Source organism: Bradyrhizobium sp. 191, assembly GCF_023100985.1.
Taxonomy (GTDB): domain Bacteria; phylum Pseudomonadota; class Alphaproteobacteria; order Rhizobiales; family Xanthobacteraceae; genus Bradyrhizobium; species Bradyrhizobium diversitatis.
Genome location: NZ_CP064692.1, coordinates 2,331,266 through 2,442,767, shown reverse-complemented (window position 1 = coordinate 2,442,767; position 111,502 = coordinate 2,331,266). Strand labels below are relative to the sequence as shown.

Below are 111,502 nucleotides of genomic sequence, written 5' to 3'. Positions count from 1 at the left end.
GTCGGCGCGCTCTCGAAGGCCGCCGCGCGGATCGGTGACGTCGTCGAACTGATCAGCACGATCGCCGGCCAGACCAACCTGCTGGCGCTGAACGCCACCATCGAGGCGGCGCGCGCGGGCGACGCCGGCCGCGGCTTTGCGGTGGTCGCCTCCGAGGTCAAGGCGCTCGCCGAGCAGACGTCGAAGGCCACCGGCGAGATCGCCCAGCAGATCTCCGGCATCCAGGCAGCGACGGAGGAGTCGGTCGGCTCGATCAGGGAGATCAGCGGCACCATCGAGCGCCTGTCGGAGATTTCGTCGACGGTGGCCGCCGCCGTGGAGCAGCAGGGCGCGGCGACGCAGGAGATCTCCCGCAACGTCCAGCAGGCGGCCCAGGGCACCCAGCTGGTGTCGTCCAACATCGGCGACGTGCAGCGCGGTGCCTCCGAGACCGGATCGGCGTCCTCGCAGGTGCTTTCGGCGGCGCGCTCGCTCTCGGCCGACAGCAACCGGCTGAAGCAGGAGGTGGCGAAGTTCCTGGGCTCGGTCCACGCAGCCTGACTGAAAGCGGACGTATCCTGCTGCATCGTCATTCCGGGGCGATGCGAAGCATCGACCCCGGAATCTCGAGATTCTAAGGTGCGCAACTGCGCACCACAGTTCGCCGCCCTGCGGCGCCCCGGAATGACTGCTACAGCGATCAGGCCACCTTGGTCGCCATGTGCTTGAACATGTTGCTGCGCGCCTCGTCGTCCATCTCGGCCTTGAAGGTGAACTTGTCCTTCAGGGCGATGGCGCGCGCCGCCGCGGGCCGCGCCGAGATCTCGTCGACGAGCCGCTTCACGTTCGGGTATCGCGCAAAGGCGTCGTCGCCGAGCTTGAACGGCACCATCCGCGCCCAGCCCCACAGTGCCATGTCGACGATCGAATAGCTGTCGCCGACCATGTAGCGGCGGCCTTGGAGGTGACCGTCGAGAATCCTGTAGTGGCGATCGGTCTCGTACTGGTAGCGATTATGGGCGTAGTCGTGGTTCTGGTCCTTCGGCGCGAAATGCTTGAAGTGGACGGCCTGACCCGAATACGGCCCGACGCCCGACGCCACGAACATCAGCCAGGACAGCAATTCGGCGCGGTTCGAGGGCAGGAATTTGCCGGTCTTCTCGGCGAGATAGAGCAGGATGGCGTTCGAGTCGAACACGATGGTGCCGTTGTCGTCGATGGCCGGCACCTTGCCGTTCGGATTGATCTTCAGAAATTCGGGCGCGAACTGCTCGCCCTTGCGGGTGTCGATCTTGACCGGCTCGAAGGCCAGTCCGGACTCCTCCAGAAACAGCGCAACCTTGGTCGGGTTCGGCGATCCGTTGAAATAGAATTTGAGCATCGAGCATCTCCTCGGTGTCTGTTGCGCGCGCGGACGCGGCGTGGTTAGGCGGACCTTGTCTTGCCTGAATCCGTTGCGGGAGAGCAACCGCCGAGTTTGCCGGGCGGTGTCTGCGCGGTGCGCAGGTCAAGCGGCGTAACAAAGGCCGATTGTCGCCGTAATGACCATGGCCGCGCCCACGGCCTCCAGCCGCAGCCCGAGCCGCGCGGCCAGATGCATGTCGGAAGCCCGCGCCGCGCGCTCCGGCCCGCGTGCGTAGCCGTGGACGATGACGTCGTGGTTGAAATTGTCGTGCGCCTCGTTGGAGCTGGCGAGCCCGACGCAAATCACGAGCATGCCGAACAGCGCGAGCCCGAAAAATCCCAACAGCGCGATCAGGAACATCGGAAACATGCCGGCCAGGAAGATCGGCAGCAGCGGCACCAGCAGCAATGTCTCGGAGTGTCGTCGCATGGAGCCCAACCGGTCAGGACGGGGCTGATTGGGCAAATGTAGTCCCGGCTGACGCGGCTTTCAATTCACGCCCCTGTCATTCCGGGGCGCGCCTCTTGGCGCGAGCCCGGAATCCATTGGGCGGCATGGGACGTGGCTCGATGGATTCCGGGTTCTCGCGGAGCCTGTCATCGGGCCGCGCTGCGCGCGGACCCGGTGGCGAGCCCCGGAATGACGGAGGAGGAGGCCTACTCAGCCGCCATGCCGGCGCGGATCTCGGCGCGCAGCTCGTCGATCAGCTTGAGACCCTTCTTGGTCTCGACGTGCCAGAAGGTCCAGCCGTTGCAGGCCTGCGCGCCTTGCGCCACGGCGCCGATGCGGTGGATCGAGCCGACCTTATCGCCCAGCATGATGGCGCCATCGGCACGGACCAGCGCGCCCAGCTTCTTCTTGGCGTCGAACAGTTTCGTGCCGGGCATGATCATGCCGCGCTCGATCAGTTCGGCGAACGCCACCCGCGGCGCTTCGCGCGCGGTCATGAACGGGGCGAGGCTCTCCTCCGGCAGCGGCTCGACCGCGGCAATGCGCGCCTCGGCCGCCCTGGCGTAGGTCTTGTCGCGCTCGAAGCCGATATAGGAACGGCCGAGGCGCTTGGCGACCGCACCCGTGGTGCCGGTGCCGTTGAAGGGATCGATCACGAGATCGCCGGGCTTGGATGACGACAGCAGCACGCGCGCGAGCAGGCCCTCCGGCTTCTGCGTCGGATGGACCTTCTTGCCGTCGGTGCCCTTGAGGCGCTCCTCGCCGGTGCAGAGCGGGATCAGCCAGTCGGAGCGTGCCTGCACGTCCTCGTTGGCGGCCTTCAGCGCCTCGTAGTTGAACGTGTAGCCCTTGGCTTTTTCGTCACGCGCGGCCCAGATCATCGTTTCGTGCGCGTTGGTGAAGCGGCGGCCGCGGAAATTCGGCATCGGATTGGTCTTGCGCCAGACGATGTCGTTCAGGAGCCAGAAGCCGAGGTCCTGCATGATCGCGCCGACGCGGAAGATGTTGTGATAGGAGCCGATCACCCAGATCGTCGCCGATGGCTTCATCGCGCGGCGGGCGGCAAGCAGCCAGGCGCGGGTGAAATCGTCATAGGCGGAGAACGAATCGAACTTGTCCCAGTCGTCGTTGACGGCATCGACATGGGATTCGTCGGGGCGCTTGAGATCGCCCTTGAGCTGGAGATTGTAGGGCGGGTCGGCGAACACCAGGTCGACCGAACCAGCCTGAAGCTTCGACATCTCGGCGACGCAATCGCCGAGAATGATGCGATGCGAAGGAGACTCGAAATTTGTGCGGGGCGCCCTTGCAGACGCCCCGCGACGCGACTCTACCATGACTCAAGAACTCTGACTCAGGCGACGCTGTCGGCGACGCGGGACCAAACAACCGACTGGCCGTTACATTGAAGGGGCAAAGTAAAAAACGACTTAACCCGCCGCTTTCGCGAGCAGCCCTCGCCTTGCCGGTTGTGCGAACGTTGTTGTGCGCATTCGCCGTGTTTTGCAGTGTATTTCGCGTTTGCTCGGCTCGCTGCAGCAATCATGGCCGCAAGAAGGCCTCAAATTTCTCTCGGAAAAAATTGCTCGACCCTCGGAAAAAATTGCTGGCATCGCCATGCTGTCGCACTAGGCAATTTTTGCCGGCCACGATATTGATAAACGCAACGGAAATTTTACCTGTGTGGCGCGTTGAGCTTCTCGCCTAGTTGTGCGCCGTCGAAACTGAATCAGGGACCCCCGAGGGAAAGCCGCCATGCGCTACGATGACTTCCGCCGCAGCGACGACATCGAGGATCGTCGCGACGAAGGTGGTGGCTTTGGCGGCGGCGGAGGAGGCGGGTTCGGCCTGCCGATCGGCGGCGGCGGGCTCGGCATCGGTACCATCATTATCCTCGGCCTGGTCGGCTACGCCTTTGGCATCGATCCACGCATCCTGATCGGCGGCGCCGAGATTCTGACCGGCGGCGGCCATGCGCCGACCTACCAGACCGATCGCCAGGCGTCCTCGGGCAAGCGCGGCGCGCCGACCGACGAGATGGGCAGCATGATCTCCGGCATCCTCGGCGAGATCGATGATCGCTGGAGCGAGATCTTCCAGGCCAGCGGCCAGTCCTACACCGGTCCGAAGATCGTGCTGTTCCGCAACGCCACCAACGGCGGCCGCTGCGGCATGGCGCAGTCGGCGATGGGGCCGTTCTATTGTCCGCCCGACCGGACCATCTTCCTCGACACCGCCTTCTTCCGCGAAGTCGAGACACGCTTTCGCGGCTGCTCCGGCAAGTCGGCGTGCAATTTCACGACGGCCTACATCATCGCGCATGAAGCCGGCCATCACATCCAGAACCTGCTCGGCATCATTCCGCGCGTGACGCGGCTGCAGCAGCAGGTCGGCTCGAAGGCCGAGGCGAATGCGCTCCAGGTGAAGGTGGAATTGCAGGCCGACTGCCTGTCCGGCGTCTGGGTCAACCGCGAGGCGAAGAAGCGTCCGAACTTCCTGGAGCCCGGCGACATCGAGGCTGCGCTGACCACGGCGAGCGCGATCGGCGACGATACGCTGCAGCGCCAGTCGACCGGCCGCGTCGTGCCTGACTCCTTCACCCACGGCTCGGCGGCGCAACGCAAGCAATGGTTCATGACCGGCTACCAGCAGGGCACGGTCCAGGCCTGCAACACGTTCGGCGCGGGAGCGTTGTAGCCTTTCGCTCCGGGACGTGCGTAACGTGAACTATGATGCGCAAAGCGCGTCCAGGAATCCGGGAGTAGTGGCGTCATCCTGAGGTGTGCGCCCTTGCGCGCCTCGAAGGATGGCGGAGCCCCTGGCCCATCCTTCGAGGCTCGCCCCGCGGTGCGCTTGCACCGCAGAGCGAGCACCTCAGGATGACGGCGATAGCTGGGAAGCAGGAGTGAAGTCGTGGCCCCGATTGACGAAGCAAAGCCGTTCATCCCGCTCAACATCGCGGTGCTCACCGTGTCCGACACGCGCGCGCTTGCGGACGACAAGTCCGGCCAGACCCTGGTCGATCGTCTCACCTCTGCGGGTCATCATCTCGCCGCGCGCGAGATCGTCACCGACGATGTCGAGGCGATCCGCGCCGTGATCCGCCGCTGGATTGCAGATGGCGGCGTCGACGTCGTCATCACCACCGGCGGCACCGGCTTTACCGGACGCGACGTCACGCCGGAGGCGATCGAGCCGCTGTTCGAGAAGCGCATGGACGGTTTCTCGATCGCGTTCCACATGCTGAGCCATGCCAAGATCGGCGCATCGACCATCCAGAGCCGCGCCACCGCGGGCGTTGCGGGTGCGACCTACATCTTCTGTCTTCCTGGCTCGCCGGGGGCCTGCCGCGATGGCTGGGACGGCATCCTCGCAGCCCAGCTCGACTACCGCACGCGCCCCTGCAATTTCGTCGAGATCATGCCACGGCTGGACGAGCACCTGCGCCGGCCGAAGGCGCAAGGCGCGACGGTGTAGGCGCGTTGTTGCGGATGATGTCTAGCTGATCGAGGCTCGCACTTCTTCGCACGCACTTCCTCCCTTCTCCCCTGTGGGAGAAGGTGGCGCGAAGCGCCGGATGAGGGGTGCTATCCACATGCACTGACGCTCGCGGAGGCATACCCCTCACCCAAGCGAATCTGTGTCAGCCAGCGGAGACGCCCTCTCCCACAAGGGGAGAGGGCACATCAATGCGCATCTCGCCACGATGCGCATTTCGCCGGCAGCAAGCTCATAGATCCCGTTCCCAGGTCTCCCCAACAAGATCCTGCCCGAAGCTGCGATGCGGCTCGGTGGCGACGAGCCTGAAACCCGCACTTTGATAGATGCCGCGCGCGGCCACCAGGATGCTCTGCGTCCACAGCGTCATCTTGCTGTAGCCGCGCTCGCGTGCGCCCTGGATGCACTGCTCGACCAGCGCGCGGCCGACACCGAGGCCCCGTGCCTTCTTCTCCACCTGCAACAGGCGGAGTTTTGCGATCTCGTCCGTGGCCTTGACCAGGAACACCGAGCCGACCGGCTCGCCGCCGACCTCTGCGATCCAGCAGTGCTCGCGCGCGGCGTCGTAGTTCCTGATGAACTGCGCGCAGATCTCGGCGACCAGCGCCTCGTAGCTGATGTCCCAATCGTAGTCCGCGGCATAGGCGGCAGCCTGCCGGGAGACGACCCAGCCCATGTCGCCGACGCGATGGCTGCGCAGCATGACAGCCGCGGGCTGGGTTCGGCGTTGCTCCAGCACGGCCTCGATGGTTGCCATCGCCTGTGTCAGCCGCGATGCATCGCTGGCCGAAAGTCGGGCCAGCATTGCGGCAACCTCGTTTTGCGAGCTCAGGTTCAGCTTGGCGAAAGCCTGGCGGCCTTTGGCGGTGAGGCTGAGCTGGTATTGCCTGCGATCTGCGGGCAGGGGCCTTCGCGTGATCAACCCCTTTTCGTCGAAGCTCTGGATGATGCGGCTGAGATAGCCGGGGTCGAGACCAAGCTCGTTTCCGATCTCCTTCGCCGCCAGCTCGTCGCGATGCGCGAGTTCATACAGCACACGGGCCTCGCTGAGCGAAAACGGGCTCTTGCCAAGGTGCTGGTCGAGTACGCCAAGCCTGCGGGTATAGAAGCGGTTGAAGGCGCGGACTGCTGCGATCTGGTCGTCGGCGACGCATTCGGCAGCTGGGCTTGATGGCGATAATTGGGACGGCATGGGATCACCTCGATATTTGCCATTGTCAATCGATTATTTGACGTTGGCAAGTATCTCAGCCGACCATGACGATCCGGCTGCGCAGCATGGTCCGGGACGACCGGCCGAGCCGCCGGAGCAGCCGCGCCTCGGAATGGCGGGCCTGGGGCGGGTAGCCGCCGATCCGGTCGTAATGATCACGCGCGATCAACAGGCCCTGATCGCCGAGCGGACCGCCGAGCTTGCGCGCCACGGTCCAGACGATGTCGCGGAAGGTGGTATCGGCGTAAGGCGAACGTGCATAGCGGAACACGGCCGCACGATCCCGGCCGCTACTGGCGACCGCCTGGATGAACTGGGTGGTTTCCTCGATCCAGCCGGTTTCCAGCACGGCGCCCGCGGGCAGGAACATCAGCCAGGGCGATCGGGCCTGGAGCGCGCCGGCGGCGAGCGCGGCGCCTTGCGAGTGTCCCTCGAACGTGATGAAGCGGCAGCCTGCGACGTCGGCAACGCGCTCGATGACGCCATTGCGCGTGCGGTCGACCAGAAGGACCTCCCGGATGACGCCCGCGGCGGCGCCGGGGACCAGCGCGGCCAGAGTTGCGACCGCCGTCTGCTCGACACCTTCGGTCGGAATGATGACGCTCAGCATGATTGAGGCTTCAGTGTCTGCACTTCGGGAGAAGCGTAGTTTTATATGATGTTGTCATAAACCCGTAGCGTTGCCGAGTGCAACTTTCCGGCGGCGCTTCGGCATGCGATGGTAAACCGCAGCCAGTCGTCGCAACCAAAAGTGTCACGTGCGGGCTGGAAATATTGCCGAATGTTTCGGCACAAGCTCATCCCGGCCGTATTAACTCGAAGCTTCTTGGACATTTCGCTGCGCACGGGCAGTCGGTCCCTCTCAGACGAGGATGCAGCTTGCAACATAGGTCAACGAAGATGTGTGATCTTGGTCCCGGGAGAGGCCTCACATGAGCGCCGATCAACTCGCCGTCGGCGCGGCGCCAGCGTCGCCGAAGCAGGGGACTGCGCCGACCTTGCGGATCCGGGCGCTGATGCTGGGCGACCGCATCAATGCGTCAGGGCTGGAGATCGGAACCCTGGTGTCCTCGACGCCGGCCGCCTTCCGCGTCCATGCCGGCCTTGCCGTGATCTTTCGCTACGGCGTCGTCGTGCTGATCGGGCTGCTTCCGTCCGAGGAGAAGGTCCTCATCGACAACCTGAAGTCGCGTGTGACCGGAGAGCTCAGCCCGTACGAGGAGGAGATCGCGCAGGCGCAGCTCTGCCACGACGAGGCTGCCGAGGCGATCCAGCCGGGCGGGCCGATCTGCCTTGCCAAATTCTCCGACGACCGGCTGTTGCTGGTTGCCGATGCGCTCGCCAAGAGCACGTCGCTGGCGCGCGACGAGCGGCGCGTCGCCGCGGTCTTCGACGTGATCGAGCCGTTTGCACGCGAGCTCGCCGAACACGGCCGCACGCCGCAACGGCGCAAGGGCATCCTGCAATTGATCGGCAATGCGCTGCTGGTGCAGCAGCGCGTCGCCGGCCGCGTCGCCATCGCCGAGAAGCCCGACGTGCTCTGGGAGAAGCCCGAGCTCGATCGTCTCTATTCGCGCCTGGAGGACGAGTACGAGCTGAAGGAGCGCCTCGACACGCTCGAGCGCAAGCTTGCCGCGGTGTCGGAGACCGCCAACGCGCTCACCGACATCATCGACACCCAGCGCTCGCTCCGCCTCGAGATCGCCGTCGTGGTGCTGATCCTGATCGAGGTCGCAATGGGGACTTTTCAGCTCCTGACCGGCCGCGGTCACTAAAGCATGATCTGGAAAAGTGCGAAGCGATTTTCCGGAAAACCTAAAGCGCGACGGCGATTCATCCGAATCTCATCGCGCTTCAAGGCGCGGCGGCGCGCCGACCATGTTGACCGGATTGCGCCTGCCACGTGGCGATCTCGGCAAGCTCGGCTTCGGGCCGTGTCCGGATCGTCTCGCAGCGTCCGAGATAGAGCTCTCCGGCATCGCCCTCGATCGTCATCCACTCGCCTTCGGCAAAGCTGACTTGGCCGAGCTGAGCCCGCTTCGCGACGGGATCGATCTTCAGTTCGCGGCAGCCGACCACGCAGGGCTTACCCATTTGCCGCGCCACCAGGGCCGCATGCGAGGTGCGCGCGCCGACCGACGTGACGATGCCGGCGGCAAGCGCGAAGCCTGCGACGTCGGCGGTGCTGGTATCGGGACGCAGCAGGATGACCGGCTCGCCCGCCGCCGAGAGGCGCTGGGCGCTTTCGGACGAGAATGCCGCCCGTCCGATCCCGATGCCGCCGGAGGCGCCGATGCCGGTCACAGCTGGCCTGCCCGGAGCAACCAATCTGGTTTCGGTGAGCGAGGCGAGGTCGATCTCCGCAATCCGTTCCAAGGCCTCGTCCTGCGAGATCAGGCCGTCATGCACGAGATCGATCGCAATCCTGGCGGCGGCCCGCGGCGTGCGCTTGGCGGTGCGGGTCTGGAGGATCCAGAGCCTGCCGTTCTCGACCGTGAACTCGACGTCCTGGACGTCGGCGAATGCGTGCTCGAGTCGCCTCAGGATATCGCCGAGTTCCGATTCGAGTTTCGGCAGCTCGCGGCCGATCGCCTCGGCCGTGTCAGGTGTGCGTCTTCCGGAAACCACGTCCTCACCCTGCGCATCGAGGACGAGGTCGATCATCGGACGACGCGCGCCCGTGGACGGATCGCGCGAGAATGCCACGCCCGCGCCGGAGGCAAGACCGCCATTGCCGAACACCATCGCCTGCACGGTCACGGCCGTACCCTCGAGCGCTTCGAGGTGCTGGAGGCTTCGATAGGTCAGCGCTCGCTCGCTCATCCAGGAGCGATAGACCGCCTGGGCCGCCGCCTCCAGCTGCGCGAAGGCGCCTCCAGCGGGGCATCGGCGCGATCCTCGACCAGCGCCTGCTCGCGGCTGGCGAGCCGCTCGAGCGCTTCGCTGTCGAGCTCACGGTCGCTGCCGGCGTCTTCGGCTGCGACGAGTTCCGAGATGCAGGCGGCAAAGGCGGCCGGGTCGAGCTCGAGCACGGTCTCGCCAAAGCTCTCCAGGAAACGGCGGCGGCAATCCCAGGCGAGCCGAGGCCGGCCGGTCGCACGGATCAGGCCGTGCACGGCATCGACCGTGCAGCCGACGTTGAGAACAGTGTCGAGCATGCCCGGCATCGATCGCGCCGCCCCCGAGCGCACCGACACCAGGAGCGGCTGCCGGCGGTCCCCGAAGCGCTTTCCGGTGGCGCCCTCCAGGAACGAGATTCCCTCCTTCAAGCCATCGCGCAGGTATCGCGTGGCCTGCGCTTGGCCGGCAATGATGTCGGCGCAGAGCTTGACCGGGAGCACGAACGCAGGCGGCACCGGCAGGCCCAGCGCCGCCATGCGGGCGAGATTGGCGGCCTTGGCGCCGATCTCTTCGGCGGGCCGCAATTCGGCGGCGTCAGCGCCGATACGGACGATATGCATGGTGGCTTCCTCAAGCTGCGAGATCGATCATGATGTGACGGCGGAGCAGGTGGCCGAACGCGGCGAAGCGGTCGGTGGCACGCTCGACGGCGCGGGCGAGCTCGATCACCGACAGCGAGGTCGCGACGTCGAAGCCGCCGCGGAAGACCAGTGCAGTGATCGCGCGTTCGCGGCGGTCGGCGGCGTGCTCGGCGTCGATCAGGCGGGTCACGGCGGAGAGCGCGTCCTCGGAATCGGCGCGCCGTCCCTCCGGGACGTCGATCGCAGCCGCGACGCCGCTCGCGGCCACTTCGGTTGCGGTCTCTGCCACCGTGCAAAGCTCGACCAGCGATGCCAGCAGGGATGGATCGGTCCTTTCCGGCATCAGCGCCGCGATGAATGCGGCCTGCTCCAGTTCGTCGACGGCTTCCTCGGCGCGATCGATCAATTGTCCGATCAGCGGGCGGGCATTGAGGCGGTCGACCTCGTTGCGGCTCTCGATCGCGATTCTGTCGGCCTTCTGCTCGATCGCGCCGCAGCGTTGCGTCAACAGCTTGCCGTCGACGGGCTGGTTCGCGCGGAGCGCGGCAATATGGCGCGAGATCGCCGCGACGAGATCGTGGGCGAGACCGATCTGACGCAGCACGGCTGCCAGCAGAGTCCCATCGACGCGATCGAGGTGCCGCATCAGGTCGGCCTCGATCTGGTCGCGCACCGTCCTGACCGAGCGGCCCGCAAGCAGTGCCTCGGTGGAGGCGCGCAGAGATGCCTTCAGAAAATCGATTGCAGCGTTGCGGCCGAGCGCCTGGTCGAGCCGCTCGCCGAAGCCGATCCGTGTGGGGGCCGCGTTCCGGACAGCCGAGCCCAGCAGATCGTTGCCGCCGAGCTCGAGGAAGCCGCGATGGCCGATCCGCTGACGCGCAGCCCATTCGAGGATGCGTGCCGCGTCATCCTTGGCGACCCAGGTCCTGAGCAGCTTGCGCGCCTTGTTCCAGTCGATCAGGAAAACCAGTGCGGCACCGAGCGCGGCGAGGAATTCGTTGCGATCGGCGGCGTGGTCGGCCTGGTGCTGCCCGGTGACGAGATAGAATGAATTGTCTTCGCCGAGGCCGGCCGCGGTGTGACGATCAAGGCCGCTCCAAGTTACCTCGAACGCGTCGAACAGCGAGATGAAGAACTTCGCCCGCGCCAGATGCACGTCGGTGTAGGTGATGGTGACCGCGTTCTTCTTCACCGCGATCACGACGACATGGGCGTCCGTGGTGCCGATGTCGTTCTGGATCAGCAGCCGGCCGCCGGCGCGCGTAGCCATGGTGTCGAGGCCTGGATGGTTGAACTTGAGACCCCGCGTCGCGTTCAGGCCCTTCATGAAGGCGGCGACGGCCGGCCGGTCCTCGCTGTGCAGGCCGAAGACATGGGCGCCGTCGAGCGCTTCTTCCGAGCAGTTCGCCGCAAGCCTGTTGAGCTGCTTGTGCAGGTCCATGACGAGGCGATGCAGGCTGTCGCTGCCTGCGTCAGCCACGCCGGTCAGGCGCGAGATGCGGGACATCTCGATCTCGCCGGTGGTGTCGAGCAGGCCGGCTGTGCGGCTCGCCTCGAGCCGCGCCTGCGCCCTTTCGCCTTCGCTCACCGCGCCGGCGCCGACGGCGCGGATCATGGTCGCTGCATCGTCCGCAATCTCCTGCATCAGCTCCGCAAGATCGGGGGCCGCGAGCCGGCCCTGTCCGATCAGACGGGCGCCGCCGATCAGCGCCGCGATCGCCGCGGGGGCGATGCCTGCAGTCTGACTTTCGACGGCGAGGCCATGCGCGGGCCGGTCAGGCTCCGGCGCATGCTGGGCCGCCGCCTGCAATGCGCTCATCCGCACCTTGATGCGGTCGTTGGCGGCGAGCCCTTCCGCCACCAGCGCGGGCAGCAGGATGCTGCCTTGTCCGAGCTCTTCGATGATGTGGGTCTTCATGATCTGTCCGCAACCAGGATTGATGCGCTCTCTTTGCCGCGAAACCGCGGCGGCAGCATTGCGGCAGATCATTCATAAAATTGTCACGTGACGTGGCGTCCACGGATCAAAGCCGCGCAATGGCGCGCGATCGTCATCTCTTCATCGGTCGGGATGACGAAGACATCGACGGTGCCGTCGGGGCCGTTGATGCGCCCGCGCGCCGCGTCGTTGCTGGCGGCATCGATGCGTACGCCCATCCAGGCGAGCCGCTCGCCGATCGCGGCGCGGATCTCCTTGGCGTGCTCGCCGATGCCGCCGGTGAAGACCAGGCAGTCCAGGCCGCCGAGCGTGGTCGCCATCATTGCGACAGCCTGCGCCGCACGGAAGCTGAAGAGATCAACCGCCTCTCGCGCCGCAACCTCGCCGCTCGCCAGCAGCGTGCGCATGTCCGCGGAGGTGCCGGAGACGCCGAAGAGGCCGGACTCGTGATAGAGCAGGTGCTGGACCTCGTCGACCGACATGTTCTCGTGCTGCTGCAGATAGAGCAGCACGCCGGGATCGATCGTGCCGCAGCGCGTGCCCATCACGAGGCCGTCGAGCGGCGTCAGCCCCATCGTGGTGTCGATGCTGCAGCCATCGCGCAATGCGCAGAGGCTGGCGCCGTTGCCGAGATGCGCGATGACGGTCCGTCTGGTCGCGAGCTCCGGCGCGATCTCGGCCAGGCGTCCCGCGACATATTCGAAAGACAGGCCATGAAAGCCGTAGCGCCGGACGCCACGCGCCTCGAATCGCCTGGGAATGGCGAAGCGGCTCGCAGGCGGCATGAGGCCGTGGTGGAAGGCGGTGTCGAAGCACGCGATCTGCGCCAGCCCGGGCCGGATCGCCGCGAACGTGCGAACCGGCGCAAGGCAGCGCGGCTGGTGCAACGGCGCCAATGGCGTCAATGCCTCCAGCTTCGCGGTGATGTCGTCCGACAGCACGACCGGGCCGGAATAATCCGGCCCGCCGTGAACGATGCGGTGACCGACGGCGCGCAGGCTGCGTTCGCCGAACCGGTCCTCGATGAAGCCGAGCACGTCGGCGAACAGATGGCCGCCGGCGGCATCCGGCGCGTCCCTCCGCGTCTCGAACAGGTCTTCGCCCGCGGGGCCCTTCACCACGAGCCGGGGTCTTGCCTCGTGCTCGTCGAGCAGGCCCTTGCAGAGCAGGGTGGGCTCAGCCGCCGAGACATCGAACAGGCCGAACTTGATGCTCGACGATCCCGAGTTGAGGACGAGGATCGTGTCCGGCATGGCTAGTCGCCGGCTTCGGCCGGCGTGTCGCCGCCGGCGCTGTTCGGCCAGACCCAGTCGCGGATCTCGGGCATGTCCTCGCCATGCTCGCGGACATAGCGGGAGTGTTCGATCAGTTTGTCGCGGAACTGCTGCTTCACATGCGCGGCCTTGGTCGCCAGACCCGGCACGCGTTCGATCGCCTCGATCGCGAGATGATAGCGGTCGAGCCCGTTGAGCACGACCATGTCGAACGGCGTCGTCGTGGTGCCTTCCTCGGCAAAGCCGCGCACATGCATGCCGGCATGGTTGGTGCGGTTATAGGTCAGCCGGTGAATGAGATAGGGATAGCCGTGATAGGCGAAGATCACGGGCTTGTCCGACGTGAACAGCCCGTCGAAGTCGCGGCTGGAGAGGCCGTGCGGGTGCTGCTCCCTGGGTTGCAGCGTCATGAGGTCGACGACGTTGACGACGCGGATCTTCAGGTCAGGCAGCGCCTTGCGCAAGAGGTCGACGGCGGCGAGCGTTTCCAGCGTCGGCACGTCGCCGGCGCAGGCCATCACCACGTCGGGCTCGCCCTTTCCATCCTCCGTTCCGGCCCAGGTCCAGATGCCGATCCCGGCATCGCAATGCGTGGCCGCGTCCCGCATCGAGAGCCATTGCGGCGCCGGCTGCTTGCCGGCGACGATCACGTTGATGCGGTTGTAGGTGCGCAGGCAGTGATCGGCGATCCACAACAGCGTGTTGGCATCCGGCGGGAAATAGATGCGGACGATGTCCGCCTTCTTGTTGGCGACGAGGTCGACGAATCCGGGGTCCTGATGACTGAAGCCGTTGTGGTCCTGACGCCAGACATGTGAGGTCAGCAGATAGTTGAGCGAGGCGATCGGGCGCCGCCACGGCAGGTCGCGCGTGACCTTCAGCCATTTGGCATGCTGGTTGAACATGGAATCCACGATGTGGATGAAGGCCTCGTAGCAGGAGAAGAAGCCGTGCCGTCCCGTGAGCAGATAGCCCTCGAGCCAGCCCTGGCAGAGATGTTCGCTCAACACCTCCATCACGCGGCCGTCCTGGGCGAGGTGCACGTCGTAGGATTCGATCGGCTCCATCCAGACGCGCTCGGTGGCCTCGAACACGGCATCTAGCCGGTTCGACGCGGTCTCGTCGGGCCCCATGATGCGGAAATTGCGCTGTTGTGCGTTGAGGCGGATGACGTCGCGCAGGAATTTCCCGAGCTCGCGCGTCGCTTCGGCGATGGTGCCGCCCGGCTGCGGCACCTCGACTGCGAAGCTGCGGAAGTCGGGCAGCTTCAGCTCTTTCTTCAGGAGTCCGCCATTGGTATGTGGATTGGCGCCCATGCGCCTGACACCTTCAGGTGCGAGCGCCTGAAGCTCGGGAGCGAGCGCGCCGTTCGCGTCGAACAGTTTTTCCGGCTCGTAGCTGCGCATCCAGTCTTCGAGCACTTTCAGGTGCGCCGGGTTTTCGCGGCAGCCGGCGACCGGCACTTGATGCGCGCGCCAAAAGCCCTCGACCTTCTTGCCGTCGACTTCCTTCGGGCCGGTCCAGCCCTTCGGGCTGCGCAGCACGATCATCGGCCAGCGCGGCCGCTCGACGCTTGTCCGCCCGTCGCGGGCGTGCTGCTGGATCGAGCGGATGCTGGCGAGTGCGACATCGAGCGCATCCGCCATGGCACGGTGCATCAATTTGGGATCATCGCCGGTGACGAACAGCGGCTCGTGGCCGAACCCACGGAAGAGATCGCGGATCTCCGCATCTCCCATCCGTCCGAGCACGGTGGGATTTGCGATCTTGTAGCCGTTGAGATGCAGGATCGGCAGCACGGCGCCGTCATGAGCCGGGTTCAGGAACTTGTTCGAGTGCCAGGACGCGGCGAGCGGGCCGGTCTCGGCCTCGCCGTCGCCGACCACGCAGGCGACGATCAGATCAGGATTGTCGAATGCCGCGCCATAGGCGTGCACCAGCGCGTAGCCGAGCTCGCCGCCTTCATGGATCGAGCCCGGCGTTTCCGGCGCCGCGTGGCTCGGAATGCCTCCGGGGAAGGAGAACTGCCTGAACAGCTTGCGCAATCCGTCCGCATCGCGCGCGATGTCGGGATAGATCTCGCTGTAGCTGCCTTCGAGATAGGTGTTGGCGACCATGCCGGGGCCGCCGTGGCCGGGCCCGCAGACATAGATGATGCTGAGGTCCAGGGCGCGGATCACGCGATTGAGATGGGCATAGATGAAGTTCAGGCCGGGCGTGGTGCCCCAATGGCCGAGCAAACGCGGCTTGATGTGCTCGGGCCGCAGTGGCTCGCGCAGCAGCGGGTTATCGAGCAGGTAGATTTGCCCGACGGAGAGGTAGTTGGCGGCGCGCCAATAGCGATCGAGCAGATCGAGGTCGCTGCTCGCTTCGGCCGTTTTTTGTTGGATTGTCATGTTCCTGCCGACCTTCACTTCGCGATCGTCACCAACCCGGTTCCGGGGCGATCGATCCGTCGGGCATGAAAGGGGATGGTCGTGACGGCCGTGTTGCGTGAGGTCAAAGGCGGGCGCGCGAAGTTTGGGCAGCTCTACTGTGCATGGGGTTGTTTTCACGTTTTGTGTTTGTTTGTGTTCTTGATTTGTTCCAGTGTCGTGCTATCTTGGTTGCATGAGTCCAGCATCCTCTCATGCTCTCAAGCACCCGCCGGTCACGGCGCCCTCCGAGCCGGCGGGTGCGCCTTCAGATTTCCCTGAGCTTGGCGTCGCCATCGATCGCGCGCGAAGGCGAGGCCGGGGCGCGCAATCCAATGCCAGCGGCCGCTACGAGGCCGAGGCCCGCGTCGCTTTCGATGACGGCTGGCAGAGCCTGGAAGAGCTGCCGCCATTCAAGACCACTGTGGCGGTCGACACCTCGCGCAAGGTGATCACCCGCAACGATTCCCCAGACATCGGCTTCGACCGCTCGATCAATCCCTATCGCGGCTGCGAGCACGGCTGCGTCTACTGCTTCGCCCGACCGACGCATGCCTATCTCGGCCTCTCGCCGGGGCTGGATTTCGAGTCGAAGCTGTTCGTGAAGCCCGAGGCGCCGGCGCTGCTCGAGAAGGAGCTTGCCGCCCCCGGCTACGAACCCAGGATGATCGCGATCGGCACCAACACCGATCCCTACCAGCCGATCGAGCGCGAGCGAAAGATCATGCGCGGAATCCTCGAGGTGCTGGAACGCGCCAGCCATCCCGTCGGCATTGTCACCAAATCGGCGCTGGTCGTGCGCGACATCGACATTCTCCAGCGGATGGCCAAGCGTAACCTTGCCAAGGTCGCGATTTCGGTCACCTCGCTTGATCCGAAGCTCGCGCGGACCATGGAGCCGAGGGCCTCGACGCCGTCGAAGCGGCTGGAGGCGCTGAAGCAGCTCTCTGATGCCGGCATTCCGACCACGGTGATGGTCGCGCCCGTGATCCCCGCGCTGAATGATGCCGAGATCGAGCGCATCCTCGATGCCGCCGCCCATGCCGGCGTCAAGGAAGCCTCCTATGTGTTGCTGCGGCTGCCGCTGGAGGTTCGCGATCTCTTCCGCGAATGGCTGATGGCGAACTATCCGGACCGCTATCGCCACGTCTTCACCCTGATTCGCGACATGCGCGGCGGGCGCGACTACGATGCTAAATGGGGCGAGCGGATGAAGGGCACCGGCCCGATGGCCTGGACCATCGGCCGCCGCTTCGAGATCGCCTGCGACAGGCTCGGTCTCAACAAGCGGCGTTCCAAGCTGACCACGGATCACTTTGCGCGGCCGAAGCGGAACGGCGATCAGCTCAGCCTGTTCTGACGGGAAGGTGGAAGAGGCATGGCATGAGTCAGGAATTGGCGGCTCCGGTGCCGAGGCTCACCGTCGTCACGCTTGGCGTGAGCGACATCCGAGCCAGCATCGCCTTTTACGATGCACTCGGCTTCTCGCGCCGGCTGAAGGCAACCGGCGAGGCCGTCGCCTTCTACGATACCGGCGGTCCGGTGCTCGCCCTGTATCCGTGGGATCAGCTCGCGGCAGATGCGGTCTTGCAGGACGCGCCGAGGCCGTCGACTTTTCGCGGCATGACGCTCGCCTGGAACTGCCGGACGCGTGAGGAGGTCGATGCGGTGCTGGCCTTCGCCATCGGGAGGGGGGCCAGCTTGCTGAAGGCGGCGCACGAGACCGACTACGGCGGCTATTCCGGCTATTTCACCGACCCCGACGGCCATCCTTGGGAGGTCGTGGTCGCGCCCGGTATCGAGGTGGGCGAGGACCGCCGGGTGCATCTGGCGGATTAGGACGGCCTGAATAGTGGGAATATCCTGGGTTCCCGGTTGCGCCGGTGAAGCCCCTTGCGCACGATCCCGGCCATGATTCGGGACAAGTCCGCCAAGAACTCAGCCAAAGATGCGCCAAAAAAGGCGTCTGCGAAGACGGCTGCGTCTGCCAAGCCGGCTGAGATACCTGCGGCCAAAACATCTGCAGTCAAGGCTCCGACGGTTCCTGCCGGCAGGAAAGGCATCATTGCCATTGCTCCCCCCAGCTTCCGCCGCGAGCGCGCGCTGATCAAGCGCGGCGTCTGGCCGGTTGCCGGGTGCGACGAGGCCGGCCGCGGCCCGCTGGCCGGTCCCGTGGTGGCGGCGGCTGTGATTCTCGATCCCGACCGCATCCCGCGCGGCATCGATGATTCGAAACGGCTGACTGCCGAGGAGCGCGAGAAGCTGTTCGACAAGATCTGCGCCACCGCGCAGGTCTCGGTCGCCGTCGCCTCGCCCTCGCGGATCGACCGCGACAACATCCTGCGTGCCTCGCTGTGGGCGCTGAAGCGCGCCGTGGTGGCACTGCCCGAGACGCCCAGGCATGTCTTCGTCGACGGCCGCGACCGGCTCGACACCGAATGCGATTGCGAGGCCGTGATCGGCGGCGACGGTATCGTGCTGTCGATCGCCGCGGCATCCATCGTCGCCAAGGTGACGCGCGACCGGCTGATGTGTGCGCTGGCGCAGGATTGCCCCGGCTACGGCTTCGAGCAGCACAAGGGCTATGCCGTCCCCGAGCACCTCGACGCGCTCGACCGCCTGGGCCCCACCATCCACCACCGCAGCTTCTTCGCCCCCGTCGTCGCCGCTCGCGCCAAGCATATGCCATGGACGGTCGAGCCGGTGCAGGATCTGTTCGCGGTGACAGCAGTCGAGGTGCAAGTGGACGCGGCCGTCGAGATCGACGTCTCGGCAAATCTCTAAATCGACCCCACAGCTCTACCGTCATGGCCGGGCTTGACCCGCCATCCACGCCTTACGCACCGTCCCAAGCCCGGGCATGACGACCGATAGCTCAGGTGTGCTTGTGCCTCAGCCTGTAAGAACGGGGAGAGGGGCAGACCGAAGTTGCCACGACGCGCGGTGCCCCTTATCAAAGTGTTCGTGAGCGAATAGGGCCGGCTGGACTGGCTGCATCATTCGGACGTTGCATGCGGTTTACCTCCCTGGTCATCGAGCTCATTCGCGCCCGGCCGCGGCTGATCGTGTGGATTGCCGTGCTGCTCCAGGCTTTGATGTGGCTGTTCGTGGCGCTGGTGTTCTACCACAGCCCGCCCGGCACCCTCGCGACGCTGCTGGCCTTCGGGAGGGAATACCAGGTCGGCACCGATCTCGGCCCGCCGCTACCGGTCTGGCTCGCCGACATCGCCTATCGCGCCGCCGGCGGCCACATGCTGGGCGTCTATGTCCTCGCCCAGCTCTGCGAGATCGCGACCTTCATCGCGCTCTACCATCTCTCCCGTGCCGTGGTCGGCTCGCAGCAGGCGGTGCTCGCCGTACTGCTGACGATGACAGTGCTGGCCTTCTCCTCGCCTGCGCTCGACTTCGGCCCCCTGGTGCTGGCGCGGCCGCTCTGGGCGCTCTTGCTGCTGCATTCCTGGCAGATCATCGGCCAGCGCCGCGGCAATGCCTGGTTCGCCTGGTCGATCGAAGCGGGCCTCTTGCTGCTGACGACACCGGCGGCGATCTTTCTCCTCCTGCTGGTCGTCGTCTTCGCGGTCTCGACCGCCGGCGGCCGGCGGACGCTGCGCGGGCTCGATCCGCTCTTTGCACTGATCGTCGTCGCCGTGCTGGCGCTGCCCTATGCGGTGTGGCTGATGCGGGCCGAGACGTTGACGATGCCGGCCTTGCCGCAAGTCGCCGAGCTCAACGCCCGCGCGCTGCACGCGGCCTGGCTGCTCGGCGGACTCGTGCTCGGGGCTGCCGCGATCCCGGCGCTGACCTTCCTCAACACCGGGCTGTTCGACGGCAAGGGCGAGGAACCGCCGATCATCTACCGCCCGACGGTCGAGCCACTCGCGCGCAACTTCGTGTATTTCTTCGCGCTGGCTCCGCCGCTCGGCGCGGTGCTGATCTCCGGCCTGCTCGGGCTCGACTCCGTCGTCGGCGGCGCCGGTGTCGTGCTAGTCATGCCCGGGCTCGCCGTGGTCGTTGCGGCCGGCGATCTCATCGCGATGCGCCGCACGCGGATGCTGCGCATGGTATGGGCCGCTGCCATCATCGCGCCCGCCGCCGGCGTGGTGCTCGCCGTCCTGTTCCTGCCCTGGACCGGCGCCAACGAAATTGCGACCTCGATGCCGGCGCGCGCGATCTCGGACTTCTTCGACGAGAGCTTTGCCCGTCGCACCAACCATCGCCTGCGTGCCGTCGCCGGCGAGACGCAACTCGCCAGCCTCATCGCGCTGCATTCCGGCCGGCCGCATCTGTTCATCGATGCCGATCCTGCGCGCACGCCGTGGATGAATCAGGCAAAGTTCAGCGAGACCGGCGGCGTCGTGGTCTGGCGCGCGTCCGATACCGCCGGCACCCCGCCGCCGGACATCCTCAAGCGCTTCCCCGGCATCGTGCCGGAAGTCCCGCGCGCCTTCGAATGGCTGGTGACCGGCCGCCAGCAGCTGCTGCGCATCGGCTGGGCCATCGTGCGGCCGAAGGGGACTTAGGCCACGCACGTTGTCATTCCGGGGCTCGCGAAGCGAGAGCCCGGAATCCATCGAGCGGCAGAGTTGGTGGATGAATGGATTCCGGGCTCGCGGCTTTGCCGCGCCCCGGAATGACGCCGCGCATAGGGTTACGTCGCGCCTTGCGCCAGCACCTTCGCGATCGATCGCAGATCCTGCCAGGCCAATCGCTTGTAGGATGGCGAGCGCAGGAGATAGGCCGGGTGGAATGTCGGCAGCGCGCGGATGGTGCGCCCGCCGGTATCGTAATCGAACCAGCGTCCGCGGGTGCGCATGATGCCTTCACGCGTTCCGAGCAGAGTCTGCGTCGAGGGATTGCCGAGCGTCACCAGCACGTCCGGGTTCACGAGTTCGATATGGCGCTGGATGAAGGGCAGGCAGATCTGCGTCTCCTGCGGCGTCGGCGTGCGGTTGCCGGGCGGTCGCCAGGGAATGACGTTCGCGATGTAGGCGGTGGTGCGGTTGAGCCCGATCGCGCCGATCATGAGGTCGAGCAGCTTGCCGCTGCGTCCGACGAAAGGCAGCCCCTCAATGTCCTCGTCGCGGCCCGGCGCTTCGCCGACGAACATGATGCGCGCCTGCGGATTGCCGTCGGCGAACACCAGCCGCGTTGCGGTGTGCTTCAGCGCGCAGCCCTCGAAGCCCTGCATCAGCTCGCGCAGTGCCTCCAGCGTCGGCGCTGTGCGCGCGGCCTCGCGTGCCGAGGCGATGGCGACGTCCGGTGCAGGCGCGGCTTCGCCGCGCATGACCGCGGGCGCGGCGACCGGCCGCGGTGCCTCGACCGGCGCCGTGCGCGGGCTGGGCGGCGGAGCATCGATTTCCGCCAGGCGGTCGATCGGTTCCTCCGCAAGCGCGCAGTCAACACCGGCCTCCAGATAGAAGGCGAGCAGCTCTCGGACGGTGGGTGCGGGTTCGGGGATCATGGGAAAGTCTGATTTATATCACCTTGGACGGCCTTGCACCCCGACGAAACGCATTTCCATGGTTGTCCTACCCGGAAAAATCGGAAACAAGAGGGCGCAAACGACCGAGGACCGTCTCAAGGGCTGAGATCAGATGAGCACCGAAGAACTTCCCCCGCGCGAATCCATGGAATTCGACGTCGTCATCGTCGGCGCCGGCCCCTCCGGTCTGTCCGCCGCGATCCGGCTGAAGCAGCTCAACGCCGATCTCAACGTGGTCGTGGTGGAGAAGGGCTCCGAGGTCGGCGCGCATATTCTCTCCGGTGCGGTGATCGATCCGGCCGGGCTCGACAAGCTGGTCCCGGACTGGCGCGAGGATGCCGACTGCCCGCTGAAGACGCAGGTCAAGGACGACCGCTTCTACTGGATGACGGCCGGCGGCGCGATCAAGCTGCCGAATTTTCTGATGCCGCCGCTGATGGACAATCATCACTGCTACATCGGCTCGCTCGGCAATGTCTGCCGCTGGCTGGCGCGCAAGGCCGAGGCGCTCGGCGTCGAGATCTATCCGGGCTTCGCGGCGACCGAAGTGCTCTATGACGAGGACGGCAAGGTCAAGGGCATCGCCACCGGAGACATGGGCATCGGCCGCGACGGCAAGCCGAAGGACTCTTTCACCCGCGGCATGGAATTGCTCGGTAAGTACACGTTGTTCGCCGAAGGCGCCCGCGGCAGCCTGACCAAACAGCTCATCAACAAATTCGCGCTGGATGCCAAGAGCGAGCCGCCGAAATTCGGCATCGGCCTCAAGGAAGTCTGGCAGATCGATCCCGCCAAGCACCAGAAGGGCCTGATCCAGCATTCGTTCGGCTGGCCGCTCGACATGAAGACCGGCGGCGGCTCGTTCCTCTATCATTATGACGACAATCTCGTTGCCGTCGGCTTCGTCGTCCATCTCAACTACGATGATCCCTACCTGTCGCCCTTCGACGAATTCCAGCGCTTCAAGACCCATCCCTCGATCCGCGGCACCTTCGAGGGCGCCAAACGGCTCGCCTACGGAGCGCGCGCGATCACCGAGGGCGGTTACCAGTCGGTGCCGAAGCTCAGCTTCCCCGGCGGCGCGCTGATCGGCTGCGCGGCTGGCTTCGTCAACGTGCCGCGCATCAAGGGCGTGCACAATGCGATGGGCACCGGCATGCTCGCCGCCGAGCACGTCGCAGCCGCGATTGCCGCCGATCGCGTTAATGACGAACTCGTCGAATACGAGAATGCCTGGCGCACGTCGTCCGTCGGCAAGGATTTGTTCCTGGTCCGCAACGTCAAGCCGCTGTGGTCGAAGTTCGGCACGGTGCTGGGCGTTGCGCTGGGCGGCTTCGACATGTGGTGCAACACGCTGTTCGGCGCCTCGCTGTTCGGCACCCAGTCGCACGCCAAGCCCGACCGCGCCACGCTCGATCCTGCCAAGAGCCATGCGCCCAAGGCCTACCCGAAGCCGGACGGGAAGATCTCGTTCGACAAGCTGTCCTCGGTGTTCCTGTCCAACACCAATCATGAGGAGGATCAGCCGGTCCATCTGAAGGTGACGGACATGAACCTCCAGAAGACCTCCGAACATGACGTCTTTGCCGGTCCTTCGAACCGCTATTGTCCGGCCGGCGTCTATGAATGGATCGAGGAGGGCTCAGGCCCGCGCTTCCAGATCAACGCGCAGAACTGCGTCCATTGCAAAACCTGCGACGTGAAGGATCCCAATGGCAACATCACCTGGGTTCCGCCCGAGGGCGGCGGCGGCCCGAACTACGAGGCGATGTAAGGGCAGGTCGGGTGATCTGGCGCACGTTCGCGTGAGGACCCGGCTGCGGCCACGCGCCGCGGCCACGATAAGGCCATAGTAGCGGCGTCTTGGGGCACTCTTGGCGGATTCGCCTGGCCGATTTGGGGCATGCGGCGGGGAGAACGGCCGGCCCGAATCCTTGCGGCGAAGCGCCAAAAGCGGCATTGTCGGCCGGACGGTTCCGGGTCCCTATGCCACCGGCCGCGTTCGCATGCGACACGGCCCCCTGTTGCAAACCCAGGCACTACCAACTCAAGGCGAGCCCTGATGTTTTCAAATCGTTTCATCCGCTGGACTGCTGCCGCCATCGCTCTCACGGGCACCGCGATCGCGGCGGTCCCCGGTGCGGTCCTGGCGCAGACGCCGGATCACCCGGAGAACACGGCGGCGCAGTTTCCGACCCGAAACGATCTGAAATCGCTCACCGGTGCCGGCAGCTATCTCGCCGCCCGCCATGCCAGCGTCGAGCGTGACGCGGCATCCGCCGCCGCATTCTACCGTTCGGCGCTCCGGACCGATCCCAAGAACAACGAACTGCTCGACCGTGCCTTCATCTCGTCGGTCGCCGACGGCGACCTCGAGGAGGCGGTCAAGCTCGCCGAACGCATTCTCACCATCGACAAGACCAACCGCGTCGCGCGTCTCGTCGTCGGCGTGCATGATCTCAAGCTGAAGAAATACGCGGCCGCGCAGGCCAACATCAACCAGTCGGTCCGCGGCCCGATCACCGATCTCGTCGCCACGCTGCTGTCGGGCTGGGCCGCCTATGGTGCCGGCGATGCCAAGGGCGGTGTCGCCACCATCGACAAGCTGGCCGGTCCGGAATGGTATCCGCTGTTCAAGGATCTTCACGCCGGCATGATCCTGGAACTCTCCGGCAAGGAGAAGGACGCCGGCACCCGCTTCGAGCGCGCCTACAAGCTCGACGATTCCATGCTGCGCGTGACCGAGGCCTATGCGCGCTGGCTCTCGCGCAACAAGGATTCCGCCGCCGCGACCACCGTCTACCAGGCCTTCGACAAGAAGCTCGCCCGTCATCCGCTGATCCAGGAAGGCCTGCGCGAGACCAAGGCCGGCAAGAAGATGCCGCCACTCGTCGATTCCGCGCAGGCCGGCGCCGCCGAAGCGCTCTACGGCATCGGCGCCACGCTGACCCGCCGCGGCGGCGAGGACCTGGCGCTGGTCTATCTCCAGCTCGCGCTCTACCTCCAGCCGACCCATCCGCTGGCGCTGCTGTCGCTCGCCGATCTCTATGAATCGGTGAAGCGGCCGAAGATGGCGATCAAGGTCTATGAGCGCGTGCCCGCGACCTCGCCGCTCAAGCGCAATGCGCAGATACAGCTCGCCATTGATCTCGACACCGCCGACCGCACCGACGAGGCGATCAAGATCCTCAAGGGCGTCACGACGGAGGACCCCAAGGACCTCGAAGCCATCATGGCGCTCGGCAATATCGAGCGCGGTCGCAAGCGGTTCGGCGATTGCGGCGCGACCTATTCGCAAGGGATCGACGTGCTGCAGCCCGGCAACGACAAGGCCAACAGCGTCTGGTACTATTATCGTGGCATCTGCGAGGAGCGCTCCAAGCAGTGGGCCAAGGCCGAGGCCGACATGAAGAAGGCGCTGGAGCTCCAGCCCGACCAGCCGCACGTCCTCAACTATCTCGGCTATTCCTGGATCGACCAGGGCGTGAATCTCGACGAAGGCATGAAGATGATCAAACGTGCCGTCGAGCAGCGTCCCGACGACGGCTACATCGTCGATTCCCTCGGCTGGGCCTATTACCGCATCGGCAATTACGAAGAGGCGGTGAAGAACCTCGAGCGCGCGATCGATCTCAAGCCCGAGGATCCCACCATCAACGACCATCTCGGCGACGCCTATTGGCGCGTCGGCCGCACGCTGGAGGCAAAATTCCAGTGGTCGCATGCGCGCGATCTCAAGCCCGAGCCGGAAGAACTTCCGAAGATCGAGGCCAAGATCGCCAACGGTCTCGCCGACGACAATTCGAACTCTTCTGCGGCGCAGGCCGAGAAGAAGAAGGACGACGGCAGGGGCGGCTGAGGTTTGCTTGGGGGCGTGTCGCCGATGTCGGCGTTGATTGAAGAGGGGCGGGCGAAGGTCAATTTGAGCCTTCGCGTCGTCGGCCGTCGTGCCGACGGCTATCATGATCTCGAAAGCGTGGTGGCATTCGCCGATTGCGCCGACCGGCTGACGCTGGAGCCGGGCGGCGAGCTGAAGCTCACCACCACCGGGCCGCTGGCGGAAGCCTGCGGCGAGACGTCCGACAATCTCGTGCTCAAGGCCGCCAGGCTTCTGGCCGAGGCGGTGCCCGGCCTGAAGCTGGGCGCGTTCGCGCTCGACAAGGTGCTTCCCGTCGCGGCGGGCATCGGCGGCGGTTCGGCCGATGCCGCGGCGGCGCTGCGGCTCCTGGCGCGTCTCAACGATTTGTCACTCGACGATCCCCGCGTTCAGAAGGTCGCACTCGCGACCGGCGCCGACGTGCCGGTGTGCCTCATCTCGCGCGCCTGCGACATGACCGGCGTCGGCGAGCAGCTATTGCCGCTCGCGCTACCGAGCATGCCCTGCGTCATGGTCAATCCGCGCGTGCCGGTCGCGACCAAGGACGTGTTCCAGGCACTGGGGTTGCGCAACGGCGAGCTTCTGGTCGGCGTCACCGACGTCATCCGCGCTCCGGCCTGGCCCGGGGAGGGCGCCGCTATTTCCGATTGGGTCGAGGTTCTGGAAACCGTCGCCAACGACCTTGAAGCGCCTGCGTTGCGCATCGAGCCCGTCATCGGCGAGGTGCTGGAAGCGTTGCGCGCCTCCGCCAACGTCAAGCTCGCCCGCATGTCCGGCTCCGGCGCGACATGCTTTGCGATCTACGGCGCGCCGGCCGAGGCCCATGCCGCCGCCGAGAAGATCCGGCGCGACCACCACGGCTGGTGGGTGCATGCGGGGACCTTGAGCTAGTCTAACCCGCGCCGTCCCCGTCGAGTCCGAGAAACCTTCGGATCTCACCCAATACCTGCTGCGGCTTGTCGTGCTGCAGCCAGTGTCCCGCCCCGGCAATGGTCTCGATGCGCGCCTGCGGGAAGTACCGCTCCAGGCCCGCCGCCCTGGCGCCGGCGAGAAAGCTTTCACCGGCATTTAGCAGCAGCGTCGGACAGGTGATGCGCGACCACAGCTCGATGTGATCGTCGGGCCAGAGCCGGTGCGGCGCAGCGGCGCGCTGATAGGGATCAAACTTCCAGCTGTAGGTGCCATCCTCGTTCTGCCGCGCGCCATGCGTGGCGAGATGCAGGGCGAGGTCGCGGGACAGCCGTTTGTTGTGAAGCATCATCTGCGCGGCGGCGTCCTCGAGGGTGGCATAGCGGCGCGGCGTGCGGTCGTGCAGCTTGTCGAGCTGGCCGACCCATTTGCCGATGCGCTCATGCGCCGGCGGCTTTGGCGTATCCGGCAACATGGTCACGCCGTCGAGGACCACGAGCTTCGAGACCTGCTCGGGGAATGAGCCCGAAAAGATCAGGCTGACCATGCCGCCCATCGAATGGCCGATGAGAGTGACCTGAGGCGCTGCGACATTGCGGACGAGCCGGGAGAGATCGTAGACATATTCCGTCAGCGCGTAGCTGCCGCCTCGGGTCCAGTCGGAATCGCCGTGGCCGCGCAGGTCGGGCGCGAGCACGTGAAAATGCGGCTGCAACGATCGGGCAATGTGATCCCAGCTCCGGCAATGATCGCGGCCGCCATGGACCAGGATGAGTGGTGGCGCGCGCTCATTGCCCCAGTCGGCGTAATGCAGCCGCAGGCCGTGCGATTCATGGAAGCGGCTTTGCGGGGCGAGCATCGTGGCGCTATCCCTTCGCCGGCCGCCGCGCCAGCGCGAGCGAGAGGCCGAGGCTGGCGATGAAGACGCCGGAGCCTTGCGTGAGACGTCGCATCAGCTGCGGCCGTCCGATCAGCTGCGTGCGTGTCGCGGAGGCCATCAGCACCACCACGACATCGGCGAGCGTGTTCAGCGTCACCGAGATCGCACCCAGCACAATGAATTGCAGCGTCGGGTTCGACCCCGAGGGATCGAGGAACTGCGGAATGAAGGCGAGGAAGAACGCCGCCGTCTTCGGGTTCAACGCTTCGACCAGCACGCCGTCGCGGAAGGCGCGTTTGTCGCCGACGGCCTCGCTCTCGAGCGACAGCGCGCGGCCGGCGCTGCGAAACGTCTTGATTCCGAGCCACACCAGATAAAGCGCGCCGACGAATTTAACGACGGCGAACAGTTCCGCGCTGGCCAGGATGATCGCGGAGATGCCGAGGCCGCCCGCGACGACATGAACCAGCCCGCCCAGCGCCGTGCCTGAGGTCGACGCCAGGCCGCTCGCGCGTCCCTCCGACAGGGTTCGTGCCGCGACGTAGAAAATGCCGGGGCCCGGAACGGCGGCAATGAGGCAAGCTGCGGCCAGGAACAGCCAGAAATTCGTTTCGGTCATCCTGTTTTCGTAGCGGAGCGACCGGCGATTGCAAGGCCTCTTGCTTAGCCCATCCGGCGGAAGATCACGCTGGCATTGACTCCGCCGAACCCGAACCCGTTCGAGATGGCGCTCTGCATCGGCATCGCTCTCGCTGCGCCGGCAACGATGTCGATGCCTTCGGCGCCGGGATCCGGATTTTCGAGATTGAGCGTCGGCGGCGCGGTCTGGTCGCGCAAAGCCAGCACGGTGAAGATCGCCTCCAGCCCGCCGGCGGCGCCGAGCAGGTGCCCGGTGGCCGATTTGGTCGCGCTCACGGCAATGCCGCGGTTACGGCCGAACAGCGCGGCGATCGCGCCGAGTTCGCTCTCGTCGCCGGCCGGCGTCGACGTCGCATGCGCGTTCAGGTGCTGCAGATCCGCAGGCTCGAGCTTCGCCTGCCGAAGTGCGATCTCCATGGCGCGGCGGGCGCCGTCGCCATCGGGCGGACCCGAGGTCATGTGATAGGCGTCCGCGGTCGTGCCGTAGCCGACGATCTCGGCGATCGGCGTCGCGCCGCGCGCCAGTGCATGCTCCAGCGCCTCGATCACCAGGATGCCGGCGCCTTCGCCCATCACGAAGCCGTCGCGGTCGCGATCGAACGGGCGCGAGGCGCGCGCGGGCTCGTCGTTGAAGCCGCTCGACAACGCGCGGGCCGCGGCAAAGCCGCCGAGGCTGACGATGTCGATGCAGGCCTCCGCGCCGCCGCAGATCGCGACATCGGCCTCGCCGGCGCGGATCATGCGCGCGGCATCGCCGATCGCCTGCACGCCGGCGGCACAGGCCGTGACCGGCGTGCCCAGTGCACCCTTGTAGCCGTATTTGATCGAGACCTGGCCGGCCGCGAGATTGGCGAGGAACGAAGGGACCGTGAACGGCGAGAGCCGGCGCGCACCGCGCTTCTCGGTGATGCGCACCGCCTCCGCCATCGCCGGAAAGCCGCCGATGCCGGAGGCGATGATCGTCGCGGTGCGCTCCAGCGCGCTTGCGTCCTGCGGCATCCATTTGGCCTGCGCGACCGCTTCTGCGGCGGCGAGCAGCGCGAACAGGATGAAGCGGTCCATCTTGCGCTGGTCTTTTGGCGCGGCGGCCTGCGCGGGATCGAAGCCGCCATCGGCGTCATCGGCGTTGTCGGGCACGAGACCGGCGATGCGCGCCGGCAGTGCCTGCGCCCAATCGGGCAGAGGGCGCAGCCCGCTTTGGCCGGCGAGCAGCCGCCGCCATGTCAGTTCGACGCCGCAGCCGAGCGGCGACACCGCGCCCATGCCAGTCACGACGATACGACGCATGTCAGTCTCCAGCCGGCGCAACGGCCGCGTTCATGGCCTTGAGCGAAGCGAGCCGCGCGCGCATTCCGCGGCTGGCGCGGGGCCCCGCGATGACGACCGCATTGGCGAGCGTGATCGGACGCATGTCGGCGGCATCGACCACGAGCGGCTTGAGCGGGCGAACGTCGCTCCGGTTCGCCAGCAGGATGGATTCGCCCCTCGGCGCGAGATGCTTGTTGCCCCAGGCGAGCAGCGTAGCGATCACGGGGAAGAAATCCCGCGCCTTGTCCGTCAGCACGTATTCGTAGCGCGGCGGACGCTCGTTGTAGCGGCGCCGGGCGAACATTCCGCTCGCAGTGAGATGGGCGAGACGCCGCGACAGGATGTTCGGCGCGATTCCGAGGCTTTGCGAGAACTCGTCGAACTTCGTCGCGCCCTGAAACGCATCGCGCAGGATCAGGATGCTCCACCATTCGCCGACCGTCTCCACGGCGCGGCCGACGGGGCATTCCTGGATGGAGGGAGATCGAGGCTGCATATGCAGGAGATTAGGGTAGTAGCTTTCAAAATGCAAGTAACTGGTGCCGCGATGTATAGGGATGAAGACGGCCGCGAGACCACGACGCTATCGCACAGGTCGAACTCGACTTTGCGAACGATGGCGGTGCGCCATACTCCGTCATTGCGAGCGCAGCGAAGCAATCCAGATTCCGTCCGCGGAGACAGTCTGGATTGCTTCGCTGCGCTCGCAATGACGATGGTGATGCAGCGTGCATCCAGTCGTCACCGTCCCTCTGAGGGGCGAAAAGAGAGAAGCTATAGTGGCGCTGGTCCAGTCTCGAAGGGCGATGGTCCCGCTGCATCCGGGCCATGCGTCCTTCGAGGCCCCCATGGGACGCGTTGCGCCCCATGCCTCGCGCCTCAGGACGACGGAGTTCCAAGTGGATGCGGAAAGAGCGTCAGTGGCTCAGTGCGACCGCGCCAGGCAGAACGCCACGACCTGCTCCAGCGCGCTCTTCATCGGCGAGGGCGGGAATAGCGCCAGTGCGTCGACGGCCATGGCGCCGTAGTGCTGGGCGCGGCTCAGCGTATCCTCTAGCGCGCGGTGCTTGTTCATCAGGCCGATGGCGTGGTCGAGATCGCCGTCGCCGATCTCGCCGCGCTCCAGCGCGCGAATCCAGAAGGCGCGCTCGGTGTCGTTGCCGCGGCGGAAGGCCAGCACGACCGGCAGGGTGATCTTGCCCTCGCGGAAATCGTCGCCGGTGTTCTTGCCGAGCTTGGCGCTCTTGCCGCCATAGTCGAGCACGTCGTCGACGAGCTGGAAGGCGATGCCGAGATTCATGCCGACCGAGCGGCAGGCGGTCTGCTCCGCCTTCGGCCGGTTGGCGATGACGGGACCGACCTCGCAGGCGGCGGCGAACAATTCGGCGGTCTTGCCGCGGATCACGGCAAGATATTCGTCCTCGGTGGTCGCGGTGTTCTTGGCGGCGGCCAGCTGCATCACCTCGCCCTCTGCGATGGTCGCGGCGGCCGCGGAGAGGATGTCGAGCGCGCGGAGCGATCCGACCTCGACCATCATGCGGAAGGCCTGGCCGAGCAGGAAGTCGCCGACCAAGACGCTCGCCTCGTTGCCCCAGAGCATGCGCGCCGACAGCTTGCCGCGGCGCATCTCGCTCTCGTCGACGACGTCGTCGTGGAGCAGAGTGGCGGTATGCATGAACTCGACGGAGGCAGCTAACTTGATATGACCGTCGCCGGTATAGCCGGCCAGGTTGGCCATGGCGAGCGTCAGCATCGGGCGCAGGCGTTTGCCCCCGGAGGAGATCAGGTGGTTGGCGACCTCCGGGATCATGGTCACCTCGGAGCCGGTCCGCGACAGAATCGTGGCGTTGACGCGCTCCATGTCAGGGGCGACAAGGGCAACCAGCTCTTCGATCGACGCGCCGGGAGTTTCGAAAGGTACGATGACGGCCACGCCGGTCTCCAATATTTGCCCCGGAAGGGCTATTCTGATGGAAAGACAATAGAAACTGGCGACGGACGCGGCAAGACCTCGGAACCATTGACATTTGCCGCATGCCCCCCTTTCAGGCAGGAGATCTGCGTTTTGCGCGAACTGGTTCGGACCAATGACATGGTGCTGGTGTCGGCGATCGGCGCGCTGCTCGACGGTGCCAACATCCATCATCTGGTGCTGGACCAGAACATGAGCATCATCGAGGGCTCGCTCGGCATCTTGCCGCGGCGGATCCTGGTCCATGAGGACGATGTCCAGGAAGCCAGGGCTCTCCTCACCGAAGCCGGCCTCAGCCACGAACTGCGCGGCGATGATTGAGGCCGCAGATATTACCGAGGACGCCTTTCTCGGCGGGCAATTGCGGTTGAAGCAGAAGCGATCCGGCCATCGCGCCGGGCATGACGCCATCCTGCTTGCGGCGGCGACCGACGCCCTGGCGGGGGACCGCGTAGTCGATTTCGGCGCAGGTGTCGGTACGGCCGGTCTGGCGCTGGCCCGCCGCGTCGCGGGCATCAGGCTCAGCCTGGTCGAGATCGATCCGGAGCTGGCCGAGCTCGCGCGTGGCAACGCGGCGGCGAATGCGATTGCCGCCGAGACGATCGTGCTTGACGTCACGGGCGAGGCGCAGGCGTTTACGTCAAACGGGCTGTCGCCCGACAGCGCCGACGTGGTGTTGATGAATCCGCCCTTCAACGATCCGGCCCGGCATCGCGCCTCGCCGGACCGGGCGCGTCACAGCGCGCATGTGGCGACGGAAGTGACCCTGCATGCCTGGGTGCATGCAGCGCGCCGTATCCTCCGATCCAATGGCGTGCTGACCCTGATCTGGCGTGCAGATGGAATTGCGGATGTCCTGGCAGCGCTGTCACGCGGTTTCGGCAGTCTCTCGATCCTGCCGGTTCACGGCGAGGCCGGGCGGCCCGCGATCCGCGTGCTGGTGCGCGCGGTGAAAGGCGGCCGGGCCCCGACGCGATTGCTGCCGGGCCTCATGCTCAACGACGAGTCACGCTTGTCCAAAAGCGAGGTGACGGAGATTCTGGAAGGGAGAGCGGCGTTGCCGCTGCTGGAACCGTGAGGGCTTACCGGGGAAGCGATTCCGACTGCTGCTCTTGCGGTGACGTGAGGCGGATCGCCATGAACAGCGCGCCGATCAGCAGCATCAGAAGATAGATTTTCATGGTGTTCTCCGCTGCCTCATTGCAGCCTCCCAACGGGAAAACTGCAAAGCACGTTCCGGGCACTTCCAATGACAGTCGCGTGATAAGAAATGGTTAATCAGAGGTAACGGCATGGCCGAACAATTGAACGATCGTGAGAGTTCCGGCCTGGCCGACAAGCTCATGCAATATCTGCCGGCGCGATTTCGGCCGGGTACCCCGGTCGTGCCGGTGGTGCGGCTGTCAGGAGTGATCGGTGCGGTGACGCCGCTGCGCCCGGGGTTGACGCTTGCCGGCATCGCGCGGGTGCTCGAGCGCGCGTTTTCGTATCGGCACGCCAAGGCCGTGGCGCTGGTGATCAATTCTCCCGGCGGCTCGCCGGTGCAGTCGCGTCAGATCTACGTGCGCATCAAGCAACTTGCGGCGGAGAAGAAGCTGCCGGTGCTCGTGTTCGTCGAGGACGTCGCAGCGTCCGGTGGCTACATGATCGCCTGCGCCGGCGACGAGATCATCTGCGATCCGTCCTCGATCCTCGGCTCGATCGGCGTGGTCGGCGGCAGTTTTGGCTTTCAGGAGGCGATCAGGCGGCTCGGCATCGAGCGGCGCCTCTATACGGCCGGCGAACACAAGGCGATGCTCGACCCGTTCCTTCCCGAAAACCCCGACGACGTCGCCAAGCTGAAGGCGATCCAGCGCGAGATCCACCGGATCTTCATCTCGCTGGTCAAGGACAGCCGCGGCGCACGGTTGAAGGGAGCGGACGAGACCCTGTTCACGGGCGAATACTGGGCTGGCGACAGTGCCATCGCGCTGGGGCTCGCCGACGGCATCGGCGATCTCCGCTCAACTCTTCGTGCCCGCTATGGCGAGAAGGTTCTCACCCCCGTGATCGCGCAGCCGACCGGGCTGCTCTCCGGCCTTTTGGGGCGGAAATCGCCCGGCGCGGGGCAGCTTTCAGCCCTGGAATTAATGGCCGGCTTGCCGGACGAGCTGATCTCGGCGGTCGAGACACGGGCGATCTGGGCGAAATTCGGGTTCTAGGCAGCGCCATTTGGCCCGGGCCGCGCCAATTGCGGCGCTGGCCCATCTGCGCAACAATGCAGGTGGGGGCTGAGCACTAGACGAGGATCGACCGATGCCGCCGTTCGTCGCTTTCGCGGGCGTCCTGGGCGGGCTTGCCGTGGTCCGCTGGGCCTACAAGACCGCTGTCCGGATCAACCAGGAGTTGGAGGAGATGCGCCTGTCGCGCGTCACTGAAGCCGCCCGCATGGGGGATATCCAGACGCTGAAGCGTGACCCCGTGACCGGAGCTTATCGTCCGGGTTAGTCGCCACAAACGTCATGCCCGGGCTTGTCCCGGGCATCCACGTTCTTCGTGCCGCGACCAAGGTCGTGGATGGCCGGGACAAGCCCGGCCATGACGGAGTACAGGGCCATTTCCGGCCCCCTTCGCCTTGATTCCCACCCCCGCCGTCGATACGGTCCCGCGCGATTCAAAACCCCCCGCGAGAGCCCGATCTGACGATGGACGCCTCATTGCCCGCCCATATGCGCCCGGAACGCTCGTTCCAGGGCTTCATCCTCGCGCTCCAGCGGTTCTGGGCCGAGCAGGGCTGCGTGATCCTGCAGCCCTACGACATGGAGATGGGCGCGGGCACCTTCCATCCGGCGACCACCCTGCGCGCGCTCGGGCCAAAGCCCTGGAACGCCGCCTATGTGCAGCCCTCGCGCCGGCCCAAGGACGGTCGTTACGGCGAGAATCCGAACCGGATGCAGCACTACTACCAGTTCCAGGTGATCATGAAGCCGTCGCCGCCGAATCTTCAGGATCTGTACCTGAAGTCGCTTGCCGCGATCGGCATCGATTCCGCCGTGCACGACATCCGCTTCGTCGAGGACGATTGGGAGAGTCCGACGCTCGGTGCCTGGGGTTTGGGCTGGGAGTGCTGGTGCGACGGCATGGAGGTCAGCCAGTTCACTTACTTCCAGCAGGTCGCGGGATTCGAATGCGCGCCGGTCGCGGGCGAGCTCACCTACGGGCTCGAGCGCCTCGCGATGTATGTGCAGGGCGTCGACCGCGTCTACGACCTCAACTTCAACGGCCGCGAGGGTGACGCCAAGGTCACCTACGGTGACGTCTTCCTGCAGGCCGAGCGGGAATACTCGAAGCACAATTTCGAAGTCGCCGACACCGCGATGCTGTTCGAGCAGTTCAAGATGGCCGAAGCGGCGGGCCGGAAATATCTCGATGCCGGCTGGAAAGACGGCAAGCGCGAGGCGCATCTGATGGCGCTGCCGGCTTACGACCAGTGCATCAAGGCGAGCCACGTCTTCAACCTGCTTGATGCGCGCGGCGTGATCTCCGTGACCGAGCGGCAGAGCTACATTCTCCGGGTGCGCGAACTGGCAAAAGCCTGCGGCGAGGCCTGGATCCATACTGAAGCGGGCGGAGCGGCCTGATGCCCGATCTTTTGCTTGAATTGTTCTCGGAAGAAATCCCCGCGCGCATGCAAGGCAAGGCGGCGGACGATCTGCGCCGCCTCGTCACCGACAAGCTCGTCGCCGAAGGCCTGGTTTATGAGGGCGCGAAAGCGTTCGCGACGCCGCGCCGCCTCGCGCTCACCGTGCACGGAATCCCTGCGCGCCAGCCCGACCTCAAGACCGAACGCCGCGGCCCCAAAATCGGCGCGCCCGATGCGGCCGTGCAGGGCTTCCTGAAGGCGACAGGATTGAAGTCGCTGGACGAGGCCAAGATCCAGCGCGACCCCAAGGGCGATTTCTACATCGGCTTGATCGAGAAGCCCGGCCGCGATGCGATCGACGTGCTCGCGGAGATCCTGCCTGTGATCATCCGCACCTTCCCCTGGCCGAAATCGATGCGCTGGGGCGCGCGTTCCGGAAAACCCGGCTCGCTGAACTGGGTGCGCCCACTGCACGCGATCACCGCGACGTTCGGGCTCGAGACCGAAGAGCCCGATGTCGTGAAATTCTCGGTGGACGGCATCGAGGCCGGCCAGACCACTTACGGCCACCGCTTCCTTGCGCCCGCGGCTATTTCCGTGCGCCGCTTCGAGGACTACGAAGCAAAATTGCTCGACGCCAAGGTCGTGCTCGACCCCGAGCGCCGCAAGGACGCGATCCTCACCGACGCCAAGCAGTTGGCCTTCGCGCAGGGCTTCGAGCTGGTTGAGGACCAGAACCTGCTCGACGAGGTTGCCGGCCTCGTCGAATGGCCGGTCGTGCTGATGGGCTCGTTCGAGCCGGAGTTCCTGGCGACGCCCGCGGAAGTGATCCGCGCCACCATCCGCAACAACCAGAAATGCTTCGTGGTGCGCGACCCCAAGACGGGCAAGCTTGCCAACAAGTTCATCCTGGTCGCCAACATCGAGGCGACCGATGGTGGTGCGACCATCATCGCCGGCAATGAGCGCGTCATCCGCGCGCGGTTGAGCGATGCGAAGTTCTTCTACGAGACCGATCTGAAGACCAAGCTCGAGGACCGGCTGCCGAAGTTCGATCAGATCGTGTTCCACGAGAAGCTCGGCACCCAGGCCGAACGCATCAAGCGCATCGAGCGCCTTGCCGCGGAGATCGCGCCGCTGGTCGGCGCCGACGTCGCCAAGGTGACACGCGCCGCGCATCTTGCGAAGGCGGATTTGCTGACGGAGGTCGTCGGTGAATTCCCCGAGGTGCAGGGCCTGATGGGCAAGTACTACGCTCTGGCCCAGGGCGAGGACGCTTCCGTCGCCGCGGCCTGCGAAGAGCACTACAAGCCGCAGGGGCCGGCCGATCGCGTACCGACCGATCCGGTGAGCGTCGCGGTGGCGCTCGCCGATAAAATCGATACGCTCGTCGGCTTCTGGGCCATCGACGAAAAGCCGACGGGCAGCAAGGACCCCTATGCTCTGCGGAGAGCGGCATTGGGCGTAATCAGGCTGATTGCCGAGAATGCGCTTCGTCTGTCGTTGATGAAGGTGGCGGCGTCTGCGCTCGCCGGCTTGTCGGTGAAGCCTACCGATGCGCAGAAGCTTCCGAGCGACCTGCTCGCCTTCTTCGCCGACCGTCTCAAGGTCCAGCTTCGCGAGCAGGGCGCACGGCACGATCTCGTCGACGCCGTGTTCGCGCTCGGCGGCCAGGACGATCTCCTCATGATCGTCCGCCGCGTCGAGGCGCTCGGTAAGTTCCTCGATAGCGACGACGGCAAGAACCTGCTGGCCGGCACCAAGCGCGCCAGCAACATCCTCTCGATCGAGGAGAAGAAGGACAAGCGCAGCTTCGACGGTGCGCCGGATGCCGCGCTCTACAGCCTCGACGAGGAGAAGGCGCTGGCGAAAGCGATCGGCGAGGTCAAGGCGGAAGCCAGCGCTGCGGTGGCCAAAAAGGACTTTGCCGCCGCCATGAGCGCGATGGCGAAGTTGCGCCCGCCGGTCGACGCCTTCTTCGACAAGGTTCGCGTCAACGACGACGATGCGAAGGTGCGCGAGAACCGCCTGAAGCTGCTCAACGAGATCCGCAGCGCCACGCGCGCGGTGGCGGATTTCTCGAAGATCCAGGATTGAGGCGCGGATATTGTCGCTTTCGTGCCCCGGACGCAGCGCAGCGCTTCTTCAGCGATGCGCTGCAGAGCCGGGGCCCATGCCGGTCGAGCGCGCGGAGATTCTGGGTCCCGGCTCTGCGTCGCAACGCTTGCGCGTTGCGCCTTGTCCGGGACACAGGAGTGACAGAGCGCGTAAAAAAAGTGCCCCACCCGGCGGGGGGAGGACCGGGCAGGGCCTGATGTCCGCATTAAACTGCTCGCGCCAGCCTGATATGGCGCGCCGGACATCTAGTCGATCTCGGTCAGTCGATCAGTCCAGCACCTCGACGATGCGGCGCGAGCGCGGCTCGACCAGCACGGTCTCGCCGTTCACGACGGTGTAGCGATAGGTGGTGGCGCCGAAACGTTGCGGCACGTCATAATAAGTGACGCCGCTTTCGGGTAAGGTGGCGCCGACCACCACGCGATCCGGAATCCTGAAGGGCGGCACACGTTGCTCGACGACATATTCGCGGAAGGCCGGCCGCTGCTCGACCGCGATGGTCGGGGCGCTGTCGACCACGGCCGGGGCGCGTCCCACCGTGACACCGCTTTGCGCCTGCGCCGCAAGGGGCGAGCCGGTCGCGGCCGCGAGCGCTGCAAGAGCAAGAATCCTGTTCCGCATGGACAACTCCTTCGACGTGTTTTTTCGGACGCGCCAGTGGCGCGACCGGTTGCCAATGCGTGCCTCATGGCAATGTTCCGGGAAAAGGCCTGCCGCATTCGCGGCAATTTCGGGCAGTTTTCGCGAAGGGCGGAACTCGCGGTGCGTTCTGCGCATCTCTACTCCCGGAACCGGGCCGGCTATGATCCGCGCGCGATTCGTCCCACCTCCACAGAAAGATAGTTCATGCACATCACCGTCGCCCACATTTCGCCGATCCTGTCGTTGATTGCGGGCGTGCTCATCCTGATCATGCCGCGACTCCTCAACCTCATCGTCGCGATCTTCCTCATCGTCAACGGCGCGATCGGGCTCGGGCTCCTGAAGTGGCTCCGCTTCTAGGCGTCACTTTTCGGAACTGTCCGACTTGCGCGGGCCCGCCCAAAGTGGTGTAAGGCCCGCGATTTCCCATTCCTCTCGCAGGTTGTGTGCAAGCTATGGCCAAAGCCGCCTCGAAGCCCAAGAAAATCCCAGCGAAAATGCCAGCGAAATCAAAGTCCTCTGCCGTCGCGAAAGCCGCGCCGCCGGCCCGCAAGACGCTGGCCAAGAGCGCGCCGAAGCCGGTCGCCAAATCTGCTGCAAAGCCGGCGGCAAAGGCCGTGACCAAGGCGGCTCTGCCGAAGGTCGCCGCGAAGCCCGCACCGAAGAAGGCTGCGCCCGCCAAGGCGGCGCCAGCCGCGGCCAAGGCCGGCAAATGGGTGTTCACATTCGGTGACGGCAAGGCCGAGGGCCGCTCGGAAATGCGCGACCTGCTCGGCGGCAAGGGCGCCAACCTCGCCGAAATGGCCAATCTCGGCCTGCCGGTGCCTCCCGGCTTCACCATCCCGACCTCGGTCTGCACCTACTTTTACGCACACGACAAGACCTACCCGAAGGAGTTGCAGTCGCAGGTTGAGAAGGCGCTGGACTATGTCGGCAAGTTGACCGGCAAGATCTTCGGCGATGCCAAGAACCCGCTGCTCGTCTCGGTGCGCTCCGGCGCGCGCGCCTCGATGCCGGGCATGATGGACACCGTGCTCAATCTCGGCCTCAACGACCAGACCGTGGAAGCGCTGGCCGAATTGTCGGGCGACCGCCGCTTCGCCTTTGACAGCTACCGCCGCTTCATCACCATGTATTCCGACGTGGTGCTCGGCTTCGAGCACCATCACTTCGAGGAAATCCTCGACACCTTCAAGGACACGCAGGGCTACACGCTCGACACCGACCTGTCCGCCGACGACTGGGTCGAACTGGTCGGCAAGTACAAGGACGCAGTCGCGCGCGAGACCGGCAAGGAGTTCCCGCAGGATCCGCACGACCAGCTCTGGGGCGCGATCGGCGCGGTGTTTTCCTCCTGGATGAACGCGCGCGCGGTGACCTACCGCAAGCTGCACGACATTCCGGAATCCTGGGGCACCGCGGTCAACGTGCAGGCCATGGTGTTCGGCAACATGGGCGAGACCTCGGCGACCGGCGTTGCCTTCACCCGCAATCCCTCGACCGGCGAGAGCAAGCTCTACGGCGAGTTCCTGATCAACGCACAGGGCGAGGACGTGGTGGCGGGCATCCGCACGCCGCAGGACATCACCGAGGAGGCGCGGAAGGAGTCGGGCTCCGACAAGGCGTCGATGGAATCGGCGATGCCGGAGGCCTTCAAGGAGCTGACGCGAATCTACACGCTGCTCGAGAAGCACTACCGCGACATGCAGGACATGGAGTTCACGGTCGAGCAGGGCAAGCTCTGGATGCTCCAGACCCGCGGCGGCAAGCGCACTGCGAAAGCGGCGCTGCGCATCGCGGTCGAGCTTGCCAATGAAGGCCTGATCTCGAAGAAGGAAGCGGTGACGCGGATCGATCCGGCCTCGCTCGATCAGCTCTTGCATCCGACCATCGATCCCACCGCCAAGCGCGACGTGATCGCCACCGGCCTGCCGGCATCCCCGGGTGCTGCCTCCGGCGAGATCGTGTTCTCCTCGGATGAAGCGGCCAAGCTTCAGGCCGACGGGCGCAAGGTGATCCTGGTCCGCATCGAGACCAGCCCGGAAGACATCCACGGCATGCATGCTGCCGAAGGCATCCTGACCACCCGCGGCGGCATGACCTCGCATGCGGCGGTGGTCGCGCGCGGCATGGGCAAGCCCTGCGTCTCCGGCTGCGGCACCATCCGCGTCGATTACGGCCGCGGCACCATGAGCATCGGCTCGCGCACCTTCAAGACCGGCGACGTCATCACCATCGACGGCTCGCTCGGCCAGGTGCTCGCCGGTCGCATGCCGATGATCGAGCCGGAGCTGTCCGGCGAGTTCGGCACGCTGATGAACTGGGCCGACCAGGTCCGCAAGATCGGCGTGCGCGTCAATGCCGATACGCCCGACGACGCGCGCACCGCGATCAAGTTCGGCGCGGAAGGCATCGGCCTGTGCCGCACCGAGCATATGTTCTTCGAGGAGACGCGCATCCGCACGGTGCGCGAGATGATCCTCTCCGAGGACGAGCAGTCGCGCCGTGCCGCGCTCGCAAAGCTGCTGCCGATGCAGCGCGCCGACTTCGTCGAACTGTTCGAGATCATGAAGGGCCTGCCCGTCACGATCCGGCTGCTCGACCCGCCGCTGCACGAGTTCCTGCCGCACACTCATGCCGAGGTCGAGGAAGTGGCGCGCGCCATGAACACCGACCCGCGGCGCCTCGCCGACCGCGCGCGCGAACTCTCGGAGTTCAACCCGATGCTTGGCTTCCGCGGCTGCCGCATCGCGATCGCCTATCCGGAGATCGCGGAGATGCAGGCCCGCGCGATCTTCGAGGCGGCGGTCGAGGCGCAGAAGCGCACCGGCAAGGCCGTCGGCCTCGAGGTGATGGTGCCGCTGATCGCGACCAAGGCCGAGCTGGATCTCGTCAAGGCGCGCATCGATGCCACCGCACAGTCCGTGATGCGCGACACCAACACCAAGCTGGCTTATCAGGTCGGTACCATGATCGAGTTGCCGCGCGCCTGCCTGCTTGCGGCCGAGATCGCCGAGAGCGCCGAATTCTTCTCGTTCGGCACCAACGACCTGACGCAGACGACCTATGGCATCAGCCGCGACGATGCGGCGAGCTTCCTCGGTCCCTACGTCGCGAAGGGCATCCTCTCGGTCGATCCCTTCATCTCCCTGGATCAGGAAGGCGTCGGCGAGCTCGTCAAGATCGGCGTCGCGCGCGGCCGCAAGACCCGTGCCTCGCTCAAGGTCGGCATCTGCGGCGAGCACGGCGGCGATCCCGCCTCCGTCGCCTTCTGTCACCACATCGGTCTCAACTACGTCTCCTGCTCGCCCTACCGCGTGCCGATCGCGCGGCTTGCAGCAGCGCAAGCCGCGCTCGGCAAGGCCGTCGCGAGCCAGGCGTAAGCAGAAGCGCAGATTTGAGTTGAGAGAGGCGGGGCCAAGACCCCGCCTCTTTCATTTTTGGCGCCGTTCTCGCCACGCCGTCATTGCGAGCGCAGCGAAGCAATCCGGAGTCTTTCAGCGGAGGGATTCTGGATTGCTTCGCTGCGCTAGGAAGAAACTGCTGGTTGTTTAGGGTCAGGCCGCCTCCGCGATGTGCTGGAGTTGGACGGTGAAGCCGAGCTTTTTGAGGCGCGCGACCAAGCGGCTTGCCTTGACCTCGGTGGGCCGACGGTCGAAGTAGGCGGCGCCGAGGTCGTGGTGCTCGGTGCCGTTTTTGAGGATGTGGTAGATGGCGGTGAGGAGCGAGGCGGCGACAGCGCAGATGGCTTTTTGAGGTCCGCGTCTGGCCTGCAAGCGGAAGAACTGCGCTCGGTAGTAACTGTTCTTTGAGCGCTTGGCGGCCCAAGCACATTGAACGAGCATCGTCTTGAGCCACGGCGCCCCCTTGCGCAGGCGCGAGGACTTGCGCTTGCCGGCGCTCTCGTTCTGCCCGGGGCACAGGCCGGCCCAGGCAACGAGATGGCCGGCAGTCTCGAAGCGGCTCATATCGGCGCCGATCTCGGATAAAATTGCCGGCGCTGCCACCGCGCTGATCCCGGGGACCGTGGTCAACAATCCGATCAAGTGGCGAAAGGGGATCTTGCCACCGCCTGCCTCCGCTTCCATGCCCTCGATCCGCTGAGCGATTTCGACATCAAGCTTGCGGATCGTCTCATCCAGACCATCGCGTTGCTTCAGGTGAAGCGCGAGCAGAAAGCGATGGTGATCCGTCAGGCGCCCGTGCAACGCATCGTAAAGCTCCTTCGGCGACGCCTTGAGCTGCTTGCCGGCAAGCTCGGCCAGCTTGTTCGGCTGCCGGACGCCGTCGATCATCGCCTGGATGATCCGCCGGCCGCTCGCGCCCATGATGTCGGAGATCACCGAGCCGAGCTTGATGTTGGCTTCCGCCAGCGTCTTGTCGATCCGCTGCACGTGCCGCGCCTGCTCGCGCACCAGTTGCTTGCGCGTTCGCGTCAGCGCGCGCAGCTCCTGTACCTTCTCCTCGGGAATGAAGCTGCCTTTGATCAGCCCGCAGGCCAACAGATCGGCGATCCACATCGCATCGTTCATGTCGGTCTTGCGTCCCGGCACATTCTTGATATGCGCCGCATTGGCGACGATCAATTCAAAGGCGCCTTCGCCCAGGATCCGGAACACCGGCATCCAGTAGACGCCCGTCGCCTCCACCGCCACATGCGTGCACCGGCTTTCTTCCAGCCACCTTCTCAGCTCCACGAGCGGGTCCGTCGTGGCCGCAAAAGTCCGGCACTCCCGCTGCGCCTTGCCATCGACCATGATCCGCACGCAGGCCACGACCGTGTCCCTGTGTACATCCAGCCCCGCCACCCGCTCATACAAAATATCCATGCTCCTCTCCTCAACAGTTAGCGCCGGCGGCATAGGCGCCTGTCAGAAAAGAATGCTAGGAAGCGTGCTCGAGGGCCATGCAGCCCCTCCGCGCCAGTGTGGGTTATCCAGGCAACCCGGGTCCAACTCGCAACCGGGCTCTCGCGCACCAGAGAGTAATCGACCTCTTTGCCGACGGCCTCTCAAAATACCGCATTTGCCCACGCTCCGACAGTTTCATCCAGCGCGCGTCGGCTCCTCAATGCCGGTCCCAACTCGCAATGACGAGTTCGTGGGACGTGCTCGCCACACACTCCGCTGTCATCGCGCAGCTTGCCGCCTTCGCTGAAGCTTCGGCGAGCCGAGCGCACCTGCAGGCCTCGGCGTAGCCTTGGCGGAGCCGGGACCGGGCGATCCAGTACGCCGAGACGGTAGTGATTGAATCGAGACGCGGCGGCGTACTGGATTCCCCGCCTTCGCGGGGAGTGACACCGGTGCTGAGGAAGCGCTTTGCGCGAACCCAGCACCGGGAACTCATCACGCGTCCCGTAATGATACGCATGCGCAAGAGTTCCTTCACCATGCGCATTGACCGGACGTTTACCGCTTCCCGTGAGGCCGCATTTACCAATGCGCGACGTCGCCCCGTGAAAACATCTGTGTTCGCTTGAGTGTGCCGTATGCGCAACGCGGATTAACGCCCCGGCAACCTAAATTGGATACTTACGATAAAGATCGAATTGCACGGATGTACTGAGTTCGATCAGACGAGCGTAAGCGTAGCGTGAGCGTATCGATGTCAGTGTTGCGTAACCATCCGAAGGGCGCGCGGTTCGCGTCCTTCGGCATCGGTCTCTGCATCTTCGCATTGATGCCGAGAGAGACCGGCTATCAGGACATTGCCTCCCTGCTGGCGCGCCAGCCCGGCGTCGCCGAGCGTTGGCAGAAGCAGGTGTTTTCCGCTGCGTCCTCGATCCAGCTTGCGACCTACAGCTTCTCGCGGCCGATCGGCACCTCCGCTCCGCAGAGCGCGATGGTTCGGCTCGCGAGCCTCGACGGCCGCGACGTCACCGGCGCGATCAGCCGCAATCCTGCGCTTCAGGCGCCGCCGCGCTATCAGGCCTCCGACTTTCCCAAAGTCGATCGCTCCCTGAAGGGTGACCGCCTCGCAACCGTCGTGCCGACGCAGGCCCCCGAGACGGTCGCACCGGCGGCAGAGCCGGCACAGGAAGATCCCGCGACGTCGAACCGCTCGGTGTTCGGCGCCAAGACCGCCGAGTTGCCGCAGGCGATGTCGCCGGAATCCGCGGCCGTGCTCGATCCCGAACTCCAGGAGGCGTTGCGCGCGCCGCCGCTGCCGCAATATTCCAATCCGCCGCAGGCCAGCGACGCTGCGCGCGCGCTCGCGACCGCGCCGCTGGAGGCGTTGAAGCGGGCTCCCGCCGCGCCGGTACCGGCGCGCGATCCCTTCGCCGTCAAGACCTCGAGCCTGTTCTTCGGCAGCTCATCGCTCGGAGGCAATCTCGAGCCCATCGAGAGCTGGCAGCCGGGCGCCGAGCCGCTGATCGTGATGCCCGATCCCGACATGAAGGTGACGGCTTCGCTGTCGCCGCCATCGGTGGAGATTTCCAGGGAGATCGAAGGCGGCGAGAGCGTTGCGCCGAAGGGCGAGGTCAATGCCGACAACCAGCGCGCCAGATCACCGGCGGAGCGGCTCGCGCTCGACGACAAGTCGCGCGCGAAATCGGAGAAATGCCTCGCCGAGGCCGTCTATTTCGAATCCCGTGGCGAGGCCGTGCGCGGCCAGATGGCGGTGGCGCAGGTGGTGATGAACCGCGTGTTCTCCGGCAAATATCCCGAAACCGTGTGCGGCGTGGTCTACCAGAACAAGTACCGCCATTTCGCCTGCCAGTTCACCTTCGCCTGCGACAACAATCCGGACGTGATCCGCGAGCCTGAAATGTGGGAGCGCGCCAAGAAAATCTCCAAGGCGATGCTCGACGGCCAGATCTGGCTGCCCGAGGTCGGCAAGTCCACGCACTACCACGCCTATTGGGTCCGCCCGTCCTGGGTCGCCGAGATGAAGAAGCTGTACAAGACCGGCGTGCACACCTTCTATCGGCCGCGCAGCTGGGCGACGGCAGCGAGGAGCCGAGCTGGGGCACCCCGGCCCAGACCGCCGCGCTGTCCGCCGAACTCGCGCAGGAGGCCAAGAGCTCGGCCGAGATGGGCGAGCGGCGGTAAGTTTTCTTACCTCTCCCCGCTTGCGCAACTACGCCCCCTCGCCCCGCTTGCGGGGAGAGGGTTGGGGTGAGGGGGACTCTCCGCGAAGACGGTGAGAGTTGGACTCGTGGAGACTCCCCCTCACCCGGAATTCGCGCTACGCGCGCATTCCGGCCTCTCCCCGCAAGCGGGGAGAGGCGAAGACATCACGCCTCGATATCCAGCGCACAGTCGAAGTTCGGCGCCGAATGCGTCAGCGCGCCCGCCGACGCATAATCGACACCGGTCGCCGCAATCGCGGCGATCGAATCCAGCGTGACGCCGCCGGACGCCTCCAGCTCAAGGCGGCCTTCGTTGATCCTGACGGCCTCGCGCAGCATCGCGAGGTCCATGTTGTCGAGTAGCACCGCGTCGGCCATCCCGCTGTCGAGCACTTCGCGCAGTTGCGCCAGCGTATCGACCTCGATCTCGATCTTGACGAGATGGCCCGCATGGGCACGGGCGCGCTCCAGCACCGGACGTATGCCGCCGGCCACCGCGATGTGGTTGTCCTTGATCAGGATGGCATCGTCGAGCCCGAAGCGATGATTGAAGCCGCCGCCGCAGCGCACCGCGTATTTCTCCAGCGCGCGCAGTCCCGGCGTGGTTTTTCGCGTGCAGCAGATGCGCATCTTCGTGACTTCGGTGCGCGCGACATAGTCCGCAGTGAGCGTGGCTATGCCCGACAGGCGGCCGACGAAGTTCAGGGCGGTTCGCTCGGCCGTGAGAATGGCGCGTGCGGGGCCCGAGATCGTCAGCACATGTTGGCCGCGGGCAACCCGCGCGGCGTCGCGGACATGTGCACGCAGCTCGATGTCAGGCGACAGCTTCTGCAGGGTCGCGAGCGCCAGCGGCAATCCGGCGATCACGCCGGACTGGCGCGCGACGAGGATCGCCTGCGCCCTCGTCGCTTCCGGGATCGTCGCAAGCGAGGTGATGTCGCCGGCGCGGCCGAGGTCCTCGTCGAGCGCGCGCTGCACGGCCTCGTCGATCGCGAGCGGAGAGAGAAAGGCGTCGGGATAGAGCAGTGAGGTCGGGGTGATCATGGGGCCTCCTTCAGGCGATCATGGATTGCGCGATGCGCGGCAGCGGACGCTCGTTCAAGCTCTCCGCGACCTCGCACATCGCGACGAGCGTGGTCATCGTTCTCCGGCCCGGCCCGGGAGCGTTAGCGGGATGATCGGAACGGAAATGCGCACCGCGGCTCTCGCGCCGCGTCCAGGCCGCTGCGGCGACGAAGAGGGCCGAAGTCGCCATGTTGCGAAGGGCGATGTCTCCGGCCTCGCGTTCGAGCATGGCGAAGTGGCGCACGGCGTCCGCAAGCCCGTCACTATCGCGGATCACGCCGACATGCGCGCCCATCATCGCGCGCAGCCGCTTCACCGCTACGGCATCCGGCGTGCCGGCGCGCGGCATCACCAACGCGTCGGGAAGGCGGCCGGTCGAGGGCACAGGGCGGCCGGCGATGTCGTCGGCAATGCGGGCGGCATAGACCACGGCCTCCAGCAGCGAGTTGGAGGCGAGCCGGTTGGCGCCATGCGCGCCGGTCGAGGACACTTCGCCACCGGCCCAGAGCCCGTCGATCGAGCTGCGTCCGCGCATGTCCACCGCGATGCCGCCCATGTGGTAGTGTGCGGCTGGCGCAATCGGAATCGGCTGCGCCGCGGGATCGATGCCGGCGGCGATGCAGCTCGCATGCACGGTCGGAAATTTCTCGGCGAACTGCGCGCCCAGCGCCTGCCGCGCATCGAGGAAGGCGCCGCGCCCGGCCGCGATCTCGGTGAAGACGCCGCGGGCCACGATGTCGCGTGGTGCAAGCTCGGCGAGCGGGTGGCGCGTCCTCATGAATCGTTCGCCGTTGCCGTTGATCAGCGTTGCGCCTTCGCCGCGCAGCGCTTCGGTCGCGAGCGGCGCCGGGTCGCGGCCGACCATGATGGCGGTGGGGTGGAACTGCACGAATTCAGGATCGGCGATCACGGCGCCGGCGCGGGCTGCGATGGCAAGGCCGGAGCCGCTGGCCTCGAGCGGGTTGGTGGTGACGCCATAGAGATGGCCGATTCCGCCGGTCGCAAGCACGATCGCGCGTGAAGCGAGCACGGCCGGCCGTGCAGCGGGATTGCCGACCTCGCGCAATTGAAGGCCGGTGACGGCGCCGTCCTCGGTGAATAGGGCTTCGGCGACAAAGCCTTCGATCAGGCGGATCGAGGGCGTGCGCCGTACGGCTTCGCTCAGCGCTGCGATGATCGCGGCGCCAGCACCGTCGCCGCGCACATGCACGATGCGCCGTGCGGAATGCGCAGCTTCCCGCCCCACGGCAAGCCTGCCTTCGAGATCGCGGTCGAACGGCACCCCGTAAGCGAGAAGGTCATGGATGCGCGGCGCCGCCTCGCGCGCGATGCCGAGTGCGACGGCTTCATCGACAAGGCCGCCGCCGACCGCGACGGTATCGGCGGCATGTGCCTCCGGCGTGTCGCCTTCGGCCACCGCCGCGGCGATGCCGCCTTGCGCCCATGCGGACGACGCGCCCTGTCCGAGCGGTGCCGCCGAGATCAGCGTTACCGGCCGCGGCGCAAGCTTCAGCGCGCAGAACAGTCCGGCAAGGCCGCCGCCGACGATGACGACGTCGTCGGTTGAGCGGGTGAGGTCGTGGATGGTGTTGATCATTGTCCTCTCCATTCACTCCGCCGTCGTCCCCGCGAAAGCAGGGACCCATACGCTGCGGCGGAAGATTGTTGCGCGAAGCTGCGCAACGCCGTTCTTCGCCAAACATCTGCCTGTGATTATGGGTCCCGGATCTGCGCGCGCTCGAGGCACGCTTGTCCGGGACGACAGCTGTGTTTGTTGCTGCGTCCCGTCCTAGTTCTTCAGGTTGATCATGCGCTCGACCGAGCGCCGCGCGCGTTCGGCGAGCGCGGGATCGATCGTCACCTCCTCGCGAAGCGTCAGCAGGCTCTCCAGGATGTTGGCGAGCGTGATGCGCTTCATGTGCGGGCAGAGATTGCAGGGCCGCAGCATCTCCACTTCGGGAAGCTCGGCCCGCACATTGTCGGCCATCGAGCATTCGGTGATCATGACGAGGCGCCGCGGCCGCTTCGCGCGCACCCAGTTGATCATGTGTGCGGTCGAACCGGTGAAATCGGCTTCCGCCAGCACGTCCGGCGGGCACTCCGGATGCGCGATGATCTGGACGGACGGATCGGCCTCGCGAAAGGTCCGCAGCTCCTCGCCCGTGAAGCGCTCATGTACCTCGCAGGCGCCCCTCCAGGCGATGATATTCACGTCGGTCTTCGAAGCCACATAAGTGGCGAGGTATCGGTCGGGCAGGAAGATCACGCTTCGAGCGCCCAGACTCTCGACCACCTGCACCGCGTTCGATGACGTGCAGCAGATGTCGACCTCCGCCTTCACCTCTGCCGAGGTGTTGACATAGGCAACGATGGGCACGCCAGGGAATCTTTCGCGGAGCAGCCGCACATCCGCGCCGGTGATGCTGGCGGCAAGCGAGCAGCCCGCGCGCGAATCCGGGATCAAAACGGTCTTGTCCGGATTGAGCAGCTTCGAGGTCTCCGCCATGAAGTGCACGCCGCACTGGACGATGATGCCTGCCTTCACCTTGGTGGCTTCGACCGCGAGCTGGAGCGAGTCGCCGCCGATATCGGCCACGCAATGGAAGATCTCCGGGGCCTGGTAGTTGTGGGCGAGGATCACCGCGCCCCGCGCGCGCTTCAACTCGTTGATCGCGTTGATGGTCGGTGCCATCAGCGGCCATTCGATCGGCGGGATCACGTGCTTCACGCGCTCGTAGAGCGGGGCGGTGGCGCGTTCGACCCCTGGCGTCCATTCCAGCGACGGCATTGGCCACGTCGGTCCCGCGGGCACCGGCGCGGCGCGGGGAGGGGTGGTGAGTTGGCCCTGCGGCCGGTTGGCAAAATCGTCGGGGCCGTAAATTCCAGTGATCGGCATCGAAGCCTCCCAAGCAGGTTATTATGCTCAATTTGAGAATATGTGGAGCCTGAGAAATCCGGCCGAGAGGGGCCGGTCAGAGCAGGCTGCCCTAAATATGCTCAATCTGAGTAAATCAAAGATAGCATGCTCCGATGGAGGCCGCTAGGTCCTGCCGCACACATTCCCGTCAGTTCACGGCTGACACGTCGGGGCGAGGCAGCATTGAAACGCAATGCTCCCGCGGCAGCTCCTCGTGGAATGCAACCGTCTTTGGCTTGGCAATCTTTTTGACTTGGGATTTGCATGCAGATGCATTAAACGGCTCTCCCGCGGCGGCTGATCGCGGATTCGCCAACGACAGACGAGGAAGACCATGTCGACACAGATCGGCGAGCTCGCTCCGGCCTCACGTTCCTCCAACTGGCGCACCCCGGCCGTCATCATTCTCTGCGGTTGTGCGATCGGCATGCTCGGCTTCGGTCCGCGCTCGGCGCTCGGCTTCTTCGTGCAGCCGATGAGTCACGAATTCAGCTGGGGCCGCGACGTGTTTGGCCTCGCGATTGCCGTGCAGAATCTGTTGTGGGGGCTGGGCCAGCCGCTCGCCGGCGCGGTCGCGGATCGCTTCGGCCTGTTCCGGGTGATGTGCGTCGGCGCTCTGCTCTATGCCGGCGGCCTGCTCTTGATGCGCTACTCCTCGACGCCGCTGTCGCTCGACATCGGCGCCGGCGTCATGATCGGCTTTGGTCTTGCAGGCTGCTCCTTCAATCTGGTGCTGTCGGCGTTCAGCAAGCTGTTGCCGGCCGAGAAACGTGGCCTTGCGCTCGGGGCCGGCACGGCGGCGGGGTCGTTCGGGCAGTTCCTGTTCGCACCGATTGGCGTCGCGTTGATCGATAATTTCGGCTGGCAGCAGGCGCTCTCCGTGTTCGGCTTCCTGATGCTGCTGATCATCCCGCTGTCGCTGGCGCTGTCGACGCCGCCTGTCGCAAGCACGGCCAACACGGCGCCTGCGGATGAGCAGACCTTCACCAGGGCGCTTGCGGAGGCCTTCGGCCACCGCTCCTACGTGCTCCTGGTGCTCGGCTTCTTCACCTGCGGCTTCCAGCTCGCCTTCATCACGGTGCATCTGCCGGCCTTCCTGGTCGATAGCGGCATCTCGACGCAAACCGGTGGCTGGGTGATCGCGGCGATCGGCCTGTTCAACATCATCGGTTCGCTCAGCGTCGGCTACCTCCAGAACTATCTGCCCAAGCGCTACATCCTCTCGACCATCTACTTCACCCGCGCGCTGGCGACCCTCGCCTTCATCGCGTTCCCGATCACCCCGTTCTCGGCGATCATGTTTGGCGCGATCTCCGGCCTGACCTGGCTGTCCACGGTGCCGCCGACCTCGGCGCTGGTGGCGCTGATGTTCGGCACCCGCTGGCTCGCGACGCTCTACGGCTTCGCCTTTGTCAGCCATCAGGTCGGCGGCTTCCTCGGCGTCTGGCTAGGGGGCATCGTATTCGAGCGGTTCGGTTCCTACACGCCGATCTGGTGGCTCTCGATCCTGTTCGGCGTGCTTTCCGCGCTGATCAATCTTCCGATTGTGGAGAAACCTGTCGAGCGGGCGGTTGCACAGCCTGCCTGATCGGCTAAACAATCCCTGAAACAAGTCAGGGAGTGAAGTCGTGGCCACATTCAAGGCGATCCGGATCGACAAGGCGGACAAGGGCACCACCGCCCAGCTCACGCAGTTCGACGAAGCCGAGCTGATGGACGGTGACGTCACCGTCCGTGTGGAGTGGTCGACGCTGAACTACAAGGACGGCCTTGCGCTCACAGGCAAGGCGCCGGTCGTGCGCCGCTTCCCGATGATCGCCGGCATCGACTTCGCCGGCACCGTCGAAGCCTCATCGCATCCCCAGTGGAAGGCGGGCGACAAGGTGGTCTGCACCGGATGGGGCATGGGCGAGACCCATCTCGGCGCCTATGCCGAGAAGGCGCGGGTGAAGGGCGACTGGCTGGTCGCCTTGCCGCATGGCCTGTCGGCGCGCGACGCCATGGCGATCGGCACCGCCGGCTTCACTGGGATGCTCGCAGTGCTGGCGCTCGAGAAGCACGGTCTCTCGCCGAAGAGCGGCCCGGTGGTGGTAACGGGGGCGGCCGGCGGAGTCGGTTCGGTTGCGATCGCCGTGCTCTCGAAGCTCGGCTATCACGTCATCGCCTCGACCGGCCGGGCCTCCGAGGCCGACTATCTGAAGCATCTGGGAGCAGCCGAGATCATCGACCGGGCCGAATTGTCGGCACCGGCAAAACCCCTCGCCAAGGAGCGCTGGGCTGGCGGCGTCGACAGCGTCGGCTCGACCACCCTCGCCAACCTGCTCTCGATGACGAAGTATGGCGGAGCGATCGCGGCTTGCGGTCTGGCCGCCGGCATGGACCTGCCGTCCTCGGTAGCGCCGTTTATTTTGCGCGGAGTGTGCCTTCTCGGCATCGATTCCGTGATGTGCCCGATCGAGCCCAGGAGAGCCGCCTGGCAGCGCCTGGCCTCCGATCTGGATCGAGAAAAACTCATTGAAATAACTAAAGAAATTCCGCTGGCCGAGGTTTCGGATTGGGGCGCGAAAATCCTGGCCGGTGAGGTCCGCGGCCGCGTCGTGGTAAAAATTGTCTAACGGCGTTCAGACTTTACCAACCAAGCTGCTCCAATGTTGCCTTGGTTCGTATGGTAAGCAGCGGGTAAAGATATAGAGGCATCGCCCGCTGCGGGGGTTGGGTTCGGAGTTGAGCATGCTTGCGCGTATTGTGTTGGGGGCTGTCACGGCGGCAGCAACGTTTGCGCCCGCTATTGCTGGAAGCATGAACGCCGACGAGGCGCGCCGCTTCGTAGCCGGCAAAGTGTTCGCCTTCACCTGCTTCGACGGCACCCGCGGCGCAGGCCGGATCCTCGACGATCTCGGCGCCGCCGGTGCGGTGCAGTTCTCGGGAGCAGGCCCGGTCCGTCATCTCCGCCTGCCCGGCAATACGCTCCAGATCCGCGGCCAGAACGTCTGTGCCTCGATCAAGGGCATCCCCTTCGAGCCCTGCTTCAACCTGGAAAAGACCGACGATCGCAGCTTCCGCGGCTCGGTGTCGGGCATGGGCTTCGCCTATTGCGACTTCCATCACCAGGGCGGCAACCAGATGCTGATGGCGCGCGCAGCGGCGCGGCCGCGCTCACTGAGAACCTCGGAGCGCACCGGCTCGATCGGCGCATCGAACACCGAAGTCGCCGCGCGCGTCGAGACCCCGCGTGTCGAGAGCAGCCGGCTCGAGCCGGCGAAGTCCGAAGCCAAGTCCGAGCCCGCGAAGAACGAGGGCCCGCTGGAGCTGCGCCGGTCGACCCAATGACTGGCCGCGCGGGACCATCCGCGCCTTTGTCGTCGAAGACGTCCATCGAACGTGAAGCCGCCGCGCCGTAGTCATACGGGCCGCGGCCTTCATGCGTTGGTAGCTGTTCGCGCCTCAATTTGCGTGCGGCCGGGGGGCGGTCCCACGCAAGGGCTCAACGATGTCGATCTATTTCTTTCGCATCAGCACCGGCCGCTATTCCGGCGCCGCCGACCAGCCGTACGAGTTCGAGGATCGCGTGGCGGCCTGGACCGAGATGACCGAGGTGTGCGCCAATCTGCTCGGCGGCATCGCGCGCAGCCTGAAGCCGCACGCCGAGTGGTGCATGGAACTGCTCGACGAGAACAAGAAGCCGGTCTTTCGCGTCAGCCTCGTCGGCGAGACGATCGGATGCAAAGCGTCCTAGCTCCGATCTCGAACTGCAATCCGTAACTTTGACGAGATCATTTCCTTCGCGCTCAATCATTAGCGCGAGCGAGCCGTAGTTTTACGTAGGTTCCTGTTAACGCCTGTTTGCGATTATGGGCGCAATCTCTCGGGACAAGAACCAGCCAGCATTGTTGAACTGACTTCCGCCCTGTCGTCCGTCGCGACGACTGCGGCGCAGGTCATTCGCGCGTTGCTGGCTACTATCGGGATTGTCGTGATGGCGAAATTGTCGATCGTATTCAAGCTGCTGACCGTGCTGTCGGTGCTCGTGCTCTCGCTCGCCGGCGTCGGCGTGATGGCGATCGGCACGATGCAGAACATCAACGCCCATACGGTCGAGATTGCGGAGAGCTGGCTGCCGAGCGTGCGTGCGCTCGGCTCGATGCGCGCCGACATCAACGAACTGCGCGTCGTCCTGCGACTACACCTGATGCAGGAGAGCATCGAAGGCAAAGACGCCGCCGAGAAGCGCATGGCTCCGCTACGCGAGCGCATCGAGAAGACGCGCAAGGTCTATGAAGGCCTGATCACCTTGCCGCAGGAACGCGCGATCTATCAGCAGTGGACCAAGGCCTGGGCCGAATACCTGAACGGCGTTCAGGAGACGATGGCGCTGTCGCGCAAGAGCACCGGCCGCTTCCCGACCGATGCCAACGAGCTGCTGCAGACCAAGGTCGCGAAGATGGCTCAGGCGGCCGATCCCCTGCTCCTGAAGAGCATCGAGCTCAACAACAGCGGCGCCGAGGCTGAAACGAAGCAGGCGGCCGACAGCTACGCCACCATCTTCCGCGTGCTCGTCGGCATCATCGTTGCAGCCGTCGCGATCGCGATCGCTGCCGCCTACTATCTCGTGCGCGACGTGTCTCGCGGCATAGCGTCGATCATCCGTCCGATGCAGTCGCTCGGCGAAGGCGATCTCTCGGCCGAGGTGCCGCATCGCGGCGAGAAGACGGAGATCGGCTCGATGGCGGATGCGCTCCAGATCTTCAAGGAGGCGCTGATCGCCAAGAAGGCCGCCGACGAGGCGGCGGCGCGCGACGCCGAGGCCAAGATCGAGCGTGGCCGCCGCGTCGATGCCATCACCCGCAATTTCGAGGTCATGATCGGCGAGGTCGTCGAGACCGTGTCATCGGCCTCGACCGAGCTCGAGGCCTCCGCGGCCACGCTGAGCGGCACGGCGCAGCGCGGCCAGGAACTCGCGACCGTCGTTGCGGCCGCCTCGGAGGAAGCTTCCACCAATGTCCAGGCGGTGGCGTCCGCCTCCGAGGAGCTGTCGTCCTCCATCACCGAGATCAGCCGCCGCGTGCAGGATTCGGCGCGGATGGCTGCGGAAGCCGTCGAGCAGGCGGCGCGGACCAACGAGCGCGTCAACGCGCTGTCGCAGGCGGCCTCCCGTATCGGCGACGTGGTCGAGCTCATCAACACCATCGCAGGCCAGACCAACCTCCTCGCACTGAACGCGACCATCGAAGCGGCGCGTGCCGGCGAGGCCGGCCGCGGCTTTGCCGTCGTCGCCTCCGAAGTCAAGGCACTTGCCGAGCAGACCGCGAAAGCGACCGGTGAAATCGGGGCGCAGGTTTCGGGCATCCAGGCCGCGACGCAGGAATCCGTCAGCGCCATCCAGGAGATCGGCGGCACCATCGAGCGGCTGTCGGAGGTATCCTCGGCCATCGCCGCCGCCGTCGAGGAGCAGGGCGCGGCCACGCAGGAGATCTCGCGCAACGTTCAACAGGCCTCGCTCGGCACCCAGGAGGTCTCGTCCAACATCACCAACGTGCAGCGCGGCGCGATCGAGACCGGCTCGGCCTCGGGCGAAGTGCTGTCGGCGGCGAAGTCGCTGGCGACCGACAGCACCCGCCTGAAGGTCGAAGTCGCGCAGTTCCTGGAATCGGTCCGCGTGGCCTGACCTTCACGCGCCCGGCTGCGGCGCGGCCGGCGGCGAGGCCTGCCGCCGGAACAGGATGCGTTGGTACAGCCAGCCGATCGCGACCAGCACGACGCCGAGGCACATGAACGAGAGCGCGCGATAGACGCCCGTCAGCGTCGACATGTCGATGACGAAGGCCTTGAGGATCGTCAGCGCGATGACGGCGGCAGACGCCAGCCGCGCCCGTTCCGAATTGACGAGGATGCCGACGCCGAGCAGCAACACGCCGAAAGCGAGCCAGCCGATCGAATAGGTGTATTGCTCGGCGCCCGTGGTCGGTCCCGTGGACAGGATCGGCCCGTGATAGAAGCGGCGGATCTCCAGCGTGACATAAGCGAGCGCGAACACGAGCGCGCCGCCCGCAATCGTATTGGCGTAGATCTTGCCACGCTCGCCGACCACCGCATAGGACAGCAGCAGCATCAGCACGGCCGGCATCGCGTAGCCCAGCAGCAGCAGGTTGAAGACGGCGCCGCCGACGTCGGTGTGCCACAGCAGCGGATTCTCCAGGATCAACAGACCGAACACGCTGACGAGCCCGGCAATCGCGGTCAGCACGACCGCGCTGACATTGTGCACGATGCTGCGGCTGCGCAGCCGCAACCGCTCCAGCCCGATCGCCATCGCCAGCGTGATACAGGCCTGCAGGGCGAATTCGAGCAGCGAGGGGGCCGCGGTCATGCGGCCGCCGGTCGCAAAGTGCCGGATCTCCATGAAGGCGAGCAGCGCGGTGAAGAGGATCGCGGCGGCCTCGACCATGCGCAGCGGCGCATCGTCGGCGCGGCGGCGCAGGAAGACGCTCGCGGCCCAGAACGAAAGCGCCGGCAGGCCGTAGCCCCACAGCAGCCAGTTCAGAATCGGGGTGGTGCCGACGGCGTCGCCGACGATGCGAGGATCGTAGGCGATGCGCGCGGTGACGAGGCCTGCGAAGATCGCGGCGAGCCAGCGCAGGAACGGAATCGGCCGCTGCATCGAGATCCAGGCCGTGCCGAGCGACATCAGCGCCAGCGCGATCGTCAGCCAGCCCTTCTCCAGCGCGAAGGTGAGCGCCAGCGCGAGTGCGCCGAGCGTTCCGGTCGCGAACAGGGCCGTGGAGATCGCAACGCCCGGCCGGGTCTCGCGGCGTGTGAGCGCCTCGGTCGCGGCGCCGAAGGCGGCGGCGAGCAGCACCGCCAGGATCGCGAACGGGATCGAACGGTCGAGATGAGCGATACGCGCGTAGAGCGCGACCAGGATCGCGATCGGCGTCGCGACGCCGGCCGCCGACCACACCACCGGAATGATCACTGAGTTCGACCGGCCCTGTGCCAGGAAGCCGGCGATGCCGAAGCCGGCGGCGAAGATCGCGGCCGTGACCAGGTGCAGCGTCACCGAGCCGTCGGTCGCTGTCGGTCCGATGCCGGGCATGGGGCCGCCCGGCAGCACCAGCATATCGGGATTGGCGCGCACCGCCCATTCGGCGAACACGATGAAGACGGTCGCCGCGGCCGCACCCAGGGCGCCCGTGGCCGCCGGCGCACGCCAGGCGACGAACAGCGTTCCCGCGACCAGCAGCGTGAAGGCGATCAACGCCAGATCGGCGTGCGCGCTCGACAGCACGATCAGCATCGCGCCGAACAGATAGGCGCCGAGCGCGCTCGACGAGACCGGCTCGATCTCGCCGTCCTCGATTGCAGGTCCGAACATGAAGCCGCAGACGACGAGCAGCGCGGCCAGCACGAAGCCGGCGATGACATGGAAGGCGTGCGGCGCGACCTGCAGTTCGGCGGCGTCGAGACCCGGGAAGATCCAGAGCACGGCGAACACGATTGTCGTGACTGCAAGCCAGCGCCAAAGCCGGATACGGGCGAGACCAAAGCTCGCGGCGGTGACGATCGCAAGATAGATGTAAAGCGCCCAATAGTCCGGCTTGCCGCTGGAGACGAGGATCGGCGTCACGAAGGCGCCGACCACGCCGAGGCCGGCGAGTGCTGGGCCGTGCAACAGCGCGGCGGCGAGCGTGCCGAGCGCGACGAGGCCGAGCAGCACGAAGGCGGTTGCGGGCACGAGGAAGCCGTAGAGCGCGTAAGCGGCATAGATGGTGGCGAACGCCACCGCAGTGCCGGCCGCGGTGAGGATCGCGGGGATGTTGGCGATCGGCAGCGCCTGGATGCTCGAGATGGCCTCCTTGCGCCGCGTCCATTCGCCGGCCCCTAACAGCGCCAGTGCGAACAATCCGCCGAGGAACACGCGCACGCCGGGGCCGAGGAGGCCGGCCTCGATCGAATAGCGCACCATGAAGAAGCCGCCGAGCGCGAGCGCGAGCCCGCCGATCCACACCACCCAGCGGGTGCCGAGCCGCTCCTCGAAACCGGGCGCCGGCGCGGGCAGCGGCGGCGGTGCGCTGGCTTCAGGGCCGGCTTCGAGTGGGGGCGGCGAAACATCTGCGGTGACCGGCGGAGGCGTCGCAACCTCGGGCTCGGGTGCAAGCGGCGGCGGCTCTGCCGGCGCTGCTACGGGCGCGTCAGTCTCTACCGGCGCGGGCGTCAACGGCGGCGGCTGCACCTGCCGCTGCGCGTAGAACATCTCTTCGAGCGAGCTCAGCCGGCGGCGCAGCTCGGCGGCCTGGCTGGACGCCTTGATCGCGATCAGGAAGGCGACGATCGCAATGATCAGCACAAAGACGTCGAACGGGCCGTCGAACATGAAGCCTCCAGGCAACCGGCGGGCAGGGGCCGGCACCCCAAATATCAGGATCTAGCGCCGGGACCGCACGCGCAAGCCCGGCGCGGGCCGCTCCTGGAGCACGTCGCGGCGGAAGCGATAGAGCGCCGCCGGCCGTCCGCCCGTTTGTGTCGACATGACGCCGGTCGGTTCGACCAGGGCTTCCATTTCGACCAGGCGACGGAAATTCTGCTTGTGCAGATGCCGGCCGGAGATCGCTTCCACCGTGTGCTGCAGTTCGGTAAGTGTGAATTCGGCTGGCAAAAGTTCAAAGACGACAGGGCGATACTTCAGCTTTGCGCGCAGCCGCGCGATGGCCGTGGCGAGAATCCGGCGGTGGTCGAACCGCATCGAGGTCCCGAGCGGGGGAAGCGACTTGCGCGCCAATGCGGCGGATCGGCCATCGCGCCGCGCCTCCTCGATCAGCCCGGCCTCGTACAGCAGCTCGTAGCGGTCGAGCACGCGCTCCTCATCCCAGGGCGCGCCGTCGAGCCCGAAATAGAACCGCACGCGATCCTTCCGCGGCAGCGCGCGCGTCGTCTCCGGCGTCTCCTCCTCGGCCCAGTTCGTCAGCGCAGGGATGATGTCGCGGGCGATGATCCCCGGCGGCTCCTCGCGCCAGTCTTCCCAGGGGAAGAAGCGATACCATGGCGCGAAGCTCGCCGCGTTTGCGGCGAGCTCGCCGTCCACAGGGCGCGTCAGTGCGAGATAGCCGATCGACACCATATGCGCGCCGGTGTCGCCGGCCTCGGCATGACGGCCGCGATCGCCGAAGGTGTAGAGCTGCTCGACATAGCCGAGCCGCAGGCCCGCCTGCTGCTCGACCCAGGCGCGCAGGCCGATCTCGAAGGTGCGATGGCTCACCGCGTCGAACGGGCCGAACGGCAGGCCGGCAAGCCCGTCGGCACCAGGCGCGGTCAGGATCAGCGGCTCGTGGTTCTCGATCGCAACGATTGCGGCGGTGAGGCCAATCTCGATCGGCGTCAGCTGCGTGTCGCTCATGCGATGATGATCGCGGATGGCGGGAGAGAGAAATGCCACCTGGTTGCGGCGGTCTCTCCGCGGGCTCGGTCTAACCTCTCCCGCTTGCGGGAGAGGTCGGCGCGTAGCGCCGGGAGAGGGGTTTTTCCTCTAGGGGATTGCCTCGTCGTGGAGACACCCTCCCCCCAACCCTCTCCCGCAAGCGGGAGAGCACCTATCTCGCGGCGCCCGGTCATTCGAGCTCGATCACGAAGGGGCGGCCTTCCACCATCATCGCGCCCGGGCCCATCTCGTCGAGTGCGCGCAACATGCGGCCGTTGCGCCCGAGTGCGCGATCGGCGAGGCCGACGATGCGCCGGTTCGGCGAGGCGATCGGGGAGGCCGCGCGGATCTTCCGCGCGATCTCGATCTCGTCGCGATTCGGATTGAGCGCGCACACCGCTGCAAACGCGCTGGCGGTGGAGCGGCTGATGCCGGCATAGCAATGCACCACCAGCGGTGCACTGCGGTCCCAGCCGCGCACGAAGGTCAGCACCTGCTCGATATGCGCCTCTGATGGCGCGACGAAGCCGTCCATCTCCTCGGTGATGTCATCCATCGACACCTTGAGATGGTTGGCCGGCAGCACCGACACAGGACGTGCGACCTGCTCGACATTGGCCATCACCGTCAGCACATGGCTGGCGCCGGTGATGCGGACAGTTTCGGGAAGCGCGGCGAGGGAACAGACGTGGATCATGGGAGACCTTTTTGCCGCCGATTATAGCGAGCGATTGTAGTGTGGGCAAAGCGACATGTCCGCCGTAGCTCGAAGAGCGAAAGCGGCGGCGTGCGCGCCACTTCCGTCGCAGACGCGAAAGGATGGCGGCCACGGCGCAGCGCGCCTTTGCCCACCCTGCAGCACCTACGCAAACACCGCGCCGAACCGCTCCAGAAACTGCTTCTCGGCCCGTGCCGCCGTCCAGGGCGTCATGTAGTCGCGCCGGACGCTGTCGGACAGGCCGGGATCCTTGCCGAACAGGCGCTTGGCCTCGCTCTCGCTGAAGCCGGCGAGCTCGGTTGCCTCGAGGTAGGCTGCGCCGCGATCGGCGGCCTTGATGGCTTGCGTGATCTCGTCGGGCAGCACCGGCGGCAGGCCGAAGCGAATATGGATGGCGCCGAGCAGGCGCTTCTCCACCGCCTTGTAATGGCCGTCGAGCACGGCCTTGAACGGCGAGATCATGTCGCCGATCACATATTCGGGCGCATCGTGCAGCAGGGCTGCGAGCCGTATGCGCTGGTCGGCCCGCGGCATCTCGTGCCGCAGCACGGTTTCCACCAGCAGCGTATGCTGCGCGACCGAGAAGATATGCGCGCCGATGGTCTGCCCATTCCAGCGCGCGACGCGGGCAAGGCCGTGCGCGATGTCGGCGATCTCGATGTCGAGCGGGGAGGGATCGAGCAGATCGAGCCGCCGGCCCGACAGCATGCGCTGCCAGGCGCGGGACTGCGCATCGCGCGCGGTCTTCTTCGCCGTCATTTGGCCTTGAGGCGCGGCTTGCGCTGCGTCTTGCCGCAGGCGGCGTGACAGTGGCAGTCGACGAGATGATCGTTGACCATGCCGGTCGCCTGCATGAAGGCATAGACGATGGTCGGGCCGACGAATTTGAAGCCGCGCGAGGACAGCTCCTTGGATATCTGCACCGAAAGCGGCGTCGAGGCGGGCACGCTCGCGGTAGTCTTGAACTTGTTGACCAGCGGCCTTCCGTCCATGAAGTCCCACAGCAGCTTCGAGAAGCCCGGGCCTTTCTCCATGATGTCGAGATAGGATTTCGCGCTCAGGATCGCGCCATCGATCTTGGCCTTGTTGCGCACGATGCCGGCATCGTTCATCAGCGCATGGATCTTCTTCGCGTTGTAGCGCGCGATCTTCTCCGGCTGGAAATCGTCGAAGGCTTTGCGGAAATTGTCGCGCTTGCGCAGGATCGTGATCCAGGACAGGCCAGCCTGGAAGCCGTCGAGCATCAGCTTCTCGTATAGTGCGCGGTCGTCATATTCCGGCACACCCCATTCGGTGTCGTGATAGGCGACGTAAAGCGGATCTTCGCCAGGCCAGGGACACCGTTTCAGGCCGTCGGGATGCAGGCGGGCGGCACGGCTCATGCGATGGGCTGCTTGGCTGGAATTCGAACGACGTCTGGTTCAGCGAGCGTCAGCGGCAGCCCACCGGCGGTGAGCGGCTGGCCCGCGTCGAGCGCGTCCGCGACGCGGTCGATGCGCACGAGGGCAATGCCCTTGCCGCCGGCGGTCGAGCCGATGGTGCCGACCGGCTTGTCGCCGGCAAGAATGGTCGTGCCCGGCTCGGGTGACGCACCGTCGAGCAGCACCTTCACGCTGCGCGTGCGCGCGGTGCCGCGATGCTGCATGCGCGAGACGACCTCCTGGCCGACATAGCAGCCCTTGTCAAAGTCGACGCCGGCGAGACGGTCCATGTTGGTCTCGTGCGGGAACGCATCGCTGTACATGAAATCGAGCCCGCCGCGGGGCACGCCGAGCGTGATGCGGTGCGCCTCGTATTCTGCCGCATCGACCAGCTTGGCACCGATCAGGTCGGACAGCTTCTGCTTGAGATTTTCCGGAATCAGGATGCGGTAGCCGAGCCCCTCATTCCGCGGATCGACGAAGGCGAGGTCCGGCTGGGCGGCGGGCTGGCCGTCCCAGGCCGCAAGCACGCCGAGATCGTCGGAAAGGTTGTCCACCGTGACCTTGGCCCGCAGCTTGTAGAATTTCAGCTTGGTGGCGAGGCTATCTGCCAGCGCTTTCGGGCAGTCGATCAGGAACCCGCCGCCGTGACCCGCGGGGACCTCCGTGATCAGGAAATCCACGATGATCTTGCCCTGTGGCGTCAGCAGCGCGCCGAATCGCCCCAGGCCCGGTTGCAGCCTGTCGAGGTCGGTTGTGACCAGGCCGTTGAGGAAGTTGCGCGCATCCTCGCCCGCGACCTTGACCACGCCCCGGTCGGGAAGAAACGCCGATTTCATGCGAAAATCTCTTGCGACATGTTGCTCCGGAACGTAAGCCCGCAACGCATAAACGACAAGACCTCGAGCCCTGCGCTTGGGGATGAGAGAGGCCTTCAGCCATGAGCCAGCGTTTCGATGTGATCCTCAAGGGCGGCACCGTGGTCAACCAGGACGGCGAGGCTGTTCGCGACATCGGCATCACGGGCGGCCGCATCGCCGAGCTGGGGCCGCTGTCGCAAGGCAGCGCCGCGGAGGTGATCGACTGCAGGGGCCTGCACATCCTGCCCGGCGTGATGGACACGCAGGTGCATTTCCGCGAGCCCGGGCTGGAGCACAAGGAAGACCTCGAGACCGGCTCGCGCAGCGCCGTGATGGGCGGCGTCACCGCCGTGTTCGAAATGCCGAACACGGCGCCGCTGACGGTGACGGAGGCCGAATTCACCGACAAGGTGAAGCGGGCCCATCACCGCATGCATTGCGATTTCGCCTTCTTCATCGGCGGTACCCGCGAGAACGTGCAGGATCTGCCGGTGCTCGAGCGCGCACCCGGCTGCGCCGGCGTCAAGGTGTTCATCGGCTCCTCGACCGGTGCGCTGCTGGTGGAGGACGACGAAAGCCTGCGCCGCATCTTCCAGGTGATCCGCCGTCGTGCGGCCTTCCACGCCGAGGACGAGTATCGGCTCAACGAGCGCAAACCGCAGCGCATCGAGGGCGATGCGCGCTCGCATCCGGTCTGGCGCGACGAGACCGCGGCGCTGATGGCGACGCAGCGACTGGTCAAGCTCGCGCACGAGACGGGCAAGCGCATTCACGTGCTGCACATCTCGACCAAGGAAGAGATCGAGTTCCTGCGCGACCACAAGGATGTCGCCTCCTGCGAAGCGACGCCGCATCACCTCACGCTGATCGCGCCCGAATGCTACGAGCGGCTGGGCACGCTCGCGCAGATGAACCCGCCGGTGCGCGGGGCCGATCATCGCGCCGGCATCTGGCGCGGCATCGAGCAGGGCATCATCGACGTGCTCGGCTCCGACCACGCCCCGCATACGCTCGAGGAGAAGTCGAAGACCTATCCGGCCTCGCCCTCCGGCATGACCGGCGTGCAGACGCTGGTGCCGATCATGCTCGATCACGTCAACGCCGGCCGGCTGTCGCTGGCGAGATTCGTCGACCTCACCAGCGCCGGTCCCGCTCGCCTCTACAACATCGCGTGCAAGGGGCGAATCGCGGCCGGTTACGATGCCGATTTCACCATCGTCGATTTGAAGCGCAGCGAGACCATCACCAACAAATGGGTCGCGTCCAAGGCCGGCTGGACGCCCTATGACGGCGTGCGCGTCACCGGCTGGCCCGTTGGCACCTTCATCCGCGGCCGCCGCGTGATGTGGCAGGGCGCGCTCGTGACGGCCTCGCAGGGCGAGCCGGTGCGGTTTCTGGAGACGCTGAAGGCTTAGGGGGGCTTCTATCGGGGGACGAACCCACTATCCCCGTCATTGCGAGGAGCCCTTGCGACGAAGAAATCCAGATTCCCTCAACGGAAAGACTCTGGATTGCTTCGCTGCGCTCGCAATGACGAGGGGGGAGAGCTACCCTCGACAGGGAGAGTAAGGCAATGACTCAACCGACACCCCTCATCACCACCGAGCAACTTGCCGCCATCCTCGGCGATCCCAACCTGCGTCTCTACGACTGCACGACGTACAACGAGCCTGTCCCACCCGGCAGCGACGTGCCTTATCGCGCGGTGCCAGGCGACAAGTCGTTTGCAGCCGGCCACATCCCCGGCGCCGATTTCCTCGACCTGCAAGGCGAGTTCTCGGACACCTCGTCGCAACAGTTCTTCATGATGCCTGGTGTGGCCCAGTTGGAGGCCGCCTTCGGCCGCCACGGCGCCGACGCATCCAAGACCATCGTGCTCTACAGCATCGGCACGATGATGTGGTCGACGCGGTTCTGGTGGATGCTGCGCTCGCTCGGAGTCGATGCGCTCGTGCTCGACGGCGGTTTCGACAAGTGGAAAGAGGAGGGGCGGCCGATCGAGACAGGCGCACCGAAGGGATATCCGGCGACGACATTCAAGGCGACGCCGCGCACGGGCTGCTTCGTCGACAAGGCCATGGTGATGTCGCGGATCGGCGATCCCTCGACCGTGATCGTCAATGCTCTCGGACCGCAGTTTCATTCCGGCCTCGAACCGAGCCGCTATGGCCGGCCCGGCCGCGTTCCCGGCAGCGTCAACGTATCAGCGGCAACCCTCGTCAATCCCGACAGGACCCTGACGACGCTCGCAGACGCAGAAGCGAAATTCGCCGCCCAAGGCGTCACGCGAGACAAGGATGTCATCCTGTATTGCGGCGGCGGCATCTCGGCGACAATCGATCTGCTCATGCTGGCGCAGCTCGGCTACGACAAGCTGACGCTCTACGATGCCTCCATGGGCGAGTGGGCGAGGGATCCGTCGCTGCCGATTGAGACGGATTGAACGCAATCCCGATGCGTCCGGGACTATCTCCCGGCCAGTGTGAGATGAATGCTTGTCGGGAGGAAACGGCTTCCGTGCGATAAAGGCGGCAGGCTTCGCGATGCTTTTCGCAGAGTGATTCATCCGTCGACTGGCCCCGCCCGCGTGGCGGGGTCATTTTCGACAGGCTTACTGCCTGGAGATGCCGACCGAGAATTCGCCGTTGCGAATGCGGCCGGGAAAGCCCTCGACGAACTTCGCCACCGCGTCCTCGCCATAGGTGCCGACCAGCTCGGCCAGCGCCGCAAACAGGCTCGCCTGCGCCAGGCAATCGCCGTCGACGCCGTCATGGCGCGCCTCGGCCCAGGCCTCGTTGAGATAGCTGAGGGCAGCCTGTTTCTGCTCGTGATCGGGCAGCGGCGCGCGGGCGTAGGAAATCGGCTGGCTCATGAAACTCGATCAGGGCTGGGGCGCGATCCACGGCGATGCGCTGTGCGAGAGGTGTAGCACGGTCGTTAACGACCGCTAGGCCACATCTTTAAGAACGGTTAACGGCTGTGCACAAAGTCGATGACAGGGTTCCCGTCGCGCCGCGCCCGCATCTGCCGCCGTCATTCCGGGGCGCGCGTAGCGCGAGCCCGGAATGACAGGTGGAGAGAACCTAGTTCGCGTAGCGCGCCGTCAGATCGCGCGAGATCTTCGAGCCTTCCTCGATGTAGCGGCGGATCGCCACCGTCGCGGCCGGCGTGCAGCTGCGGTAGGTCTGCTGAAAGCCGTTATAGCCCCGGTTGAATCCGGCGATCATGCGGGTGCGGCGCTCCCCGGAGGGGGTTTCGGCATCGATCAGCGCCTGCATCTCGTTGCGCCATTTGTTGCCCTCGTTGGACCCGCAGATGCCGCGCAGATAGTGCAGCCCGCCGAGGATCTCGGCCAACCGCTGCAATTCGCCGTCAAACGGCGCCGCCGCGTCCTGGGCCCGGGCGGACCCGGCGGCGCAGGCGAGAATCAGGGCAAAAATGGCCAAAAAGCGCGTGGACATCGGCGGGCTGTATGCCCCGTTGGGCCCAGGGAAGCAAGGCGGAGTCGCCTATGCCTGGATCAGCCGGGCGGCGGACAGGATGACCTCCTCCAGCCCGCCGGTCAGCTTGAGGTCGCCGAGGCTCGCCAGGGCGTCCGGCGCGATCCAGCGGTAATCGTCGAGCTCGTCGTTCAAGGCCGGTTTCCCGGCCGCCCAGCGGGCGGCAAAGGACATGATCAGGTAATGGCCGGCGCCGGGCGCGGCCGGCAGTACCTCGCGCCAGCCGGCGAGGCCAATGATCTCGATACGAAGGCCGGTCTCTTCGTCAACCTCGCGGCTCAGGGCCTGATGCAGCGATTCGCCGAATTCGACCCGGCCGCCGGGAAGCGAATAGAACCCCTTGGCAGGCGAACGGGCGCGTCGGACCAGCAGCACCTTGCCGTCGCGGAAGATGGCTGCGCTGACGGCGAGCTGGGGGTGGATGGGCTGGACGACCGCGGGCAATCTCGTCACCTATCCGGCCGAGTTCGCCATGATGGTGTCGACGTCGGCTTCCGCGCCGCCATTGATGATCCCGCCGCAAGCCGCGATCAGCGGCTTGACCCAGAGGGTGGCCTGCTCGGCGAGGCGGACGCGGGTGGTGTCCTTCTCGACGTCGCGCATGGCCGAGCCGACCGCGGTCAGGATCGATGTCATGGTGTCCGTGATGTGGTCGAACTGGGCGCGCACGTTGGGATCTGCCTTCTCATAGGCCTCGATGGCCAAATCCCGCGCCTTGAAATTCGACGCAGTGAAATGCTCGGCATAGGACAGCGGCGTCCAGGTCAGGAAGTCGTCGGCGCATTCCGGCATGTCCGGGACCATTTCGAGCAGCATCACGGCTTCATTGAAATGGTTGAGATAGTCGGTGGCAAGCCCGGTCCGCGGGTTGATATTGGCCACGCGCAGGCGCTCGGCCCAGGCCTCGGCCTCGGGGCCCGTCTGTACATGCGTCCGCGCGGGTTGGGAGGCCGTTGAGCTCATCTGCCGCAGTGTTAGCATTCTGGGTTAAAAGGACCTGAACGGACCTTATATAGACGCGCAGGCATGTGTGGACGCTTCGTCATAACTTCGGCCCCCGCGGCTTTGCGGCAACTGTTCGGCTATGTCGAGCAGCCGAATTTCCCGCCCCGGTACAATGTCGCCCCGACGCAACCGATTCCGGTCGTGTTGGTCGAGAACGGCGCGCGGCATTTCCGGCTGATGCGTTGGGGCCTGTTGCCGGGCTGGGTCAAGGATCCCCGCGGATTTGCGCTCCTGATCAACGCGCGTGCCGAGACGGTGCTGGAGAAGCCCGCCTTCAAGAAGGCGATTCGCCGCCGGCGCGGCCTGATTCCGGCCGATGGCTATTACGAGTGGAAGACGGAAGGCGGCCGCAAGCAGCCGTTCTTCATCCACCGTGCCGACGGCGAGCCGCTCGGCTTCGCCGCGGTGTTCGAGACCTGGGTCGGGCCGAACGGCGAGGAGCTCGACACGGTCGCGATCGTCACGGCGGCAGCAGGCGAGGACCTCGCCGCGCTGCATGACCGCGTGCCCGTCACCATCAGCCCGCGCGATTTCGAGCGCTGGCTCGACATCGGCGGCGACGAAGTCGACGCGATCCTGCCGCTGATGACCGCTCCGCGCATCGGCGAATTCGCCTGGTACCCCGTTTCCACCCGCGTCAACCGCGTCGCCAATGACGACGAGCAACTGCTCTTGCCGATCAGCGTGGAGGAGATCGAGGCGGAGGCGGTGAAGCCGAAAAAGGCGGCGCGGAAGATTGCTGCTGCGCCGGCAGATGACGGGCAGGGCTCGTTGTTCTAGGCGCGGCTAAAACTCCGCTGTCGTCCCGGACAAGCGCGCCCAAAGCGCGCGCCGATCCGGGACCCATAATCACAGGGAGCAGCTTGGCGCGAGCTGGCAACTGCGAGTCATCGCAAAACATCGCCCTGTGGGTATGGGTCCCGGATCAGCGCTGACGCTTGTCCGGGACGACGATCGAGTGTGTAGCTACCAGCCGTCACACAACCTCCCGTGCCCGCAGCCGCGCGACCTCCGCCGCATCGAATCCCAGCTCGCCCAGCACCGCATCCGTATCCGCGCCCAGCTCCGGCGCCATCCGGTCCAGCCTGCCGCCGCCGTGTGCCAGCTTGAAGCCGCTGCCGGCGAAGCGGAGCCTGCCGTAGGGCGTGTCCAATTGCTGGATAGCACCTCGCGCGGCAATCTGCGGATGGTCGATGACCTCCTCAATCTTCCAGATGCTGGCACAGGGCGCGCCGGCGTCTTCCAAAATGGTCTCCCATTCACGCGCCGGCCTTTTCGCCAGCGCCGCCTCGATGATGGCGCGGAGCGCGCCCTCGTTGTCGTTGCGCGCGAACCAGTCGGCAAAGCGCGGGTCGGTGAGCGTGTCCTCGCGGCTGAGCGCGCCCATCAGCGCGCGGTACTGCTTCTCGTTGTTGACGGCGAGCAGGATGTAGCCGTCGCCGCATTTGAACAGGTTGGCGGTGGCCCTTCGGCTCACCGCCTGGTTGCCCGACAGCTGCTGGCGATGGCCGGCGACAGACCAGTCCGCGATCTGCCCTGAGAGAAACGCCAGCGTCGCCTCCAGCATGGAGACGTCGATCAGTTGCCCCTTGCCGGTGCGGTCGCGCTGGTAGAGCGCGCTCGATACGCCGAATGCGGCCGTCGCGCCCGAGAGCACGTCGCACACCGCAAAGCCGGCGCGCGTCGGCCCCGTCTCGGGGTGACCGGTGATGGCCATGATGCCCGACAGCGCCTGCATCTTGCCGTCATAGCCGGGCCGCAGGCGGTCCGGGCCGGTCTGGCCGAAGCCGGAGACCGCGCAATAGATCAGCCTTGGGTTGATCGCGGATAGCGCCTCGTAGCCGATGCCGAGCTTGTCCATCACGCCCGGGCGAAAATTCTCCATGACGACGTCGACCTGGCTCGCGAGCTTCCTCACGATCGCGATCGCCTCCGGCTTCTGCAGATCGAGCGTCAGGCTGCGCTTGTTGCCGTTGACGGCCTGGAACGCCGGCGCCAGCCCGCGCTCGGCCCATTCGCGGGAAAGCGGCGTACGGCGCATGTCCTCGCCCTCGCGCCGCTCGACCTTGATGACATCCGCGCCCAAGAGCGCGAGCTGGTAGCTTGCATAGGGGCCGGCCAGCACTTGCGTGAAGTCCAGGATCTTCACGCCTTCGAACGGGCGCGTCACGTCTCTCTCCCTTTATTTGTTGTTGTCGGAGGACGTCAGGCGGCGCGGTTGCCGCGCGCGATCTCCTTCTGCTTGTCGAATTCGGCGCGGCGCCGCGCCAGCTCTTCGGGGCTGAGCTGCGCGACGTTGTTGTAGTCGAGCTTCCAGGAGGCGTCCTCGCTCCAGCGCAGCGGCGACTGCATCGTGGTCTGCGGACCGCTTGCAGTCTCCAGCAGCTTGAGCGCGAGCTCCAGCGTCTGCGCCTGCGAAGCGACGTCGTGCGGCTTGCCGGCGGAATTGCCGAGCGGGAAGTCGCTGAACAGAAAGCGCGGCACGGCCGCATGCTCGATGATGTCCTTGGCGCAGCCCATGATCACGGTCGCAATGCCGTTCCGCTCCAGGTGCCGCGCCACCAGCGCCGTGGTCTGGTGACAGACCGGGCAGTTCGGCACCAGCACGGCGACGTCGACCGCATCAGCGATGCAGCGCGAAAGAATTTCCGGCGCGTCGGTATCGAGCGTGACGCGATGGCTGCGGTTGGTCGGCGCGCCGAAGAAGCGCTGGCTTACTTCGCCGATGCGTCCTGCGGCGCTGGCCTTCAGGAGCTGCGGCAGCGGAAACCAGGTGCCGCTGTCGGTGGCGCTGGTGTGCTTGCGGTCGTAGCCGATATGCGAGATGCGCAGATCGTGCTGTTTCGACGTGTCGCCGTCATAGACCTGGTAGAATTTCGCGCTGCCATTGTACGCCGCGCCAGGCCCCTGGTCGCCCTTGGCCGGATCGAACGGCGCGGCCGTGGTGATGACGGTGACGCGTGACTGCGCCAGCGGCTTCTTCAGCGGCTGGAACGGCGCCGCGGTGTGATGCGCCCAGCGATACGGCGTGGTGTAGCCGATCGCAGCGTAATAGTCCCGCGTGCGCTGCATGTAGGGAACGGGGGAGTCGTAGTCGGGCGCAAAGCCGAATTCGTCGTCGCGCGGAGCGGACATGGGCGCGTCTCCTGGTTCTTGGTTGGGGCCAGACTAGAGATAGTTTTGGGGTTGCTCAACGGGGAGCGGAAGGACGCAGGACAGAATTGCAGCGCACGATGGCTCGCCGCGCGACGGGTGTGCTCCCTCGCCCCGCTTGCGGGGAGAGGGTTGGGGTGAGGGGGAGGCTCGGCGAGGGCGCTGACAGTGAGACTCGCGGAGGCTCCCCCTCACCCGGAATTTGCTTTGCAAATTCCGGCCTCTCCCCGCACGCGGCAGGGCTATCGCATATGAGATGTCGCTATGGGCACCGGCTGTCTCCACAGCGTCATGGCCGGGCTTGTCCCGGCCATCCACGCCTTTCCACGCGGCACAAAGTACGTGGATGCCCGGGACAAGCCCGGGCATGACGACCTCTGCAAAATTCAAATGCGATTGCCCTGCCGCACGCGGGGAGAGGCGAAGAAATCACCTACCTGAACACATGCAGCGCCGCGTATTGCAGCAGCATGATCGCCTTGGCGTCGATGATGCGGCCGGCGGCGATCATTGCCAGCGCCTCGTCGATGGAAAGCTCCAGCACCTCGATGTCCTCGCCCTCGTGTTCGAGGCCGCCGCCGTCGCTGACGCGCATCTCAGGCTCGTATTCGGCGACGAAGAAATGCAGCTTCTCGGTGATGGCGCCGGGGCTCATGAAGGCCTCGAACACCTTGTGCACGTCGTGCAGGCGATAGCCGGTTTCCTCCTCGGCCTCGGCGCGGATGCGCTCTTCCGGGGATGCGTTGTCGAGCACGCCGGCGGCCGCCTCGATCAGGAGATCGTCGTAGCCGCGGATGAACGCCGGCAGGCGGAACTGGCGCACCAGGATCACCGTGCGCCGGGCGCGGTTGTAGGGCAGCACGGCGGCGGCATTGTCGCGCTCATAGGTCTCGCGGTGCTGCGTCTGCCACGCGCCATTGGCGCGCTGGTACTCGAAGGTCGTGGTCTTCAGCGTGGTCCAGCCATCCGAGAGCACGCGGACGTCCTTGATGCGGACGCGGTCGGAAATGGTCATGGCTCGCTCTCAGTTGCTTGGCGTGGTGGTGCGGCCGTCGAGCCACTTCTGGAACATCACGGACGTCGATAGCTCGAAGCCCAGCGAGTCATAGAACGCATTGGCCTGCGCGTTCTCGCGGCGGACCAGGAGCTGGAGCTTTGCGATATCCGCACGCCGCAGCCAGTTCTCGGCGGCTGCCATGATCTCGCGGCCGTAGCCGCGCTTCTGGCAATCAGGATCGACCGCGACGTAATAGACCCAGCCGCGATGGCCGTCATGGCCGACCATCACGGTGGCGACGATCGCGCCGTTGTCGCGGCCGATCAGCACGGTGGAATTGTCGCGCCGCCGCGCTAGCGCGATGTCGGCATGCGGATCGTTCCAGGGCCGCGTCAGGCCGCAGCGCTGCCACAGCGCGACGACCTTCTCGACGTCGGCATCCGCGATCGCGCTGATCGCGAGCGCAGCAGGGGCCACGCTCACAGCACCTTCCCCGGATTCATGATGCCGAGCGGATCGAGCATCGCCTTGATGGAGCGCATCAGCTCGATCGCGGTCCTGTCCTTCACCTCCGGCAGCTCGTCGCGCTTGAGCACGCCGATGCCGTGCTCGGCCGAGATCGAGCCGCCCATGCGCAGCACGATCTCGAACACCACGGCGTTCATCTCGTGCCAACGCGCCAGGAAATCCGCGGTATCGGCGCCGATCGGCTGGCTGACATTGTAGTGCAGGTTGCCGTCGCCGAGATGGCCGAACGGCACCGGCCGCGCGCCGGGGATCAGCTTCACCACGGCGGCGTCGGCCTCGGCGATGAAGGCGGGCACCGCCGCGACGGGCACGGAGATGTCGTGCTTGATCGAGCCGCCCTCCGGCTTCTGCGCCGCGGACATCTCGTCACGCAGCTTCCAGAACGCACCGCGCTGGGTGAGGTTGGCGGCGATCACGGCGTCGTCGACGATCTCATCCTCCATGGCCCGGGTCAGGATCGTCTCCAGCGGCGTGCGGGCGTCCTCGCTTGGTGAAGACAATTCCATCAGCACGTACCAGGGATGCTTCGCCTGAAGCGGATCGCGCACGTCGATGCCGTGCCGCACCGAGAAATCGACCGCCATCTCCGACAGCAGCTCGAAGCTCGTCAGCGCATTGGCGGCTTCGCCTTGCGCGATCGTCAGCAGCTTCAGCGCCGCGGCGGGCGATTTCAGCCCGACGAAGGCGGTCTCGACCGCCCGCGGCCTCGGAAACAGCCTCAAGGTCGCCGCCGTGATGATGCCGAGCGTGCCTTCGGCGCCGATGAAGAGGTTGTGCAGATTGTAGCCGGTGTTGTCCTTCTTCAGCTTCGAGAGAGAATTGAGCACGCGCCCGTCGGCGAGCACCACCTCGAGGCCCAGCGCCATCTCGCGCGCGACGCCATAGGCGAGCGCCGCGGTGCCGCCGGCATTGGTCGAGAGATTGCCGCCGATGGTGCAGCTGCCCTCGGCGCCGAGCGAGAGCGGAAACAGCCGGTCCACCTCCGCCGCCTTCGCTTGCGCGATCTGCAGCACCACGCCGGCCTCGCAGGTCATGGTGTTGGAGGCGGTGTCGACCTCGCGGATCTTGTCGAGCCGGCGCAGCGACACCACCACCTCGCCATTGTGCGGCGTCTGCCCGCCGACCAGCCCGGTGTTGCCGCCCTGCGGCACCAGCGCGATGCTGTGCGCGGAGGCGAGCTTGCAGATGTCCGAGACCTCCGCGGTCGAGCCCGGGCGCAGCACCAGCGGCGAGCGGCCGTGGAACAAATTGCGCTCCTCGGTGACGTAGGGCTCGATGTCGGTCGCATCGGTGATGGCGTGGCGGTCGCCGACGATCTTGCGGAATTGGGCGATCAGCTCGGGCGCAAGCGGCGGGGTCGCGGATTTATCGACGTTCATTCTCGTGTCTCTTCTCAAGCTTCTTATCGGGCAACCGCAGCCCGGCGCAGCCGGTCGTTGATCGCTTCGCCAAGTCCTTGTTCGGGGATCGCCATCACCGCGATCGCGCGCGGCGCCCGGGCATCGAGGCTACGAAGATAGCCGAACAGATTGGCGGCGGCTTCATCGAGATCGCCTGTGGGCGACAGATTCATGACGGCGGCGGCAGCGTCAACACCAGGCAGCCGGGCGGGGCCGAACGCCAGCAGCGCTTCGCCCGGCGCGACGTCGCGCGCATTGAGCCGCACATCGGCGCGCGGCGCGTAATGCGAGGCCAGCATGCCCGGGGCCAGCGGCTGGCTGTCGCTGAGCTCGGCCTCCACGGGCGGCCGCGCCAGCGGCGTGCCCAGCACCGCCTCGATCCGTTCGCGTGACAGTCCGCCGGGGCGGAGCAGCATCGGCACGTCGAAGCAGCCGACGATGGTCGATTCGACCCCGACCGTAACAGGCCCGCCGTCGACGATCAGGTCGATCCGCCCCGCGAGGTCGCTCTCGACATGGGCGGCCAGCGTCGGCGAGACGTGGCCGGAGATGTTGGCCGACGGCGCCACCACGGCCCCGCCGAAGGCGCGCAGGATCGCCTGCGCCACCTTGTGGGCGGGGATGCGAATCGCGACGGTATCGAGGCCGGCGGTGGCGAGATCCGCCACCGGGCAGCCCTCGGTTTTCGGCACCACCAGCGTCAGCGGCCCCGGCCAGAACGCTTCCGCGAGCTTCAGCGCGCGCGCGTCGAACCGCCCGATCCGCCGCGCGGCCGCGATATCGGCGACATGCGCGATCAGCGGATTGAACGCCGGCCGCCCCTTGGCGGCATAGAGATGGGCGATCGCCGTGGCGTTGGCGGCGTCGGCGCCGAGCCCGTAGACCGTCTCGGTCGGAAACGCGACCAGCCCGCCGGCGGCCAAGGCCCTCGCGGCGGCTTCCGCGCCGGCCTCGCCGGCCGGCAAAATCAGCGTTTCAAGACCCGTTTTCACTAGGGCAAAATTCCTCGGCTCGGCCGCTTGCAGTGCGTCAAACCCGACGCTATAAGCCGCCTTCTTGTCGGAGTGTGGCTCAGCCCGGTAGAGCACTGCGTTCGGGACGCAGGGGTCGCAGGTTCGAATCCTGCCACTCCGACCATTCTTCCAAAAGTCGACGTTTTCCAGAGACTTTGCGGACCGGCCGCCCGCGCCCCGTGGGCGCCTTTTAGCAACGATCTTCGCGGCGGGTCCACGGCCGATTTGGCGGGGCAGGGGCGCTTGCCGCGGCGGCATGGCCCTTCATTTGAAGCAGCAGCGGCGGGAATTAGGCGTTCATTCGTCATCCGCACTGTCTTTCAACCCACAGTCGTGCGATGGTGCCGTCTCCTCTGGGGGGAGTGGTGTCGTGGCGAAGGTGGAGAATGATCCCGATGATCATCTGATGGTCGACGTCGTCGGGCCTTGGGCGACCGAAAAGCATCAACGGTTGAGTGAATACAACAAGCTGGCGCGCGGCGCTCGGGCCAACTTCGTGCCGCCCAAGGGGATAACGGCTGCCGTGCGCTTTATTTCATTCGAGCCGCTATTGGGGTCGGTAGCTGGCGCCAATCTCGCAGGGATTCAGTGGGTGATTGTGGGGGGGAGAGAGCGGACCGCATGCACGGCCAATGGTCGAGGAATGGGTGGACGAGATCGAGGCTGCGTGTCGCAAAGCCAACACAGCATTCTTCTTCAAACAATGGGGCGGCGTTCGAAAGAAGGCGACCGGGAGGACCTATCGGGACTCCACTTTCGACGAAATGCCTGTCGTGGCCTAAGCACAGGGCGTGTTTTCAATCCTGGCGCCGAGACTACCTTCGCGCCACCAGCACACCCACCAGAAACGCCACCATCAGCGACGGCAGCGGGGCCTCGCGCACCATGCCGCGCACGACGTCTTGCCAGCGCTGCTCGGGGACCAGCCTCGGCGATCGCACGTTGGGCGCCGGTTCGATGCCCCAGCTTGATGCGAGCTCGGCGATCTCGCTTTGCGCCAGACGTACATCGTCACGGACCCGGAAGACGGCGGCCTCGGATCGCTCGCGCGGCGCGAGCAGCATCAAGGTCTCGACGGCCGTGCGCAGCGTCATCTCGCCGTAGCCCTGCAGCCGCACCGACTCCTCGGGGTCCGATGTCATGCGAAATCCCTTACAGCGCCAGATTCTTCATAACGCAAAGTCGCGTGCGATGGTGAAGGCGGCGGCCGCGCGCGAGACGGGCTTGCCTGCTCATGATCTGCCTCCATGCTCTGCATGGAAATGGCGGCGGCGGAACTTGGTTCCCTGCGCGCGATGCGAATCGCGGGCGCCGGCTACTTCCGCAACAGCTCGCTCAGGGCCGCCGTCGCCTCGGCGCAGCGGATGTCGTCGATCTCGCGCGACAGGCTGAGCGCGATCGCCCTCAGCTCTTCCAGCGTCCCGCTATCCGAATGCTGGTTTTCGAGCTGGCCGAGACGCTTGTTCAGATCGTCCAGTCTCGATTGAAGCTGCCCGATGCTGGCGGCTCCATTCACTTTCCAAACGCGTTGTGCACGCATCGTCGTTCCCCTGATAGTCTCACGGCCTTGTGAGAGCGGTTCGTGGCCGGAATGGGAGTTTGTTTTGTCCGGCTTCAGATCGCGGGGAACCGTTGCAGATCGGCAACGAATTTCCCTGGGCTTCGGCGCGCGCGCTTGGCGCCCCGCACGATGATACCCGCAGGCACGGAATTTGATTGTGCCGTCAGGATGATGGGCCGAGGCGGCCTATGCGTGCGGCGCAGGCTCAAGCCCGACGCACCCGGAAAAGCGAAGGAATGACGCGTGGCGAGATTTGTGACGATTGCAGCCGGCCAGCTCGGCCCGATCGCGAGGAGCGAGACCAGGACCGCGGTGATGGCGCGGCTGATGGCCTTGATGCGCCAGGCCCGGGCCTGCGGCTGCGACCTGATCGTCTATCCCGAGCTGGCGCTGACCACGTTCTTTCCGCGCTGGTATTTCGAGGATCAGGCCGAGATCGACAGTTTCTTCGAGCGCGAGATGCCGGGCCCGGAAACGCAGGCGCTGTTCGATCTCGCGCGCGAGCTCGGGATCGGCTTTTGCCTCGGCTATGCCGAGCTGACGGTCGAGGCCGGAATTGTCAGGCGCTACAACACCTCCATTCTCGTCGACAAGAGCGGCGCGATCGTCCTGAAGTATCGCAAGGTCCATCTGCCGGGCCATGCCGAGCACGAGCCGTGGCGCGAGTTTCAGCATCTGGAGAAGCGCTACTTCGAGCCGGGCAGCGGCTTCGGCGTGACGGATGCCTTCGGCGGCGTGATGGGCATGGCCATCTGCAACGATCGCCGCTGGAGCGAGACCTATCGGGTCATGGGCCTTCAGGGCGTCGAGATGGTGCTGATCGGCTACAACACGCCGGTGCACAATCCGCCCGCGCCCGAGCATGACGATCTCTCGCTGTTCCACAATCATCTGGTGATGCAGGCCGGCGCCTACCAGAACGGCACCTTCGTGGTCGGCGTCGCCAAGGCCGGCATCGAGGAGGGCGTCGACCACATCGGCGGCAGCTGCATCATTGCGCCCTCCGGCGAGATCATGGCGGCCTGCACCACCAAGGGTGACGAGATCGCGCTGGCGCGCTGCGATCTCGATCTCTGCAACTCCTACAAGCGCACCACTTTCAATTTCGATGTCCACCGCCAGCCGCGGGCCTACGGGCTGATCGTGGAGCGGAAGGGCGTGACGACCATGGCGGATGGGGCGCCGGTGTTGCGGAAGGGGAAGATCGCCTCTTCGTAGCCCGGGTGGACGCAGCGATACCCGGGACCGTGCTTGTGAAAACCCGGATGTCGCTCCGCTCATCCGGGCTACGGCACCTTGCTGTGTCGCCCCTTGTCAATCCACCATCGCGAAAATATTCCACTTTACCGAAATTCGGATTTGTCGTATGTGTCGCCCATCCCGGCTCATTCTTGAGGGGCGATCGTGAGGTCGTCATTGTCGCGAGCCGGGCTTGCGGTGGACGCGGCAGCGTCGGGCGCGAAAGGTGCGGGCAGGGAGGGTAGTCCCCGGTGAGCCCGTGGCCGCGCGCGGACGAACGGCGCTGCTAGGCTTCGTCTCGCCTGTAAGTTTCCGGCTCCGTCGACAGGGCTGGGAAAACTGCGGCGAATGGCGGGCCGCGCGTACGGCAAAACCGTGTGGTCCTGGCCGTCGTTGCTACGGTCAAGCTCTTGCGGAGGCGGCAGTCGCGTCAACCGGCGCGGAGGTCGGTGAATTTCGCGAGGGTGAGGGAGGCCAGAACGAACTCGGCTCCCGGGAGAGCGCGGCATAAGCCGTCCGACCATCGCGCAGGGAAGGCCGAGTGATTGGCACCACCTGTATGCTGCTGTGCGGTTTTCTGCGTGTGCCTTTTGCGCAGCAGACCGCGGGTGCGTTGTCAGCACCCGGCCTTCCCTGTGCCCTCTTGGCTCGAGAGGGTGAGCGACGAAGCAAAGCTCGGGCGAATTTCGCCGCGAGAACGGGAAAACGTGTCCGCAAGCGAGATGTAGCCGAAGAGCGTGCTGTTGCGTCGTACTCCGTCATTGCGAGCGGAGCGAAGCAATCCAGAATCTCTCCTCGGAGCAACTCTGGATTGCTTCGTCGCAAGGGCTCCTCGCAATGACGCGGAGGAGAGAGCGTGCGCCAAACTCCATTCTCGTGCCCCGGACGTAGCGCAGCGTCTCTTCGACGGTGCGCTGCTGAGCCGGGGCCCATGCTGAGGCATCGTGCCGTGTTGCCGCTCTGGGTCCCGGCTCTGCGCCGCAACGCTGTCGCGTTGCAGCTTGTCCGGGACACGAGCGAGAGCGCATCGCCAGAACCTTCGAATCCTGCTCCTCGACCCGCTCACAACCACGTGTCTTTATTCGGGAACAATCATTCCCTATTATGCCGCGATGCAAAAAATCGCCCGCCGATCCCGGTCTGCCCGTCGTCCCGGCCGCCCCCGCGAGTTCGACATGGACACCGCGCTCGACCGCGCCGTGCGCGTGTTTCGCGAGCGGGGCTACCATGCCAGCTCGATCGGCGACCTCACCGCGGCGATGCGGCTCGCCACCGGCAGCGTGTACAAGGCGTTTCGCGACAAGCATGCGGTGTTCCTCGCCGCCTTCGAGCGCTACACGGCGCTGCGCCAGGAGCAGACCCGCAGCGCGGCGGCGCGGGGCGCAAACGGCCGCGAGCAGATCCGCAACGTGCTGCTGTCCTATGTCGAGCACTCCCAGGGCGTCGAGGGACGGCGCGGCTGCCTCGTGGTCGGCAGCGCCGTCGAACTGTCCGCGCATGACGCGATGGTCGCTGCCCGCGTCAGCGCGCAGCTTGCGACCAACGAAGACTTCATCGCCGGCCTCATCCGCGACGGGCAGGCCGACGGCTCGATCCCCAGCCATGTCCCCGCCGACGACACCGCGCGGCTGATGCTCTGCATCACGCAAGGAATGCGCGTCGTCGGCAAGGCGCGCCTGCCGCTCGAGGGGATGCGCCTCGTCGGCGTCGCGATGAAGCTGCTCGCCTGAATTTTTTGTCATAATAGGGAATGGTCATTCCCTAAACCTATCTGGAGTCCATGCGAATGACGATGAATGCCACGATCGAGACCGCACCCGAACCGGGTGCGGTGTCGCAGCGCCTGACCTTCGTGCTTGCCGCGGCCTGTGGCATGATCGCCGCCAACATCTACTATGCGCAGCCGCTGATCGCCCCGATCAGCGCCGCGCTCGGCCTGTCGCATGCCGCGGCGGGACTGATCGTCACCATGACGCAGATCGGCTACGGCACCGGGCTGCTGCTGATCGTGCCGCTCGGCGATCTCGTCGAGAACCGCGCGCTGATCTGCTCAGTAATCATGCTCGGCGCAGCGGCATTGCTCGCCGCCGCGTTCGCCACCCATGCGCTGCCGTTCCTGATCGCCGCGCTGTTCATCGGCCTCGGCTCGGTGGCCGTGCAGATCATCATTCCCTATGCGGCGCATCTGGCGCCTGCAGCCATCCGCGGCCGCGTCGTCGGCAACGTCTCGACCGGCCTGATGCTCGGCATCATGCTGGCGCGTCCGGTGTCGAGCTTCGTCACCGCGGCGCTGTCGTGGCACGCCGTGTTCTTCTGCTCCGCCGCGTTGATGATCGTGCTCGCGATCGCGCTCTGGATGACGCTGCCGAAGCGCAAGCCGGTGACGCGGATGCACTACGGCGAATTGCTGCTGTCGATGCCGCATCTGGTGCGGGCCACGCCGCTGCTGCGGCGTCGCGCGCTCTATCAGGCGAGCCTGTTCGGCGCCTTCACCCTGTTCTGGACGGTGGCGCCGCTCCAGCTCGCCGGCGAGTTCGGCTTCTCCCAGCGCGGCATCGCGCTGTTTGCGCTGGCCGGCGTCGCCGGCGTGTTCGCCGCCCCGATCGCCGGCCGCCTCGCCGACCACGGCCATAGCCGCATCGCGACGCTGGTCGCGATGCTGCTCGCGGCCGGCGGCTTCCTCGTGACCTATGTCGGCGCGCCCGGCTCGATGCTGAACCTCGCCTGTCTGGTGGTGGCCGCGATCGCCATCGATATCGGCGTCCAGGGCAACGTCGTGCTCGGCTTCCGCGCCATCTTCGCGCTCGGGCACGAGCACCGCAGCCGCCTCAACGGACTCTACATGGCGACGTTCTTCGCAGCCGGCGCGGCCGGCTCCGCGGTCGGAGCCTTCGCCTTCGCGCAAGGCGGCTGGGCACTCGCATCGGCCATTGGCCTTGCCCTGCCCGTAATGGGACTGATCTGTGCGGCGACCGAATAGAGGCCGGCACGGCCCACAATGGAATGGTGCGATGCGGCCCGTTTACCAACCCCGCGCCGACGCAATCTGCAGCGCGACGGTGACGATCGTCAGAAGTGGCGGGCCGAGGCCTTCGGGCGAGAGCGCAGCAACGAATTCGCAATCGATCACGCCGCGCGCGTTGCGCCCGCGCAACAGTCCGGCAACCATCCGCGAACTTGCCGCGCGCCGCTAACTTTTCGAAAAAGATTTGGCCGCAGTTTCTCCCGCGGGATTGACGAGGGAGTTTTCGGACATGAACGGTCACGCCATCTTGGAGAACGTGCGCCGCTACCGCGGCATCGCATCGCTCTATCGCCAGACCGCAGCATTCCGCCCGGGCCAGAGCTGGTCGCTGCTGGAGCAGGCGAGGGAGTGGGAAGCGCGGGCGCTGTCGGAGCTGGAGGCCTATTTCGCGGCACGCACGGACCGCACCGCCCAGCTCGCGGCCTGATCGCCGGCCATCGGCGCGGCCGGCAACCGGCTCGCCGAAGGTGCGATCGCCCACGGGACAATTACGGAGTTGTCTCCGCATCCTTGTGTGCTAGCAACGGGCCGATCGAGATCTCCTTCACGTCGGCCGGGGCAAGCGATGACCACCTTCAACCGCATCTTCACGACCGAGCGTCTGCTCCAGATCATTGTGATTCTGGCGGCGACCATCGCCATGAAGCTGATGAGCTGAGCGCCGGCCTTCTATCGCCCGCCGAGTTCGGGCACGTCGGGCAGATAGTTCGACCCTTCCGACCCCAGAAAATCGAACATCGCCTGCGCGGGCGGCAGCAGCACCTTGTCGCTGCGGCGGATCACGTACCATTGCCGCACGATCGGCAGGCCCGCGACATCAAGCACGACGAGCCGGCCCTCGGCGAGCTCATGCGCCACGGTGTGGGCCGAGATGAAGGCAATGCCGAGCCCGGCGATGACCGCCTGCTTGATGGTCTCGTTGCTGCTCATCTCCATGCCGATGACCGGCTCGAGATCCGATTTCTGGAACAGGCCCTCCATCAGCGTCCGCGTGCCCGAGCCGGGCTCGCGCGTGAGGAAGGTCTCGTGCACGAGGTCGGTGAGGTTGAGGCCGGAATCCTTCTCCAGCCAGTGGCCCTTGCGCGCGACGATGATGTGCGGATTGCGCCCGAGCTGGCGGACGTCGACGGTGACGTCGGCCGGTGGCCGACCCATCACCGCGAAATCGAGGTCGTAGCCGTGCATGGCCTCGCGGATCTCCTCGCGATTGCCGATGGTCAGCTTGATCTCGATCTTGGGGTAGCGCTTGGAGAACGCCGCGATCGCGTGCGGCACGAAATATTTCGCGGTCGAGACCGCGCCGAGCTTCACCGTGCCGCCGGTCCGCCCCGCGAGCAGGTCGAGCGCGCCCTGGCAATCCGTGATGGCGGCCTCGATCCGTTCGGCCAGCGCCAGCACCTCCTTGCCCGCTTCCGTCAGCAGCATGCCGTCGCCGGTCCGCTGCACCAGCGGCAGGCCGGCGAGGTCCTGCAGCTGCCGGAGCTGCTGGGTCACGGCCGGCTGGGTCAGCCCGAGATGGCTGGATGCCGCCGTCACGCTGCCCTTGGCCGAAAGCGCCGCAAGCGAGCGCAGCTGCCGGATCGTCAGATGCCGGAGCTGGGCCGCCGCATGGCCGGGGCCATTATAAGAAAATTCTTTAAGGCTCATTATAAATAGAAATTTTCCTTATTAAGCTGCCCCTGTCAATCTCCTGATGCCGGGACTGATCGCACCGACCTCCAGCGGGGAGGCAATCGGAGGCGGCGCCGACGAAGGGGATGGACGCAGATGACCGGGCAACTCAGGCTGGACGACCACCTTCAACGGTATTCGGAGACCGCACCCCACGCGCTGGCGGTGGCGGGTGCGGTGGATGCCATCGCGGCAGCGGCGATCGAGATTGCCGATCTCATCGCACCCGGCGATCTCGCCGACGCCTCGGGCCTGACCACGGGCCGCAACAGCGATGGCGATCTCCAGCGCGATCTCGACGTCCAGGCGGACGCGATCCTGCGCCGCTGCCTCAGCCGGCTGCCGATCGCGGCGCTGGCGTCGGAGGAGATGCGCGAGGCTCAGATCGTTGATCGTCAGGGGCGCATCTGCATCGCGATCGATCCCCTCGACGGCTCCTCCAACATCGACATCAACATGACCGTCGGCACGATCTTCTCGATCCTGCCGGCGCCCGATGACCTCTCGCTCGCCTTCCATCAGCGCGGCTCGGCGCAACTCGCTGCCGGCTTCGTCACCTACGGCCCGCAGACCTCGCTGGTGCTGACGCTCGGCGACGGCGTCGACATCTTCACGCTCGACCGCAAATCCGGCTGTTTCCGCCTCGCGCGCAGCGTGGTGCAGATCCCGGAGGCCTGCGAGGAGTTCGCGATCAACGCGTCGAATCGCCGGCACTGGGATCCGCCGGTGCGCGCCTTCGTCGACGAGTGCCTCGCCGGCGTCGACGGGCCGGCCAACCACGATTTCAACATGCGCTGGATCGGCTCGCTGGTCGCGGAAGCCTATCGCATCCTCACCCGCGGCGGCGTGTTCCTGTATCCTTCCGATGCGCGCCCCGGCTATGGCGACGGCCGCCTGCGCCTCACCTACGAGGCGCATCCGATGGCCATGATCATCGAGCAGGCCGGCGGCTCGGCCTCGACCGGGCGCGAGCGCATCCTCGAACTGTCTGCGCAGAGCCTGCACCAGCGCGTCCCGCTGATCATGGGCTCGAGCAACGAGGTCCGGCGCGTCGAGGAACTGCATTGCGATCCGCTGCTGGTCGCCAGCGTCTCCGCGCCGCTGTTCGCGCGCCGCGGCTTCTTCCGGCTCTGAGCGAGGCGCGCCATGTCCAGGAAGCATCCGATCATCTCCATCACCGGCTCCTCCGGCGCCGGCACCACCTCGGTCAAGAAGACCTTCGAGCAGATCTTCTTCCGCGAGAAGGTCAACGCCGCCTACATCGAGGGCGACGCCTTCCATCGCTACGACCGCGCCGAGATGCGCGCGCAGATGGCCAAGGAGGCCGAGCGCGGCAACAAGCATTTCAGCCATTTCAGCCCCGAGACCAATTTGTTCGAGGAGCTGGAGCGCGCATTCCGCGATTACGGCGAGACCGGCACCGCGGTGACGCGGCACTACGTCCACGATGCCGAGGAATCGGCGCTGCACGGCGCGGCACCCGGCACCTTCACCGACTGGAAGCAGCTGCCGGAGAACTCCGACCTGCTGTTCTACGAAGGCCTGCACGGCGCCGTGGTCACGGACAAGGTGAATGTCGCGCGCTATGCCGATCTGAAGATCGGCGTCGTGCCTGTCATCAATCTCGAATGGATCCAGAAGCTGCACCGCGATCGCAGCGCGCGCGGCTATTCCACAGAGGCCGTTACCGACACCATCCTGCGGCGGATGCCGGACTACATCCACTACATCTGCCCGCAATTCACCGAGACCGACATCAACTTCCAGCGCGTGCCGACGGTGGACACCTCCAATCCGTTCATCGCGCGCTGGATCCCGACGCCGGACGAATCGATGGTGGTGATCCGCTTCAAAAACCCGCGCGGCATCGACTTCCCCTATCTGCTCTCGATGCTGCCGCAGAGCTGGATGTCGCGCGCCAATTCGATCGTGTGTCCGGGCGCCAAGCTCGACCTCGCGATGCAGCTGATCCTGACGCCGCTGATCATGCAGCTGATCGAGCGCAAGCGAAACCTGAAGTGAACGAGGAGAGAATCCGATGAACATCTCCGTCCACGCCGAAGCCGACGTCACGGCGGTCACGCACCACGATCTCGCCAACGCTGTCCGCTTCCTCGCGGTGGACGCCATCGAGACCTCGCAGTCCGGCCATCCCGGGCTGCCCATGGGCATGGCCGATGTCGCGACCGTGCTGTTTTCGCGCTTCCTGAAATTCGATTCGGCGCATCCCAATTGGCCGGACCGCGATCGTTTCGTGCTCTCGGCGGGCCACGGATCGATGCTGCTCTATGCGCTGCTGCATCTGACCGGCGGAGACGTCAGCCTCGACGACATCAAGGCCTTCAGGCAGTGGGGCTCGAAGACGCCGGGCCACCCCGAATATGGTCACACGCCCGGCGTCGAGACCACGACGGGCCCATTGGGGCAAGGCATTGCAACCGCGGTCGGCATGGCACTCGCCGAGCGCATGGCCAATGCGCGGCATGGCGATGGGCTCGTTGACCACTTCACCTATGTCATCGCGGGCGACGGCTGCCTGATGGAAGGCATCAGCCAGGAGGCGATCTCGCTTGCCGGCCATCTCGGGCTCGGCCGGCTGATCGTGCTGTTCGACGACAACGGCATCTCCATCGACGGTCCGACCTCGCTCGCGACGTCGGACGATCAGCTCGCGCGCTTCGCCGCCTCCGGCTGGTCGGTGCGCCGCGTCGACGGCCATGATCCCGAAGCGGTGGCACAGGCGATAGCGGAGGAGCGGGAGACCCCGAAGCCGTCGCTGATCGCCTGCCGCACCATCATCGGTTATGGCGCGCCTGATAGGCAGGGCACGGAGAAGGCGCATGGCGCGCCGCTCGGCACCGAGCAGACGGCGGCGGCGCGCCGGAATCTGGGTTGGGACTACCAGCCCTTCGTGGTGCCGCTCCCGATTCAGAAGGCCTGGCGGATGATCGGGCAACGCGGGCAGGTCGACCGGCTCGCCTGGCTCGATCGCTATGAGCGTGCGACGCCGGAGCAGCGCGACCTGTTCGTTGAGGGCAAGGCCGTCGCTTTGCCCGCTGCCTATGCACTGGCCGCCGCAAAATTACGCGAGCGTTTCGCATCCGAGCGTCCGAAGCTCGCGACGCGGCAGGCCTCGCAACAGGTGCTCGACGGCATCGCCGGGACCATCCCCGGCCTGGTCGGCGGCTCCGCGGACCTCACGCATTCGAACCTCACGCATGCCAAGGCGCAGGCTCCCGTCAAGCGAGGAGCGTTCGGCGGCGATTACATCCACTACGGCATTCGCGAGCACGGCATGGCCGCTGCGATGAACGGTCTCGCATTGCATGGCGGCTTCATTCCCTATGGGGGCACGTTCCTGGCCTTCTCCGATTACAGCCGGCCCGCGATCCGCCTTGCCGCGCTGATGCGCGTGCGGGCCATCCATGTGATGACCCACGATTCCATCGGCCTCGGCGAGGACGGCCCGACGCATCAGCCGGTCGAGCATCTGGCGGCGTTGCGCGTGATTCCGAACCTCCTGGTGTTCCGTCCCGCGGACGCCGTGGAGACGCTGGAGGCCTGGGACTGCGCGCTCAGCTCCGAGAACCGTCCATCCGTGCTGTGCCTGTCGCGCCAGGCGCTGCCGACCTTTCGCAGCGATGCGCGCGGCAGAAACCGTGTCTCACGCGGTGCCTATCTCGTCGTCTCGCCGGAGGGCGGGCGCGACGTGACGCTGATCGCAACCGGCTCGGAAGTGGCGATAGCCCTGGACGCCGCCCGCCTGCTCGCGACCGAACACATCCGTGCGGCCGTGGTGTCGGCGCCGTGCTTCGCCCTGTTCGAGGAACAGCTGGACGATTACCGCGCCGCCATCCTCGGCACCGCGCCGCGCGTCGGCATCGAGGCGGCGGTGCTGGGCGACTGGCCACGCTGGACCGGCACCGACGGCGAGTTCGTCGGCATGCGCGGCTTCGGCGCCTCGGCGCCGGCACCAGTGTTGTACCGCGAATTCGGCATCACGCCGCAGAGCATTGCGGAAGCCGCCCGCCGGGCGATTGCCCGCAAGAGACAATAAGGAGGACGTCCCGTGGCCCGTATCACACTTCGCCAGCTGCTCGATCATGCCGCCAGCCACGGCTATGCCGTGCCGGCATTCAACACCAATAACATGGAGCAGGGCATCGCGATCATGCAGGCGGCGGCCGAGGTCGATGCGCCCGTCATCATCCAGGCCTCACGCGGCGCGCGCAGCTATGCCGGCGATCTCATGCTCTCGCACATGATCGACGCGCTGGAGCGGACTTATCCCGACATCCCGCTCTGCATGCACCAGGACCACGGCAATGACGAGGCGACCTGCGCCTCCGCGATCGCCCACGGCTTCACGTCGGTGATGATGGACGGCTCGCTCAAGGCCGACGCAAAGACGGCGGCCGACTACGACTACAACGTCGCGATCACCCGCCGCGTCGTCGATCTCGCGCATTGGGTCGGCGCGTCCGTCGAAGGCGAGCTCGGCGTGCTCGGCTCGCTGGAGCACGGCGGCGGCGAGCAGGAAGACGGCCACGGCGTCGAGGGCAAGGTCAGCCACGACCAACTGTTGACCGATCCTGATCAGGCCGTCGATTTCGTCCGCGCAACGAAGGTCGACGCCCTGGCGATCGCGATGGGCACCTCCCACGGCGCCTACAAGTTCAGCCGCAAGCCCGATGGCGACATCCTGGCGATGCGCGTGGTCGAGGAGATCCATCGCCGGCTGCCGAACACCCATCTGGTCATGCACGGATCCTCCTCGGTGCCGCAGTCGCTCCAAGACATGTTCAACCAGTTCGGCGGCGAGATGCCGCAGACCTGGGGCGTGCCGGTGGACGAGATCGTCCGCGGCATCAAGAGCGGCGTGCGCAAGGTCAATATCGACACCGACTGTCGGCTGGCGATGACTGCGGTGTTTCGCAAGGTGGCGGCGCAAAGCCGCAGTGAGTTCGATCCACGCAAATTCCTCAAGCCCGCGATGGACGCGATGCGCGAGCTCTGCCGCGAGCGCTTCGAGCAGTTCGGCACCGCAGGTCACGCGAGCAAGATCAAGGTGGTTCCCTTGAACGAGATGGCGCGGCGCTACCGCGCCGGCGAGCTCGATCCGCGCGTCGACGCCCGCGAGTCCGTGGCGGCCTAGTTAATCGGAAAGAGCAGAGAAAAGAGCAGGAGAGAGACATGAACGCACATGCAGGCACGGTCCGCGGCAAAGAGCGCTATCGCTCCGGCGTGATGGAATACAAGCGCATGGGCTATTGGGAGCCCGATTACACGCCAAAGGACACGGATGTCATCGCGCTGTTTCGCGTCACGCCACAGGAGGGCGTCGATCCGATCGAGGCCTCGGCTGCGGTGGCCGGCGAATCCTCGACCGCGACCTGGACCGTGGTGTGGACCGATCGCCTCACCGCCGCGGAGAAATATCGCGCCAAGTGCTATCGCGTCGATCCGGTCCCGGGCTCGCACGGCTCGTATTTCGCTTATATCGCCTATGACCTCGACCTGTTCGAGCCGGGCTCGATCGCAAACCTGTCGGCCTCGATCATCGGCAATGTGTTCGGCTTCAAGCCGCTGAAGGCGCTGCGCCTGGAAGACATGCGCTTCCCCGTCGCCTATGTGAAGACGTTCCAGGGGCCGGCGACCGGCATCGTGGTCGAGCGCGAACGCCTCGACAAGTTCGGTCGGCCGCTGCTGGGCGCAACGGTGAAGCCGAAGCTCGGTCTATCCGGGCGCAACTATGGCCGCGTGGTCTATGAGGCGCTGAAGGGCGGGCTCGACTTCACCAAGGACGACGAGAACATCAACTCGCAGCCCTTCATGCACTGGCGCGACCGTTTCCTCTACTGCATGGAGGCGGTGAACCGCGCGCAGGCCGCCTCGGGCGAGGTGAAGGGCACCTACCTGAACATCACCGCGGGCACGATGGAGGACATGTACGAGCGCGCGGAGTTCGCGAAGGAACTCGGGTCGTGCATCGTCATGATCGACCTCGTGATCGGCTACACCGCGATCCAGTCGATGGCGAAGTGGGCGCGCCGCAACGACATGATCCTGCATCTGCACCGCGCCGGTCACTCGACCTATACGCGGCAGAAGAGCCATGGCGTATCGTTCCGCGTCATCGCCAAATGGATGCGCCTTGCCGGTGTCGACCACATCCATGCCGGCACGGTGGTCGGCAAGCTCGAAGGCGATCCCAACACCACGCGTGGCTACTACGATGTCTGCCGCGAGGACTTCAACCCGACCAAGCTCGAGCACGGCCTGTTCTTCGACCAGTTCTGGGCGAGCCTCAACAAGGTGATGCCGGTCGCCTCCGGTGGTATCCACGCCGGCCAGATGCATCAGCTGCTCGACCTCCTGGGCGAAGACGTCGTGCTGCAGTTCGGCGGCGGCACCATCGGCCATCCCATGGGCATTGCCGCCGGCGCGATCGCCAACCGCGTGGCGCTGGAAGCCATGATCCTCGCCCGCAACGAGGGCCGCGACTACATCCACGAGGGCCCGGAGATCCTGGCCAGGGCGGCCGAGACCTGCACGCCGCTGAAGGCGGCGCTCGAAGTCTGGAAGGACGTGACCTTCAATTATCAATCGACCGACACGCCGGACTTCGTGCCGACCGCGCTCGAAACCGTTTGAGGAGATTTGACATGAAGCTGACTCAAGGCTGCTTCTCGTTCCTGCCCGATCTCACCGACGATCAGATCACCAAGCAGGTGCAATATTGTCTGACCAAGGGTTGGGCGGTGAACATCGAGTTCACCGACGATCCGCATCCCCGCAACACCTATTGGGAGATGTGGGGGCTGCCGATGTTCGACCTTCAGGACGCCGCCGGCGTGATGATGGAGCTCGCCGAATGCCGCAGGGTGTACGGCGACCGCTACATCCGCATCAGCGGCTTCGATTCCAGCCATGGCTGGGAATCGGTGCGGATCTCCTTCCTCGTCAACCGGCCGCCGAAGGAAGCCGAGTTCGAGCTGGTGCGGCAGGAAGTCGGCGGCCGCGCGATCCGTTACACCACGATGCGCAAGCCGGCCCCCCACGCCGCTCAATAACCATTCTCCTCCGCGCGGAGCTCTCCCTGCTCCGCATCCTTGGCGGACCACTGCTTCGCCGCTCCCGGCGGCGAAGCTCTTTTCTTCGAGGTGCCGATGCTCGATGTTCCCCATGCAACGACGACTGAACAGAACGAGACTCGTTTCGATCTCCGCAAGGAGGCCGAAGCGGCCGGGATCACCGATACGCTGCAACAGCTCGATCAAGAGCTGATCGGGCTCAAGCCGGTGAAGGACCGCGTGCGCCAGATCGCCTCGCTGCTGCTGGTCGAACGTATCCGGCAGCGGGCGGGACTGGCCTCCGCGCCGCCGACGCTGCACATGTCGTTCACGGGCAATCCCGGCACGGGCAAGACGACCGTGGCGCTACGCATGGCCAAGATCCTGCACGGCCTCGGCTTCGTGCGGCGCGGTCAGGTGATCTCCGTGACGCGCGACGACCTCGTCGGCCAGTATATCGGCCACACCGCGCCGAAGACCAAGGAGATCCTGAAGAAGGCGATGGGCGGCGTGTTGTTCATCGACGAGGCCTATTACCTGCATCGTCCCGACAACGAGCGCGACTATGGCCAGGAATCGATCGAGATCCTGCTCCAGGTGATGGAGAACCAGCGCGAAGACCTCGTGGTGATCCTTGCCGGCTATGGCGAGCGGATGACGAGCTTCTTCGCCTCCAATCCCGGCTTCCGCTCGCGCATCGCCCATCACATCGAATTTCCTGACTATGCCGAGGCCGAACTGCTCGTCATCGCCGAGCTGATGCTGAAGGAGCGCGGCTATCGCTTCTCGGCGGCCGCGCGCGAGGCTTTCGAGAAGTACATCGAATTTCGCCGGACCCAGCCGTTCTTCTCCAACGCCCGTTCGATCCGCAACGCCGTCGACCGCATTCGTCTGCGGCAGGCCGATCGCCTGGTGTCCGATCTCGACCGTATGCTCGATGTCGCCGACCTCGAGACCATTGATCCCGCGGACGTCCTTGCGAGCCGCGTCTTCAGCGGCGGCACTGAAGCGCGGAGTGCAAAGCCATGAGCGGAGACATCCTTATCGCCCCCTCGATCCTGGCCGCGGATTTCGCCCGTCTCGGCGAGGAGGTCGCGGCGATCGATGCGGCCGGGGCCGACTGGATCCATTGCGACGTCATGGACGGGCATTTCGTGCCGAACATCAGTTTCGGTGCTGACGTCATCAAGGCGATCCGGCCGTTGACGAACAAGGTCTTCGACGTGCATTTGATGATCGCGCCGACCGATGCCTATCTCGAGGCGTTCGCGAAAGCCGGAGCGGACCTCATCACGGTGCACGCCGAAGCCGGCCCGCATCTCGACCGCTCGCTCCAGGCGATCCGCTCGCTCGGCAGGAAGGCTGGCGTCAGCCTGTGTCCGTCGACGCCGGAGGCGACGATCGAATACGTGCTCGACCGTATCGATCTCGTGCTGGTGATGACGGTCAATCCGGGCTTTGGTGGCCAGTCATTCATCGGGTCGCAGATCGAGAAGATCAGGCGGATCAGGACCATGATCGGCGAGCGGCCGATCCGTCTCGAAGTCGATGGCGGCGTCACGCGCGACAATGCCGCTGCCGTGGCTGCAGCGGGCGCCGATACGCTGGTCGCGGGTTCCGCCGTGTTTCGCGGCAGGGGCGCTGCCGATTATGCCGCCAATATTGAAGCCATTCGCGCCGCCGCCGAGGCCGGCCGAGTTCCGCACCTGCAAAACAGTTCTGCGCAGCGGATGCGTGTGAGCGAGGGAGGCCTCATCCGGTAGACTACAGGAGACCGAGGTCCCCCTTGGCGCCATTTGGAACTTGACCCGCGTACGCATTTTCCAAGAACGAGCCGAGATCAGGCGCGGGCGGGGCGCAGCAAATCTTTTGCACAATCGCCATCGGCCTGACGTAAATTAAGACAATAACCTCGGCAGATGCGAGGGAGGGTCTCATGGAGAACGTACGTCGCTACCGGGCGCTGGCGTCCCTCTGTCGTCAGCAGGCGGCCTACCGGCCGCTCCAGACTTGGGAACTCCTCGGCCAGGCCGAACATTTCGAACACCTCGCCGAAGTCGAACTCAAGGCGCATTTCGACGCGTGCAATGTGCAACGCAATGGGGACGTTGCCGCACCCCCGCCTTGGGAGGCTCCCGTCGCGGCGTAATGGCGCCAAGCCGGCTCGGCTCAATGCGACATCAGCGTCGGCACTGTCATAGCTTCCAGCATGGCACGGGTGACGCCGCCGAGAATGCGCTCCTGCAACCGCGAATGGCCATAGCCACCCATCACCAGGAGATCGAGGCTCTCGTCGGCCGCCAGCGACAGGATGGTCGGCTGAATGTCGGCGCGCGTCGCCGACAGGCTGACCGTGCGGGTCGGCAGTCCGCGCCGGCCGAGATGTTTTGCCAGACTGCTCGCTGAAGCTTCGCCGGAGACGGCGTCGGCCTCGTTGATGGTGATGATCACGATCTCTGCGGCGCGCGCCAGGAATGTCGCTGCGTCACGCACGGCGCGGGCAGCGAGGCGGCTGCCGTCCCAGCAGATGCCGATCCGGCTCGCCTTGAAGGCTCCACGGAAGGTGTAGGGCAGGAACAGCACCGGGCCGCCCGCCTGAAACAGGATCTCGCTCGGCACGTCGTTGTCGAACGCGCCCTGAGCCGGATCCGGCTGGAGTACGATGCTGAGGTCGTGCAGTCGCGCCATCTCGCCGAGCGAGACGGCTGCATCCGCCGGGATCGCGCCGAGCGCGTGGCAGGCGTAGGAGATGCCGGCGTTCGCCGCTTCGCTCCTGAACACCGCGAGCGCGGCCTCGGCCCGCTCCACGGCCCGCTCGCGCTCCAGTTCGAACACGGCCGCCACCGCCGCGCCGCCCTCCATCACGTAAGCTGCACTGGTTGCGACATAGCCGACCGCGACCGCGTCGAGATGAGCGTTGAGGTGCGCCGCGAGCGAGATCGAACCCTCGATCGCGGACCGCATGGGACGTTCGGTGGGAATGTGGACGAGAATGTCTTTGTACATGGCGCGCCTCCGGTGGACCTCATAGGTGCAGTTTTTCACTGCGCGAAGCGCCCGTGTTGAGCTGCATCAAATGGGCGGCGGCGATCTGCCTGCTGCGCCCGCTCTCCCCGTTCTTTGCCGAGATTTAATCGGATGGACGGGACGCCGTAAGGTGGAAGCGACCATGTTGAGGGCAAGGCGACACCAGCTCAACATGGATATTTCGACATGAACGATCGCGTCAATTCCGACACCACCACGTCCCGCAAGATCTTGAGGCCGCGCCGGCTCGCGCTGCTCGGCACCGTGGCCGCGCTGGGCGTGGCCGCCCTGTCAATGGCGCCAGGCTCCGCGCCGTTCGGTACGAACTCCTTCATTGCGCCGGCTCACGCTGCGGAAGCCGCCGTGACGCCGCCGGGCTTCGGCGATCTGGTCAGCAAGGTCAAACCCGCGGTGATCTCGGTGCGGGTGAAGATCGACCAGGACAGCGACAAGACCGCGATGCTGCAGCAGAACCGGATGGATTCGGACGAGAATACGCCGTTCGACCAATTCTCGCGACAGTTCGGCTTCCGCTTCCCGGGCGGCATGAACGGCATGCCGCGCCAGCGCCATCAGGTGATCACGGGCGAAGGCTCCGGATTCTTCATTTCCGCCGACGGCTATGCCGTGACCAACAACCACGTCGTCGACCACGCCGAATCCGTGCAGGTGACGATGGATGACGGCACGACCTACACTGCGAAAGTCGTCGGCACCGATCCGAAGACCGATCTCGCGCTGATCAAGGTCGATGGCAAGAAGGACTTTCCGTTCGTCAAATTCTCCGACCAGAAGCCGCGCATCGGCGATTGGGTGGTCGCCGTCGGCAATCCCTTCGGTCTTGGCGGCACTGTGACCGCGGGCATCGTCTCGGCCAGCGGCCGTGATATCGGCAATGGTCCCTATGACGACTTCATCCAGATCGATGCGCCCATCAACAAGGGCAATTCCGGCGGGCCGGCCTTCGACATGAACGGCAACGTGATCGGCGTGAACACTGCGATCTTCTCGCCCTCGGGCGGCTCGGTCGGCATCGGCTTCGATATTCCCGCCTCGACCGCCAAGCTCGTCGTCGCGCAATTGAAGGACAAGGGCGTGGTCACCCGAGGCTGGCTCGGCGTGCAGGTGCAGCCCGTGACATCGGATATTGCCGACAGCCTTGGCCTCAAGGAGGCGCGCGGGGCGATCGTCGACAATCCGCAGGATGGCAGCCCGGCGGCGAAGGCCGGCATCGAGGCGGGGGACGTCATCACCGCCGTCAACGGCACCACGATCAAGGACTCCCGCGACCTCGCGCGCACCATCGCCACCTTGGCGCCGGGCACGTCCGTGAAGCTCGATGTCTTCCGCAAGGGCGACAGCAAAACGGTGACCCTCGCGCTCGGCGAGCTGCCGAACGAACGGCAAGCCAAAGGAAATGGCAATGCCGACGAGGGCAAAGGGCAGCCGAATGCCGGCACGCCGCGCCTCGGCCTCAGCTTGGCGCCGGCAGGTGACGTCCAGGGCGCGGGCCAGAAGGGTGTCGTCGTCACCGAGGTCGATCCGCAAGGGCCGGCGGCACAACGCGGCATTCAGACCGGCGACGTCATCCTCAATGTCGGTGGCAAGGCGGTCGCCAATGTCGGCGACGTCCGTTCGGAGCTGGCGCAGGCCAAATCGTCGGGCAAGCGCAGCGTGCTGTTGCAGGTCAGAAGCGCGGAGGCGACGAGATTCGTCGCAGTTCCGCTCGCGTAGAGTCGCGCGCATCGAGCGACCCAAAGGCGGCCCTCGGGCCGCCTTTCCTGTTCAGCCTCGAAATTCCCGTTGGGCTATTGATAACATTCTCGTTAACCACAGGAATGGTGACGCAGTTCGTCCGAAAAAGCCGTGTTCGTTCATCACAGTTCCAACATCTGCGGCAAGGAGGCCGCAAAGGTGGATTGCAGGCGTGGAACTTCGAGCCTGCCGCCGCTTTGTGGAACTTGCTGGCGGTTCGCATTTTGATCGGTGCCGACATGGTTCGATTGAAGCTCTCGCGGAGGAGTGCACTGCTCGCAGCGTCATTGGTGCTCTGGGGCGGAAACGCGCTCGGGCGAGATGACGGCCGCTACGCGAACTCACCCCTGAAGCCATGGTTCGACAGTCTGCGCAGCCAGCTCGGCCCGTGCTGCTCGGATGCGGATGGATTTGCCGTCGCCGATCCCGACTGGGAGTCGCACAACGGGCGTTACCGCGTGCGTCTGGACGGGCAGTGGATAGATGTGCCGGACGAAGCCGTCATCACCGAGCCGAACCGGGCCGGCCGCACCATGGTGTGGCCGGTGAAGACGGCGTTCGGGATTTCGATCCGCTGCTTCATGCCGGGCAGCATGACCTGAGACGGGTCAGCGTCAGCGCTTGCTGGATTTGCGCTTCGACGACTTCTTTGACGACTTGCTTGACTTAGACGATTTTCTCGACGTCTTCTTGGCGCTGTTCCGCTTCGATGCCTTCTTCGGGACCTTCTTGCCCTTCTTGCGTGCCTTCGACAGTCCGATCGCGATTGCCTGCTTGCGGCTCTTCACGCGGCCGCCGCGTCCTCCGCGCCCGCTCTTCGCGGTACCCTTTTTGTAGCGCCGCATCTCGCTTTCGACATCGCTGCCGGAGCTGCGTGAGTAGCGACGTTTCTTTGCCTTGCGTGCCATGCATGCTCTCCCTTGGCGAGGAGAACCATTCGGCTCAGCCATGGTTCCGGCAGCGCACACACAACGTGCAGGCGCGCGCCGCGGCTAGAAGGAGTTCGCCAGCTCGATCTCCGCCTCCAGCGCCTGGATGCGCCGTGCGGCCTCACCGAAGGACAGGTCCCGTGCAAATTGGGCGGGTTGATAGGCCTCTTCGCTCAGCCGCTTCAGCCTGAGACCCTGTGCCCGCGTCATCTGCTCGCCGAGAAAAACCCTGGCGTCGTATTTACCTTGAACCTGCATCCGCGTTCTCCGTTCTGAAATCGTGACTTGACTATACGTTCTTATTTTGTTCTAACAAGCCATGGACAACAGAATTAATGAAATTCGACGTAAAATCAGAGTCTTGAGGCTCGAAATGGCCGACGTCGAGGCGTCGGTGCGCGATCTCGTCGAGCGCGGCTGCGATTGCACGGAAAGGGCCCTGGCGCAGATGGATCTGCGCCGGAGAATCAACCTCCTGATCGGCGAATGGAAGGCAGCTGGCGGCAGCGACGTTCTGCCTGACGTCCGCGACCGGGTCCGCCTTCGTCCCGCGAAGACGGGCAATCCTGCGCGCGCGAGCGGGCCCCGCTGAAATCGGGGAGCGCGCGGTGGAGAAGGGACCCGGACGCGTACCGGATTTGAAACTGCGCACGAGCCCCAAGAGAAAGGGCCCCGCAACGGGCGGGGCCCTCGATGGATTCCAGGGAGTGGCCTATTTGGTGTTGGTCATGCCGCCTTTGTTCGTCATGGTGCCGCCCTGATCGGAGCCGGGGCCGGAGCCGCCTTGGCCGGAAGGATCAGCGCCCTTGGAAGACTTGGTGTTGGCGCCGGTGGTCTGTGACGATGACATCGAGGATCCATGCTTGGCCTTGTGTGACTTGGCCTGCACGGCGAACGGCGCGGCGGCAAGGCCGGTTGCCAACATTACGGCGAGAGCGAGCTTGGTCGTCTTCATGCGGGAAACTCCCTGAGTTAATTTGACGCAGGCAGCCAACCGTTCTTCGCCGCAGGAGTTCCCGACAAAGCACCTCCCGCGGGTCACGCGCGCTTCAAGTTTGCTTGTCCTCCTCAATGATGAACACGACGCCGGTGAGCGTCGTACCGATCGCGAACGTCGTCACCAAGGTGAGAGTGAAGACCAGAATGGCCTGGCTTCCGCCGTTATTGAGCAGGTTGGCCACGGCTGGATTGGACAGGACGAGCGTAAGGCTGAAGGTGAGGCCGAGGGCCGCGCCCATCATTGCATGCGTCATCAGCTTTATAAGTCCGCTGGCAGAGATCAGGTCAGACGACTTCTTGGTGCGCATGGGAGTGCATCCCGAATTGGCATGCAAACACCCGCGCGGTTGTCTGGTTCCATTCGATTGAAATAATTGTCATCGCCCGCTTCATCCGACGTTCATGCCGGGCTTGCAAGGATGAGCGCCATCAAAACGGGAACATGGATATGGGTAAGGTAGTCTTTCTTTACCGCTCGCTGGCCTATCGCAACGCGGCTGCAGACATCCTGCGCAAGGCCCGCAGGCTGCCGCGCGGAGCAGAGCGAAGCGCGGCGCGTCGCTACGCCAGGGCCCTGCGCGATCTCGCCCGAACGGAAGCCTGGCTGGAAGGGCGAGTCCCGCGCGAACCGCGGGTGGCTCAGCGCATGACGAGCGCAGCCTCCGGTTAGCCGGACGCGCGCTGCAACTCTGCGGAGCCGCCGGTGTCGAACTTGCCGGGTCCGGCGGTGGCCGTCCGGCGCTTCAGCGGCACCTCCAGGCGGCACAACAGGCCTTCAGCGCGCCAATCGAACTGCGCCTGTCCGCCAAGCTGGGACTCGACGCTCGCAAGCAGGCTTCGCGTTCCAAAGCCGCGAGATTTCGGTGTCATGACCAGCGGACCGCCGGATTCCTCCCAGCTCAGCGTGAGCAGCTCGTCCTCGACCCGCCAATCGATCGCGAGCCGCCCCGATCGAGTCGAGAGCGCGCCATACTTGGCCGAGTTGGTGAAGAGCTCGTGCAGCGCGAGCGCCAGCGTCTGGGCCGTCGCCGGCAGCAACTGAACTTCGGGACCGGCCAATCTGATCTGGTCGCCGAGCGAATAGGGCGCAAGCTCCTCGTCGATCAGCCTGGAGAGCTCGGCGCCCTCCCAGCTCGACAGCGACAGGATGGTGTGCACGCGCGCCAGTGCATTGATACGTCCCTCGACGGCGTTGACATAGTCCTTGACCTCGTCCGCCCGGGTGAGACGCACGATCGATTGCGCCAGTGCCAGCGCGTTCTTGGCGCGATGATCGACTTCCCGCGCCAGGAGATTCTGCCGCTCCTCGGCACGCTTGCGCTCGGTGATATCGACGGTGACGCCGCTGACGCGCACCACGCGCCCGCTCTCGTCGACCGTCGCCGCCGCCGTGCCGACGCACCAGCGCACCTCGCCGTCGGGCCGCACGATGCGGAACTCAGTTTCATAGGCGCGCGTGCCCTTGTTGAACTCGGCGATCGCCTTGCGCAACTGATCGACGTCATCGGGATGCAGCAGCGCCTGGACGTTGGCCGGATTGACTTCGAAGCTCTCGGGGCCGACGCCGAAGATTCGGTATTGCCCCTCGTCCCACATCCAATCGCCGCTGATCCAGTCCCAGTCCCAGGATCCCATCTTGCCGGCAGCGATCGCCATGCTGCGCCGCTGCTCGCTCTCGCGCAGCTTCGCGGTGGAGCTCTCCAGTTCCGCAGTGCGTGCGCGGACCCGGTCCTCGAGCTCGTGGTTCAGCCGTTCGAGCTCGCGCGTCTTGCGGTAGAGCTCGGCAAATACCCTGATCTTGGCGCGCAGCACTTCCGGCACGACCGGCACCGGCACGTAGTCGACCGCGCCCATCTCGTAGCCGCGCAACCGGTCGATGTCGCTGACCTGGATGGCCGAGATGAAGATCATGGCGGTCTTCTGGAAACGCGGATGCTCGCGGATCATCGCGGCGAGCTCGAAGCCGTCGAGTTCGGGCATACAGACGTCGACCAGGATCACCGCGATCTCGGTCTTGAGCAGCACCTCCAGCGCCTCGCGTCCCGAGGAGGCGATCACGAGGTTCTCGCCGAGATCCTTCAGGATCACCTCATAGGCGAGCAGCTTGGCCGGCTGGTCGTCGACGAGCAGGATGTTGACCTTTTCCTGGTCCATACGCGGGCCCAACTCAGCGGTGCAGCCACATGCGGATCGCAAGCAGCAATTGGTCGGTGTTGACCGGCTTGGCGAGATAGTCGGACGCGCCGGCTTCGAGGCATTTCTCCCGATCGCCCTTCATCGCCTTGGCGGTCAGGGCGATGATCGGAAGACGGGCGAAGGCCGGGTTCTCGCGGATCACGCCGATGGTCTGATAGCCATCCATCTGCGGCATCATGATGTCCATCAGCACGATCGCGATCTCCGGATTGGATTCGACCAGTGTCACAGCCTCGCTGCCGGTCGTCGCCGTCAGCACTTTCATGCCGCGCCGTTCCAGCACGCTCGACAGGGCGAATATGTTGCGGGCGTCGTCGTCGACGAGCAGGGCTGTCTTGCCGATCAAGTCCTCGTCGGAACTGTTCAGCTTCTCCAGCATACGCTGCTTCTCGATCGGCAGCTCCGTGATCACGCGGTGCAGGAACAGCGCGGTTTCGTCGAGCAGGCGTTCCGGCGATTCCACGCCCTTGACCACGATGCTGCGCGCCATGGTGTGGAGTTCCGCGTCCTCCTCCGCCGAAAGCTCGCGGCCGGTGAAGACCACGACCGGGATGTTCGACAGTCGCTCGTCGTTGCGGATCTGGTCCAGCACCTCGAAGCCGCTCATGTCGGGCAGCCGGAGATCGAGTACCACGCAGTCACACGGCTGCTCGCGCAGCGTCGAAAGTGCCGCCGCGCCGGTGGCCGTCGACACGATCTCGATGTCGTCGTGGTACAGCAGCTCGCGGATCGAAAGCTGCTCGGCCTCGTTGTCCTCGACGATCAGCAGCCGCTTGCGCCGCGGCCGCGCATATTCCTTGATTTGCGTCAGCGCGGCCGAGACGCCTTCAGGCGTGGTCGGCTTGTTGACGAATGAGAACGCGCCACGCGCCAGCGCATGCTGGCGGTCCTCGTCGAGCGTGATGATCTGCACGGGGATGTGGCGGGTCAACGGATTGTGCTTGAGCTGGCTCAGCACGGTCCAGCCGAGCATGTCGGGCAGGAACACGTCGAGCGAGACTGCTCTCGGCTGATACTGCTTGGCGAGCTCCAGCGCCTCCGCGCCCCGCGCGGCGACCAGAACCTTGAATCCCTTGTCGCGCGCGAGGTCGACCAGCACACGCGCGTAATGCGGGTCGTCCTCGACGATCAGGAGGATGCTGTCGCCAGGCTCGAGGTTCAAGCGGTCGTCGGGAAGCTGCTCGATGACGCGCTGCTGCTCCGGCGCGGCCGGCTGCAGCGCAGGCGGCTGGCTGTATTGCTGCGGCGCCGGCGCGGCCCGCGGTGCGAGCGTCGGGCCGGAATATTTCAATGGCAGATAGAGCGTGAAGGACGAGCCCTTGCCCGGTGTGCTGCGGAGATGGATCTCGCCTCCGAGCAGGCTCGCGAGTTCGCGGCTGATCGCGAGCCCGAGGCCGGTGCCGCCGTATTTCCTGCTGGTGCCGGCATCCGCCTGCTGGAACGCCTCGAAGATCAGCTTCTGCTTCTCCAGGGGAATGCCGATGCCGGTATCGGACACTTCGAACGCGATCACGGCCGGCGCGGAGTTCAGCACCGGGTGATCCGTCCCCCAGCCGCCGATCGCGCCGGCGACCTTCAGGCGCACTTCGCCTTCGGCGGTGAACTTGAAGGCGTTGGAGAGCAGGTTCTTCAGGACCTGTTGCAGGCGCTTGGAGTCGGTGACGATGCTGCGTGGCAGGTTCGGATCGACGTCGATCTTGAACGACAGGTTGCGGTTGTCCGCCTCGTGCCGGAATGGGCGGCCGACGGTCTCGAGCAGGTTCGCGGTCAGGATCTCCTCGGCGTCGACCGTGACCGTGCCGGACTCGATCTTGGAGAGATCGAGAATGTCGCTGATGAGGTTGAGCAGGTCGGTGCCGGCGCCGTGGATGGTGCGGGCAAATTCGACCTGCTTGGCCGAGAGATTGCCGTCCGGATTGTCGGTGAGCTGCTGGCCCAGAATCAGGATCGAATTCAGCGGCGTACGCAGCTCGTGGCTCATATTAGCGAGGAACTCGGACTTGTATTTCGAGGTCAGCGCAAGCTCGGTCGCCTTCTCCTCGAGCGCGCGGCGAGCCTGCTCGATCTCCTGGTTCTTGCGTTCCACCTCGACGTTGCGTTCGGCGAGCTGCTGCGCCTTCTGCTCGAGCTGGTCGTTGGTCTGCTGCAATTCGCGCTGCTGGGTCTGCAGCTCGCCGGCGAGCTGCTGCGACTGCTTGAGCAGGCCTTCGGTCTGCATCGTCGCCTCGATCGAGTTCAGAACGATGCCGATGGAGTCGGTGAGCTGTTCCAGGAACGTCATCTGCGACGTCGTGAAGGAGACGAGGGAGGCGAGCTCGATCACCGCCTTGACCTGGCCTTCGAACAGGACAGGCAGCACGACGAGGTTTTTCGGTGCGACGCGGAACAGCGCCGAGTTGATCGGCACCACGTCGGATGGAATGTCGGAGACCATGCGCGGCCGCTTGTCGAGGGCGCATTGGCCGATCAGGCCTTCGCCGAACTGGAGCACGCGCTGATAGGGATAGATGCCGTCGCTGGCGTAGGATGCGAGCAGCAGCAGCTGGGAATTGTCCTCGTTCTCGACCTGGTAGATCACGCCGGTATGGGCGTTCACCAGCGGCGACAGCTCGGTGAGCAGCAGCCGGCCGACCGTGGTGAGATCGCGCTGGCCCTGGAGCATGTTGGTGAACTTGGCGAGGTTGGTCTTCAGCCAGTCCTGCTCGGTGTTCACGTCCGTCGTCAGACGGAGATTCGTGATCATCGTGTTGATGTTGTCCTTCAGCTCCGCGACTTCGCCGCGGGCGTCGACCTGGATCGATCGCGTCAGGTCGCCCTTGGTCACGGCAGTCGCCACTTCCGCGATGGCGCGCACCTGAGAGGTGAGGTTGGCAGCCAGAAGGTTCACGTTGCCGGTGAGATCCTTCCAGGTGCCGGCAGCACCGGGCACGTTGGCCTGGCCGCCGAGCCGGCCTTCGACGCCGACCTCGCGTGCAACCGACGTCACCTGGTCGGCGAAGGTCGCGAGCGTCTCGGTCATGTTGTTGATGGTGTCGGCGAGAGCGGCGACCTCGCCGCGCGACTTCATCGTCAGGTTCTGCTTGAGATCGCCGTTGGCGACCGCAGTCACCACCTTGACGATGCCGCGCACCTGCTCGGTCAGGTTCGCAGCCATCAGGTTCACGGTGTCGGTGAGGTCCTTCCAGGTGCCGGCGACGCCGGGCACTGCAGCCTGGCCGCCGAGCTTGCCCTCGGTGCCGACCTCGCGGGCGACGCGTGTGACTTCGCCGGCGAAGGCGTTGAGCTGATCCACCATCGTGTTGATGGTGTTCTTCAGCTCGAGGATTTCGCCCTTGACGTCGACGGTGATCTTGCGGGAGAGGTCGCCGCGCGCCACGGCCGTGGTCACTTCGGCGATGTTGCGGACCTGCGTGGTGAGGTTCGCCGCCAGGAGGTTGACGTTATCGGTGAGATCCTTCCAGGTGCCGCCGACGCCGGGCACGACGGCCTGACCGCCGAGCCGGCCTTCGGTGCCGACCTCGCGCGCCACGCGCGTGACTTCGGCGGCGAAGGAGCGGAGCTGCTCGACCATGGTGTTCAGCGTGTCCTTCAGGAGAAGGATCTCGCCGCGCACGTCCACCGTGATCTTCTTCGAGAGGTCGCCGCCGGCGATCGCGGTCGCGACCTCGGCGATGTTGCGGACCTGGGCCGTCAGGTTCGAGGCCATGAAGTTGACATTGTCCGTGAGGTCCTTCCAGGTGCCGGCGACGCCGGGCACTTCGGCCTGGCCGCCCAGCTTGCCTTCGGTGCCGACCTCGCGCGCCACGCGCGTGACCTCGCCGGCGAAGGCGTTGAGCTGGTCCACCATGGTGTTGATCGTGTTCTTCAGCTCGAGGATTTCGCCCTTCACGTCGACGGTGATCTTGCGGGACAGGTCGCCGCGCGCCACGGCGGTCGTCACTTCCGCGATGTTGCGGACCTGGGCGGTGAGGTTGCCCGCCATCGAATTGACGCTGTCGGTGAGATCCTTCCAGGTGCCGGCGACGCCGGGCACGTTGGCCTGACCGCCGAGGCGCCCTTCGGTGCCGACCTCGCGCGCCACGCGCGTCACCTCGCCCGCGAAACGGTTGAGCTGATCGACCATCGTGTTGAGCGTTTCCTTCAGCTGCAGGATTTCGCCACGGACGTCGACCGTGATCTTGCGCGACAGGTCGCCGCCGGCGATCGCGGTCGCGACCTCGGCGATGTTGCGGACCTGGGCGGTCAAATTGCCGGCCATCGAGTTCACGGAGTCGGTCAGGTCCTTCCAGGTGCCGGCGACGCCGGTGACCTGGGCCTGACCACCGAGCTTGCCGTCGGTGCCGACCTCGCGCGCGACGCGCGTGACTTCGCCGGCGAAGGCGTTGAGCTGGTCGACCATGGTGTTGAGCGTCTCCTTCAGCTGAAGGATTTCGCCTGAGACGTTCACCGTGATCTTCTTGGACAAGTCGCCTTTCGCCACCGCGGTTGCGACCTCGGCGATGTTGCGGACCTGGCCGGTGAGGTTCGAGGCCATCGAGTTGACGCTGTCGGTGAGATCCTTCCAGGTGCCGCCGACGCCGCGCACGACGGCCTGGCCGCCGAGCTTGCCTTCGGTGCCGACCTCGCGCGCCACGCGCGTCACTTCGCCGGCGAAGGCGTTGAGCTGGTCCACCATGGTGTTGATGGTGTCTTTCAGCTCCAGAATCTCGCCGCGCACGTCCACGGTGATCTTCTTCGAGAGGTCGCCGCCGGCGACCGCCGTCGTCACCTCCGCGATGTTGCGGACCTGCGCTGTCAGGTTGGAAGCCATCGAGTTGACGCTTTCGGTCAGGTCCTTCCAGGTGCCGGCGACGCCGAGCACGTTGGCCTGGCCGCCGAGCCGCCCTTCGGTGCCGACCTCGCGCGCGACGCGCGTCACCTCGCCGGCAAAGGCGTTGAGCTGGTCGACCATGGTGTTGAGCGTCTCCTTCAGCTGAAGGATCTCGCCGGAGACGTTCACCGTGATCTTCTTCGACAGGTCGCCGCTCGCGATCGCGGTGGCGACGTCGGCAATGTTGCGGACCTGCGCCGTCAGGTTCGAGGCCATGAAGTTGACGTTGTCGGTGAGGTCCTTCCAGGTGCCGGCAACGCCAGGCACCTGGGCCTGGCCGCCGAGCTTGCCCTCGGTGCCGACCTCGCGCGCGACGCGCGTCACTTCCGAGGCGAACGAGTTGAGCTGGTCCACCATCGTGTTGATGGTGTCCTTCAGCTCCAGGATCTCGCCGCGCACGTCCACCGTGATCTTGCGCGACAAGTCGCCGCGCGCCACGGCGGTCGTCACGTTGGCGATGTTGCGCACCTGTGCGGTCAGGTTGCCGCACATGGCGTTGACGCTGTCGGTCAGGTCCTTCCAGGTGCCGGCGACGCCCGGCACGATCGCCTGGCCGCCGAGCTTGCCGTCGGTGCCGACCTCGCGCGCGACGCGCGTCACTTCCGAGGCGAAGGAGCGGAGCTGGTCCACCATCGTGTTGATGGCTTCCTTGAGCTGCAGGATCTCGCCGCGGACGTCGACCGTGATCTTCTTCGACAAATCGCCGTTTGCGACCGCGATCGTCACCTCGGCAATGTTGCGAACCTGGTTGGTCAGGTTGTTCGCCATCGAGTTGACGCTCTCGGTCAGGTCCTTCCAGACGCCGGTCACCTCGGGCACCTGGGCCTGACCACCGAGCTTGCCCTCGGTGCCGACCTCGCGCGCCACGCGTGTCACCTCGGAGGTGAACACGCCGAGCTGCTTGATCATGGTGTTGACGATGTTCGCCGACTGCAAGAACTCGCCGCCGAGCGGACGGCCATCGACGTCGAGCTTGACGGTCTGGAGCAGGTCGCCTTGTGCGACGGCGGCGACCGCGCGCGTCACCTCGCGCGTCGGCCACAGCAGGTCGTCGATCAGAATGTTGACCGAACCTTCCATGTCGGCCCAGGAGCCTGACGCGAGGCCGAACTTGACGCGCTGGCGGGTCTTGCCTTCGCGCCCCACCACCTGGCCGACCAGCTCGAGTTGGTGCGCCATGCGCTGGTTGGCGGCGATGATTTCGTTGAGCGTGTCGGCGATCTTGCCGTCGATACCGAGGTAGTCGCCGCTCATGCGCACCGAAAAGTCACCGCTGCGCATCGCCTGCAAGGCGAGCAACAGTTCCGCCCGGGAATCCGACTCCGACGTACCGTTGGTTTTGGGCTTTGGGACGCGACGACCGGAGCCTGATGCAGTTCCGGGATCAAGGTCGCTCATACTGATTCCCCCGCAGGCGTTCGCCGAATCCGCGGCACGACGCGTTTGGTCGACATGAAATAGAGCGTCAGCCAAATTCGAAATCAAGCGCCAAGGTGCGGCGCGAGCAATTGGAACCCGCTTTGCTCAGCCCGACCGAGCTAACAATGATCCGCCGAATTGGTTCCACGCCCAGAAGGAATGCCCTGGTGGGAGCCGCCGCTCTGCTCGTCCCGTACCCGGCATTCCATCCTTCGGAACGGAGCGCCGAGCCCTAACGTTAACCCGCCGAGAGACACAGGGAGAACGGATATGAAAGCAGGACTCGCCGTCGTCGCCATGGCTGTGTTTGCCGCGGGATCGGCTCTGGCACAGGGCGGTGCGCCCAGCGGGCGCGGCGCCGTGACTGGCGATCCCGCCGCAAGCTCCGCCAGCCCGCGGGCAGAAACACCGACCACCGGAACGGCCAGCCGGTCGAATCCGAGCGGTAGCGGCACGTCATCTTCGGGCGGCAAGGACGACAATGGCGATGCGGGGCGGGACAAGATGCCGGAGAGTGATCGCACCGTACGGCCACAGAGCCAGCAACGTCATCCCAACAACAAGTAGAAACGGCTACTTGTCCGCCATGGTACGCTCGGCGTCCCTGACCTGCGAGCGCAACATCGGGAGTTGTTCGCGCGCGAACGCTGCGAGCGCTGCATTGTCGGGCGCCTTCAGATAGCGCTCGAGCAGTCCGATGACCGATTCATACTCGGGAATCTGCGCGGCATAGAAGCTCCTGACGTAGGTCGGACCATCCGACATCTCGGGCTCGACCAGGCTCGCTGTTGAGGATGTTGCCTTGCCGACGCGCGGCTCTGCGCCAATGGCCTCCTGGACCTTCTTCAGGCTCTTGTCGCGCTTGGCCGCTTCCTCGGCGCGCAGGGCGGCGAGGTTCTTGACCTCTGCATTGCCCTTGAGGTCGGTATTCTCGAGAAGACCCTGTTGAAATCGGCTGAAATTGTAGACGCCGCTGATAACCTCGATCGCGGTCGGTGGCCGTTCGCCGGGCTTTCGCTCGCCGGTGCTGTCGGCAAGCGCCGCAGTGTTGATGAACGCCAGGATGAGGACGGCAAGAACTCGCATCGGTATCAATGATGAACACCGTGCGAAGTTCCCTGACCATTACGATCCGGTAAGCGGGTTGCGGCGCGAGAGTTCCGTCCCCACGTCCTCCACATGAAACAGTCTGACATCTACAGGGATAACGCCGACAATTGTCTCCAGCTTGCCGAGCGAGCCGAGGGACAACCCGCCCATAAGCGCTATTCGCGCATGGCCGACGCCTGGACGGCGCTCGCCAACGAGCAGGATTGGCTCGACGGCGAAGTCCCGCCCGTTGCGGTCCGCGCTCCTCCAAAGCGGAAGGCGTGAGCCGCTCGTTCTCGTGAATCTGCGTGTGAGACCGCTCACGGAAGGCAAGCGACAGATTTGCGATCATCCGGGAACATTCGATCGCGTCGATTTCCAGTTCAGAAGGAGGTTTTGGCGATGGCTCCACGTCTGGCTCTTCTCTCCCTCATTCTCGCCTTTGGCGTCTCGGTCGCGTTCGCGACGGTGACGACGTTGCGGCAGGTGCATCTCGAGAACGCATCTGCTGCGGTCCACGCGGTGCGCAGTTAGCACTGCGCCGGAACATTCGACGTCGCGGTGCGTAAGCGTTCCAAGACACGAGAACAAGCGAGAGCCCCATCATGGCCCATCCCGACCAAGGCATCGTCAAGGACAAGCGCGGGGAGGAGCAGCCGCGTGACAAGGAGCGTGCACAGTCCGTGCACAAGACGAACCAGAAAGGCTCGCCTTCGCGTGAAGCGACGCGCGACCCCAAGCTGAACGACAATAGCAAGACGCCAGGCTCCGGCGTGCTGCCGGATGGCTCGAGCGACGCGACAGGCTAGTTCTCACGAGGAACGAATCCGCACGGGAAGAGTCGAAGGATTGCTTCCGGTTGTCATGCCCCCGGTGCGCCGGAAGCAATCTCCAAGGACGGCCCTGGCACGCACCGTGCCAGGGCCGTTTGCTTATGTGCGTCAGCCGCCAGTGCCACTCTCTGGATCGCCCTGAGTATGTCCGTCAGGTCCGCGGCCGAACACGCCAAAGCTGCTTGACTTCACGCCCACGGCGGCATCGACGCCGGCGGCGGCCAGTCCGAACCTGAGGAGTTCGCGGACTGCGGCTGCCCGCGTCGGCATTCGGTGCTTGAACCGGAAATCGTCAATGGCGGCCAACTCTTCCGGCGAGAGCATGACCTGAAGGCGCTCGGCGCGAAGGTCGTTCATGGCGATCACGCAAATTGAGTAGTTTGAGTAGTTTACTCAACGAACCAGCCTGGCGGGAGTTCCGCCAGAGTCGACAAAGTCTCTCAATGTGTAAAAATACTCAATAAAATCAATATGTTAATTTTTGAAACATATCCTGCCATGGCGCATTCTTCTCGAAAGGGATGACGGTCGAAGTCAGGTTACCTCGCAAGCTTTCCGAAGAGCCGGAAGCGTCCAAGGAAGCGTCCAAGCCAGTGCGGCCAAGCCACCAGAAGATCATCGATCAGGTCGAGCGCTGGGCCAACAGCCCGGGGCTCCAGCCGCCGCAATTGCAGACGTCGACGACGTCGAGCGCGGGCTAGTTCAAGGGCTTCACGAAGCGGGAGCCCTCTGCCGATGGCGAGTGGAGTGGGCACTGCGATTGTGCGAGACGATGCGAAGCTTGCGCCTTAGCCACCAGGCCGTCACGCAAACGCTGGCCCAGACCGTCAAGGCGGCGATGAAGCCAAGTGCGATGCTTGCCCCGACGGTGGCATGGAAGACGACAGCGAACGCCACGAGGCCGATGCCGCCGAGTGCTGCACCTGCGGCATCGAGCGCTGCGGCCTGCTGTCCGCGACGCCGCCCGCTCAGCCCGGCCTTCTCCTTGGCGTGACGCTCGTGGCTTTCGATCAGGGTCGCGCTCGCACAGAAGATGGCCGGGAGTGCAAGAAAGAGCCCGCCGACAGAAACGCCGAATTGCGAGCCGATAACTCCCGCGAGCACCGTCGCGCAGCCGCCGAGCACGAAGCGAACGGCGTATTCGTACCACCGCGTCTGTTTCAGTGCGGATGACGACAGCTTCACCAGCATCAGGCGGCACCTCCCAGACCCGCGAGCAGACCGAAGGCAACCCCGAGCCATACGACAAAGGCAAGGATCGTCGCCGGGAGCGCGCCGAGACGGATCCTCATCAGGAGATGGCAGACGACGAGGCTGTAGCAGGCGAGCGCGATGGCGCCATAGATCATCGTCCAGCTCGCGGCCGCGGCATATTGCGGGCCGTGCTGGACCACGGCGATGCCAAGGGTGGCCAGCGCGACCGACGGAGCTGCGCCGAGAAGCCCGGCAAAGCTCTTTGGCCGCAGCATGTCACCGAGGATTGCGAAGATGGATACGATCAGCCCGCCGGCGACGAAGCGCACGAGATATTCCGTCATGGCCGTACCCGCGAGGCTTCGGTCCGCTGCTGCGGTGATTTCGCCAGCGTGAGCGGCCTGAACAGTCGCTCGACGACGATGCCGAGCGTGAAGCCTGCCACCACGTCGCTGATCCAGTGCGCCAGCAGCGCCACGCGCGTCAGCGACAGCGCTGCGGCGAGTGAGCGGGCCAAGCGGCGCGAGGTCGGCGGCAACAGGCCGGCCGCCGAGGCGAGGGCGCCCATATGCATGGCGTGACCGGAGGGAAACGCGTCGTGGGGGCGTCCTGAATAGGGAATACCGTGCCGGTGGCCGCTCACGGTGAGCCGGTCAGGCCTCGTCTGGTCGAATACGGATTTCAAGAGATGCGGCACTATCGCCGTCACCAGCGATACCACCAGCACGTGATCGGCAACGGGACGCCGCTGCGGATGTCGGAGATAGGTGTAGAGCCATCCCGCCGCGGCGAGCGCGAGCAGCACATGCTCGTCGGCGCCCCAGGTCATTGCCTGGGCGGCATGCTCGAGGCCTGGGTTGGCATTACGTGCGATCTCGTTGGCGATCGCCGTATCGATCCGGGTGGGTTTCACCGTTACGAGCGCCATCGGTCCGCCGGCGAGTTTTCCTCCATGACAGTTCTGTAAAGCCCGGAGACAAAGAAGGTTCCTGAACCTCAATGCGCGGAGACGGTCGTCGTTGCCAAGTGAAGGACGCCGGACGCGCCGGCGTCCTTCGGCAATGTGTTACTTGGTTTGACCGACGCTCGGCGCCTTGCCGAGCTCCTTGGCCATGTCGAGGTGGTGCTTCAGTGCCGGCAGGGTCTTGCCGGCCCAGTCCTTGAGCGCGGCATTGTCGCCGCCCTTGGCATAGCGTTCGAACAGGGAGACGGCATCCTCATGGGCGCTGACCTGATAGGAATTGTAGTCCGAGCTGAAGTCCTTGCCGGTCGCGCTCTTGAGCTTGTCGAGCTTGCTCTGATGGGAGCTGTCGAGCGCGGTCGGTAGCGTCGCCTGCACCTTGCTGCCGTTGACAAGCCCCTTGAGCTCGGTGCTGGTCTTGGTGTGATCGGTCACCATCTGTTGCGCGAAGCTCTTTTCCTGCGCGTTGCCCTTTTGCTGGGCGAGCTTGCTCGATTCGATCTCGAACATGTCGCTGATCGCCACCTGCTTGACGAAGTCGGCAGTGGATGGCGCGACGCCCAGCGCCGAGTTGACGCCGGTCTTTTCGCCGAGCGACTGGGCGAGCGCGGGGCCCGCGAGAGCCACGCAGGCAAGTGCGATGATGGTTCGCTTCATGGTCAGATACCTCCGATAGGTTGCGCGGCCGTTTGCCGGCGAATGTGCGCCGACCAACACGTCGCAACAGCCGAGGTTCCTAATCACCGGCCCGCAGGACGGCGACCGGTGCGCGGATTGAGCGGATCGGTCGCCTTTCGCCGCAGCCGCTCCGGAAGGAAAGGCTCCGCCGGCGTGGGGGTCGCATCAGCGCGTACGTCCGCGTGGTGCTGCGCCCGCTCATGCGGCGTGCGGTTGTCGTTGATCTGCCGCTTGACGTCGAGGCCTCCGACCGGATCGTTGACGCCGTGCTGGATGTCGCGGAAGTCACTCATTGTTCACCTCATTGCCTCCCGGGCAGGATCGATTCGAACATCTGGCGCGCCGCTCCCTTGATCATCCCGCTTTCGTTCGGATCGCCCTTCATCAGGGCGAGCGAGAAATTCTTCGCCTGCTGGAGCGTGATGTGCGGCGGCAGCGGCGGCACCTCGGGATCGGTTTTCACCTCCAGCACGACCGGCATCTCGCTCGCCAGCGCCTGCTCCCAGGCCGGGCCGAGCAGCTCTGGGCTGTCGACGAAGATGCCGGTGAGGCCGATCAGCTCGGCGAAACGCGAATAGGAGACATCGGGAATGCGCTGCGAAGCCTCGAATTTGGGATCGCCGTTGATGATGCGCTGCTCCCAGGTGACCTGGTTGAGGTCTTCGTTGTTGAAGACGCAGACGATGAAGCGCGGATCCCGCCACGTGCGCCAGTATTTCGCAGCCGTGATCAGTTCGGCCATGTTGTTCATCTGCATCGCGCCATCGCCGACCAGCGCGATCACCGGTCGGTCGGGCTGGGCGTATTTCGCGGCGAGCGCATAAGGAACCGCGGCGCCCATCGAGGCGAGACCGCCGGACAGCGAAGCCGTCATGCCGCGCCGCATCTTCAGGTCCCGCGCGAACCAGTTGGCACACGATCCGGAATCGCTGGTGATGACGGCGCGGTCGGGCAGGCGCGGGGACAGTTCCCAGGCGACGAGCTGCGGGTTGACGGGCGCCGCGGGCTGATGTGCGCGGTCGTCCAGCGTCTTCCACCATCTCGCAACATCGTCCTCAATGCCGCGGCGCCAGGCGTCGTCAGCCTTGGGCGCGAGTCGCGCCAGCAATGCGCGTAGCGTCTCGGCGGCGTCGCCGACGAGACCGACCTCCACGGGAAAGCGGATCGACAGCATGCTGGCGTCGATATCGATCTGAACGCCGCGCGCGCTGCCTTCCTTGGGCAGGAATTCGGCGTAGGGAAAGGCCGAGCCCACCATCAGCAGCGTGTCGCATTCCATCATCATGTTGTAGCTGGGCTCGGTGCCGAGCAGGCCGATCGAGCCTGTGACCCACGGCAGGTCGTCGGGCAACGCGGCCTTGCCGAGCAGTGCCTTGGCGCAGCCGGCCGACAGCCGCTCGGCAACCGCGATCACCTCGTCGGTGGCGTGAAGCGCGCCGGCGCCGACGAGCATCGCGACCTTCTTGCCGGCGTTGAGCACCTCCGCGGCGCGGTCGAGATCGGCTTCACGCGGCGTGATGCTGGGTGGGCTGTAACCAATGCCGGAATGCAGCGTGCCGTGTTCACGGGGCGGATCCTCGTAAGGCTCCTCCTGCAAATCGTTGGGCAGGATGATCACGGTCGGGGTCCGCCGCGCCAGCGCAATCCGCACCGCGCGGTCGATCAGGTGTCGCACTTGCGCAGGCGAGGATGCCTGCATGACGTAGGCGCCGGCAACGTCCTTGAACATCGAGAGAAGATCGAGTTCCTGCTGATAGTGGCCGCCGAGGGCGTTGCGCGCCTGCTGGCCGACAATCGCCAGCACCGGCTGGTGATCGAGCAGCGCATCGTAGAGCCCGGTGACGAGATGCGAGGCGCCGGGGCCGGAGGTCGCGATGCAGACGCCGAGTTCGCCCGAGAATTTTGCGTAGGCGGTCGCCATGAACGCTGCCATTTCCTCATGCCGCGCCTGCACGAAGCCGATCTTGCCGCCGGCCCGGTTCATCGCGCCGAACACGCCGTTGATGCCGTCGCCGGGATAGCCGAAGATGTGGCGCACGCCCCATTGATGCAGACGCTGGACGATGAAGTCGGAGACGGTCTGGGACATTGCGCGTGGCCCTTGGTTTGTCTGGTGCATGAAACTCAGAGAACGGCTCGTTTGGTGCGATGTTCCTGACCGCTCGCGGAACATGCACCGGAACGATCCCGTGCCTATCCGGTTGGTTTTGCACGTGGCCGAGTGGAGAATTGCGATGTTGAACCAAGACGAACTGGATCGCAGTGAGACGGGCCGTTTGATCGGCAGCGACAAGGTCGAGGGAACATCGGTCTATGGCGCCGATCGCAACCGGATCGGTTCGATCGAACGCGTGATGATCGACAAGATCAGTGGCCAGGTTTCCTACGCCGTGCTCGGTTTTGGTGGATTCCTGGGATTGGGCAACGACCACTATCCGTTGCCCTGGCAGTCGCTGAAATACGACACCGAGCTCGGCGGTTATGTCACCGGCATCACCACCAAGGAGCTGGAAGGCGCGCCCAAATATGGCTCACGAAGCGATTGGAACTGGAGTGATGACGCCGCCGTGCGTGGTATCAACTCCTATTACGGCGTCCCCTTCGCTTGAAGTTTCAGGAAAGTGAGATCGATGAGCAAGGAACGGCCCAACGACGATCCCCGGCAGCAGAACGACTGGGGTTCGCATCGACAGACGGACAAGCCCTGGAAGGGCAACCCCGAGAAGGAGCAGGGATCGGACGAGGTCAAACCCGATCTTGAGAAGTGGCACGAGACCAAGACGCACTGAAGGTGCGTGTGCCCATGGCGACCTCTTGAGCAAGCGCGGCGTCCATGGTGCCGCGTTGCTCCTTTGAGCGGTGCGTTCACGAATGACAGCGCTGCTGTTGCAGGGGCCGGGGAACGCTGGCGCAGACTATCTGGCGCAGCGCCAGCAATTTCACCAGAGCCGCCTGCTCACCCCACCGTTTGGTCCCGCCCCGGCCCCGCATGCACATGCACCTGCCTGGCGTGCAGCGGCTCGCCGCATTCCGGGCACACCATCACGGGATCGAACAGCTTGCCGCAGCAGCCTAAGGGCGCCTGGACCTTCGAGATGGAGATCCGCCCGTTCGGAGAGAAATGGTGACCGCGGCGCAATAGTCCGGCTAGACTGATCTGAACATCAAGCAAATTCCGGGAGGACCTTAAGTGAAGACCGCGATCACCGAACTGTTCGGCATCGAGCACCCCATCATTCAGGGCGGCATGCATTTCGTCGGCTTTGCCGAACTGGCCGCCGCCGTCTCCGATGCCGGCGGGCTCGGCATCATCACCGGTCTCACGCAGAAGACGCCGGAATTGCTCGCGAAGGAGATCGCGCGCTGCCGCGACATGACCGACAAGCCGTTCGGCGTGAACCTCACCTTCCTGCCGTCCTTCTCGGCGCCGCCCTACGCCGAATACATTGCGGCCATCGTCGAAGGTGGCATCAAGGCGGTGGAGACCGCAGGCCGCAGCCCGGAAGCCTACATGCCGGCCCTGAAGGCGGCCGGCATCAAGGTCATCCACAAATGCACTTCGGTGCGCCACTCCCTGAAAGCCGAACGCATCGGCTGCGATGCCGTCAGCGTCGACGGCTTTGAATGTGGCGGCCATCCCGGCGAGGACGACATTCCCAACATGATCCTGCTGCCGCGCGCGGCGGAAGAGCTGAAGATCCCGTTCGTCGCCTCCGGCGGCATGGCCGACGGACGCAGCCTGGTCGCGGCGCTCGCGCTGGGCGCGGCGGGCATGAATATGGGCACGCGTTTCATTGCCACCAGGGAAGCTCCGGTGCATCAGAACGTGAAGAATGCACTCGTCGCAGCGACCGAGCTCGACACCCGCCTGATCATGCGGAGCTTGCGCAACACCGAGCGCGTGCTGAAGAACGCCAATGTCGACCGTCTGCTCGAGATCGAGCGCGATAAGGGCGACAAGCTCACGATCGACGACATCCACGGCCAGGTCGCGGGCGTCTATCCCAGGATCATGCTGGACGGCCAGATGGACGCCGGCGCCTGGAGCTGCGGCATGGTCGCAGGCCTGATCCACGACATCCCATCCTGCAAGGAGCTCATTGATCGCATCATGGCAGAGGCGGAGACCATCATCCGCAACCGCCTGCTAGGGTTCCTGGACGGGACGGGAGCGACACGAAAGGTCGCCTGACACCGTCAAACTTCTTAACCACGGCGGCATTTGACCGCTGGAATTGCGCGCGGCGCCTCCTAAATAGGGGTAAATTAGCCCTTTAATAAATCGATTTCAGGAGGCGTCCGTGGTCCTGAAAAACGTTCCCTTCGCAATTGCCCTTGCCCTCGTGATCGCAGGGGGCGGCATTGCGCGCGCTGACGACTACAAGCCTGACGAATATCTCGGCCTCGATCTCTCCAAGGCCGTTCTGTCGCCGAAGCGTCTCGGGCCGGAGACGCGCTTCGCGCCGCTCGCACTCGAAGCGCGTGGCGGCAACGAGGCGCAGGCTCGGGCTGAGCCTGTCGACGTGCCGAAGAAGGTGGCGGCCGAGCGCGTTCGTGTGGCCGAGCCGAAGGCCGCGCATACCAGGAGCGCACAGGCGCGCGGGGCGGCCCGTGCCAAGCTTGCGCGCCGCCACGGCAATCCGCTCGACGCGCAGGCAATGGATACCCGCATCCAGACTTGGCCATGCCGCTCCGGCGGTATCTGCAACTGGAAGCGTTAGTCGAGGCCAAAGCCGTCATCGCCACGTCGCAAAACCGTAGGCGCAGAGTCAAGAAACCGTAAGCCGGGAGTCAAGGAGCGCAGGCACCTTCCGTCGTG

General features: G+C 65.6%; 107 protein-coding genes, 1 tRNA gene and 4 pseudogenes (1 of these 112 only partly in view). 56 read left to right on the top strand and 56 right to left on the bottom strand.

Annotated elements, in window-relative coordinates:
- Positions 1–540, top strand: the 3' portion of a protein-coding gene (locus IVB23_RS11285; protein ID WP_247803531.1) for a methyl-accepting chemotaxis protein. The gene continues 1,470 nt to the left of window position 1, outside the view; only the last 540 of its 2,010 coding nucleotides appear in the window; the start codon falls outside the window, past its left edge; its stop codon occupies positions 538–540.
- 139 nt (positions 541–679) lie between these two features.
- On the opposite strand, the gene IVB23_RS11280 is transcribed toward IVB23_RS11285, so the two are convergent.
- The 3 genes from IVB23_RS11280 to IVB23_RS11270 form a co-directional block, all read right to left on the bottom strand.
- Entirely contained in the window at positions 680–1,360 is a 681-nt protein-coding gene (locus IVB23_RS11280; protein ID WP_061878503.1) for a glutathione S-transferase family protein, read from the bottom strand.
- Between the two features lie 126 nt (positions 1,361–1,486).
- Positions 1,487–1,813: a hypothetical protein gene (locus IVB23_RS11275; RefSeq protein WP_061878502.1), complete on the bottom strand. Its 327-nt coding sequence runs from the start codon at positions 1,811–1,813 to the stop codon at positions 1,487–1,489.
- Between the two features lie 227 nt (positions 1,814–2,040).
- Complete coding sequence (locus IVB23_RS11270) at positions 2,041–3,171, bottom strand: site-specific DNA-methyltransferase (protein ID WP_247803530.1); 1,131 nt, start codon at positions 3,169–3,171, stop codon at positions 2,041–2,043.
- A gap of 418 nt (positions 3,172–3,589) precedes the next feature.
- Here IVB23_RS11270 and IVB23_RS11265 point away from each other — a divergent pair, with 418 nt between their 5' ends.
- Positions 3,590–4,531, top strand: a complete 942-nt coding sequence (locus tag IVB23_RS11265; protein WP_061878500.1) for a neutral zinc metallopeptidase — start codon at positions 3,590–3,592, stop codon at positions 4,529–4,531.
- Positions 4,532–4,747: 216 nt separating this feature from the next.
- Complete coding sequence (gene moaB, locus IVB23_RS11260; RefSeq protein ID WP_061878499.1) at positions 4,748–5,311, top strand: molybdenum cofactor biosynthesis protein B; 564 nt, start codon at positions 4,748–4,750, stop codon at positions 5,309–5,311.
- 253 nt (positions 5,312–5,564) lie between these two features.
- On the opposite strand, the gene IVB23_RS11255 is transcribed toward moaB, so the two are convergent.
- On the bottom strand, positions 5,565–6,524 hold the full coding sequence (locus IVB23_RS11255) for a helix-turn-helix domain-containing GNAT family N-acetyltransferase (RefSeq protein ID WP_061878498.1): 960 nt from the start codon (positions 6,522–6,524) through the stop codon (positions 5,565–5,567).
- A gap of 55 nt (positions 6,525–6,579) precedes the next feature.
- A complete protein-coding gene (locus IVB23_RS11250; protein ID WP_061878497.1) occupies positions 6,580–7,155 on the bottom strand; it encodes a hypothetical protein in 576 nt (191 codons plus the stop codon).
- A 322-nt stretch (positions 7,156–7,477) separates the two neighbouring features.
- On the opposite strand from IVB23_RS11250, the gene IVB23_RS11245 reads away from it, so the two are divergent.
- On the top strand, positions 7,478–8,320 hold the full coding sequence (locus tag IVB23_RS11245) for an RMD1 family protein (protein WP_061878496.1): 843 nt from the start codon (positions 7,478–7,480) through the stop codon (positions 8,318–8,320).
- A 79-nt stretch (positions 8,321–8,399) separates the two neighbouring features.
- On the opposite strand, the pseudogene IVB23_RS11240 reads toward IVB23_RS11245, so the two are convergent.
- From IVB23_RS11240 to IVB23_RS11225, 4 genes and pseudogenes are all read right to left on the bottom strand, one after another.
- Positions 8,400–10,006: pseudogene (locus IVB23_RS11240) on the bottom strand (PEP/pyruvate-binding domain-containing protein).
- A gap of 10 nt (positions 10,007–10,016) precedes the next feature.
- Entirely contained in the window at positions 10,017–11,945 is a 1,929-nt protein-coding gene (locus tag IVB23_RS11235) for a hypothetical protein (protein ID WP_247803529.1), read from the bottom strand.
- A gap of 83 nt (positions 11,946–12,028) precedes the next feature.
- On the bottom strand, positions 12,029–13,219 hold the full coding sequence (locus IVB23_RS11230) for an acetate/propionate family kinase (protein WP_247803528.1): 1,191 nt from the start codon (positions 13,217–13,219) through the stop codon (positions 12,029–12,031).
- A 2-nt stretch (positions 13,220–13,221) separates the two neighbouring features.
- Positions 13,222–15,636: a phosphoketolase family protein gene (locus IVB23_RS11225; RefSeq protein WP_247803527.1), complete on the bottom strand. Its 2,415-nt coding sequence runs from the start codon at positions 15,634–15,636 to the stop codon at positions 13,222–13,224.
- A gap of 214 nt (positions 15,637–15,850) precedes the next feature.
- On the opposite strand from IVB23_RS11225, the gene IVB23_RS11220 reads away from it, so the two are divergent.
- The 4 genes from IVB23_RS11220 to IVB23_RS11205 all read left to right on the top strand — a co-directional run bounded on the left by IVB23_RS11220 (position 15,851) and on the right by IVB23_RS11205 (position 20,174).
- A complete protein-coding gene (locus tag IVB23_RS11220; protein WP_247803526.1) occupies positions 15,851–17,014 on the top strand; it encodes a PA0069 family radical SAM protein in 1,164 nt (387 codons plus the stop codon).
- 23 nt (positions 17,015–17,037) lie between these two features.
- Positions 17,038–17,493: a VOC family protein gene (locus IVB23_RS11215; RefSeq protein ID WP_247803525.1), complete on the top strand. Its 456-nt coding sequence runs from the start codon at positions 17,038–17,040 to the stop codon at positions 17,491–17,493.
- Positions 17,494–17,565: 72 nt separating this feature from the next.
- The gene (locus tag IVB23_RS11210) at positions 17,566–18,438 is read left to right on the top strand and encodes a ribonuclease HII (RefSeq protein WP_247803524.1); all 873 of its coding nucleotides are present in this window, start codon (positions 17,566–17,568) and stop codon (positions 18,436–18,438) included.
- A 227-nt stretch (positions 18,439–18,665) separates the two neighbouring features.
- Entirely contained in the window at positions 18,666–20,174 is a 1,509-nt protein-coding gene (locus IVB23_RS11205; protein ID WP_247803523.1) for a glycosyltransferase family 39 protein, read from the top strand.
- 128 nt (positions 20,175–20,302) lie between these two features.
- Here the strand turns inward: IVB23_RS11205 and IVB23_RS11200 are convergent, their stop codons facing one another.
- The gene (locus IVB23_RS11200; protein WP_247803522.1) at positions 20,303–21,115 is read right to left on the bottom strand and encodes a uracil-DNA glycosylase; all 813 of its coding nucleotides are present in this window, start codon (positions 21,113–21,115) and stop codon (positions 20,303–20,305) included.
- 133 nt (positions 21,116–21,248) lie between these two features.
- Here IVB23_RS11200 and IVB23_RS11195 point away from each other — a divergent pair, with 133 nt between their 5' ends.
- The 3 genes from IVB23_RS11195 to IVB23_RS11185 all read left to right on the top strand — a co-directional run bounded on the left by IVB23_RS11195 (position 21,249) and on the right by IVB23_RS11185 (position 25,904).
- Entirely contained in the window at positions 21,249–22,910 is a 1,662-nt protein-coding gene (locus IVB23_RS11195; RefSeq protein ID WP_247803521.1) for an electron transfer flavoprotein-ubiquinone oxidoreductase, read from the top strand.
- Between the two features lie 288 nt (positions 22,911–23,198).
- Positions 23,199–24,995 (top strand): tetratricopeptide repeat protein, encoded by a 1,797-nt coding sequence (locus IVB23_RS11190; RefSeq protein WP_082821979.1) that lies wholly within the window; start codon positions 23,199–23,201, stop codon positions 24,993–24,995.
- Positions 24,996–25,019: 24 nt separating this feature from the next.
- The gene (locus IVB23_RS11185; protein ID WP_061878487.1) at positions 25,020–25,904 is read left to right on the top strand and encodes a 4-(cytidine 5'-diphospho)-2-C-methyl-D-erythritol kinase; all 885 of its coding nucleotides are present in this window, start codon (positions 25,020–25,022) and stop codon (positions 25,902–25,904) included.
- A gap of 1 nt (position 25,905) precedes the next feature.
- Here IVB23_RS11185 and IVB23_RS11180 read toward each other — a convergent pair whose 3' ends face one another.
- The 5 genes from IVB23_RS11180 to IVB23_RS11160 form a co-directional block, all read right to left on the bottom strand.
- Positions 25,906–26,781, bottom strand: a complete 876-nt coding sequence (locus IVB23_RS11180) for an alpha/beta hydrolase (RefSeq protein WP_061878712.1) — start codon at positions 26,779–26,781, stop codon at positions 25,906–25,908.
- 7 nt (positions 26,782–26,788) lie between these two features.
- Positions 26,789–27,421, bottom strand: coding sequence for a LysE family translocator (locus IVB23_RS11175; RefSeq protein ID WP_247803520.1), 633 nt, complete (start codon positions 27,419–27,421; stop codon positions 26,789–26,791).
- 44 nt (positions 27,422–27,465) lie between these two features.
- A complete protein-coding gene (gene fabF / locus IVB23_RS11170; protein ID WP_247803519.1) occupies positions 27,466–28,728 on the bottom strand; it encodes a beta-ketoacyl-ACP synthase II in 1,263 nt (420 codons plus the stop codon).
- Between the two features lies 1 nt (position 28,729).
- Entirely contained in the window at positions 28,730–29,245 is a 516-nt protein-coding gene (locus tag IVB23_RS11165; RefSeq protein ID WP_061878484.1) for a helix-turn-helix domain-containing protein, read from the bottom strand.
- Between the two features lie 429 nt (positions 29,246–29,674).
- Positions 29,675–30,682 carry a polyprenyl synthetase family protein gene (locus tag IVB23_RS11160; RefSeq protein ID WP_131866317.1) on the bottom strand — a complete coding sequence of 336 codons (1,008 nt, stop codon included), beginning with the start codon at positions 30,680–30,682 and terminating at the stop codon, positions 29,675–29,677.
- A gap of 132 nt (positions 30,683–30,814) precedes the next feature.
- Between IVB23_RS11160 and IVB23_RS11155 the strand changes: the two genes are divergently transcribed.
- The 6 genes from IVB23_RS11155 (at position 30,815) to glyS (ending at position 36,440) form a co-directional block, all read left to right on the top strand.
- The gene (locus IVB23_RS11155; protein ID WP_028178667.1) at positions 30,815–31,042 is read left to right on the top strand and encodes a DUF2007 domain-containing protein; all 228 of its coding nucleotides are present in this window, start codon (positions 30,815–30,817) and stop codon (positions 31,040–31,042) included.
- Complete coding sequence (locus tag IVB23_RS11150; protein ID WP_061878483.1) at positions 31,035–31,799, top strand: methyltransferase; 765 nt, start codon at positions 31,035–31,037, stop codon at positions 31,797–31,799. The genes IVB23_RS11155 and IVB23_RS11150 overlap by 8 nt, the downstream gene beginning before the upstream one ends.
- Positions 31,800–32,013: 214 nt before the next feature.
- Positions 32,014–32,922, top strand: a complete 909-nt coding sequence (locus IVB23_RS11145) for a S49 family peptidase (protein WP_247803518.1) — start codon at positions 32,014–32,016, stop codon at positions 32,920–32,922.
- Positions 32,923–33,016: 94 nt separating this feature from the next.
- Entirely contained in the window at positions 33,017–33,208 is a 192-nt protein-coding gene (locus tag IVB23_RS11140) for a hypothetical protein (protein ID WP_061878481.1), read from the top strand.
- Between the two features lie 197 nt (positions 33,209–33,405).
- Positions 33,406–34,341, top strand: coding sequence for a glycine--tRNA ligase subunit alpha (locus tag IVB23_RS11135; RefSeq protein WP_247803517.1), 936 nt, complete (start codon positions 33,406–33,408; stop codon positions 34,339–34,341).
- Positions 34,341–36,440: a glycine--tRNA ligase subunit beta gene (glyS, locus tag IVB23_RS11130; protein ID WP_247803516.1), complete on the top strand. Its 2,100-nt coding sequence runs from the start codon at positions 34,341–34,343 to the stop codon at positions 36,438–36,440. Before IVB23_RS11135 ends, glyS begins: the two co-directional genes overlap by 1 nt.
- A gap of 288 nt (positions 36,441–36,728) precedes the next feature.
- On the opposite strand, the gene IVB23_RS11125 is transcribed toward glyS, so the two are convergent.
- Positions 36,729–37,082 (bottom strand): DUF1236 domain-containing protein, encoded by a 354-nt coding sequence (locus IVB23_RS11125; protein ID WP_061878711.1) that lies wholly within the window; start codon positions 37,080–37,082, stop codon positions 36,729–36,731.
- A gap of 225 nt (positions 37,083–37,307) precedes the next feature.
- Between IVB23_RS11125 and IVB23_RS11120 the strand changes: the two genes are divergently transcribed.
- Together IVB23_RS11120 and ppdK are read left to right on the top strand one after the other, a co-directional pair.
- Positions 37,308–37,463 (top strand): DUF3096 domain-containing protein, encoded by a 156-nt coding sequence (locus tag IVB23_RS11120; protein WP_008562090.1) that lies wholly within the window; start codon positions 37,308–37,310, stop codon positions 37,461–37,463.
- Positions 37,464–37,558: 95 nt separating this feature from the next.
- Entirely contained in the window at positions 37,559–40,486 is a 2,928-nt protein-coding gene (ppdK, locus tag IVB23_RS11115; protein ID WP_247803515.1) for a pyruvate, phosphate dikinase, read from the top strand.
- A 174-nt stretch (positions 40,487–40,660) separates the two neighbouring features.
- Here the strand turns inward: ppdK and IVB23_RS11110 are convergent, their stop codons facing one another.
- Positions 40,661–41,932: an IS110 family transposase gene (locus tag IVB23_RS11110; RefSeq protein WP_247799878.1), complete on the bottom strand. Its 1,272-nt coding sequence runs from the start codon at positions 41,930–41,932 to the stop codon at positions 40,661–40,663.
- Between the two features lie 775 nt (positions 41,933–42,707).
- Between IVB23_RS11110 and IVB23_RS11105 the strand changes: the two are divergent.
- Positions 42,708–44,155, top strand: a pseudogene (locus IVB23_RS11105) (cell wall hydrolase).
- A gap of 185 nt (positions 44,156–44,340) precedes the next feature.
- On the opposite strand, the gene nadC reads toward IVB23_RS11105, so the two are convergent.
- From nadC to nadA, 3 genes are all read right to left on the bottom strand, one after another.
- Complete coding sequence (nadC, locus tag IVB23_RS11100) at positions 44,341–45,219, bottom strand: carboxylating nicotinate-nucleotide diphosphorylase (protein ID WP_247803514.1); 879 nt, start codon at positions 45,217–45,219, stop codon at positions 44,341–44,343.
- A gap of 10 nt (positions 45,220–45,229) precedes the next feature.
- Positions 45,230–46,837: an L-aspartate oxidase gene (locus tag IVB23_RS11095; RefSeq protein ID WP_247803513.1), complete on the bottom strand. Its 1,608-nt coding sequence runs from the start codon at positions 46,835–46,837 to the stop codon at positions 45,230–45,232.
- Positions 46,838–47,029: 192 nt separating this feature from the next.
- Positions 47,030–48,136, bottom strand: coding sequence for a quinolinate synthase NadA (gene nadA / locus IVB23_RS11090; protein ID WP_247803512.1), 1,107 nt, complete (start codon positions 48,134–48,136; stop codon positions 47,030–47,032).
- Positions 48,137–48,491: 355 nt separating this feature from the next.
- Here nadA and IVB23_RS11085 point away from each other — a divergent pair, with 355 nt between their 5' ends.
- The 5 genes from IVB23_RS11085 to IVB23_RS11065 all read left to right on the top strand — a co-directional run bounded on the left by IVB23_RS11085 (position 48,492) and on the right by IVB23_RS11065 (position 53,822).
- Positions 48,492–49,745, top strand: a complete 1,254-nt coding sequence (locus IVB23_RS11085) for an MFS transporter (protein ID WP_247803511.1) — start codon at positions 48,492–48,494, stop codon at positions 49,743–49,745.
- A 40-nt stretch (positions 49,746–49,785) separates the two neighbouring features.
- A complete protein-coding gene (locus IVB23_RS11080) occupies positions 49,786–50,772 on the top strand; it encodes an MDR family oxidoreductase (protein ID WP_247803510.1) in 987 nt (328 codons plus the stop codon).
- 115 nt (positions 50,773–50,887) lie between these two features.
- On the top strand, positions 50,888–51,487 hold the full coding sequence (locus tag IVB23_RS11075) for a hypothetical protein (protein WP_061878471.1): 600 nt from the start codon (positions 50,888–50,890) through the stop codon (positions 51,485–51,487).
- 160 nt (positions 51,488–51,647) lie between these two features.
- Entirely contained in the window at positions 51,648–51,893 is a 246-nt protein-coding gene (locus IVB23_RS11070) for a hypothetical protein (protein WP_247803509.1), read from the top strand.
- 240 nt (positions 51,894–52,133) lie between these two features.
- Positions 52,134–53,822: a methyl-accepting chemotaxis protein gene (locus tag IVB23_RS11065; RefSeq protein ID WP_247803508.1), complete on the top strand. Its 1,689-nt coding sequence runs from the start codon at positions 52,134–52,136 to the stop codon at positions 53,820–53,822.
- 3 nt (positions 53,823–53,825) lie between these two features.
- On the opposite strand, the gene IVB23_RS11060 is transcribed toward IVB23_RS11065, so the two are convergent.
- From IVB23_RS11060 to IVB23_RS11035, 6 genes are all read right to left on the bottom strand, one after another.
- Positions 53,826–56,528 carry a DUF2339 domain-containing protein gene (locus IVB23_RS11060; protein ID WP_247803507.1) on the bottom strand — a complete coding sequence of 901 codons (2,703 nt, stop codon included), beginning with the start codon at positions 56,526–56,528 and terminating at the stop codon, positions 53,826–53,828.
- 51 nt (positions 56,529–56,579) lie between these two features.
- Positions 56,580–57,548, bottom strand: a complete 969-nt coding sequence (locus IVB23_RS11055; RefSeq protein ID WP_247803506.1) for an NAD regulator — start codon at positions 57,546–57,548, stop codon at positions 56,580–56,582.
- 211 nt (positions 57,549–57,759) lie between these two features.
- A complete protein-coding gene (locus IVB23_RS11050) occupies positions 57,760–58,266 on the bottom strand; it encodes a hypothetical protein (protein ID WP_061878466.1) in 507 nt (168 codons plus the stop codon).
- A 165-nt stretch (positions 58,267–58,431) separates the two neighbouring features.
- Entirely contained in the window at positions 58,432–59,046 is a 615-nt protein-coding gene (locus tag IVB23_RS11045; RefSeq protein WP_247803505.1) for an HD family hydrolase, read from the bottom strand.
- Positions 59,043–59,669 carry a DNA-3-methyladenine glycosylase I gene (locus tag IVB23_RS11040; RefSeq protein ID WP_247803504.1) on the bottom strand — a complete coding sequence of 209 codons (627 nt, stop codon included), beginning with the start codon at positions 59,667–59,669 and terminating at the stop codon, positions 59,043–59,045. Before IVB23_RS11040 ends, IVB23_RS11045 begins: the two co-directional genes overlap by 4 nt.
- Positions 59,666–60,547 (bottom strand): folate-binding protein, encoded by an 882-nt coding sequence (locus tag IVB23_RS11035; protein WP_247803503.1) that lies wholly within the window; start codon positions 60,545–60,547, stop codon positions 59,666–59,668. Before IVB23_RS11035 ends, IVB23_RS11040 begins: the two co-directional genes overlap by 4 nt.
- A gap of 101 nt (positions 60,548–60,648) precedes the next feature.
- Here IVB23_RS11035 and IVB23_RS11030 point away from each other — a divergent pair, with 101 nt between their 5' ends.
- Positions 60,649–61,983 carry a dihydroorotase gene (locus tag IVB23_RS11030; RefSeq protein WP_247803502.1) on the top strand — a complete coding sequence of 445 codons (1,335 nt, stop codon included), beginning with the start codon at positions 60,649–60,651 and terminating at the stop codon, positions 61,981–61,983.
- A 158-nt stretch (positions 61,984–62,141) separates the two neighbouring features.
- Positions 62,142–63,011 carry a sulfurtransferase gene (locus IVB23_RS11025; RefSeq protein WP_247803501.1) on the top strand — a complete coding sequence of 290 codons (870 nt, stop codon included), beginning with the start codon at positions 62,142–62,144 and terminating at the stop codon, positions 63,009–63,011.
- A 168-nt stretch (positions 63,012–63,179) separates the two neighbouring features.
- Here IVB23_RS11025 and IVB23_RS11020 read toward each other — a convergent pair whose 3' ends face one another.
- The 4 genes from IVB23_RS11020 to IVB23_RS11005 all read right to left on the bottom strand — a co-directional run bounded on the left by IVB23_RS11020 (position 63,180) and on the right by IVB23_RS11005 (position 65,031).
- Entirely contained in the window at positions 63,180–63,440 is a 261-nt protein-coding gene (locus IVB23_RS11020) for a hypothetical protein (RefSeq protein WP_028176925.1), read from the bottom strand.
- Between the two features lie 211 nt (positions 63,441–63,651).
- The gene (locus IVB23_RS11015) at positions 63,652–64,029 is read right to left on the bottom strand and encodes a TIGR02301 family protein (protein WP_061878459.1); all 378 of its coding nucleotides are present in this window, start codon (positions 64,027–64,029) and stop codon (positions 63,652–63,654) included.
- A 48-nt stretch (positions 64,030–64,077) separates the two neighbouring features.
- Positions 64,078–64,512 carry an NUDIX hydrolase gene (locus tag IVB23_RS11010; RefSeq protein ID WP_247803500.1) on the bottom strand — a complete coding sequence of 145 codons (435 nt, stop codon included), beginning with the start codon at positions 64,510–64,512 and terminating at the stop codon, positions 64,078–64,080.
- A 9-nt stretch (positions 64,513–64,521) separates the two neighbouring features.
- Entirely contained in the window at positions 64,522–65,031 is a 510-nt protein-coding gene (locus IVB23_RS11005) for a hypothetical protein (protein WP_061878457.1), read from the bottom strand.
- Between the two features lie 63 nt (positions 65,032–65,094).
- Here IVB23_RS11005 and IVB23_RS11000 point away from each other — a divergent pair, with 63 nt between their 5' ends.
- Positions 65,095–65,853, top strand: coding sequence for an SOS response-associated peptidase (locus IVB23_RS11000; protein ID WP_247803499.1), 759 nt, complete (start codon positions 65,095–65,097; stop codon positions 65,851–65,853).
- A gap of 196 nt (positions 65,854–66,049) precedes the next feature.
- Here the strand turns inward: IVB23_RS11000 and IVB23_RS10995 are convergent, their stop codons facing one another.
- The 6 genes from IVB23_RS10995 to IVB23_RS10970 form a co-directional block, all read right to left on the bottom strand.
- Positions 66,050–67,243, bottom strand: a complete 1,194-nt coding sequence (locus tag IVB23_RS10995) for a CoA transferase (RefSeq protein ID WP_247803498.1) — start codon at positions 67,241–67,243, stop codon at positions 66,050–66,052.
- Between the two features lie 35 nt (positions 67,244–67,278).
- Complete coding sequence (locus tag IVB23_RS10990) at positions 67,279–68,208, bottom strand: glycine/sarcosine/betaine reductase selenoprotein B family protein (protein ID WP_247803497.1); 930 nt, start codon at positions 68,206–68,208, stop codon at positions 67,279–67,281.
- Positions 68,209–68,659: 451 nt separating this feature from the next.
- Positions 68,660–69,241, bottom strand: a complete 582-nt coding sequence (locus tag IVB23_RS10985) for an NUDIX domain-containing protein (protein WP_247803496.1) — start codon at positions 69,239–69,241, stop codon at positions 68,660–68,662.
- 9 nt (positions 69,242–69,250) lie between these two features.
- Positions 69,251–69,706, bottom strand: coding sequence for a GNAT family acetyltransferase (locus IVB23_RS10980; RefSeq protein WP_247803495.1), 456 nt, complete (start codon positions 69,704–69,706; stop codon positions 69,251–69,253).
- On the bottom strand, positions 69,703–71,130 hold the full coding sequence (locus tag IVB23_RS10975) for an FAD-binding oxidoreductase (RefSeq protein WP_247803494.1): 1,428 nt from the start codon (positions 71,128–71,130) through the stop codon (positions 69,703–69,705). Before IVB23_RS10975 ends, IVB23_RS10980 begins: the two co-directional genes overlap by 4 nt.
- Before the next feature lie 23 nt (positions 71,131–71,153).
- Positions 71,154–72,143 (bottom strand): L-threonylcarbamoyladenylate synthase, encoded by a 990-nt coding sequence (locus IVB23_RS10970; RefSeq protein ID WP_247803493.1) that lies wholly within the window; start codon positions 72,141–72,143, stop codon positions 71,154–71,156.
- A gap of 68 nt (positions 72,144–72,211) precedes the next feature.
- On the opposite strand from IVB23_RS10970, the gene IVB23_RS10965 reads away from it, so the two are divergent.
- Together IVB23_RS10965 and IVB23_RS10960 are read left to right on the top strand one after the other, a co-directional pair.
- A tRNA-Pro gene (locus IVB23_RS10965) sits at positions 72,212–72,288 on the top strand.
- Between the two features lie 387 nt (positions 72,289–72,675).
- Positions 72,676–72,946 (top strand): annotated as a pseudogene (locus tag IVB23_RS10960) (DUF5131 family protein); the annotation flags it as partial.
- A gap of 33 nt (positions 72,947–72,979) precedes the next feature.
- Here IVB23_RS10960 and IVB23_RS10955 read toward each other — a convergent pair.
- Together IVB23_RS10955 and IVB23_RS10950 are read right to left on the bottom strand one after the other, a co-directional pair.
- Positions 72,980–73,306 carry a hypothetical protein gene (locus tag IVB23_RS10955; protein WP_197968024.1) on the bottom strand — a complete coding sequence of 109 codons (327 nt, stop codon included), beginning with the start codon at positions 73,304–73,306 and terminating at the stop codon, positions 72,980–72,982.
- Between the two features lie 173 nt (positions 73,307–73,479).
- Entirely contained in the window at positions 73,480–73,704 is a 225-nt protein-coding gene (locus tag IVB23_RS10950; RefSeq protein WP_061878448.1) for a hypothetical protein, read from the bottom strand.
- A gap of 264 nt (positions 73,705–73,968) precedes the next feature.
- Here IVB23_RS10950 and IVB23_RS10945 point away from each other — a divergent pair, with 264 nt between their 5' ends.
- The 3 genes from IVB23_RS10945 to IVB23_RS10935 all read left to right on the top strand — a co-directional run bounded on the left by IVB23_RS10945 (position 73,969) and on the right by IVB23_RS10935 (position 77,944).
- A complete protein-coding gene (locus tag IVB23_RS10945; RefSeq protein WP_247803492.1) occupies positions 73,969–74,943 on the top strand; it encodes an N-carbamoyl-D-amino-acid hydrolase in 975 nt (324 codons plus the stop codon).
- 1,133 nt (positions 74,944–76,076) lie between these two features.
- Positions 76,077–76,694 (top strand): TetR/AcrR family transcriptional regulator, encoded by a 618-nt coding sequence (locus IVB23_RS10940; RefSeq protein WP_247803491.1) that lies wholly within the window; start codon positions 76,077–76,079, stop codon positions 76,692–76,694.
- Between the two features lie 56 nt (positions 76,695–76,750).
- A complete protein-coding gene (locus IVB23_RS10935) occupies positions 76,751–77,944 on the top strand; it encodes an MFS transporter (protein WP_247803490.1) in 1,194 nt (397 codons plus the stop codon).
- A 42-nt stretch (positions 77,945–77,986) separates the two neighbouring features.
- On the opposite strand, the gene IVB23_RS10930 is transcribed toward IVB23_RS10935, so the two are convergent.
- The gene (locus IVB23_RS10930) at positions 77,987–78,133 is read right to left on the bottom strand and encodes a hypothetical protein (RefSeq protein ID WP_247803489.1); all 147 of its coding nucleotides are present in this window, start codon (positions 78,131–78,133) and stop codon (positions 77,987–77,989) included.
- Between the two features lie 85 nt (positions 78,134–78,218).
- Between IVB23_RS10930 and IVB23_RS10925 the strand changes: the two genes are divergently transcribed.
- Positions 78,219–78,416 (top strand): hypothetical protein, encoded by a 198-nt coding sequence (locus IVB23_RS10925; RefSeq protein ID WP_061878444.1) that lies wholly within the window; start codon positions 78,219–78,221, stop codon positions 78,414–78,416.
- Between the two features lie 242 nt (positions 78,417–78,658).
- On the opposite strand, the gene IVB23_RS10920 is transcribed toward IVB23_RS10925, so the two are convergent.
- On the bottom strand, positions 78,659–79,636 hold the full coding sequence (locus IVB23_RS10920) for a LysR family transcriptional regulator (protein ID WP_247803488.1): 978 nt from the start codon (positions 79,634–79,636) through the stop codon (positions 78,659–78,661).
- Positions 79,637–79,756: 120 nt separating this feature from the next.
- Between IVB23_RS10920 and IVB23_RS10915 the strand changes: the two genes are divergently transcribed.
- The 9 genes from IVB23_RS10915 to IVB23_RS10875 all read left to right on the top strand — a co-directional run bounded on the left by IVB23_RS10915 (position 79,757) and on the right by IVB23_RS10875 (position 88,882).
- Positions 79,757–80,794, top strand: coding sequence for a class 1 fructose-bisphosphatase (locus tag IVB23_RS10915; protein WP_247803487.1), 1,038 nt, complete (start codon positions 79,757–79,759; stop codon positions 80,792–80,794).
- Positions 80,795–80,806: 12 nt separating this feature from the next.
- Positions 80,807–81,682, top strand: a complete 876-nt coding sequence (locus tag IVB23_RS10910; protein WP_061878441.1) for a phosphoribulokinase — start codon at positions 80,807–80,809, stop codon at positions 81,680–81,682.
- Between the two features lie 16 nt (positions 81,683–81,698).
- Complete coding sequence (gene tkt / locus IVB23_RS10905; protein ID WP_247803486.1) at positions 81,699–83,717, top strand: transketolase; 2,019 nt, start codon at positions 81,699–81,701, stop codon at positions 83,715–83,717.
- A gap of 12 nt (positions 83,718–83,729) precedes the next feature.
- Entirely contained in the window at positions 83,730–84,815 is a 1,086-nt protein-coding gene (gene fba, locus IVB23_RS10900) for a class II fructose-bisphosphate aldolase (protein ID WP_247803485.1), read from the top strand.
- A gap of 38 nt (positions 84,816–84,853) precedes the next feature.
- Entirely contained in the window at positions 84,854–86,314 is a 1,461-nt protein-coding gene (locus tag IVB23_RS10895; RefSeq protein WP_197968031.1) for a form I ribulose bisphosphate carboxylase large subunit, read from the top strand.
- A gap of 11 nt (positions 86,315–86,325) precedes the next feature.
- Positions 86,326–86,733 carry a ribulose bisphosphate carboxylase small subunit gene (locus IVB23_RS10890; RefSeq protein ID WP_197968032.1) on the top strand — a complete coding sequence of 136 codons (408 nt, stop codon included), beginning with the start codon at positions 86,326–86,328 and terminating at the stop codon, positions 86,731–86,733.
- Between the two features lie 96 nt (positions 86,734–86,829).
- Positions 86,830–87,762 (top strand): CbbX protein, encoded by a 933-nt coding sequence (cbbX, locus tag IVB23_RS10885; protein WP_061878710.1) that lies wholly within the window; start codon positions 86,830–86,832, stop codon positions 87,760–87,762.
- Positions 87,759–88,496, top strand: a complete 738-nt coding sequence (rpe, locus tag IVB23_RS10880) for a ribulose-phosphate 3-epimerase (protein ID WP_247803484.1) — start codon at positions 87,759–87,761, stop codon at positions 88,494–88,496. Before cbbX ends, rpe begins: the two co-directional genes overlap by 4 nt.
- A gap of 173 nt (positions 88,497–88,669) precedes the next feature.
- Complete coding sequence (locus IVB23_RS10875) at positions 88,670–88,882, top strand: hypothetical protein (protein WP_194389132.1); 213 nt, start codon at positions 88,670–88,672, stop codon at positions 88,880–88,882.
- Between the two features lie 20 nt (positions 88,883–88,902).
- On the opposite strand, the gene IVB23_RS10870 is transcribed toward IVB23_RS10875, so the two are convergent.
- The gene (locus tag IVB23_RS10870) at positions 88,903–89,739 is read right to left on the bottom strand and encodes a universal stress protein (protein ID WP_247803483.1); all 837 of its coding nucleotides are present in this window, start codon (positions 89,737–89,739) and stop codon (positions 88,903–88,905) included.
- A 207-nt stretch (positions 89,740–89,946) separates the two neighbouring features.
- On the opposite strand from IVB23_RS10870, the gene IVB23_RS10865 reads away from it, so the two are divergent.
- On the top strand, positions 89,947–91,494 hold the full coding sequence (locus IVB23_RS10865; RefSeq protein ID WP_247803482.1) for a Do family serine endopeptidase: 1,548 nt from the start codon (positions 89,947–89,949) through the stop codon (positions 91,492–91,494).
- A gap of 260 nt (positions 91,495–91,754) precedes the next feature.
- Positions 91,755–92,117 carry a hypothetical protein gene (locus tag IVB23_RS10860; RefSeq protein WP_061878709.1) on the top strand — a complete coding sequence of 121 codons (363 nt, stop codon included), beginning with the start codon at positions 91,755–91,757 and terminating at the stop codon, positions 92,115–92,117.
- Between the two features lie 12 nt (positions 92,118–92,129).
- On the opposite strand, the gene IVB23_RS10855 is transcribed toward IVB23_RS10860, so the two are convergent.
- Both IVB23_RS10855 and IVB23_RS10850 read right to left on the bottom strand, forming a co-directional pair.
- A complete protein-coding gene (locus tag IVB23_RS10855; protein ID WP_061878432.1) occupies positions 92,130–92,423 on the bottom strand; it encodes a DUF6496 domain-containing protein in 294 nt (97 codons plus the stop codon).
- 84 nt (positions 92,424–92,507) lie between these two features.
- Entirely contained in the window at positions 92,508–92,702 is a 195-nt protein-coding gene (locus tag IVB23_RS10850; RefSeq protein ID WP_028176956.1) for a DUF3072 domain-containing protein, read from the bottom strand.
- A 115-nt stretch (positions 92,703–92,817) separates the two neighbouring features.
- Between IVB23_RS10850 and IVB23_RS10845 the strand changes: the two genes are divergently transcribed.
- Entirely contained in the window at positions 92,818–93,036 is a 219-nt protein-coding gene (locus IVB23_RS10845) for a hypothetical protein (RefSeq protein ID WP_197968035.1), read from the top strand.
- 120 nt (positions 93,037–93,156) lie between these two features.
- Here the strand turns inward: IVB23_RS10845 and IVB23_RS10840 are convergent, their stop codons facing one another.
- Entirely contained in the window at positions 93,157–93,399 is a 243-nt protein-coding gene (locus IVB23_RS10840; protein ID WP_028176958.1) for a hypothetical protein, read from the bottom strand.
- A gap of 94 nt (positions 93,400–93,493) precedes the next feature.
- Complete coding sequence (locus tag IVB23_RS10835) at positions 93,494–93,751, bottom strand: hypothetical protein (RefSeq protein ID WP_247803481.1); 258 nt, start codon at positions 93,749–93,751, stop codon at positions 93,494–93,496.
- 140 nt (positions 93,752–93,891) lie between these two features.
- On the opposite strand from IVB23_RS10835, the gene IVB23_RS10830 reads away from it, so the two are divergent.
- The gene (locus tag IVB23_RS10830) at positions 93,892–94,113 is read left to right on the top strand and encodes a hypothetical protein (protein WP_197968036.1); all 222 of its coding nucleotides are present in this window, start codon (positions 93,892–93,894) and stop codon (positions 94,111–94,113) included.
- On the opposite strand, the gene IVB23_RS10825 is transcribed toward IVB23_RS10830, so the two are convergent.
- Entirely contained in the window at positions 94,110–95,597 is a 1,488-nt protein-coding gene (locus tag IVB23_RS10825) for an HWE histidine kinase domain-containing protein (RefSeq protein WP_197968037.1), read from the bottom strand. The genes IVB23_RS10830 and IVB23_RS10825 overlap by 4 nt on opposite strands.
- A gap of 13 nt (positions 95,598–95,610) precedes the next feature.
- On the bottom strand, positions 95,611–101,907 hold the full coding sequence (locus IVB23_RS10820) for a HAMP domain-containing protein (RefSeq protein WP_061878429.1): 6,297 nt from the start codon (positions 101,905–101,907) through the stop codon (positions 95,611–95,613).
- A gap of 291 nt (positions 101,908–102,198) precedes the next feature.
- On the opposite strand from IVB23_RS10820, the gene IVB23_RS10815 reads away from it, so the two are divergent.
- On the top strand, positions 102,199–102,495 hold the full coding sequence (locus IVB23_RS10815) for a hypothetical protein (RefSeq protein WP_082821975.1): 297 nt from the start codon (positions 102,199–102,201) through the stop codon (positions 102,493–102,495).
- A gap of 6 nt (positions 102,496–102,501) precedes the next feature.
- Here the strand turns inward: IVB23_RS10815 and IVB23_RS10810 are convergent, their stop codons facing one another.
- A complete protein-coding gene (locus IVB23_RS10810) occupies positions 102,502–103,014 on the bottom strand; it encodes a DUF4142 domain-containing protein (protein WP_061878428.1) in 513 nt (170 codons plus the stop codon).
- Positions 103,015–103,107: 93 nt separating this feature from the next.
- On the opposite strand from IVB23_RS10810, the gene IVB23_RS10805 reads away from it, so the two are divergent.
- The 3 genes from IVB23_RS10805 (at position 103,108) to IVB23_RS10800 (ending at position 103,826) form a co-directional block, all read left to right on the top strand.
- Positions 103,108–103,302: a hypothetical protein gene (locus IVB23_RS10805; RefSeq protein ID WP_061878427.1), complete on the top strand. Its 195-nt coding sequence runs from the start codon at positions 103,108–103,110 to the stop codon at positions 103,300–103,302.
- Between the two features lie 117 nt (positions 103,303–103,419).
- Positions 103,420–103,551, top strand: a complete 132-nt coding sequence (locus IVB23_RS39335; protein WP_256439311.1) for a hypothetical protein — start codon at positions 103,420–103,422, stop codon at positions 103,549–103,551.
- A gap of 71 nt (positions 103,552–103,622) precedes the next feature.
- Complete coding sequence (locus tag IVB23_RS10800) at positions 103,623–103,826, top strand: hypothetical protein (protein WP_247803480.1); 204 nt, start codon at positions 103,623–103,625, stop codon at positions 103,824–103,826.
- 132 nt (positions 103,827–103,958) lie between these two features.
- On the opposite strand, the gene IVB23_RS10795 is transcribed toward IVB23_RS10800, so the two are convergent.
- Complete coding sequence (locus IVB23_RS10795; RefSeq protein ID WP_061878425.1) at positions 103,959–104,207, bottom strand: hypothetical protein; 249 nt, start codon at positions 104,205–104,207, stop codon at positions 103,959–103,961.
- A 164-nt stretch (positions 104,208–104,371) separates the two neighbouring features.
- Between IVB23_RS10795 and IVB23_RS10790 the strand changes: the two genes are divergently transcribed.
- Positions 104,372–104,551, top strand: coding sequence for a hypothetical protein (locus IVB23_RS10790; protein ID WP_247803479.1), 180 nt, complete (start codon positions 104,372–104,374; stop codon positions 104,549–104,551).
- A gap of 10 nt (positions 104,552–104,561) precedes the next feature.
- On the opposite strand, the gene IVB23_RS10785 is transcribed toward IVB23_RS10790, so the two are convergent.
- The 6 genes from IVB23_RS10785 to IVB23_RS10760 all read right to left on the bottom strand — a co-directional run bounded on the left by IVB23_RS10785 (position 104,562) and on the right by IVB23_RS10760 (position 108,772).
- Positions 104,562–105,041 (bottom strand): DUF3147 family protein, encoded by a 480-nt coding sequence (locus tag IVB23_RS10785; protein ID WP_061878423.1) that lies wholly within the window; start codon positions 105,039–105,041, stop codon positions 104,562–104,564.
- Complete coding sequence (locus IVB23_RS10780; protein WP_061878422.1) at positions 105,041–105,388, bottom strand: DUF3147 family protein; 348 nt, start codon at positions 105,386–105,388, stop codon at positions 105,041–105,043. Before IVB23_RS10780 ends, IVB23_RS10785 begins: the two co-directional genes overlap by 1 nt.
- On the bottom strand, positions 105,385–105,972 hold the full coding sequence (locus IVB23_RS10775; RefSeq protein ID WP_061878421.1) for a phosphatase PAP2 family protein: 588 nt from the start codon (positions 105,970–105,972) through the stop codon (positions 105,385–105,387). Before IVB23_RS10775 ends, IVB23_RS10780 begins: the two co-directional genes overlap by 4 nt.
- A gap of 138 nt (positions 105,973–106,110) precedes the next feature.
- The gene (locus tag IVB23_RS10770) at positions 106,111–106,662 is read right to left on the bottom strand and encodes a DUF4142 domain-containing protein (RefSeq protein WP_061878706.1); all 552 of its coding nucleotides are present in this window, start codon (positions 106,660–106,662) and stop codon (positions 106,111–106,113) included.
- Positions 106,663–106,745: 83 nt separating this feature from the next.
- Positions 106,746–106,976 (bottom strand): hypothetical protein, encoded by a 231-nt coding sequence (locus tag IVB23_RS10765; protein ID WP_061878420.1) that lies wholly within the window; start codon positions 106,974–106,976, stop codon positions 106,746–106,748.
- An 8-nt stretch (positions 106,977–106,984) separates the two neighbouring features.
- Positions 106,985–108,772, bottom strand: a complete 1,788-nt coding sequence (locus IVB23_RS10760) for a thiamine pyrophosphate-requiring protein (RefSeq protein ID WP_061878419.1) — start codon at positions 108,770–108,772, stop codon at positions 106,985–106,987.
- A gap of 145 nt (positions 108,773–108,917) precedes the next feature.
- Between IVB23_RS10760 and IVB23_RS10755 the strand changes: the two genes are divergently transcribed.
- Complete coding sequence (locus IVB23_RS10755; RefSeq protein WP_061878418.1) at positions 108,918–109,292, top strand: PRC-barrel domain-containing protein; 375 nt, start codon at positions 108,918–108,920, stop codon at positions 109,290–109,292.
- Between the two features lie 21 nt (positions 109,293–109,313).
- Positions 109,314–109,472 carry a hypothetical protein gene (locus tag IVB23_RS10750; protein ID WP_194389111.1) on the top strand — a complete coding sequence of 53 codons (159 nt, stop codon included), beginning with the start codon at positions 109,314–109,316 and terminating at the stop codon, positions 109,470–109,472.
- A gap of 167 nt (positions 109,473–109,639) precedes the next feature.
- Here the strand turns inward: IVB23_RS10750 and IVB23_RS10745 are convergent.
- A pseudogene (locus IVB23_RS10745) lies at positions 109,640–109,750 on the bottom strand (transcriptional regulator); the annotation flags it as partial.
- A gap of 123 nt (positions 109,751–109,873) precedes the next feature.
- Here IVB23_RS10745 and IVB23_RS10740 point away from each other — a divergent pair.
- Positions 109,874–110,875, top strand: coding sequence for a nitronate monooxygenase family protein (locus IVB23_RS10740; RefSeq protein WP_247803478.1), 1,002 nt, complete (start codon positions 109,874–109,876; stop codon positions 110,873–110,875).
- Positions 110,876–110,984: 109 nt separating this feature from the next.
- Positions 110,985–111,404, top strand: a complete 420-nt coding sequence (locus tag IVB23_RS10735) for a hypothetical protein (RefSeq protein WP_247803477.1) — start codon at positions 110,985–110,987, stop codon at positions 111,402–111,404.
- The last annotated feature ends 98 nt before the right edge of the window (positions 111,405–111,502 follow it).

What these genes read in the sequence shown, in the direction of transcription:
- glyS (WP_247803516.1), top strand. Translation starts at nt 34,341, where the DNA reads ATGCCCGATCTTTTGCTTGAATTGTTCTCGGAAGAAATCCCCGCGCGC.
- IVB23_RS11205 (WP_247803523.1), top strand. Translation starts at nt 18,666, where the DNA reads ATGCGGTTTACCTCCCTGGTCATCGAGCTCATTCGCGCCCGGCCGCGG.
- IVB23_RS11190 (WP_082821979.1), top strand. Translation starts at nt 23,199, where the DNA reads ATGTTTTCAAATCGTTTCATCCGCTGGACTGCTGCCGCCATCGCTCTC.
- IVB23_RS11025 (WP_247803501.1), top strand. Translation starts at nt 62,142, where the DNA reads ATGACTCAACCGACACCCCTCATCACCACCGAGCAACTTGCCGCCATC.
- IVB23_RS11210 (WP_247803524.1), top strand. Translation starts at nt 17,566, where the DNA reads ATGATTCGGGACAAGTCCGCCAAGAACTCAGCCAAAGATGCGCCAAAA.
- IVB23_RS11065 (WP_247803508.1), top strand. Translation starts at nt 52,134, where the DNA reads ATGGCGAAATTGTCGATCGTATTCAAGCTGCTGACCGTGCTGTCGGTG.
- IVB23_RS10820 (WP_061878429.1), bottom strand. Translation starts at nt 101,907, where the DNA reads ATGAGCGACCTTGATCCCGGAACTGCATCAGGCTCCGGTCGTCGCGTC.
- IVB23_RS11050 (WP_061878466.1), bottom strand. Translation starts at nt 58,266, where the DNA reads ATGATCCACGTCTGTTCCCTCGCCGCGCTTCCCGAAACTGTCCGCATC.
- IVB23_RS11235 (WP_247803529.1), bottom strand. Translation starts at nt 11,945, where the DNA reads ATGAAGACCCACATCATCGAAGAGCTCGGACAAGGCAGCATCCTGCTG.
- IVB23_RS10830 (WP_197968036.1), top strand. Translation starts at nt 93,892, where the DNA reads ATGGGTAAGGTAGTCTTTCTTTACCGCTCGCTGGCCTATCGCAACGCG.
- IVB23_RS10930 (WP_247803489.1), bottom strand. Translation starts at nt 78,133, where the DNA reads ATGGTTGCCGGACTGTTGCGCGGGCGCAACGCGCGCGGCGTGATCGAT.
- IVB23_RS10810 (WP_061878428.1), bottom strand. Translation starts at nt 103,014, where the DNA reads ATGCGAGTTCTTGCCGTCCTCATCCTGGCGTTCATCAACACTGCGGCG.
- IVB23_RS10790 (WP_247803479.1), top strand. Translation starts at nt 104,372, where the DNA reads ATGACGGTCGAAGTCAGGTTACCTCGCAAGCTTTCCGAAGAGCCGGAA.
- tkt (WP_247803486.1), top strand. Translation starts at nt 81,699, where the DNA reads ATGAACATCTCCGTCCACGCCGAAGCCGACGTCACGGCGGTCACGCAC.
- IVB23_RS10875 (WP_194389132.1), top strand. Translation starts at nt 88,670, where the DNA reads ATGGAGAACGTACGTCGCTACCGGGCGCTGGCGTCCCTCTGTCGTCAG.
- IVB23_RS11110 (WP_247799878.1), bottom strand. Translation starts at nt 41,932, where the DNA reads ATGGATATTTTGTATGAGCGGGTGGCGGGGCTGGATGTACACAGGGAC.
- IVB23_RS11275 (WP_061878502.1), bottom strand. Translation starts at nt 1,813, where the DNA reads ATGCGACGACACTCCGAGACATTGCTGCTGGTGCCGCTGCTGCCGATC.
- IVB23_RS10855 (WP_061878432.1), bottom strand. Translation starts at nt 92,423, where the DNA reads ATGGCACGCAAGGCAAAGAAACGTCGCTACTCACGCAGCTCCGGCAGC.
- IVB23_RS10985 (WP_247803496.1), bottom strand. Translation starts at nt 69,241, where the DNA reads ATGACCATTTCCGACCGCGTCCGCATCAAGGACGTCCGCGTGCTCTCG.
- IVB23_RS10795 (WP_061878425.1), bottom strand. Translation starts at nt 104,207, where the DNA reads ATGAACGACCTTCGCGCCGAGCGCCTTCAGGTCATGCTCTCGCCGGAA.
- IVB23_RS10835 (WP_247803481.1), bottom strand. Translation starts at nt 93,751, where the DNA reads ATGCGCACCAAGAAGTCGTCTGACCTGATCTCTGCCAGCGGACTTATA.
- IVB23_RS11280 (WP_061878503.1), bottom strand. Translation starts at nt 1,360, where the DNA reads ATGCTCAAATTCTATTTCAACGGATCGCCGAACCCGACCAAGGTTGCG.
- IVB23_RS11070 (WP_247803509.1), top strand. Translation starts at nt 51,648, where the DNA reads ATGTCGATCTATTTCTTTCGCATCAGCACCGGCCGCTATTCCGGCGCC.
- IVB23_RS10955 (WP_197968024.1), bottom strand. Translation starts at nt 73,306, where the DNA reads ATGACATCGGACCCCGAGGAGTCGGTGCGGCTGCAGGGCTACGGCGAG.
- IVB23_RS11195 (WP_247803521.1), top strand. Translation starts at nt 21,249, where the DNA reads ATGAGCACCGAAGAACTTCCCCCGCGCGAATCCATGGAATTCGACGTC.
- IVB23_RS11075 (WP_061878471.1), top strand. Translation starts at nt 50,888, where the DNA reads ATGCTTGCGCGTATTGTGTTGGGGGCTGTCACGGCGGCAGCAACGTTT.
- IVB23_RS11200 (WP_247803522.1), bottom strand. Translation starts at nt 21,115, where the DNA reads ATGATCCCCGAACCCGCACCCACCGTCCGAGAGCTGCTCGCCTTCTAT.
- IVB23_RS11035 (WP_247803503.1), bottom strand. Translation starts at nt 60,547, where the DNA reads ATGAAATCGGCGTTTCTTCCCGACCGGGGCGTGGTCAAGGTCGCGGGC.
- IVB23_RS10755 (WP_061878418.1), top strand. Translation starts at nt 108,918, where the DNA reads ATGTTGAACCAAGACGAACTGGATCGCAGTGAGACGGGCCGTTTGATC.
- IVB23_RS11140 (WP_061878481.1), top strand. Translation starts at nt 33,017, where the DNA reads ATGCCGCCGTTCGTCGCTTTCGCGGGCGTCCTGGGCGGGCTTGCCGTG.
- IVB23_RS11145 (WP_247803518.1), top strand. Translation starts at nt 32,014, where the DNA reads ATGGCCGAACAATTGAACGATCGTGAGAGTTCCGGCCTGGCCGACAAG.
- IVB23_RS10815 (WP_082821975.1), top strand. Translation starts at nt 102,199, where the DNA reads ATGAAAGCAGGACTCGCCGTCGTCGCCATGGCTGTGTTTGCCGCGGGA.
- IVB23_RS10865 (WP_247803482.1), top strand. Translation starts at nt 89,947, where the DNA reads ATGAACGATCGCGTCAATTCCGACACCACCACGTCCCGCAAGATCTTG.
- IVB23_RS10890 (WP_197968032.1), top strand. Translation starts at nt 86,326, where the DNA reads ATGAAGCTGACTCAAGGCTGCTTCTCGTTCCTGCCCGATCTCACCGAC.
- IVB23_RS11135 (WP_247803517.1), top strand. Translation starts at nt 33,406, where the DNA reads ATGGACGCCTCATTGCCCGCCCATATGCGCCCGGAACGCTCGTTCCAG.
- nadC (WP_247803514.1), bottom strand. Translation starts at nt 45,219, where the DNA reads ATGATCACCCCGACCTCACTGCTCTATCCCGACGCCTTTCTCTCTCCG.
- IVB23_RS10990 (WP_247803497.1), bottom strand. Translation starts at nt 68,208, where the DNA reads ATGTCCGCTCCGCGCGACGACGAATTCGGCTTTGCGCCCGACTACGAC.
- IVB23_RS11000 (WP_247803499.1), top strand. Translation starts at nt 65,095, where the DNA reads ATGTGTGGACGCTTCGTCATAACTTCGGCCCCCGCGGCTTTGCGGCAA.
- IVB23_RS11085 (WP_247803511.1), top strand. Translation starts at nt 48,492, where the DNA reads ATGTCGACACAGATCGGCGAGCTCGCTCCGGCCTCACGTTCCTCCAAC.
- IVB23_RS10805 (WP_061878427.1), top strand. Translation starts at nt 103,108, where the DNA reads ATGAAACAGTCTGACATCTACAGGGATAACGCCGACAATTGTCTCCAG.
- IVB23_RS11120 (WP_008562090.1), top strand. Translation starts at nt 37,308, where the DNA reads ATGCACATCACCGTCGCCCACATTTCGCCGATCCTGTCGTTGATTGCG.
- IVB23_RS11265 (WP_061878500.1), top strand. Translation starts at nt 3,590, where the DNA reads ATGCGCTACGATGACTTCCGCCGCAGCGACGACATCGAGGATCGTCGC.
- rpe (WP_247803484.1), top strand. Translation starts at nt 87,759, where the DNA reads ATGAGCGGAGACATCCTTATCGCCCCCTCGATCCTGGCCGCGGATTTC.
- IVB23_RS10775 (WP_061878421.1), bottom strand. Translation starts at nt 105,972, where the DNA reads ATGGCGCTCGTAACGGTGAAACCCACCCGGATCGATACGGCGATCGCC.
- IVB23_RS10800 (WP_247803480.1), top strand. Translation starts at nt 103,623, where the DNA reads ATGGCCCATCCCGACCAAGGCATCGTCAAGGACAAGCGCGGGGAGGAG.
- IVB23_RS11245 (WP_061878496.1), top strand. Translation starts at nt 7,478, where the DNA reads ATGAGCGCCGATCAACTCGCCGTCGGCGCGGCGCCAGCGTCGCCGAAG.
- IVB23_RS11185 (WP_061878487.1), top strand. Translation starts at nt 25,020, where the DNA reads ATGTCGGCGTTGATTGAAGAGGGGCGGGCGAAGGTCAATTTGAGCCTT.
- IVB23_RS10825 (WP_197968037.1), bottom strand. Translation starts at nt 95,597, where the DNA reads ATGGACCAGGAAAAGGTCAACATCCTGCTCGTCGACGACCAGCCGGCC.
- IVB23_RS10760 (WP_061878419.1), bottom strand. Translation starts at nt 108,772, where the DNA reads ATGTCCCAGACCGTCTCCGACTTCATCGTCCAGCGTCTGCATCAATGG.
- IVB23_RS10860 (WP_061878709.1), top strand. Translation starts at nt 91,755, where the DNA reads ATGGTTCGATTGAAGCTCTCGCGGAGGAGTGCACTGCTCGCAGCGTCA.
- IVB23_RS10910 (WP_061878441.1), top strand. Translation starts at nt 80,807, where the DNA reads ATGTCCAGGAAGCATCCGATCATCTCCATCACCGGCTCCTCCGGCGCC.
- IVB23_RS11125 (WP_061878711.1), bottom strand. Translation starts at nt 37,082, where the DNA reads ATGCGGAACAGGATTCTTGCTCTTGCAGCGCTCGCGGCCGCGACCGGC.
- IVB23_RS10940 (WP_247803491.1), top strand. Translation starts at nt 76,077, where the DNA reads ATGCAAAAAATCGCCCGCCGATCCCGGTCTGCCCGTCGTCCCGGCCGC.
- IVB23_RS10920 (WP_247803488.1), bottom strand. Translation starts at nt 79,636, where the DNA reads ATGAGCCTTAAAGAATTTTCTTATAATGGCCCCGGCCATGCGGCGGCC.
- IVB23_RS11220 (WP_247803526.1), top strand. Translation starts at nt 15,851, where the DNA reads ATGAGTCCAGCATCCTCTCATGCTCTCAAGCACCCGCCGGTCACGGCG.
- IVB23_RS11095 (WP_247803513.1), bottom strand. Translation starts at nt 46,837, where the DNA reads ATGATCAACACCATCCACGACCTCACCCGCTCAACCGACGACGTCGTC.
- IVB23_RS11270 (WP_247803530.1), bottom strand. Translation starts at nt 3,171, where the DNA reads ATGGTAGAGTCGCGTCGCGGGGCGTCTGCAAGGGCGCCCCGCACAAAT.
- nadA (WP_247803512.1), bottom strand. Translation starts at nt 48,136, where the DNA reads ATGCCGATCACTGGAATTTACGGCCCCGACGATTTTGCCAACCGGCCG.
- IVB23_RS10950 (WP_061878448.1), bottom strand. Translation starts at nt 73,704, where the DNA reads ATGCGTGCACAACGCGTTTGGAAAGTGAATGGAGCCGCCAGCATCGGG.
- IVB23_RS11175 (WP_247803520.1), bottom strand. Translation starts at nt 27,421, where the DNA reads ATGACCGAAACGAATTTCTGGCTGTTCCTGGCCGCAGCTTGCCTCATT.
- IVB23_RS10765 (WP_061878420.1), bottom strand. Translation starts at nt 106,976, where the DNA reads ATGAGTGACTTCCGCGACATCCAGCACGGCGTCAACGATCCGGTCGGA.
- IVB23_RS11165 (WP_061878484.1), bottom strand. Translation starts at nt 29,245, where the DNA reads ATGCAGCCTCGATCTCCCTCCATCCAGGAATGCCCCGTCGGCCGCGCC.
- IVB23_RS11255 (WP_061878498.1), bottom strand. Translation starts at nt 6,524, where the DNA reads ATGCCGTCCCAATTATCGCCATCAAGCCCAGCTGCCGAATGCGTCGCC.
- IVB23_RS11060 (WP_247803507.1), bottom strand. Translation starts at nt 56,528, where the DNA reads ATGTTCGACGGCCCGTTCGACGTCTTTGTGCTGATCATTGCGATCGTC.
- IVB23_RS10895 (WP_197968031.1), top strand. Translation starts at nt 84,854, where the DNA reads ATGAACGCACATGCAGGCACGGTCCGCGGCAAAGAGCGCTATCGCTCC.
- IVB23_RS11040 (WP_247803504.1), bottom strand. Translation starts at nt 59,669, where the DNA reads ATGAGCCGTGCCGCCCGCCTGCATCCCGACGGCCTGAAACGGTGTCCC.
- IVB23_RS11030 (WP_247803502.1), top strand. Translation starts at nt 60,649, where the DNA reads ATGAGCCAGCGTTTCGATGTGATCCTCAAGGGCGGCACCGTGGTCAAC.
- IVB23_RS10845 (WP_197968035.1), top strand. Translation starts at nt 92,818, where the DNA reads ATGGCCGACGTCGAGGCGTCGGTGCGCGATCTCGTCGAGCGCGGCTGC.
- IVB23_RS11230 (WP_247803528.1), bottom strand. Translation starts at nt 13,219, where the DNA reads ATGCCGGACACGATCCTCGTCCTCAACTCGGGATCGTCGAGCATCAAG.
- fabF (WP_247803519.1), bottom strand. Translation starts at nt 28,728, where the DNA reads ATGCGTCGTATCGTCGTGACTGGCATGGGCGCGGTGTCGCCGCTCGGC.
- IVB23_RS10770 (WP_061878706.1), bottom strand. Translation starts at nt 106,662, where the DNA reads ATGAAGCGAACCATCATCGCACTTGCCTGCGTGGCTCTCGCGGGCCCC.
- IVB23_RS10780 (WP_061878422.1), bottom strand. Translation starts at nt 105,388, where the DNA reads ATGACGGAATATCTCGTGCGCTTCGTCGCCGGCGGGCTGATCGTATCC.
- IVB23_RS11150 (WP_061878483.1), top strand. Translation starts at nt 31,035, where the DNA reads ATGATTGAGGCCGCAGATATTACCGAGGACGCCTTTCTCGGCGGGCAA.
- IVB23_RS10840 (WP_028176958.1), bottom strand. Translation starts at nt 93,399, where the DNA reads ATGAAGACGACCAAGCTCGCTCTCGCCGTAATGTTGGCAACCGGCCTT.
- IVB23_RS11215 (WP_247803525.1), top strand. Translation starts at nt 17,038, where the DNA reads ATGAGTCAGGAATTGGCGGCTCCGGTGCCGAGGCTCACCGTCGTCACG.
- IVB23_RS10850 (WP_028176956.1), bottom strand. Translation starts at nt 92,702, where the DNA reads ATGCAGGTTCAAGGTAAATACGACGCCAGGGTTTTTCTCGGCGAGCAG.
- IVB23_RS39335 (WP_256439311.1), top strand. Translation starts at nt 103,420, where the DNA reads ATGGCTCCACGTCTGGCTCTTCTCTCCCTCATTCTCGCCTTTGGCGTC.
- IVB23_RS11180 (WP_061878712.1), bottom strand. Translation starts at nt 26,781, where the DNA reads ATGCTCGCCCCGCAAAGCCGCTTCCATGAATCGCACGGCCTGCGGCTG.
- IVB23_RS10915 (WP_247803487.1), top strand. Translation starts at nt 79,757, where the DNA reads ATGACCGGGCAACTCAGGCTGGACGACCACCTTCAACGGTATTCGGAG.
- IVB23_RS11055 (WP_247803506.1), bottom strand. Translation starts at nt 57,548, where the DNA reads ATGAGCGACACGCAGCTGACGCCGATCGAGATTGGCCTCACCGCCGCA.
- IVB23_RS10935 (WP_247803490.1), top strand. Translation starts at nt 76,751, where the DNA reads ATGACGATGAATGCCACGATCGAGACCGCACCCGAACCGGGTGCGGTG.
- IVB23_RS11005 (WP_061878457.1), bottom strand. Translation starts at nt 65,031, where the DNA reads ATGAGCTCAACGGCCTCCCAACCCGCGCGGACGCATGTACAGACGGGC.
- IVB23_RS10785 (WP_061878423.1), bottom strand. Translation starts at nt 105,041, where the DNA reads ATGCTGGTGAAGCTGTCGTCATCCGCACTGAAACAGACGCGGTGGTAC.
- IVB23_RS11225 (WP_247803527.1), bottom strand. Translation starts at nt 15,636, where the DNA reads ATGACAATCCAACAAAAAACGGCCGAAGCGAGCAGCGACCTCGATCTG.
- IVB23_RS11015 (WP_061878459.1), bottom strand. Translation starts at nt 64,029, where the DNA reads ATGTCCACGCGCTTTTTGGCCATTTTTGCCCTGATTCTCGCCTGCGCC.
- IVB23_RS11045 (WP_247803505.1), bottom strand. Translation starts at nt 59,046, where the DNA reads ATGACGGCGAAGAAGACCGCGCGCGATGCGCAGTCCCGCGCCTGGCAG.
- IVB23_RS10925 (WP_061878444.1), top strand. Translation starts at nt 78,219, where the DNA reads ATGAACGGTCACGCCATCTTGGAGAACGTGCGCCGCTACCGCGGCATC.
- IVB23_RS10750 (WP_194389111.1), top strand. Translation starts at nt 109,314, where the DNA reads ATGAGCAAGGAACGGCCCAACGACGATCCCCGGCAGCAGAACGACTGG.
- IVB23_RS11020 (WP_028176925.1), bottom strand. Translation starts at nt 63,440, where the DNA reads ATGAGCCAGCCGATTTCCTACGCCCGCGCGCCGCTGCCCGATCACGAG.
- ppdK (WP_247803515.1), top strand. Translation starts at nt 37,559, where the DNA reads ATGGCCAAAGCCGCCTCGAAGCCCAAGAAAATCCCAGCGAAAATGCCA.
- cbbX (WP_061878710.1), top strand. Translation starts at nt 86,830, where the DNA reads ATGCTCGATGTTCCCCATGCAACGACGACTGAACAGAACGAGACTCGT.
- IVB23_RS10975 (WP_247803494.1), bottom strand. Translation starts at nt 71,130, where the DNA reads ATGAACGTCGATAAATCCGCGACCCCGCCGCTTGCGCCCGAGCTGATC.
- IVB23_RS11250 (WP_061878497.1), bottom strand. Translation starts at nt 7,155, where the DNA reads ATGCTGAGCGTCATCATTCCGACCGAAGGTGTCGAGCAGACGGCGGTC.
- IVB23_RS10870 (WP_247803483.1), bottom strand. Translation starts at nt 89,739, where the DNA reads ATGTACAAAGACATTCTCGTCCACATTCCCACCGAACGTCCCATGCGG.